At 65.3% G+C, this 114,953-nt stretch carries 96 protein-coding genes and 2 pseudogenes (1 of these 98 running past the window's edge); 47 read left to right on the forward strand and 51 right to left on the reverse strand.

The annotated features are described in order from the left end of the window. Window positions 1-397: 397 nt before the first annotated feature. A complete protein-coding gene (locus QCE62_RS11895; protein WP_309918020.1) occupies window positions 398-1,798 on the reverse strand; it encodes a phosphomannomutase/phosphoglucomutase in 1,401 nt (466 codons plus the stop codon). Window positions 1,799-2,325: 527 nt separating this feature from the next. Here QCE62_RS11895 and QCE62_RS11900 point away from each other — a divergent pair. The 5 genes from QCE62_RS11900 (at window position 2,326) to QCE62_RS11920 (ending at window position 7,941) form a co-directional block, all read left to right on the forward strand. Then, a complete protein-coding gene (locus QCE62_RS11900) occupies window positions 2,326-3,588 on the forward strand; it encodes an oligosaccharide flippase family protein (RefSeq protein WP_309918024.1) in 1,263 nt (420 codons plus the stop codon). Further along, the gene (locus QCE62_RS11905) at window positions 3,585-4,391 is read left to right on the forward strand and encodes a glycosyltransferase (RefSeq protein ID WP_309918027.1); all 807 of its coding nucleotides are present in this window, start codon (window positions 3,585-3,587) and stop codon (window positions 4,389-4,391) included. The genes QCE62_RS11900 and QCE62_RS11905 overlap by 4 nt, the downstream gene beginning before the upstream one ends. Before the next feature lie 133 nt (window positions 4,392-4,524). Then, window positions 4,525-5,664 (forward strand): glycosyltransferase family 4 protein, encoded by a 1,140-nt coding sequence (locus QCE62_RS11910; protein WP_309918029.1) that lies wholly within the window; start codon window positions 4,525-4,527, stop codon window positions 5,662-5,664. A gap of 21 nt (window positions 5,665-5,685) precedes the next feature. Continuing rightward, window positions 5,686-6,735, forward strand: coding sequence for a UDP-glucose 4-epimerase GalE (gene galE / locus QCE62_RS11915; protein ID WP_409017833.1), 1,050 nt, complete (start codon window positions 5,686-5,688; stop codon window positions 6,733-6,735). 96 nt (window positions 6,736-6,831) lie between these two features. Then, entirely contained in the window at window positions 6,832-7,941 is a 1,110-nt protein-coding gene (locus QCE62_RS11920) for a glycosyltransferase (protein ID WP_309809457.1), read from the forward strand. Between the two features lie 66 nt (window positions 7,942-8,007). Here QCE62_RS11920 and QCE62_RS11925 read toward each other — a convergent pair whose 3' ends face one another. The 5 genes from QCE62_RS11925 to QCE62_RS11945 form a co-directional block, all read right to left on the reverse strand. Further along, window positions 8,008-8,715: a dienelactone hydrolase family protein gene (locus tag QCE62_RS11925; RefSeq protein WP_309918032.1), complete on the reverse strand. Its 708-nt coding sequence runs from the start codon at window positions 8,713-8,715 to the stop codon at window positions 8,008-8,010. Between the two features lie 53 nt (window positions 8,716-8,768). Then, the gene (locus QCE62_RS11930) at window positions 8,769-9,224 is read right to left on the reverse strand and encodes a hypothetical protein (protein WP_309918035.1); all 456 of its coding nucleotides are present in this window, start codon (window positions 9,222-9,224) and stop codon (window positions 8,769-8,771) included. Beyond that, window positions 9,221-9,700, reverse strand: coding sequence for an ImmA/IrrE family metallo-endopeptidase (locus QCE62_RS11935; RefSeq protein WP_309918039.1), 480 nt, complete (start codon window positions 9,698-9,700; stop codon window positions 9,221-9,223). Before QCE62_RS11935 ends, QCE62_RS11930 begins: the two co-directional genes overlap by 4 nt. A gap of 221 nt (window positions 9,701-9,921) precedes the next feature. Then, the gene (locus QCE62_RS11940; RefSeq protein ID WP_309918042.1) at window positions 9,922-10,998 is read right to left on the reverse strand and encodes a glycosyltransferase family 4 protein; all 1,077 of its coding nucleotides are present in this window, start codon (window positions 10,996-10,998) and stop codon (window positions 9,922-9,924) included. Further along, window positions 10,999-12,246 carry an oligosaccharide flippase family protein gene (locus tag QCE62_RS11945; protein ID WP_309918046.1) on the reverse strand — a complete coding sequence of 416 codons (1,248 nt, stop codon included), beginning with the start codon at window positions 12,244-12,246 and terminating at the stop codon, window positions 10,999-11,001. It lies immediately after the preceding gene. A 468-nt stretch (window positions 12,247-12,714) separates the two neighbouring features. On the opposite strand from QCE62_RS11945, the gene QCE62_RS11950 reads away from it, so the two are divergent. Further along, window positions 12,715-13,887 (forward strand): glycosyltransferase, encoded by a 1,173-nt coding sequence (locus tag QCE62_RS11950; protein WP_309918048.1) that lies wholly within the window; start codon window positions 12,715-12,717, stop codon window positions 13,885-13,887. A gap of 1,225 nt (window positions 13,888-15,112) precedes the next feature. Here the strand turns inward: QCE62_RS11950 and QCE62_RS11955 are convergent. Then, window positions 15,113-16,249, reverse strand: coding sequence for an acyltransferase (locus QCE62_RS11955; RefSeq protein ID WP_309918052.1), 1,137 nt, complete (start codon window positions 16,247-16,249; stop codon window positions 15,113-15,115). Window positions 16,250-16,630: 381 nt separating this feature from the next. Between QCE62_RS11955 and QCE62_RS11960 the strand changes: the two genes are divergently transcribed. Continuing rightward, window positions 16,631-18,112: a hypothetical protein gene (locus QCE62_RS11960; protein ID WP_309918054.1), complete on the forward strand. Its 1,482-nt coding sequence runs from the start codon at window positions 16,631-16,633 to the stop codon at window positions 18,110-18,112. 36 nt (window positions 18,113-18,148) lie between these two features. Further along, window positions 18,149-19,357 (forward strand): glycosyltransferase, encoded by a 1,209-nt coding sequence (locus QCE62_RS11965; protein WP_309918056.1) that lies wholly within the window; start codon window positions 18,149-18,151, stop codon window positions 19,355-19,357. On the opposite strand, the gene QCE62_RS11970 is transcribed toward QCE62_RS11965, so the two are convergent. The 3 genes from QCE62_RS11970 to QCE62_RS11980 form a co-directional block, all read right to left on the reverse strand. After that, entirely contained in the window at window positions 19,327-19,755 is a 429-nt protein-coding gene (locus QCE62_RS11970; RefSeq protein WP_404987314.1) for a hypothetical protein, read from the reverse strand. The two genes, QCE62_RS11965 and QCE62_RS11970, sit on opposite strands and share 31 nt — an antisense overlap. A gap of 115 nt (window positions 19,756-19,870) precedes the next feature. After that, on the reverse strand, window positions 19,871-21,616 hold the full coding sequence (locus QCE62_RS11975; RefSeq protein ID WP_309918062.1) for a GMC family oxidoreductase: 1,746 nt from the start codon (window positions 21,614-21,616) through the stop codon (window positions 19,871-19,873). Between the two features lie 387 nt (window positions 21,617-22,003). Continuing rightward, window positions 22,004-22,633: a DapH/DapD/GlmU-related protein gene (locus tag QCE62_RS11980; protein WP_309918064.1), complete on the reverse strand. Its 630-nt coding sequence runs from the start codon at window positions 22,631-22,633 to the stop codon at window positions 22,004-22,006. Window positions 22,634-23,099: 466 nt separating this feature from the next. On the opposite strand from QCE62_RS11980, the gene QCE62_RS11985 reads away from it, so the two are divergent. Next, window positions 23,100-23,573 carry a hypothetical protein gene (locus QCE62_RS11985; protein ID WP_309918066.1) on the forward strand — a complete coding sequence of 158 codons (474 nt, stop codon included), beginning with the start codon at window positions 23,100-23,102 and terminating at the stop codon, window positions 23,571-23,573. Window positions 23,574-23,627: 54 nt separating this feature from the next. Here QCE62_RS11985 and QCE62_RS11990 read toward each other — a convergent pair whose 3' ends face one another. The 9 genes from QCE62_RS11990 to QCE62_RS12030 form a co-directional block, all read right to left on the reverse strand. After that, on the reverse strand, window positions 23,628-24,977 hold the full coding sequence (locus QCE62_RS11990; RefSeq protein ID WP_309918069.1) for a glycosyltransferase WbuB: 1,350 nt from the start codon (window positions 24,975-24,977) through the stop codon (window positions 23,628-23,630). A gap of 161 nt (window positions 24,978-25,138) precedes the next feature. After that, a complete protein-coding gene (locus tag QCE62_RS11995; RefSeq protein ID WP_309918072.1) occupies window positions 25,139-26,281 on the reverse strand; it encodes a glycosyltransferase family 4 protein in 1,143 nt (380 codons plus the stop codon). Between the two features lie 53 nt (window positions 26,282-26,334). Then, on the reverse strand, window positions 26,335-27,291 hold the full coding sequence (locus QCE62_RS12000; RefSeq protein ID WP_309918074.1) for a GDP-L-fucose synthase: 957 nt from the start codon (window positions 27,289-27,291) through the stop codon (window positions 26,335-26,337). 4 nt (window positions 27,292-27,295) lie between these two features. Beyond that, a complete protein-coding gene (gene gmd, locus QCE62_RS12005) occupies window positions 27,296-28,414 on the reverse strand; it encodes a GDP-mannose 4,6-dehydratase (protein WP_309918076.1) in 1,119 nt (372 codons plus the stop codon). A gap of 97 nt (window positions 28,415-28,511) precedes the next feature. After that, window positions 28,512-30,740 carry a polysaccharide biosynthesis tyrosine autokinase gene (locus QCE62_RS12010; RefSeq protein ID WP_309918079.1) on the reverse strand — a complete coding sequence of 743 codons (2,229 nt, stop codon included), beginning with the start codon at window positions 30,738-30,740 and terminating at the stop codon, window positions 28,512-28,514. Between the two features lie 72 nt (window positions 30,741-30,812). Further along, a complete protein-coding gene (locus QCE62_RS12015) occupies window positions 30,813-31,967 on the reverse strand; it encodes a polysaccharide biosynthesis/export family protein (RefSeq protein ID WP_309919814.1) in 1,155 nt (384 codons plus the stop codon). 50 nt (window positions 31,968-32,017) lie between these two features. Beyond that, window positions 32,018-33,397: an undecaprenyl-phosphate glucose phosphotransferase gene (locus QCE62_RS12020; RefSeq protein ID WP_309918082.1), complete on the reverse strand. Its 1,380-nt coding sequence runs from the start codon at window positions 33,395-33,397 to the stop codon at window positions 32,018-32,020. Between the two features lie 134 nt (window positions 33,398-33,531). Continuing rightward, window positions 33,532-35,013: a mannose-1-phosphate guanylyltransferase/mannose-6-phosphate isomerase gene (locus QCE62_RS12025; protein WP_309919817.1), complete on the reverse strand. Its 1,482-nt coding sequence runs from the start codon at window positions 35,011-35,013 to the stop codon at window positions 33,532-33,534. A gap of 185 nt (window positions 35,014-35,198) precedes the next feature. Beyond that, window positions 35,199-36,200 carry a helix-turn-helix domain-containing protein gene (locus QCE62_RS12030; protein WP_309918085.1) on the reverse strand — a complete coding sequence of 334 codons (1,002 nt, stop codon included), beginning with the start codon at window positions 36,198-36,200 and terminating at the stop codon, window positions 35,199-35,201. A gap of 1,201 nt (window positions 36,201-37,401) precedes the next feature. Here QCE62_RS12030 and QCE62_RS12035 point away from each other — a divergent pair. Continuing rightward, window positions 37,402-39,438 carry a hypothetical protein gene (locus QCE62_RS12035; RefSeq protein ID WP_309918088.1) on the forward strand — a complete coding sequence of 679 codons (2,037 nt, stop codon included), beginning with the start codon at window positions 37,402-37,404 and terminating at the stop codon, window positions 39,436-39,438. Window positions 39,439-39,587: 149 nt separating this feature from the next. Next, window positions 39,588-40,040: a GDP-mannose mannosyl hydrolase gene (locus QCE62_RS12040; protein WP_309919819.1), complete on the forward strand. Its 453-nt coding sequence runs from the start codon at window positions 39,588-39,590 to the stop codon at window positions 40,038-40,040. An 81-nt stretch (window positions 40,041-40,121) separates the two neighbouring features. On the opposite strand, the gene galU is transcribed toward QCE62_RS12040, so the two are convergent. Continuing rightward, complete coding sequence (gene galU, locus QCE62_RS12045) at window positions 40,122-41,087, reverse strand: UTP--glucose-1-phosphate uridylyltransferase GalU (protein ID WP_309918091.1); 966 nt, start codon at window positions 41,085-41,087, stop codon at window positions 40,122-40,124. A 326-nt stretch (window positions 41,088-41,413) separates the two neighbouring features. Between galU and QCE62_RS12050 the strand changes: the two genes are divergently transcribed. The 3 genes from QCE62_RS12050 (at window position 41,414) to QCE62_RS12060 (ending at window position 44,252) form a co-directional block, all read left to right on the forward strand. Next, window positions 41,414-42,496 (forward strand): helix-turn-helix domain-containing protein, encoded by a 1,083-nt coding sequence (locus QCE62_RS12050; protein WP_309918093.1) that lies wholly within the window; start codon window positions 41,414-41,416, stop codon window positions 42,494-42,496. A gap of 67 nt (window positions 42,497-42,563) precedes the next feature. Continuing rightward, window positions 42,564-43,151, forward strand: coding sequence for a phosphatase PAP2 family protein (locus QCE62_RS12055; RefSeq protein ID WP_309918095.1), 588 nt, complete (start codon window positions 42,564-42,566; stop codon window positions 43,149-43,151). 171 nt (window positions 43,152-43,322) lie between these two features. Further along, window positions 43,323-44,252, forward strand: a complete 930-nt coding sequence (locus QCE62_RS12060) for a LysR family transcriptional regulator (protein WP_309918097.1) — start codon at window positions 43,323-43,325, stop codon at window positions 44,250-44,252. Window positions 44,253-44,256: 4 nt separating this feature from the next. On the opposite strand, the gene QCE62_RS12065 is transcribed toward QCE62_RS12060, so the two are convergent. The 5 genes from QCE62_RS12065 to QCE62_RS12085 all read right to left on the reverse strand — a co-directional run bounded on the left by QCE62_RS12065 (window position 44,257) and on the right by QCE62_RS12085 (window position 50,256). Continuing rightward, window positions 44,257-45,306, reverse strand: a complete 1,050-nt coding sequence (locus tag QCE62_RS12065) for an ADP-heptose--LPS heptosyltransferase (protein ID WP_309918100.1) — start codon at window positions 45,304-45,306, stop codon at window positions 44,257-44,259. Window positions 45,307-45,324: 18 nt separating this feature from the next. Continuing rightward, entirely contained in the window at window positions 45,325-47,223 is a 1,899-nt protein-coding gene (locus tag QCE62_RS12070; RefSeq protein ID WP_309918102.1) for a nucleoside-diphosphate sugar epimerase/dehydratase, read from the reverse strand. 10 nt (window positions 47,224-47,233) lie between these two features. Then, complete coding sequence (locus tag QCE62_RS12075; RefSeq protein ID WP_309918105.1) at window positions 47,234-48,265, reverse strand: glycosyltransferase family 4 protein; 1,032 nt, start codon at window positions 48,263-48,265, stop codon at window positions 47,234-47,236. Between the two features lie 162 nt (window positions 48,266-48,427). Beyond that, window positions 48,428-49,396 carry an NAD-dependent epimerase/dehydratase family protein gene (locus tag QCE62_RS12080; RefSeq protein ID WP_309918108.1) on the reverse strand — a complete coding sequence of 323 codons (969 nt, stop codon included), beginning with the start codon at window positions 49,394-49,396 and terminating at the stop codon, window positions 48,428-48,430. Next, entirely contained in the window at window positions 49,393-50,256 is an 864-nt protein-coding gene (locus tag QCE62_RS12085; RefSeq protein WP_309918110.1) for a glycosyltransferase family 2 protein, read from the reverse strand. The genes QCE62_RS12080 and QCE62_RS12085 overlap by 4 nt, the downstream gene beginning before the upstream one ends. Before the next feature lie 275 nt (window positions 50,257-50,531). Between QCE62_RS12085 and QCE62_RS12090 the strand changes: the two genes are divergently transcribed. From QCE62_RS12090 to QCE62_RS12100, 3 genes are read left to right on the forward strand one after another with little or no spacing between them, the layout of a single operon-like run. Further along, window positions 50,532-51,953 carry a UbiA family prenyltransferase gene (locus QCE62_RS12090; protein WP_309918113.1) on the forward strand — a complete coding sequence of 474 codons (1,422 nt, stop codon included), beginning with the start codon at window positions 50,532-50,534 and terminating at the stop codon, window positions 51,951-51,953. 3 nt (window positions 51,954-51,956) lie between these two features. Then, window positions 51,957-53,273 carry an FAD-binding oxidoreductase gene (locus QCE62_RS12095; protein ID WP_309918116.1) on the forward strand — a complete coding sequence of 439 codons (1,317 nt, stop codon included), beginning with the start codon at window positions 51,957-51,959 and terminating at the stop codon, window positions 53,271-53,273. Next, the gene (locus QCE62_RS12100; RefSeq protein ID WP_309918117.1) at window positions 53,270-54,010 is read left to right on the forward strand and encodes an SDR family oxidoreductase; all 741 of its coding nucleotides are present in this window, start codon (window positions 53,270-53,272) and stop codon (window positions 54,008-54,010) included. The genes QCE62_RS12095 and QCE62_RS12100 overlap by 4 nt, the downstream gene beginning before the upstream one ends. A gap of 31 nt (window positions 54,011-54,041) precedes the next feature. On the opposite strand, the gene QCE62_RS12105 is transcribed toward QCE62_RS12100, so the two are convergent. Continuing rightward, window positions 54,042-54,470: a GtrA family protein gene (locus QCE62_RS12105; RefSeq protein WP_309918119.1), complete on the reverse strand. Its 429-nt coding sequence runs from the start codon at window positions 54,468-54,470 to the stop codon at window positions 54,042-54,044. A gap of 47 nt (window positions 54,471-54,517) precedes the next feature. Then, window positions 54,518-55,957, reverse strand: coding sequence for a hypothetical protein (locus QCE62_RS12110; RefSeq protein WP_309918123.1), 1,440 nt, complete (start codon window positions 55,955-55,957; stop codon window positions 54,518-54,520). Window positions 55,958-56,476: 519 nt separating this feature from the next. Between QCE62_RS12110 and QCE62_RS12115 the strand changes: the two genes are divergently transcribed. From QCE62_RS12115 to QCE62_RS12150, 8 genes are all read left to right on the forward strand, one after another. Continuing rightward, on the forward strand, window positions 56,477-57,304 hold the full coding sequence (locus QCE62_RS12115; protein WP_309918125.1) for an ABC transporter permease: 828 nt from the start codon (window positions 56,477-56,479) through the stop codon (window positions 57,302-57,304). Between the two features lie 102 nt (window positions 57,305-57,406). After that, on the forward strand, window positions 57,407-58,828 hold the full coding sequence (locus QCE62_RS12120; RefSeq protein WP_309918128.1) for a mannose-1-phosphate guanylyltransferase/mannose-6-phosphate isomerase: 1,422 nt from the start codon (window positions 57,407-57,409) through the stop codon (window positions 58,826-58,828). A 54-nt stretch (window positions 58,829-58,882) separates the two neighbouring features. Continuing rightward, window positions 58,883-59,524 carry an acyltransferase gene (locus QCE62_RS12125; protein WP_309809533.1) on the forward strand — a complete coding sequence of 214 codons (642 nt, stop codon included), beginning with the start codon at window positions 58,883-58,885 and terminating at the stop codon, window positions 59,522-59,524. Then, the gene (locus tag QCE62_RS12130; protein WP_309918130.1) at window positions 59,511-60,761 is read left to right on the forward strand and encodes a glycosyltransferase family 4 protein; all 1,251 of its coding nucleotides are present in this window, start codon (window positions 59,511-59,513) and stop codon (window positions 60,759-60,761) included. Before QCE62_RS12125 ends, QCE62_RS12130 begins: the two co-directional genes overlap by 14 nt. Before the next feature lie 87 nt (window positions 60,762-60,848). Then, complete coding sequence (locus QCE62_RS12135) at window positions 60,849-62,147, forward strand: ABC transporter ATP-binding protein (protein WP_309918132.1); 1,299 nt, start codon at window positions 60,849-60,851, stop codon at window positions 62,145-62,147. Beyond that, entirely contained in the window at window positions 62,144-65,938 is a 3,795-nt protein-coding gene (locus QCE62_RS12140; RefSeq protein ID WP_309918134.1) for a polysaccharide pyruvyl transferase family protein, read from the forward strand. The genes QCE62_RS12135 and QCE62_RS12140 overlap by 4 nt, the downstream gene beginning before the upstream one ends. 52 nt (window positions 65,939-65,990) lie before the next feature. Next, window positions 65,991-67,106, forward strand: a complete 1,116-nt coding sequence (locus QCE62_RS12145; protein ID WP_309918137.1) for a glycosyl transferase — start codon at window positions 65,991-65,993, stop codon at window positions 67,104-67,106. Window positions 67,107-67,178: 72 nt separating this feature from the next. Continuing rightward, complete coding sequence (locus QCE62_RS12150) at window positions 67,179-68,033, forward strand: symmetrical bis(5'-nucleosyl)-tetraphosphatase (protein ID WP_309918140.1); 855 nt, start codon at window positions 67,179-67,181, stop codon at window positions 68,031-68,033. On the opposite strand, the gene QCE62_RS12155 is transcribed toward QCE62_RS12150, so the two are convergent. Genes QCE62_RS12155 through QCE62_RS12180 form a run of 6 tightly spaced genes read right to left on the reverse strand, consistent with a single transcriptional unit; the run spans window position 68,002 to window position 72,690 of the window. After that, on the reverse strand, window positions 68,002-68,808 hold the full coding sequence (locus tag QCE62_RS12155) for a lysophospholipid acyltransferase family protein (RefSeq protein ID WP_309918143.1): 807 nt from the start codon (window positions 68,806-68,808) through the stop codon (window positions 68,002-68,004). The genes QCE62_RS12150 and QCE62_RS12155 overlap by 32 nt on opposite strands. Before the next feature lie 2 nt (window positions 68,809-68,810). Continuing rightward, entirely contained in the window at window positions 68,811-70,088 is a 1,278-nt protein-coding gene (locus QCE62_RS12160; protein ID WP_309918146.1) for a dihydroorotase, read from the reverse strand. Between the two features lie 9 nt (window positions 70,089-70,097). Continuing rightward, window positions 70,098-71,123, reverse strand: a complete 1,026-nt coding sequence (locus tag QCE62_RS12165) for an aspartate carbamoyltransferase catalytic subunit (protein WP_309918148.1) — start codon at window positions 71,121-71,123, stop codon at window positions 70,098-70,100. Window positions 71,124-71,166: 43 nt separating this feature from the next. Continuing rightward, complete coding sequence (pyrR, locus tag QCE62_RS12170) at window positions 71,167-71,682, reverse strand: bifunctional pyr operon transcriptional regulator/uracil phosphoribosyltransferase PyrR (protein WP_309809551.1); 516 nt, start codon at window positions 71,680-71,682, stop codon at window positions 71,167-71,169. Continuing rightward, window positions 71,669-72,115 carry a Holliday junction resolvase RuvX gene (ruvX, locus tag QCE62_RS12175; protein WP_309918151.1) on the reverse strand — a complete coding sequence of 149 codons (447 nt, stop codon included), beginning with the start codon at window positions 72,113-72,115 and terminating at the stop codon, window positions 71,669-71,671. Before ruvX ends, pyrR begins: the two co-directional genes overlap by 14 nt. Then, window positions 72,112-72,690 carry a YqgE/AlgH family protein gene (locus QCE62_RS12180; protein WP_309918154.1) on the reverse strand — a complete coding sequence of 193 codons (579 nt, stop codon included), beginning with the start codon at window positions 72,688-72,690 and terminating at the stop codon, window positions 72,112-72,114. Before QCE62_RS12180 ends, ruvX begins: the two co-directional genes overlap by 4 nt. A gap of 30 nt (window positions 72,691-72,720) precedes the next feature. On the opposite strand from QCE62_RS12180, the gene QCE62_RS12185 reads away from it, so the two are divergent. After that, window positions 72,721-74,217, forward strand: coding sequence for a deoxyribodipyrimidine photo-lyase (locus QCE62_RS12185; protein WP_309918157.1), 1,497 nt, complete (start codon window positions 72,721-72,723; stop codon window positions 74,215-74,217). Here the strand turns inward: QCE62_RS12185 and QCE62_RS12190 are convergent. Continuing rightward, a complete protein-coding gene (locus tag QCE62_RS12190; RefSeq protein WP_309918160.1) occupies window positions 74,214-75,629 on the reverse strand; it encodes a hypothetical protein in 1,416 nt (471 codons plus the stop codon). The two genes, QCE62_RS12185 and QCE62_RS12190, sit on opposite strands and share 4 nt — an antisense overlap. Before the next feature lie 288 nt (window positions 75,630-75,917). Continuing rightward, window positions 75,918-76,109, reverse strand: coding sequence for a rubredoxin (locus tag QCE62_RS12195; protein ID WP_309809560.1), 192 nt, complete (start codon window positions 76,107-76,109; stop codon window positions 75,918-75,920). Between the two features lie 308 nt (window positions 76,110-76,417). Here QCE62_RS12195 and QCE62_RS12200 point away from each other — a divergent pair, with 308 nt between their 5' ends. The 3 genes from QCE62_RS12200 to QCE62_RS12210 are packed head-to-tail and all read left to right on the forward strand — an operon-like array spanning window position 76,418 to window position 78,587. Continuing rightward, entirely contained in the window at window positions 76,418-77,293 is an 876-nt protein-coding gene (locus QCE62_RS12200; RefSeq protein WP_309919822.1) for a hydroxymethylpyrimidine/phosphomethylpyrimidine kinase, read from the forward strand. 54 nt (window positions 77,294-77,347) lie between these two features. Continuing rightward, window positions 77,348-78,127: a DUF72 domain-containing protein gene (locus QCE62_RS12205; RefSeq protein ID WP_309918163.1), complete on the forward strand. Its 780-nt coding sequence runs from the start codon at window positions 77,348-77,350 to the stop codon at window positions 78,125-78,127. Window positions 78,128-78,155: 28 nt separating this feature from the next. Continuing rightward, complete coding sequence (locus tag QCE62_RS12210; protein ID WP_309918166.1) at window positions 78,156-78,587, forward strand: hypothetical protein; 432 nt, start codon at window positions 78,156-78,158, stop codon at window positions 78,585-78,587. 118 nt (window positions 78,588-78,705) lie between these two features. On the opposite strand, the gene groL is transcribed toward QCE62_RS12210, so the two are convergent. Then, window positions 78,706-80,346, reverse strand: a complete 1,641-nt coding sequence (groL, locus tag QCE62_RS12215; RefSeq protein ID WP_309809566.1) for a chaperonin GroEL — start codon at window positions 80,344-80,346, stop codon at window positions 78,706-78,708. A 95-nt stretch (window positions 80,347-80,441) separates the two neighbouring features. Further along, window positions 80,442-80,732 carry a co-chaperone GroES gene (locus QCE62_RS12220; protein WP_006999126.1) on the reverse strand — a complete coding sequence of 97 codons (291 nt, stop codon included), beginning with the start codon at window positions 80,730-80,732 and terminating at the stop codon, window positions 80,442-80,444. 463 nt (window positions 80,733-81,195) lie between these two features. On the opposite strand from QCE62_RS12220, the gene QCE62_RS12225 reads away from it, so the two are divergent. Together QCE62_RS12225 and QCE62_RS12230 are read left to right on the forward strand one after the other, a co-directional pair. Beyond that, window positions 81,196-81,534, forward strand: a complete 339-nt coding sequence (locus QCE62_RS12225) for a DUF4148 domain-containing protein (protein ID WP_309918168.1) — start codon at window positions 81,196-81,198, stop codon at window positions 81,532-81,534. A 215-nt stretch (window positions 81,535-81,749) separates the two neighbouring features. Further along, window positions 81,750-82,490, forward strand: coding sequence for a DUF2242 domain-containing protein (locus tag QCE62_RS12230; protein ID WP_404987315.1), 741 nt, complete (start codon window positions 81,750-81,752; stop codon window positions 82,488-82,490). Here QCE62_RS12230 and QCE62_RS12235 read toward each other — a convergent pair. Further along, entirely contained in the window at window positions 82,474-84,600 is a 2,127-nt protein-coding gene (locus QCE62_RS12235; RefSeq protein WP_309918171.1) for a 3-hydroxybutyrate oligomer hydrolase family protein, read from the reverse strand. The two genes, QCE62_RS12230 and QCE62_RS12235, sit on opposite strands and share 17 nt — an antisense overlap. A gap of 257 nt (window positions 84,601-84,857) precedes the next feature. Continuing rightward, on the reverse strand, window positions 84,858-85,214 hold the full coding sequence (locus QCE62_RS12240; RefSeq protein ID WP_309918174.1) for a BON domain-containing protein: 357 nt from the start codon (window positions 85,212-85,214) through the stop codon (window positions 84,858-84,860). Window positions 85,215-85,821: 607 nt separating this feature from the next. Here QCE62_RS12240 and QCE62_RS12245 point away from each other — a divergent pair. The 4 genes from QCE62_RS12245 (at window position 85,822) to QCE62_RS12260 (ending at window position 90,419) form a co-directional block, all read left to right on the forward strand. Next, window positions 85,822-87,333, forward strand: coding sequence for a TAXI family TRAP transporter solute-binding subunit (locus QCE62_RS12245; RefSeq protein WP_309918177.1), 1,512 nt, complete (start codon window positions 85,822-85,824; stop codon window positions 87,331-87,333). A 135-nt stretch (window positions 87,334-87,468) separates the two neighbouring features. Beyond that, window positions 87,469-88,128 carry a 2-hydroxychromene-2-carboxylate isomerase gene (locus tag QCE62_RS12250; protein WP_309918180.1) on the forward strand — a complete coding sequence of 220 codons (660 nt, stop codon included), beginning with the start codon at window positions 87,469-87,471 and terminating at the stop codon, window positions 88,126-88,128. A 250-nt stretch (window positions 88,129-88,378) separates the two neighbouring features. After that, window positions 88,379-89,392, forward strand: a complete 1,014-nt coding sequence (locus QCE62_RS12255; protein ID WP_309918184.1) for a LysR family transcriptional regulator — start codon at window positions 88,379-88,381, stop codon at window positions 89,390-89,392. A gap of 94 nt (window positions 89,393-89,486) precedes the next feature. Continuing rightward, window positions 89,487-90,419 (forward strand): AraC family transcriptional regulator, encoded by a 933-nt coding sequence (locus QCE62_RS12260; protein WP_309918186.1) that lies wholly within the window; start codon window positions 89,487-89,489, stop codon window positions 90,417-90,419. Window positions 90,420-90,428: 9 nt separating this feature from the next. Here the strand turns inward: QCE62_RS12260 and xdhC are convergent, their stop codons facing one another. The 3 genes from xdhC to xdhA are packed head-to-tail and all read right to left on the reverse strand — an operon-like array spanning window position 90,429 to window position 94,834. Next, on the reverse strand, window positions 90,429-90,935 hold the full coding sequence (gene xdhC, locus QCE62_RS12265; RefSeq protein ID WP_309809582.1) for a xanthine dehydrogenase accessory protein XdhC: 507 nt from the start codon (window positions 90,933-90,935) through the stop codon (window positions 90,429-90,431). Further along, window positions 90,932-93,295, reverse strand: coding sequence for a xanthine dehydrogenase molybdopterin binding subunit (gene xdhB, locus QCE62_RS12270; RefSeq protein ID WP_309918189.1), 2,364 nt, complete (start codon window positions 93,293-93,295; stop codon window positions 90,932-90,934). The genes xdhC and xdhB overlap by 4 nt, the downstream gene beginning before the upstream one ends. 15 nt (window positions 93,296-93,310) lie before the next feature. Further along, complete coding sequence (xdhA, locus tag QCE62_RS12275) at window positions 93,311-94,834, reverse strand: xanthine dehydrogenase small subunit (RefSeq protein ID WP_309918192.1); 1,524 nt, start codon at window positions 94,832-94,834, stop codon at window positions 93,311-93,313. A gap of 334 nt (window positions 94,835-95,168) precedes the next feature. On the opposite strand from xdhA, the gene QCE62_RS12280 reads away from it, so the two are divergent. Then, complete coding sequence (locus tag QCE62_RS12280) at window positions 95,169-96,389, forward strand: MFS transporter (protein WP_309918195.1); 1,221 nt, start codon at window positions 95,169-95,171, stop codon at window positions 96,387-96,389. Between the two features lie 89 nt (window positions 96,390-96,478). Here QCE62_RS12280 and QCE62_RS35270 read toward each other — a convergent pair. Next, a pseudogene (locus tag QCE62_RS35270) lies at window positions 96,479-96,634 on the reverse strand (DNA-binding protein); the annotation flags it as partial. Window positions 96,635-96,793: 159 nt separating this feature from the next. Here QCE62_RS35270 and QCE62_RS12290 point away from each other — a divergent pair. From QCE62_RS12290 to QCE62_RS12300, 3 genes are all read left to right on the forward strand, one after another. Further along, window positions 96,794-97,540, forward strand: a complete 747-nt coding sequence (locus QCE62_RS12290) for a GntR family transcriptional regulator (RefSeq protein ID WP_309809590.1) — start codon at window positions 96,794-96,796, stop codon at window positions 97,538-97,540. Window positions 97,541-97,547: 7 nt separating this feature from the next. Further along, on the forward strand, window positions 97,548-98,981 hold the full coding sequence (gene mdtD, locus QCE62_RS12295; RefSeq protein ID WP_309918199.1) for a multidrug transporter subunit MdtD: 1,434 nt from the start codon (window positions 97,548-97,550) through the stop codon (window positions 98,979-98,981). 234 nt (window positions 98,982-99,215) lie between these two features. Further along, the gene (locus tag QCE62_RS12300) at window positions 99,216-100,490 is read left to right on the forward strand and encodes an EAL domain-containing protein (RefSeq protein ID WP_309918202.1); all 1,275 of its coding nucleotides are present in this window, start codon (window positions 99,216-99,218) and stop codon (window positions 100,488-100,490) included. A gap of 69 nt (window positions 100,491-100,559) precedes the next feature. Here the strand turns inward: QCE62_RS12300 and QCE62_RS12305 are convergent, their stop codons facing one another. From QCE62_RS12305 to xseA, 3 genes are all read right to left on the reverse strand, one after another. Further along, complete coding sequence (locus tag QCE62_RS12305) at window positions 100,560-100,712, reverse strand: hypothetical protein (RefSeq protein WP_309918205.1); 153 nt, start codon at window positions 100,710-100,712, stop codon at window positions 100,560-100,562. 346 nt (window positions 100,713-101,058) lie between these two features. After that, window positions 101,059-101,640 (reverse strand): Fe-Mn family superoxide dismutase, encoded by a 582-nt coding sequence (locus QCE62_RS12310; RefSeq protein ID WP_309918208.1) that lies wholly within the window; start codon window positions 101,638-101,640, stop codon window positions 101,059-101,061. Between the two features lie 210 nt (window positions 101,641-101,850). Next, a complete protein-coding gene (gene xseA / locus QCE62_RS12315; protein ID WP_309918211.1) occupies window positions 101,851-103,218 on the reverse strand; it encodes an exodeoxyribonuclease VII large subunit in 1,368 nt (455 codons plus the stop codon). Between the two features lie 504 nt (window positions 103,219-103,722). Between xseA and lpxK the strand changes: the two genes are divergently transcribed. From lpxK to QCE62_RS12340, 5 genes are all read left to right on the forward strand, one after another. Beyond that, window positions 103,723-104,739 carry a tetraacyldisaccharide 4'-kinase gene (lpxK, locus tag QCE62_RS12320; protein WP_309918214.1) on the forward strand — a complete coding sequence of 339 codons (1,017 nt, stop codon included), beginning with the start codon at window positions 103,723-103,725 and terminating at the stop codon, window positions 104,737-104,739. After that, the gene (locus QCE62_RS12325; protein WP_309809605.1) at window positions 104,720-104,935 is read left to right on the forward strand and encodes a Trm112 family protein; all 216 of its coding nucleotides are present in this window, start codon (window positions 104,720-104,722) and stop codon (window positions 104,933-104,935) included. Before lpxK ends, QCE62_RS12325 begins: the two co-directional genes overlap by 20 nt. 21 nt (window positions 104,936-104,956) lie before the next feature. Continuing rightward, entirely contained in the window at window positions 104,957-105,748 is a 792-nt protein-coding gene (kdsB, locus tag QCE62_RS12330; protein ID WP_309918217.1) for a 3-deoxy-manno-octulosonate cytidylyltransferase, read from the forward strand. A gap of 295 nt (window positions 105,749-106,043) precedes the next feature. Next, entirely contained in the window at window positions 106,044-106,709 is a 666-nt protein-coding gene (gene adk, locus QCE62_RS12335) for an adenylate kinase (RefSeq protein WP_309918220.1), read from the forward strand. A 200-nt stretch (window positions 106,710-106,909) separates the two neighbouring features. Continuing rightward, the gene (locus QCE62_RS12340; protein WP_309918222.1) at window positions 106,910-107,668 is read left to right on the forward strand and encodes a 3-hydroxyacyl-CoA dehydrogenase; all 759 of its coding nucleotides are present in this window, start codon (window positions 106,910-106,912) and stop codon (window positions 107,666-107,668) included. Window positions 107,669-107,722: 54 nt separating this feature from the next. Here the strand turns inward: QCE62_RS12340 and QCE62_RS12345 are convergent, their stop codons facing one another. Both QCE62_RS12345 and murJ read right to left on the reverse strand, forming a co-directional pair. Beyond that, complete coding sequence (locus tag QCE62_RS12345; protein ID WP_309918225.1) at window positions 107,723-108,568, reverse strand: SirB1 family protein; 846 nt, start codon at window positions 108,566-108,568, stop codon at window positions 107,723-107,725. Beyond that, window positions 108,568-110,118 (reverse strand): murein biosynthesis integral membrane protein MurJ, encoded by a 1,551-nt coding sequence (gene murJ, locus QCE62_RS12350; RefSeq protein WP_309918228.1) that lies wholly within the window; start codon window positions 110,116-110,118, stop codon window positions 108,568-108,570. Before murJ ends, QCE62_RS12345 begins: the two co-directional genes overlap by 1 nt. 422 nt (window positions 110,119-110,540) lie before the next feature. Between murJ and rpsT the strand changes: the two genes are divergently transcribed. Continuing rightward, window positions 110,541-110,819 (forward strand): 30S ribosomal protein S20, encoded by a 279-nt coding sequence (gene rpsT, locus QCE62_RS12355; protein WP_309918231.1) that lies wholly within the window; start codon window positions 110,541-110,543, stop codon window positions 110,817-110,819. A 229-nt stretch (window positions 110,820-111,048) separates the two neighbouring features. Here rpsT and QCE62_RS12360 read toward each other — a convergent pair. Next, window positions 111,049-111,366: pseudogene (locus QCE62_RS12360) on the reverse strand (DUF3579 domain-containing protein); the annotation flags it as partial. Between the two features lie 540 nt (window positions 111,367-111,906). Between QCE62_RS12360 and argF the strand changes: the two are divergent. After that, on the forward strand, window positions 111,907-112,836 hold the full coding sequence (gene argF / locus QCE62_RS12365; RefSeq protein WP_309918234.1) for an ornithine carbamoyltransferase: 930 nt from the start codon (window positions 111,907-111,909) through the stop codon (window positions 112,834-112,836). Between the two features lie 74 nt (window positions 112,837-112,910). Here the strand turns inward: argF and murB are convergent, their stop codons facing one another. Beyond that, entirely contained in the window at window positions 112,911-113,942 is a 1,032-nt protein-coding gene (gene murB / locus QCE62_RS12370) for a UDP-N-acetylmuramate dehydrogenase (RefSeq protein ID WP_309918239.1), read from the reverse strand. A 145-nt stretch (window positions 113,943-114,087) separates the two neighbouring features. Between murB and QCE62_RS12375 the strand changes: the two genes are divergently transcribed. Further along, complete coding sequence (locus QCE62_RS12375; RefSeq protein ID WP_309918242.1) at window positions 114,088-114,573, forward strand: YajQ family cyclic di-GMP-binding protein; 486 nt, start codon at window positions 114,088-114,090, stop codon at window positions 114,571-114,573. 91 nt (window positions 114,574-114,664) lie between these two features. Here QCE62_RS12375 and QCE62_RS12380 read toward each other — a convergent pair whose 3' ends face one another. Then, on the reverse strand, window positions 114,665-114,953 hold the end of the coding sequence (locus tag QCE62_RS12380; protein ID WP_309918244.1) for a DUF2252 family protein. 923 nt of this gene lie beyond the right edge of the window; the window shows 289 of its 1,212 coding nt (coding positions 924-1,212); its start codon lies off the right edge, out of view; its stop codon occupies window positions 114,665-114,667.

The following is a 114,953-nucleotide window of genomic DNA, read 5'->3' on the forward strand; positions in this document are numbered from 1 at the left end:
CTTTCTTTGCAGCGGCAAAGAAAGTTACCCCCGCCCCGGGGAGGGGCAGTGCTAGCAGACCGACGCGAACACAGGAAGTCCATGGAAGCGCTGGCAAACACAAGCAACCCACGCGAAGGACGAGAGCGAAGACCCCCGCCCCGGGGAGGGGCAGTGCTAATAGACCGACGCGAACACAGGAAGTCCATGGAAGCGCTGGCGAACACAAAAGACTCACGCGAAGGACCAGAGCGAAGACCCCGCCCCGGGGAGGGGCAGTGCCAACAGACCGACGCGAAACCGGGAAGTCCATCGAAGCGCAGGCGAACAACAACACCAACCAAGCGCAAGCAAAAAAAACAACGGCGCGGCCCCCAAAAAGCAACCGCACCGCTGAGTCAAGCGCCGCGAAGGCGCTTTAAAACGGCAGTTGAGCGTCCGGCTTCTCCGCCAAAATCACCCGACGAAAATCCTCCTGAATGCGCTTCAGCGCCCCTTCACTATCGGCCTCGAACCGCATCACCACGACCGGCGTCGTGTTCGATGACCTCGCCAACCCGAACCCATCCGGATACTCGACGCGCAGCCCGTCGATCGTGAGCACATCATCGGCGCCCGTGAACTTCGCGTTCTCCTGCAGCTTCGAGATCAGCTGGACGTTCTCGCCCTCTTCCATCTTGATCTGCAACTCCGGCGTCGAAAGCGAGTCCGGCAGGTCGTTCAGCAGCTTGCTCGGATCCGCCACCCGCGACAGGATCTCAAGCAACCGCGCCCCCGTGTACAACCCATCATCGAAACCGTACCAGCGGTCCTTGAAAAACACATGGCCGCTCATCTCGCCCGCCAACGGCGCGCCCGTCTCACGCAGCTTCGCCTTCACGAGCGAATGGCCCGTCTTCCACATGATCGGCTCGCCGCCCTGCTCGCGCACCCACTTCGCCAGATTGCGCGTGCACTTCACGTCATAAATGATCTGCCCACCCTTGTTGCGCGACAGCACTTCCTGCGCAAACAGCATCAGTTGACGATCCGGATAAATCACCTGCCCATCCTTCGTCACGACACCCAGACGGTCGCCGTCGCCATCGAATGCAAAGCCCACTTCGGCATCGGTTTCCTTCAAGGCCTTGATCACGTCCTGCAGGTTCTCGACGTGCGCCGGATCCGGATGATGGTTCGGGAAATTGCCGTCGATGTCCGTGAACAACTCCACCAGCTCGCAGCCGAGCGCCTTGAACAGACGCGGCGCCAAGCCGCCCGCCACGCCGTTGCCCGCATCCACGACAATCTTCATCGCGCGCACCGGCTTCACATCCGACACGATGCGGTCCAGATACATCTGCTGCACGTCGAACTCGGTATAGCTGCCCTCGCCCGTCGTGAAGTCGTTGTCGACGATGCGCTTGTACAAGCCCTGGATCTGCTCGCCATAGATCGCCGCGCCGCGCAGCACCATCTTGAAACCGTTGTAGTCGGGCGGATTGTGGCTGCCCGTCACGACGATGCACGAATCCACCCGCCGCTCACCCGACGGCAAAGGCAGCGGCACGCTCGCCGCAAAATAGCCAACCGGCGTAGGCACCATGCCGACATCGATCACATCGACGCCCGCCGCGCGCAAGCCGTCCGCCAGCGCGCCGACCAGCTCCGGACCGGACAGACGGCCGTCGCGCGCGACCACGACCGAATCGCCGCCCTGCTTCCTGATCTCGCTGCCGAACGCCTGGCCGATGCTCTTCGCAACGTCGCGATCGACCGTCTTGCCAACGATGCCGCGAATGTCGTAGGCCTTGAAAATGGATTGGGATACTTGGCTCATGAGATGGCTACCTCTTGTCGATTGATGAACGAATTCTCGGCGATGCAGCCATGAGGGCATGCAGGTCGTGACGTTGGCCGCCGTCACGGCGCCCACGCCGCGCAGACGACCGCCCGATGACGCGATGACGTGATGACGTGTCGAATTCTGCTTATGCGTCTGTTAAACCCATACGACTGAAACAAATGGATGCAAAGCGATATGCAAAGCGCAGCAGCACATGCAAAGGCAACACACTGAAGCCGTCCCCCGCCCGCCGACGCGGACGGACGCGCCCCGGATCGCACTTATAATCGCTGTCTTTCGGCGCTCTCGTGGCTTTCGCGTTGCGGTAAAAACCGGCGCGTTCATTCTAATCCAATGCTCAAACGCCCTATCGCCCCGATGCCCCCGAATGAAGCGCCTTCGCGCGTCATCCCACATAACGTGACGATTGAATGCTATTCGTCAGCCGATCACGCGGTTTCTGCAGCCGGACAGTCTTCGGTAGCACGCCGCGTGCCCGTGCGTGACGGGAAGCCGGCTGAATGAAGGCCCTGCTGCGTTCCGGCAATCCGGACGTCGCCCGCGCGCTGGCCAACATCGTCTGGCTCGGGCTCGAACGGCTCACGCAAATCGCCGTGGCCATCGTCATCGCGGGCGTGCTGGCGCGCTATCTCGGCCCGGACGACTTCGGCAAGTGGCAGTACGCCAACACGCTGCTGCTCGTGATCGCGCCGGTCACGTGGGTCTGCGGCGCGGAGATCCTGGTTCCGACCATCGTGCGCCGGCCGCCCGCCGACACCGGCATCGTGCTAGGCAGCGCGTTCGTGCTGCGCATGGGCGTCTCGATACTCGCGCTCATTGCAACCTGGATCTGGATCGCGGCAGGCGGCATCGACCCGACCGTCGGCCTCATGCTCGCCGGCCTCGCCGTGACGATGCTGTTCCGCGAACCGTTCATCGGCGTCGTCAACTCCTGGCTGCAAAGCCAGACCTACAGCAAGCCGCAACTGCTCGCCAGCATGCTGGCCGCGATCTTCAAGGCGGCGCTGGTCTACGCGCTCGTGCGCGTGGCGGCCGCGCCGTCGCGCTTCGGCTGGCTGTGGGCGCTCGAAGCGGCGGCCATCAGCGCGGCGCTCGTGCTGTACTACATGCGCAGGCACGGCGGCCGCCTCGGCTGGCGCTTCGACCGCGCGCTCTTCAGGCATTTCGCGAGTGCGGGCACGGTGTTCTGGCTCGGCCTCATCTGCATGTACCTGTTCCTGAAGCTCGACCGGCTGATGCTCGCGCATCGCGTGTCGTTCGCCGAACTGGGCCTGTATTCCGCCGCGCAGCAGCTTAACGAGAACTGGATCGCGCTCGCGCTGATGCTCGCGCAGACCATCGCGCCGGCCTTTGTGTACCGCGTACAGGACACGCGGCTGCTGCGGCGCAACCTGCTGCGCCTGTTCGCGATGACCGCCGCGCTGATGATCGCGGGCGCAGCCGTGCTGGACGCGCTCGGCGGTTTCATCATCGCGCGCGTGTTCGGCCCCAACTATGCCGACGCCGCCAGCCTGTTCCGCTGGGCCGTGTGGCTGTCGGTGCCGGCGGGCATCGAGGCGATCGGCAATCTGGTCGTGCTCAAATATCAGGCGAAGTACGTGCTGCTGTCGAAATGGCTGCTCGCGCTCGCGGTGGCGTTCGCGGTGAACCTGATCGCGATTCCGCGCTTCGACGGCTATGGCGCGCTGATGGGCCTGGCGGCGGGTTATGTGGCGGCGGCGGCGGTGAACTTCTATTACCTCCGTTTCCGGCTGCGCGCATGAATGCTCTTTCCGATGTGATGCTGCTGCTGCCCGCCTTCAACGGCCAGGCCGAAGTCGAGCGTACGCTCGCGTCGTTCCGCGAAACCTCGCCGGTGCGCGTGCTGATCGTCGACGACGGCAGCACCCCGCCCATCACCGCGCCCGCGCTGGCGAACATGCAGATCGAGATTCTTCGGATGCCGAGGAACGGCGGTATCGAACGCGCATTGCAGACCGGCATCGACGCGCTCGCGGCGCGCGGCGTGCGCTATGCGGCGCGCATCGACGCCGGCGATCTCGCCATGCCCGGCCGGCTCGCGAAGCAGCGCGCCTATATGGAAGCGCATCCGCGCGTCGCGGTGCTGGGCATGTGGACGCATGTCGTGTCCACCGCGGGCGCGCCGCTGTTCGACCTGAAGCCGCCGTGCGAGCCGTCCGCGCTGCGCCGCCTGATGCTGGCGCGCACCTGCTTCACGCATCCTTCGCTGATGCTGCGCGTGGACGCCGTAATCGAGGCGGGCAATTATCGGGCGCAGTACCGCGCCGCGGAGGATCTCGATCTGATCCTGCGCCTGCTGCAGCGTCACGACGGCGCCAACCTGCCCGAATTCGGCCTGTATTACGAACTCAACGAGGCCGGCATCAGCGCGACGAAACGGCGGACACAGGTGCTGTCGACCCTGCGACTGCAACTGCGCCATCTGCGGGTGATGAATCCGCTCGACTGGCTGGGCATGGTCAAAAGCGTCGCGCACCTGGCGCTGCCGTACCGTCTGCTGCGCGGCCTGAAGGCGAAACTCATGCGCTCCACGCCCGTCGCCTGAGCTTTTTTTGTCGATTTGTTTTTGAATTGTTTTGCGCTACGTTGAGTGCACGGTGAATCCGCGCGGCGCCTGTCAATCGCTTGCCACTCGATGACGCGCCGCACGATCCACGCCGCCGAACCATGACCTCCGGATGACGAAAGAAAAGTCGAGTCTTCGCATTGCCCTCGTCTGCAACACCGCATGGGCGATCTACACCTACCGGCGCGGCCTGCTGGGCATGCTGACCGCGCGCGGCGCGGAGGTGACGATCCTCGCGCCGCGCGACCGCACCTTCGAGCCGCTCGCCGAAATGGGCTGCCGCTGCGTCGAGTTGCCGGTGGCATCGAAAGGCACCGATCCGCGCCAGGACCTGAAGACCCTCGCCGCGCTGTACCGTGCCTATCGGACGACGCGCCCGCACATCGTGTTTCACTACACGATCAAGCCGAACATCTACGGCTCGCTGGCCGCGATGCTCGCCCGCGTGCCGTCGATTGCGGTCACGACGGGTCTCGGCTACGTGTTCATCCAGAAGAGCCGCACGGCGCAGGTCGCGAAACAGCTCTACCGCCTGGCGTTCCGCTTCCCGCGCGAGATCTGGTTCCTGAATCAGGACGACCATGCGGCTTTCGTGCAGGAAAAGCTGCTGGCGCATCCGGATCGTGCGCGGCGGCTGCATGGAGAAGGCGTCGATCTCGACGAATTCGCACTGACTCCGCTGCCCGCCCGCGAGGAATTCGTCTTCATCCTGATCGGGCGGCTGCTGTGGGACAAGGGCGTGGCCGAATACGTGGAAGCCGCGCGGCGCCTGAAGGCACGCTTTGCGCACGTGCGCTTCCAGTTGCTCGGGCCGGTCGGCGTCGACAATCCGAGCGCGATCAGCCGCACGGACGTGGCGCAATGGGAAGCCGAGAATATCGTCGAGTACCTGGGCGAAGCGCACGACGTGCGTCCGCTCATCGCCGCGGCGGACTGCGTCGTGCTGCCGTCGTACCGGGAAGGCGTGCCGCGCACGCTGATGGAAGCCTCGGCGATGGGCCGCCCGATCGTCGCCACCGACGTGCCGGGCTGCCGCGAAGTAGTCGAGCACGGCGTGACCGGGCTGCTTTGCGAAGTGAAGAGCGCGAACAGCCTGGCCCAGGCACTCGAGCGCATGCTGACGCTGCCCGCCGCCGAACGCGCGGCGATGGCGCAGCGCGGACGCGCGAAGGTGGCCCGTGAATTCGACGAGAAGAATGTCGTCGAACGCTACAAGGGCACAATACATGCCATCACCGGCATTTCACTCTGATTCGAGTTATTTGGAGAGCGCATGATGAATGGCAAGCAGTCGCTGAACAACGCGACCCAGGGCACGATTCTCGTCACCGGCGGGGCAGGCTTTATCGGCACGCACACCTGCGTCGAACTGCTCGACGCGGGCTATGACGTGGCGGTCATCGACAATCTCGTGAACAGCCGTGCCGAATCGCTGCAGCGCGTGGAGCAGATCACCGGCAAGCGGGTGGCGTTCTATCAGGAAGATTCCCGCGATGAAGCCGCGCTCGAACGCATCTTCGACGCGCACGACATCACCGGCGCCATCCACTTCGCGGCGCTGAAGGCCGTGGGCGAGTCCGTGGCGAAGCCGGTCGAGTACTACGCAAACAATGTGGGCAGCCTGCTGGCCGTGCTCAAGGTGATGAAGACGCGCAACGTGCGCAACTTCGTGTTCAGTTCGTCCGCGACCGTTTATGGCGTGCCGAAAAGCGTGCCGATCGACGAAAGCTTCCCGCTCTCGGCGACCAATCCCTACGGCCAGTCGAAGCTCATCGCCGAGCAGATCCTGCGCGATCTCGAAGTCTCGGACCCGTCATGGCGGATCGCCACGCTGCGCTATTTCAATCCGGTGGGTGCGCACGAAAGCGGCTTGATCGGCGAGGATCCGGCGGGCGTACCGAACAACCTGATGCCGTTCGTGGCGCAGGTCGCCGTGGGCAAGCTGGAGCGGCTGCGCGTGTTCGGCAGCGACTACGAGACCCACGACGGCACCGGCGTGCGTGATTACATTCACGTCGTGGATTTGGCGCGCGGGCATATCGCGGCCATCGACGCGCTGCGCCGCCTCGACCGCAGTTTCGTCGTGAACCTGGGGACGGGCCAGGGCTACAGCGTGCTCGATGTCGTGAAGGCGTTCGAGGCGGCGTCCGGCAAGCCGGTGCCCTACGAACTGGTGCCGCGTCGTCCGGGCGATATCGCCGCGTGTTACGCCGACCCCGCCGCCGCCGCCGAGTTGATCGGCTGGCGCGCGCAGCATGGCATCGAACGCATGTGCGAGGATCACTGGCGCTGGCAGTCGCAGAATCCGCGCGGTTTTGCTTGAGGGTTCGCCAGGAGCGTGGCTCCGGGCATCGCGCTCCGGATCGTCCCTGCCGATAAGGTACGATGCGGGGCGCAACCCCTCCTCCGGTTCATCTTCATGCTCAGTTTCGCACTTGCCTTCCTGATTTCGCTGCTGGTGACGCTGTTCATCGTGCGCTTCGCCCATCTTCAGGAAGGCGTGCTCGGCGATACCGACCTCGCCGGCGTGCAGAAATTTCATGCGTATCCGGTGCCGCGTATCGGCGGCGTCGGCATCCTGTGCGGACTGACCGCTTCCGCCGTGCAGTTGCGCTGGGGTTATCCGGCTGTGTCGGGCGGCATCCTCGGCATCATTGCGTGCGGCATGCCGGCGTTCCTGTCCGGGCTCGTCGAGGACCTGACCAAGCGCGTGTCGCCGCTGGTGCGACTGCTGTGCACGATGGCCGCCGCCGGACTGGCGTACGCGTTTCTCGACATTGCCGTGACGCGCATCAGCGTGCCGCCGCTCGATTTCGTGCTTTCCTACGCGGTCGTTTCCTGCGCGGTAACGGTGCTCGCGGTCGCGGCGCTCGCCAATGCGGTGAACATCATCGACGGCTTCAACGGCCTCGCCTCGATGGTCACCTTCATGATGTTCGCCTCGCTCGCCTATGTGGCGTTCCAGGTGCACGATCCGGTGGTGCTGTCGGGCTCGCTCATCATGATGGGCGCGGTGATGGGCTTCTTCATCTGGAACTTCCCGGCCGGGCTGATCTTTCTCGGCGACGGCGGCGCCTACTTCGTCGGCTTCATGCTCGGCGAGCTCGCCATCATGCTCGTGATGCGCAACCGCGATGTTTCGGCCTGGTATCCGGTACTGCTGTTCATGTACCCGATCTTCGAAACCTGTTTCTCGATCTATCGCAAGAAATTCATTCGCGGCATCTCGCCGGGCATTCCGGATGGCGTACATCTGCACATGCTCGTCTACAAGCGTCTGATGCGCTGGGCCGTCGGCGTCAAGAACGCGCACGAACTGACGCGCCGCAATTCGCTCACCTCGCCGTACCTCTGGCTGCTGTGCCTGATCGCCGTGATTCCGGCGACGCTCTTCTGGCGGCATACGTTGCACCTGTTCTGCTTCGTCGTGGTGTTCGCGGCGACCTATGTGTGGCTGTATGTGAGCATCGTGCGCTTCAAGTCGCCCCGCTGGCTGGTGTTTCGACGGCCGCATACGGTGAAGAAATGAACTCGAATGGATGAACGCGCGCCGCCCTGCTCCGGGCGGCGTTTTTTCTGGCGCATCCGACGCGCGTCATTTCAGGTGCTGCGCGAAGAACGCAAAGGTGCGGCCGTTGGCGAGCTGCGCGGCGGCGGCATCGTAATGCACGCCCTGGTTGCGCGCGAACGCATGATGACAGCCGGGATAGGTGAACGCCTCGATGTTCGCCTGTCCCTGTACGGCAGCAAGCACGCGGTTGCGCGCATCCGCCGGAATGAATTCATCCGCTTCGGCGAGATGCAGCAGCAGCGGAACGCGTATCTTCGGCACTTCGCCGAGATGCTGGTCTGTGCCGCCGCCGTAGTACGCGACCGCGGCGTCGACGTCCGTGCGCGCCGCCGTCAGGAAGGACAATAGCCCGCCGAGACAGAAGCCGACCGCGCCGATCTTTCCCCGCACCTGCGGCAGCCCGCGCGCGAAGCCGATGGTCGCGGCAATGTCCTCGACGCCCGTGTTCAGATCGAACGCGTTGTAGTACTTCATGGCCTGCTGCCATTCGGCTTCGGTGCGATCCGTCAGAACGACATTGGGTTCGAGGCGCCAGAACAGGTCGGGGCACAACGCGACGTACCCTTGGCGCGCGTATTCGTCGCAGGTTTCGCGCATGTCGCCGTTGATGCCGAAGATTTCCTGGATGACGATGACTGCCGGTGCGGACGCCTGCGCGGAAGTCGAGGCCGGACAGGCGACGTAGGCGTCGAAGTTGCCGTCAGGGGTGGAGATGCTGAGCATGTCGGACATGAAAGTCTCCTGTGCGAAGTGGAAATGGATGGTGCAATGCGCGGCAAGGTTGGTCAGGTTGCGGGTCTGCTGCGGTTCAGGTACTGCTTGAGAAGGTCGGCCAGTTCCTTGAGCAGGGCTTGCCAGAGGGTGGGTGACGCAGGTTCGTCGTCGCTGGAGGCGTCCCGGAACACGAAGCGAACGAGCGCGAGCAACGGCAAGACGACCGAAGCAGACATCACGATCATGGGCGTGAGAAGGAATACGCTCAAGGCAGGATCCGCTCGAAAACTCTCATGGAGTTTCATGCCGAATGACGCAGTCCACGCCACGAACAAGGTTGCCAGCGTGGCGATCAGTCCCGCCACACCGTAGAAAGAAAACGCTCTGAGCTGACGATACTGCTTTCGATCAGCAATTTCCTCTTCAATGAGCGCGGGATGCGCCGCCGCCCGCTTCTTGAGCTCAGGCGGCGGTATGGTGAGATCCGAGGTTTCATCGCGCTCGGCCACGACAGGAAGACGATTCATATGCGTGCTCGTTTGATCCATCCAAGTTGCTTCAGACGAAGCTTCATCGCAAGTTCGCTGACTTCGAAAGCATCGGTCAGGCGATGAAAGTTGGTGATGTTCCGCTTCTGGATAAGGATGTTGAGCGCAAACCCGGGTACGAGCATTTCCAGCGCGAAGCGATTGGCCTGGTTCTCGATTTCGTCCAGCTGATACAGTGAAAACTGGCGTGAGGCACACGTGAAATGCGTGCCGTGCTCCAGCGCCAGATGTCCCAGATGGTGCGCAACGACAAAACGCTGCCTCAGCTCCGGGGCATCGCCATTGACGACAATGCGCGGCTGTCCGTCAACGAATTCGAAGCGCCCGTACACGGCGCCCATGTCCGGTTCACGCTGCACAGTCACGTTCTCGGATCGGGCAATAGCAAAAGTGTCGACGGGCAATTTCCCGTCCCAATGCTTCGCAAGCATGTAACGCGCGATTCTTTTCAGCATGTTTCCTTTCCCTTCATCATCCCTTCCCGTAACAGATACTTCGCCATCCTTGGCGAATTGGCGATGCAGTCTATCATCGGCTTTTGCGCGTCTCTACGCACCTAGTCCGAATGGCTGGCGTCATGAAGAAGAAAAGGAAGTGGCGCGCGTCGAGGGCATCGATAACCCCTGACGAAAGGGCAGAAAGGAAACCGCGTTAGAAGCCGAAAGGCAACAAGGAATCAGACCGCCGCCGCGCGCAGCGGCCGCGTGACCTCGCGTGCGACGGCAAGATAACGCGCTGCCGTATCGGCGAGCGTGAGCCCCGGCAGCGGCCGATGCGAACGCGGTTCGGCCAGTGCGCGCACGAGGGCTTCGGCGTAGGCCTGGGTATCGTCGGGATCGCACAGATGCACGCCGGGCAGATCGGCGGCGAAACCGAACGGCCGGATGGTGCTGGCCACCACCGGCAGTCCCGAGGCGAGCGCCTCGAGAAACGCGATGCTGTGCCCTTCCGAGCGCGACGGCATCGCAAACACGCTGGAAGAAAACAGCAGGTCGGCGACATCCGTGCGCGGCCCTTGCAGGCTGACGCGGTCCGCCAGCCCGAGCTTGTCGATCAGATCGCCCACTGCCGCGTGATAGGCCGGATCCTCAATCACGCCGCACAGCAGCAGCCGCGCGGCGGGCACCCGTTCGACGACCTGGCGGAACGCATGCACCGTCGAGAGCTGGTTCTTGACCGACGTATAGCGCCCGATCTGCACGATTTGCGCCGTCTCCGGCGCCTGGGTGCGCGTGCGCATGCCGAAGCGCGACATGTCGACGCCATTCGGGATCAGCGTCATCGACGGATGGCGGCCCACGGCGCCGACGTAATCGTCGATGTTGTTCGGCGACACCGCGATCACCGCGCGCGCCCGGTGCGACAGCAGGCGTTCGACGCTGCGGAACATCGAGCGCTCGAAGTCGTTGGCGGCCGAATGCATCACATACACGACGGGCACCGCGAGCGGCAGCGCGCGCGCATAGAACGCGGGAATGGTCGCGTGAGCGAACAGCACGTCGGCGCGATAGTTGCGGATGGTGCGGTACAGGTTCCACAGCTTGCCGACGCGGCCGTGCCTGCGCTCCGGAAACAGACATTGCACCCCGCCGGCAACGAGTTCCGCCCTGAGCGCCATGAAATCCTCGTGCGCTGGCATCAGCGAAGCGACCGCGACGGTTTCGCCCCCCTTCTGCTGATGAATCGCGAGATCTTTCGCCAGGACTTCGGCACCCGACAGGCGCGGCGTCAGCACGAGGTGGACTATGCGCATTCACGCCTCCCGCATGATTCGGAACAGCATCCAGCTCGCGGCCGCGCCGAGCCCCAGCGTCATGGCCCAGGCAATGCCCGTCACGCCCCACAGATGCGTCGCGACCGGCACGGTCACGCACAGCACGATGGCCTGCAGAATCGACGCATGCGTCGCGACCTTCGGCAGTCCGGCTGCACGCAGCCACGACACCAGCACGGCGATGATCGCGCCGATCGCCATGTTGATGGCGAAGATCCTGAAGAGCGGCACGGCGGACAGCCACGCCGGGCCGAGCACGAAGTTGAAGAGCGGCTCGGCGGCCCAGCGCAGCACGATGACGAACAGCGCCAGCCCGAGCGCCGCGAGCAGCAGATAGCGGCGGAACAGCTTGCGCGCGGCCTGCACGTCGCGCCGGTGATGTTCGGAGAAGGTGGGAAACAGGTATTGCGACATCGCGATGGCGGCATCGGCGAGCAGCATCTGCGCGAGTTTCGAGGACATCTGGTACGCGCCCAGCTGGACCGGGCCGAGCAGCTTGGCGACGACCACCTTGTCGAACTGGTTGAGCAGCAGGTTGACCACGCTGCCCGCCCAGATCCAGCGGCTGAAATTCACGTAATGGCCGATTCCCGCGAAGGAGAAGCGCAGCGGCGGGCGCGGCGACATGCTGGTCCAGGTGAGCGCGGTCTTGAGCAGCTCGCCGGCGACCAGCCCGATCAGCACGGAATACGCGCCCGCGCCGGACAGCGCGCATACGAGGCCGATGGCGCAGTCGGTGAACGCGGCCGAGGTTTCGACGCCCGCCAGCTTCTGGAAGCCGCGCTGGCGGGTGACGACGAAATACGCCGGAGAGGCGATGCCGCGCAGCAGCGGCAGCACGGCGGCGAGCAGGATCAGTCCGACGGAACCGCTCAGATGAAACTGACTGCTCATGAACGGTGCGAGGGCGGCGAGCAGCAGGCCGATCGCCAGGCCGCGCATGGCGAGGGTGGTCCAGACGGCGCCGAGTTCGCTGTGGGTGGGCGCGTCGCGTCCTTGCACGACGGCCTGGGCAAGACCGGTATCGGAGAGCGATTCGGCGATGGCGACGGCGAGCAGCGCGATGCTGACGGCGCCGATGGCTTCCGGCCCGAGGATCCGGCCGATGGCGAGAAACTTGATGGCCACGAACCCGCGCACGACGACTTGCTGGAGCAGCACCCAGAACGCCGCATCGTGCTCGAAACGCGCGCGTGCCGGAAGAAAAGGAAGCCGGACCGATCTCACTCGAATTCCCCGCGCAGCTGAGATTTCAATTCGTGGCGCCGCGATATGTCGGTATCGCGTGCGGACCACCTTGCGAGCCGTTGCATTGCCTTGTCCGGACGGCGATGCGAGCGCGGCCACGCTTCTTTTCAGGCGACTGTGGCAAAAGTATCGTGCGCCGTGCCGCGACGGACGCCAACGCGTAGTCGAAATCGGCCCGAAATGGGTAGCAATGCGGATTGCGGGCGCGTCGCGGTTGCGAAGGGTGTTTTGGACGCTGCTCGGGGCATGCGGACGGCACGCAGAGGGCACGCAGAGGGCACGCAGAGGGCACGCAGAGGGCACGCGGATAAACGCTCACATATGGCGTCCGATGACGTGCGGCCGGTGCTAGTGTTGATTCGTCGGCGCAATCGACGGAGGTCGGCAGCGTTGTCCTGTCCGCTTCACGCGTGACCCACGTGCACAGAGACCGCAAGGGCCCCTGCGATGACCGAAAGCGTCTTCATCATCGAACCTGACTTCAGCGGCCACCGCTGGCGTTATGCCGAATGGGCAGCGAACGCGTACATGGAAGCGGGATTCCGATGTGCGATCGTGACGGACCCGTGCAACGAAGACCATCCGCTGGCGCGCAGGATTCGCGAGGCGGCGCCGTCCGGTCTCGACATCGTGTTCGTCGCGCCACCTGCGCGAAGCGGCGCGCTGGCCTCGAAGATGGGTTATGTCCGGATGCACCGGCAGTTCCGGCACATGTACGACGAAGCGAGCCGTGAGCGGCGGGCGGCGCTGGTCGTCGTGCCTTATGTCGATTACTTCCTGCTTGCGCTGCCGTTCCTGGGATCGCCGTTTGGCGCGACGCCGTGGGTGGGCATCACGATGCGCTCGAACTTTCATCATCACCGTGTGGGCGTGCGTGCGCCGCGCCGGCCTTTGGTCAATGCGGTCAAGGGGACGCTGTTCGCACGCGCGATCCGGGCGGGCGGCATGAAGACCTTGCTGACGATCGACCCGACCTTGCCGGACTGGTGGAAGCGCCGGTCGCATGCGGCAGGCGCGAGCATCGGCTATCTGGCTGATCCCTTTCCGGATGCGCGCGCCGCCGATCCGGCTGCCGCCCGTGCGCGGCTGGGGCTGTCGGACGGCACGCATGTGCTGGTGTACGGGGCGATCAACGATCGCAAGGGCGTGTTCGAGTTGATCGAGGCGTTGGGGCGGCGGGCGAGTGGATCGCATGGGCCGACGCTGGTGATTGCGGGGTCGCAGGATGTGGAGACGCGCGCCCGGCTGAGTGCGGCGCTGGCGGCGCTGACACCGGCGCCGGTGGTGTTCGACCGCTTCATTTCGAGCGAGGAGGAACTTGATCTGTTCTCGGCTTGCGATGTGGTGTGGCTGGGGTACAAGGGGCATTACGGGATGAGCGGCGTGCTGGTGCAGGCATATCGCTTCGGGAAGCCGGTCGTGGCGACGGCGGATGGACTGATTGGATGGTTCTGCCGGACCGGGGAGCTTGGACCCGTGGTCGAGGATCTGGCGGTTGCGTCGATCAACCGGGCACTCGATGATGTCCTCGCGACGAGGGGCCGGCCGCAGGTGGCCGGGCATCTGTTGGAGCGCAACACACTTGCGCAGTTTAAGGAGACTTTGAGGCAGGCGGTTTGAAGGTTTTCTGCTTGCGCTTGTTGTCGTTCGTTGTTCGCTTGCGCTTCGATGAACTTCCCGTTTTCGCGTCGGTCTATGCGCGCTGCCCCTCCCCGGGGCGGGATTCTGCGCGCTGGTCCTTCGTGTGTGTCTTTTGTGTTCGCCTGCGCTTCGATGGACTTCCCGCATTCGCGTCGGTGTATCAGCACTGCCCCTCCCCGGGGCGGGGGTAACTTTCTTTGCCGCTGCAAAGAAAGTCACCAAAGAAAGCAGCTTTCTTACCGCCCAGCGTCATCCTATGGGCGCAGCACAGAATCATGTTTCTGGCCCAGCACTAGCGAGTGCCCTTGTAGACCTAACCGGGCGTGGATCGCGGACCCACTGTGACATCGCACCATTGAACAAACTGGTACAGCCATTGAAAGCGCCGGCTCAGCGCTACGCGCTGCCGAAGGGTGTACACGGGAAACCAACGAGCGATTTGCGCGGTGAGATGGATTTGCCGGATAACAAGTCACGCGCGGACCTTTTTGACCGGACAGCAGCGCGCAGGAATCGAGACATGTAACACGTGTGTCAGGACATGGGTAACCTTCGGACCAATGACTCGTCCCGAGTCGATCATGAGTGGATTAGCAGCCTCGCGCATCTGAGCGGAGAGCGACACAAACTTGCTGTGTTACCTATGTCCTGACACACCTGTTACCCATGTCCTGAATCTACGCACGCCGATCGATACACCGGGTTCACGCGTGCACGCTCATCGGGCCATCTATCTCACCGCGCAAACCACTAGTTGGTGTCCCTTGCATACCCTTCGGCAGCGCGTAGCGCTGGGCCGGAACTTTCAGGTGCTGCACCAGTTCGTTGAACGGCAGTTTGTCCCAGTGGGTCCGCGATCCACGCCCGGTTAGGCCTATGAGGGCACTCTCTACTGCCGGGCCAGAAACATGGTTCTGTGTCGTGCCGCTAGATGACGCTGGGCGAGAAAAAAAGCTGCTTTCTTTGGTGACTTTCTTTGCAGCAGCAAAGAAAGTTACCCCCGCCCCGGGGAGGGGCAGTGCCAATAGACCGACGCGAAAGCGGGAAGTCCATGGAAGCGCTGGCGAACACAAAAGACTCACGTAAAGGACGAGAGCGCAGAATCCCGCCCCGGGGAGCGGCAATGCTAATAAACCGACGCGAATACAGGAAGCCCATAGAAGCGCAGGCGAACAACAACCAAGCGCACCGCAATGAAAACCGATCAAGCCTGCCTCCCCCCCACAAGATCAACCTCAACCTTCCTGCGAGCGGGAAACCACGCATCCCTGATGCGAAGAAAGGGAAACTCGACGGCCCGCGTCGTCACATACCCGACCACGATGGCGATAGCAAACTGCGCCCCCATGATGGCGAACCAGGCCGGAACAGCTGGCAGATGCAACGCCGCAGCCTTGCGAATCAGCATATCCCCGGGTGCGAGTGCAAGCGAGTGCCACAGATAGATGCCATACGAATAAACGCCGATCCACCCGATCACCCGATACACCTTCGACATCCGCCAGGAACCAGAATATTCGAGCGTCAGCACAATCAACGCACAGAACCCGACAGCCTGAACCGTGTACCCGATACTCTGATCCAGCGCGACATCGCGCGTCCCGAACACGAGCCAGAGCACGACCCCCACAACCATCGCGATCAACATCCGCTTGCGCCGCGCAATCGCCTGATACACCGCCGGCTTCATCCAGTAAAGCGCCGCGAGCATCACCCCGAACAACAGGCTGTCGATACGGTACTGCGTATAAAAAAACGTCCCCTGCAGATCCCCGCGATACACCGCGACACTGCGCGCAACGAGCACAACGAGACACAAGGTCCCGAGCACGCCAAGCAACGCATCCACCCGCGTACGCCAGCGCGCCAGCACGATCAACAACACCGGCAGGAACAGATAAAAATGCTCCTCGACCGCAAGACTCCAGGTCTGCGCAATCGACGACCCGAAGTAGTTCTGCATATGCGTGAGGTTCTGCACGAGAAAGGTATTCGCCGGATGCCGCCCGACAATCACATGGAACAGGATCAGCACGTAATACGCCGGCCAGATCTTGAAGATCCGCCGCACAATGAAGCGCCCCGCGTCGATGCGCCCCTGCTGCGCATACTGCTTGAGCAACAGCCCGCCCACCAGAAACCCCGACAACGTGAAGAACAGATTGACGCCCTCGTGACCGAAGTTCTTCAGCGGAAACTCGATCGCCGCAATGAACGCGCTGCCCGTCGGATACGAATGAAAGTGATACCCCATCACAGCGATGATCGCGAGCCCCCGGATGAAATCCAGTTCGATCGACCGGCTGGGTCCCTGCATGCGTGTCGCGCCGAACAAGCCCATGCTCTACCCCGTCTGCGAAGGTCGTTTATCGTCATCGAATCGCGCGCGTGCAACCGCGCCGCCGCAAACCGGCTCCGGCTTATCAATCTTCGTTCCGCCAATCCGGGACGATCCGCCAGAATCACGCCGTTTGCAGACATCGGCCCGCGCCGCCAGGGCACGCGACGCCAGCGTGGTGCGGCGCACATGCGCATCCGTCCTTTCGCGCCGAACGCTAGTCGCTGGACGCCGCCGCCGGCGGCACGCCGCATGGCCCGCTGTATAGTCGGTTCACCTTTCCGGCACGCCGGAAACGACGCATTCGCCGGGCGCATCGGCCCGGCACGGCATCGACACCGCGTTGAAGACTCGAAAGAGTGCTGCGATTCTCGAGAGAACGCCATGCGCAACAAGTTCGCCGTCGTCTGGGTCTGGCTGTTCCTGCTTCCGCTCGCGTTCGATTTCAAGGGCGCCGAAACGGCCAGCAAAGCCATCCAGATCCTGCTCACCGTGCCCTCGATTCTCGCGGGCTGCTTCCTGCTGCTCATCGCGCCGCGTTTCGCACAGCGCTCGCGCCTGCGCACGCTGGTTACATCGCTGTTCCTCATCACGATACTCGGCAGCATCGCCACCCAGGCCATGCAGGGCAACGACTCCGGCAACTACATGCGCGTGATCCTGCCGTTCGGGCAAATGCTGCTCGGCTATTTCGTCGCCTGCCGGCCATGGGACCCGAAGCGCCTCGGTCAGCTCGAACACGCCATGTACTGGTCGATGATCGCCTCCCTCGTCTTCAGCTTCGGCTTCGGCATGGCCACCGGCGGCAATCTCGAAAGCGTGCGCTTTCGCATCGTCTCGGTCACCTTCCTCTGTCTGCAGGGGCTGCTGCTGCACGAGTTCGTCGTGGTCAAGCGCTATACCCGCTTCACCGTGCTGCTGTTCCTCGCGACCATCGTCATCGAGTTGCTCAGCGTGACGCGCAGTCTCGTCGTCGGCACCGTGCTGCTGTTCGCCTTCGCCACCTGGCTCGCCGCGCCCTCGTTCAAGAAGCTGGTGCGCGCCGGCCTGCGCGCCGTCGCCTTGATGGCCCTGCTCGGCGCGCTCGCCGTCGCGGCCAGCACGTTCTTCCCCGGCGTCGGCGAACACTGGGTCCAGCGCATGTCGTTCAAGAAGGACACCGAGTCCGGCCGCGATCCGACCACCATCACGCGGCTCGCCGAAATGAAGGACCAGCTCGATCAGACCACCGCCTCGACGCTCGGCACGCTCGTCGGCATGGGCTACGGTCACGACTATCGCTATTCGCCCACTTACCTGCCCGACCTCGCCGGCCAGTTCACCAAGAAGGATTTCTACGCGATCAAGGAATGGTCCGCAGGCCACAATTTCTGGGTCTACCAGTTCTTCGCGGGCGGCCTGCTGTTCGGGCTCGCGCTGCCCATCGCGCTGCTCTGGGCGCTCTGGAAAGGCTCGATGGCCTATCGCTCGTGGCGTCATCGCGCGCCCGAAACGCTCTATCTGCCCGTGCTCGGCCGCGCGCTGCTGGTCGTCGCGGCGCTGCCCGCCACGTCGATCGGCGGCAATCCGCTCGGCAACCGCTTCTCGGGCGTCGTGTTCGGCGTGGCGCTCGGGCTGCTGGTCGCGTCCTATGCGCGCATCGCTCACGCCATGCGCATGCGCGCCGCCGAAACCGCCTCGCAGCAGGCACGCGCACGCCGGCGACAGGACGGCATGCCCGGCGCCATGCCGCCCGACCTGCGCCCGCACGACGAACCGTTGCCGGAAATCCTGCCGGCGCACAGCGCCGCCGCGCCAGGCCTGCCGCACGGCGCCGGACGCCACGAGCCGCCGCCCGGCGCCGGTTCGTTCGCGCCCAACGCCTGAAGTCGCTGCGCTCGCTCACGGACCCGCCCGCCCGTCATGAAGATCCTGCACCTGCTCTCCACCGTCGATCCACGCGCCGGCGGCCCCACCGAAGGCGTGCTGCAAAGCGGCCTCAGCCTGCGCGCGTTGGGCCACGAGGTCGAAGCGGCATCGCTGGATGCGCCCGATGCGCCCCATGTCGCGGGATTCGGCTTGCCACTGCACGCGCTCGGACCATCGCGCGGCTTCTACGGCCTGTGTCCGGCGCTGGTGCCCTGGCTGAAGGAACACGCGCCGCGCTTCGACGCGGTGATCGTCAACGGGCTGTGGCAGTACCACAGTTTCGGCGCATGGAAGGCCTTGCACGGCGGCGGCGTGCCGTACTACGTGTTTCCGCACGGCATGCTCGACCCTTGGTTCAAGCGGACCTATCCGCTCAAGCATCTGAAGAAATGCCTTTACTGGCCCTGGGCCGAGTATCGCGTGCTGCGCGATGCGCGCCGGGTATTGTTCACGACCGAGGAGGAGCGGCTGCTCGCGCGCGAATCCTTCCGGCTGTATCGCGCGAACGAGGAAGTGGTGGCATTCGGTACGCGGCCGCCACCCGCGGATTCGGCGGCCTTGCGCGAGGCCTTCCTCGCGAAGTTTCCGCAACTGGCGGGCCGGCGCATCATCCTGTTCCTCGGCCGCATCCACGAAAAGAAAGCGTGCGACGTGCTGCTGAAGGCTTTCGCGCGCGTGCGCGACATCGATGCGAACGCCCACCTCGTCATGGCAGGCCCCGACGACAACGCCTACGCCGCGCAGATGCGCGCACTGGCTGGCGAACTGGGTATCGCAGAGCGAATGACCTGGACCGGCATGCTGGCCGGCGATCTGAAATGGGGCGCCTTCCGCACGAGCGACCTCTTCGCGCTGACCTCGCATCAGGAAAACTTCGGCATTGCGGTGGCGGAGGCGCTTGGTTCGGGCCTGCCGGTGCTGATCTCCGACAAGGTCAACATCTGGCGCGAGGTACAGGCCGATGGCGCGGGCATCGTGACGGCGGATACCGTCGAAGGCGCGAGCTCAGGGCTGTCAGCCTGGCTGGCAATGGACCCCGCCGCGCGCGACGCGATGCGCAAGCAGGCGCTCGACACCTTCACGACACGCTTTCATGTGGAAGCGATGTCGCAGGATCTGCTGCGGGTCTTGCGCGAGAACGCCGACCTGCAAGGCGGCGCCTTCTCGCGCGATCAGTTCGCCGGCAAGCGCGCCTTGAGATAAGGCACGAAACCGTTCTGCACCGAGAGGATTTTCTTCGCGCAGTCGTCGAAGTCGGAGCCGCGTGCGCGCTCGTCTTCATACATGCCCTTGCATTGCGCAAACAGCGACACCGTCGCGCCGCCGCCGGCCGCGGCCACGCGCGTCGCCGAGAACACCGGCTTGCCCGAGCCGGACGGCACGTCGGTCTCGATCGCGTCGGCATCGGCGCGGGTCAGCCGCTCCTTCGAATTCTGCTCGACGTAGGTCTTGGTCAGCGCCCACACGGCGTCGCATTGCGCGGCATCGCGGCACGCGACGGTGGCGTTGCGCTGGGCGTCGTCGAGCGATTGCTGGGAGAGCATGAACAGGCGCTCCTTGCTTTGCTCCTTCTCGACGGACGAGCAGGCGGCGAGAGACATCGAAACGAGTGCGAGTGCAAGTAAGGCGGGCTTTTTCACGAGCGGGACACCAAAAAACCAGGTCGGACGGCGATTATAGCGATGCCCGCCCACCCCACGCCGTTTCCCGCCCGCGCTACTTCTTCGCCATCTGCAAGGGCAACGCGACCCCGGGCATATGCAGCGCCGACGCCGCCATGGGCAGCGTCTCGCCCGGCGCGTCGCTCCTGGCCGGCATGCCGGACGGCGTGACAGGCGCGCTGACGCTGTCGTCGCCCTTGATGACGCGCCCGAGATGACCCGCGAGCCGCAGGGTCAGCGCCGCGATCGTGATGGTCGGGAAATTCGCCCCGACCGTCGGAAAGACCGAGCTGCCCGCCACATACAGATTGCTCATGCCGTGGATCTTCAGGTTGCGATCCACCACGCCCTGCTTCTCCGAATCATGCATGCGCGTCGTGCCCATGTGATGCCACGTGCCTTCCAGCTGCGCGGGCCAGGGCTTGCCTTCGAGCGGCTCGTCGAGCGTCACGTCGGCCACGCCGCCGCGCTTCAGATCCGCCGCGATATGCGCCACCGTGCGGTCGAAGGTGCGCTTCACGAGCTCGGTCACGCGCCAGTCCACCTTCACGCGGTTCATGCCAAGGAAGTCCTTCTGGGCCGACAGCGTCACGCGGCTGTCGCGATTGGGCTCGGCTTCGACGATCGTCTGGATCTTCACCTCGGTGATCAGCGGACGCGGCTGCAACAGGCGGGCGAGACCGAAGCACGCGGTATCGACGGGATGGGTCGCCATCGCGAGCAGGTCCGCGGCCGTGCTGTAGCCGGGTTCGTCTTTCTTCAACAGCCGCTGCTTCATGCGGATCAGCGCCTCCGATCCCTTCGTGTTCTCGCCGCGGAACACCGAATAGAACCAGGCGCGCGCATTCAGCAGTTGCTCCTTTTCGAGCACCTGCTGCGTGAGCGCGAACTGCGACGAGATGAAGGTGCCGTGCGCCGATACCGCGCGGTTCTGATAGTGATATTTGATGTCGTAGAGCTTGTTGCGCGCCCACTGCTTCGTGAAGTGCACGTTCGCCGACATGATGCGCGGATGATCCATGAAATAGCGGCCCACCAGGTCATGGGCGTTGCCGAGGCCCGCCGCCTGCACCCGGTTCGAGGCCAGCAACAGGCGCGCATTCTCGATGCCGCCCGTCGCCAGCACGAAGACCTTCGCGCGCACCGCGAAGCGCCGGCTCGTCAGCGTGCCGACATCGATTTTCGTGACCGAACGCGCGTCGGCGTCGGTGTCGATATTGAGCGCGTTCGCGAACAGCATCACGCGCACGTGCTTCGCGTCCAGCAGATGCTGCCGATACACCTTGCCGAAGCGCACCGGCGGGCTGAACTGCGAGATCGTGTCGCGCACGGCGCCGCTCGGGAAAGGGTGGCGCCTGACGTCGTCGCGATGAATCGCCGCTTCCCAGTACGCCGGCTCGAAGTTGCCCTCGCCCAGTTGCAGCAACTGATGCGTGCGGGCGTAGTACGGCCGCAGTTCGTCGATACCGAACGGCCAGCCGCTGTCGGTCACCCAGTCGCGCTTCTCGAAGTCCCATGGGTCGAGCGGACGGCACCAGCCGCCCCAGCAATTGCTGCTGCCGCCGAGATAGCGGCTGCGGCAGCCGTCGGCGAATTCATACGGCACGCCGACGTTCTCGCCGCGATACAGGTCGCGGGTGTCGTCGTCCGGCTTGTAGCCGCCGCTTTCCAGCATGCAGGCGTCGATGCCCTGCTTTTCGAGTTCCAGCGCCAGCGTGATGCCCGCCACCCCCGCGCCGATGATGCACACCGTGGTCTCTATGACTGCGCCTTCTTCCACACTCCGGCTGTCGATGAACATGCCCCGTGCTCCCTCGTTCCGTGCTGTAGAGCGGTGTCACGCAATGCTCGATTGGTCACCGCGCTTCTCTGATCCAAGATCCCTGACGCCGTATCGCGCGCGCCGTGCGCACCGTGCACGCGGGCGATACGAACGATCCCGACGGTGTTCCTTTCGCGTGTTCGCAGCGCGCGCCTGTCGCGCAGCCGCGTTCCCCCGGAATACCGCTTCGGCTTCACGGCCTCCTTCGCAAGTCGGTCCACAAATCCCGGTGCTCGGGGCGGCTCCTTCGTGGAGCTCTTGGGCCGTCGCGCCGGCGCGTTGCCTGTCTCGCCGTCTGCAACGTCAGGTGCAACGTTGCAACGGCACACGCCACGAGCAGGGACGCCCTGCGCGTGGCGCATCGGTTCAAACGGGAAAACGCTTTCTGATGAAACGCACGGGATTGCCGCCGTACACGCCGTCCGCTTCGAGCGAGCGATGCACGACCGAGAGCGGCGTGACGACCGCCGACCGTCCGATGGTGACGCCCATCTGCACCACGCATTTGGATGTGATCCAGACGCCGTCCTCGATCACGATCGGTGCGACTTGCAGGTCCATGTTGCCGGCCACGTCATGCGAGCCCGTCGTCAGGAAGACGCCCTGCGAGATGCAGACATGATTGCCGATGCGAATCCCGGCCTGGTTGTAGATCCAGGCATCGACGCCGAACCAGCAGTGAGCGCCGACCTCGAGGTTCCACGGCGCCTTGACGCGAATGGGATGCGGCATGCGGCAGCCGCGGCCGATGCGTGCGCCGAACGCGCGCAGCAGCGCCACGCGCACGAACGACACGGGAATGAGTTTGTTGTTGATGAAACAGGCTTCGACGAAGAACCATACGAGCTCGGTCAGGAAGCCACGCCTGGCGACGAAGTTGCCGGGACCGGCCCGTGACAGGTCGATCACGCGGCCCGACGCCTTGGCGCCACGCGTCGCGCGTGCGCCGGCCTCCTCGGCGTGGCCGGCGCAACGCTCCCCGATCGCTTCGTCCATATGCCCCCCGCCCGTGTGCTGCTGCTCGCTGCTTCTGGCCCAAGGGCGCCTTGCGGCGCGCCACGCATATCGTTTGAATCGTTCGTCGTTCGCAGCTTCGTCTGCCGTCGAAGACCTGCGCGCGATGACGTGCACGAAGTCTTCCGGTGTCTGCTTGTCTTGCCCGCATGATCCGCGCTGAAGAGCGTTCTGTCGTTCACCCATTCGCGGGGAACGGACGCCTTCGCAGCGGCGGCATGCGGCGTGTGGTGAATGGATTATCGGCGAAGGGCGCGCGGCGTCACCCGCGCCTTCATGCGAATGGCCGCTTCAGCAAGGCTTTTGGCGTTAGCGGGCGGTGCCGCGCAATATGCTGTTTTCATGCGCCGGAAAAGCGTTTCCGCAGGCGGTCCGGCGCTCCCCGAAACGATGCGCGATGCCTCGTTGCGAAGCATGGCGAAACGTTGCAACAGGCCCGGAGAATCCGATGAAACATCAACCGCGCACGGCGCTGCGCTCGCTGTTCATGACCGCTCTCGCGGCCGCTGCATGCATGGCGACGCCCCTCGCGCACGCGGGCAACTTCTCGGATGCGGCGATCAGCAAGGGCGAAGCCGGCGGCGCCGCGCCGGCGGAAATGGACCTGCTCGGCAGTCCGGGCGCGTATGCGGACCCGTATGGCGCGCCGACCAACGGGCGCGGCGGACAGCGCGGCCCGATCACCAACGGGCAGACCGCGCAAGGCGTCTCGCCGACGGACAAGCTGCTCGCGCAACAGAACGGTTATGCCGGCAATGCGGGCGCGGGTGCGCGCCTGCGTGCGACCGGACGCAAGCCCGACACGAAGGCCACGATGATGCCGCAAGGCGCGGCGGCGGCGCTCTATCCGACGCCCAACGGCCTCAGGCCGCCCGCCGCCAATGCGGCGCGGGCGCGGGACATCTACAAGTCGCCTTATTGATTTGAAGGTCCGCGTCACGGGCGCGGTTCATGACGAACCGCGCCGAGGCAGACGCTATTCGATCTTCTCGACCTGCGGCAGGATCGGCGCGCGTTCCGTCATGCGCGCGAGCGTGACTTCAGGGCTGTCGACGGGCCGGGTCTGGGACACTGCCTCGCGCACTTCTGCCGCATTCGGCAGACGCGAGCCCGACAACTCGAACAGACGCTCTTCGAGCCGCGCGAACACCGCCGCCGGTGCGAGCCGTTCCTGCGCGAACAGACGGCCTTCCTCGCCGTGACGCGCGCGCTGTTCCGGATCGGCGACGAGCCGTTCGATCGCGCCGATCAGCGCCTGCGCATTCTCCGGCTCGATCACCTCGCCGCGCCCGCTGACGGCTTCGAACAATTCGGTGCCCGGATGCGCCATCGCGATCACGGCGCGCGCGCTCGCGAACATGCCGGTGAGCTTCGACGGCATCACGAGATCGGCGACGTCGCCGCGTTGCGGCAGCACGTGGATGTCGGCGAGATTGAGCAGTTCGTTGAGACGCTCGAGCGGCTGGAGACTGAGAAAGCGCGTGTTCGGCAAGCCGGCGCAGCGCTTCTGCAATTGCAGCCGCGTCGCGCCGTTGCCGCAGAACACGAAGACGATTTCCATGCGGCCGGCCAGCGCGGCGGCCGCCTCCGCCAGCACTTCGAGACCCTGCTTCGCACCCATGTTGCCGGAATAGAGCACGACCGGCGTATGCTCGCCGATGCCGAGTTCCCGACGGAAGGCGCTCGGACGATCGAGCGGAAAGATCGCGGCGGTGTCCACCCAGTTCGGCAGATGGAACACGCGTGACAGCGCGACGCCCTTGTTCACCGCGCGATCGACCATCTTGTCGGAGATCGACGACACCACGTCGAAGCGCTTCATCAGCCAGCGTTCGAACGCGAGCGCCAGGCGCCCGGCGCGCGGGTTCCTGAGCATGCCGAGGTCGAAGGCGGCATCGACCTCGAAGTCCTGGATATGCAGCCACGCGCGCGCGCCCGTCATGCGCGACAGCATCAGCGCGCCGGGCGCGTTGAGCAGGCTCGGCGCGATCGTCATCACGACATGGGGCCGCCACAGCGCATGACAGGCCAGCGCGGGCAGCGACGAACACGCGAACGAAGCCAGATGCAGCATGCGCTTCGCGCCGCTGGGCTTGGCCGGCACCCACAGCGGCGCGCGCCACAGCCGCACGCCCTCGCGCGTTTCGAAGCGATGCAGCCAGCTCCGGTAGCCCTGCCCCACCTTCCACTCCGGGTAATACGGCGGCGCGCAGACGACGCGTACCCGGTGGCCCGCGCAGGCCAGCGCCTCCGCCATTTCCGCCGTGTACTTGCCGGTACCCGTCAACTCGGGCGCATAGTTCAGCCCGTAGATAAGTATTCTCATGTGGTCCCTCGCCCGACATGCGCGCCTGGATGCGCGGGCGTGTCCTCGCCGCCCGGCAAAGCGCAGGCCGCCGGGTACGCAGGACCGCGTGCCCGACGGCGTTGGTGACAGCCTGTGGTCCCTCCTTAAGCGTCCTTCGGGTTCCTCCGCTCCAGTCTTGCTCAGTTCGTCAGCAGCAGCGCGCAGCCGCGCGCGATGTTGGCCGCTGCGGACGGCGGATCGAAGCGCTGGATCACGTCGGTGCAGCGCACGGCGACACCCGCCGTATCCGCGAACGCCTCCAGCGACTTCAGCATCACGCGATGCAGCGCCGGCACATCGCCGGCGGGAAAGGCATAGCCGGACACGCCGTCGACGACGAGTTCGGGCACACAGCCGCAACTCTCGCTGACGAGGACCGGACAACCATGGGCCAGCGCCTCGTTCGTCACGAGACCCCACGGCTCGCGCACGCTCGGCAGCACCATGCAGGTGGCGCCGAAATACTCGCGCGAGAGCGGCTCGTCCTGCAGACTGCCCAGGAACTGCACGGAGTCTTGCAGACCGGCATCGGCGACTTGCTGTTTCAACTGATTGCCGAGCGGTCCCGTGCCGACGATGCGCAACTCCGCATCCGGCACACGCTCCTTCAACATCCTGAACGCTTCGACGAGCGTGTTTATTCCTTTCTCCGCCGAGAGCCGTCCGACGAAGAGAAACACCGGCCGGCCGCCTTGCCGGTGCGCGCGCCGGTCGGACACGACGGTGTCCGGCGAGAACGCGCGCGGCATGGCGGCCGCCTGACACGGACTGAAGATCGCGTCCTGCTTCGCGCCGAGCGACATCAGATACTCGCGGCTGCGCATGCCGAACGCGAAGTAGCCGTCGCACAGCGTGAAGAACACGCGCTTCGGAATCGAGGTGAGCATGCGGCGCGGGTTGTCGCGCGCGGTCGAATCGCAGAACACCGCGCGACGCTTGCCCGTCACGATGCAGGCTCCCAGCATCGCCCAGTATTCGGGACGATGGTAGCCCGGCAAAACCACGAGATCCGCCTTGGTCCGGAGCACTTCCCACGTGAGGCGCATCGTCATGCGCCATCTCGGCACGTCTTCATAACAGCCGTTGAAGAGCTTCTTCATCGGGTAGCGGTGAAACGAATAGTCCACTTCCGAGAAGCCGATGCGGTCGTGTTCCGTGTCCGCGATCTGCACCATCGAATAGCGGATCGCGCCGGATCCGGAGATGTGGTGCAGCGCCGACAGCACCTCGCCCTTGTGCCGCGACCACACGACGTTGTGAAAGATGGTCACTGATGCAGACATTGTTGTTCTACCCTGTGTCGTTTTTGTCGTAAGCGATGCCGTCGCGCAACCGCTCACGCGGCAACCGGCGTCTGCTGCATCGATGCATAGCGCACCAGGAACTCCTCATACGTCGCGCGGATTCCCTCCTCCAGTCCGATCGACGCCTGCCATCCCATGCCGCCCAGCTTCGAGACATCGAGCAGCTTGCGCGGCGTGCCGTCGGGCCTGGTCGGATCGAACACCAGTTCGCCGTGAAAGCCCACCACGCGGCAGATCGTCTCCGCCAGCTCGCGGATGGTGAGATCCGTGCCCACGCCCACGTTGAACATGCCTTCGCCCACGTCCTGTTCCATCAGGAAGACGGCGGCGGCGGCGAGGTCGTCGACATGCAGGAACTCGCGGCGCGGCGTGCCCGAACCCCACACGGGCAGCGTCGTGTCGCCACGCAGGCGGGCTTCATGCGCCTTGCGCAGCAGCGCGGGCAGCACGTGACTGCTCTTCAGGTCGTAGTTGTCGTTCGGCCCGAAGAGGTTGGTCGGCATCAGCGAGACGAACTTCGTGCCGTACTGGCGGTTGTAGGCCTCGCACATCTTGAGACCGGCAATCTTCGCGATCGCGTAGGCCTCGTTGGTCGGCTCCAGCGCGGACTGCAGCAGGTATTCCTCGCGGATAGGCTGCGGACAGTCCTTCGGATAGATGCACGACGACCCGAAGAAGATCAGCTTCGACACGTTCCAGCGGCACGCCGCATGGATCACGTTGGTTTCGATCGCCAGGTTCTCGTAGATGAACGAGGCGGGCAGCGTCGAATTCGCGAGAATGCCGCCCACGCGCGCCGCCGCGAGCAGCACCACGTCGATCTTCTCTTCCTCGAAGAACAGGTTCACACCGCCCTGGTCGGTCAGGTCGAGATGCGCCTTCGTGCGGGTGACGATGTTCCGGTAGCCGGCGTCCGTGAGGCGGCGCACGAGCGCCGAGCCGACCATGCCGCGATGTCCTGCCACGAAGATTCGTGCGTGCTTGTCCATGCGCTTACTCGTGATGTTCGAGGGCCTTGAAACCGGCGAGCGTGACGAGCGCGTCGCGCCGGGCAATTTGAAAATCGGCGCGCACCATCTCCTTGACGAGCGCCGCGAACGGGGTGGCGGGCCGCCAGCCGAGCCGGGCGTGCGCCTTGGAGGGATCGCCGAGCAGGGTTTCGACTTCGGTCGGCCGGAAATAGCGCGGATCCACCCGCACGATCACCTGTCCCGGCGCGAGCTTGGTTTCGCGGCTCTCGACGTGGTCCACGATGCCCACCTCGTCCACGCCCTCGCCCTCGAAGCGCACGTGCACGCCGAGTTCGGCGGCCGCCTGCTGGACGAATTCGCGCACGCTGTACTGCACCCCGGTGGCGATGACGAAATCCTCAGGCTTGTCCTGCTGGAGCATCATCCACTGCATCTCGACGTAGTCGCGCGCATGGCCCCAGTCGCGCAGCGCGGAGAGGTTGCCGAGATAGACGTCGTCCTGCAGGCCCACGCCGATGCGGGCGATCGCGCGCGTGATCTTGCGCGTAACGAAGGTTTCCCCGCGCACCGGCGACTCGTGGTTGAAGAGAATCCCGTTGCACGCGTACATGCCATAGGCCTCGCGGTAGTTCACCGTGATCCAGTAGGCATACAGCTTGGCGACCGCGTACGGGCTGCGCGGATAGAACGGCGTGGTCTCGCGCTGCGGGATTTCCTGGACCAGCCCGTATAGTTCGGATGTCGAAGCTTGATAGAACCGCGTTTTTTTCTCGAGGCCGAGAATGCGTATTGCCTCGAGAATGCGCAGCGCGCCGAGGCCGTCGGCGTTCGCGGTGTACTCAGGTTCCTCGAACGACACCGCCACATGGCTCTGCGCGGCGAGGTTGTAGATCTCATCCGGCATCACGCGCTGGATGATGCGCACGAGGCTCGTCGAATCCGTCAGGTCTCCGTGATGCAGGAACAGGCGCTGGTCCGCTTCGTGCGGATCGCGGTACAGATGGTCGATGCGGTCGGTGTTGAAGAGCGAACTCCGGCGTTTGATGCCGTGCACTTCGTACCCCTTGCTGAGCAGCAGTTCGGCAAGATACGACCCGTCTTGCCCAGTGATGCCCGTGATCAACGCGACTTTGCGGTCCATGCGTAACCTCTCCATCTTCGGTCTCAAGATGCGGCGCGCGGGGACGCGCCGACATTGTTGTACCGGGCACTTCTACCGAGCTATTGTTTTGCGCTGGTCACTCCGCGATGCTTTCGTAGCCGTAATACCCGGCGTATGTACTTCCCATCAACATTTTCGACTGCGGCACGTCGGTCAGCAGCACGCCCTTCATGTTCACGCCGCCGTGGTGCAGGCGCTTCATCGTCTCGCCGATCTCCTGCACCTGGTTCTTGCCATGCCGCACGACGAGCAGGCTCGTGCCCGCGTGCTTGCCGATGACGGTCGCGTCGGTGACAGCCAGCACGGGCGGCGTGTCGATGATCACGAGGTCGTAGCGCTGCTTCAGTTCACCGAGCACCTCGCCCAGCCGGTCGCTCGCGAGCAGCTCCGACGGATGCGAGGGCAGCGAGCCCTTGGTGATGAGGTCGACGCCCGGCAGGACGTCGGTGAGGATCGCGCTCGCCACGTCCGCGCCCATCAGCACGTCGGAGAGGCCCGGCGAGTGACGCACGCCGAAGTGCGAGTGGATGTCGCCGCGGCGCATGTCGCCGTCGATCAGCAGCACGCGCTTGCGGGTCGAGGCCACCAGGGTCGCGAGGTTCACGGAAAGGAACGACTTGCCCGCCTCCGGCCGCGAGCCGGTCAGCATGACGACGTTGTTGCGGGCATCGGCGAGTTGCAGTTGCAGCGAGGTGCGCAAGCCGCGAATGCCTTCCACGGCCGCATCTTCCGGCGCCTGCGCCGCGAGCACGTGCAGCCCTTCGCGGCGCATGCCGACCTTGCGTTGCAGGCGCAGTTGCTGGGTGCTGCGCGGCACGATCGCGAAGACGCGCACGCCCAGTTGCTTCTCGATCTCCTCCGGCCGCTCGACGCCGCCATACAGCGACTTGCGCACGAACGCGAGCAGGATGCCGAGCACGAGGCCCACGCCCGCCGAGATCAGGATCACGAGCACGCGCTTCGGGCGCACCGGATCGTCCGGCGTCTGCGCGAAATCGACGACGCGCACGTTGCCGATCTGCCCCGCCTTGGCGATGCGCAGCTGCTGCGCGCTGTTCAGGAGATTGGTGTAGAGCTCGGTATTGACGCGCACGTCGCGCAGATAGCGCAGCGCGGTCTGCTCGGTATCGGGCAGCGTCGACACGTTCTTGGCCATGCGCGACTGCGCGCCGGTCAGCGAGGCAATCTGTGCGTCGAGCGCCTGCACCGAAGGATGGTTCGCGGTGAAGCGCAGCGACAGTTCGGCGCGCTGCTGCTGCAGGTCCGAGAGCTTGGTCTTGTTGTCGACGATCTGCTGGAGCAGCAGGCGGCTCTCTTCCGAAAGATCCACCGTGCCCTGCTTGTTGCGGAACGAGTTGTACTTCTGCTCGGATTCGTCGAGCTGCTTCTTGAGGATCGGCAACTGCTGGTCGAGGAACGCGAGCGTGTGCTCCGCTTCGGCCGAGCGCTTCTCCGAATCCTGCGCGACGTAGCGGTTCGCGATGTTATTGACGATCTGCGCGACTTCCTTCGGGTTGCTGCCTTCCAGGCTGAGTCCGATGATGCCCGACTGCAACGCCGTTTCCGCGACCGTCAGGCGCTTCTGCAGGCTGTCGATGGTGGTGAGCGTCGAGAAGCGCTGCAACTCGAACTGCACGCCCGGGTTGCCGACGAGCTTGTCCACCTTGAGCTTGACCGGCCCCTGCTGCGTCACGCCGGTTGCTTCCTGGCCCACGCGGCCCGTGAGAATGGCGACCCCGTCCGGATCGTTCAGCACATAGCTGCCGTTCTCGCCCGCGACCAGCGTGAACTTCTTGTCGTAGAGATCCTTCGGCGTATCGAAGAGCGGCACCTCGATCTGCTCGCCGCCCCATGCGAAGCGCGACAGATAACCCGAGGGCACCGCCATGTTGAACATCGAGAACGCGCTGCCGAGCAGTCCGCCCAGCACCGGGAAGCCATGCGGCACCGCGCTGATGTCGAGATGCAGGCGGCGCACCGCGTTGTCCACCACGAGGCGCGAACGCAGCAGTTCGATCTGCGCGGCCGTGGTGGCCTTGCCGTCGAACATCTGCGACACGGCCTGCACGGCATTGGCGTTCGCGTTCGGGTTGTTGTTCGGGTTCGTTTCCTCGACCTGGATGAGCGCGTCCGCCTTGTAGGTCGGCGTCGCGATGAACGCGTACGCTGTGCCCAGTGCGACCACGGCGAGCATCACGATTGTCACGAGCTTCCAGTTGCCGAGTACGGCCGCCAGATAGTCGGAAAGCCGCAATTCGTCGCCCGTCGATACGTCGGAGTATCGTGAATCGAAGTTCATCGCCATGGTCTCGCTCGCTCAGTTCTTGAAAACGAACAAACAAACCACCGGCGCGCCCCTGCGCGCCGGTCACAACCCTTACTTCGTCAGGACGGCTGCCGTCAGACCGGCGTTGATGGCAGGCAGGAGCAGGTTCAGCACACGCGAGAAGCGAACCAGTCCGTTGTTGTCCACGTAGACCACGTCATGCGGCTGCAGCTCGAAGCCGTTCGCGAGCAGCATCGACACCGGCGAACGCGCGTCGAGGTGATACACCTCGGGCTGGTCGGTCTGGCCGTTGCGGATCACGTACACCTGCTTCGGATCGGACGTCTCCGGGTTGAAGCTGCCCGCCTGCGACACCGCATCCGACAGCGTCAGCTTGCCGTTGCGCATCGGGATCACGGTGGCCGGCTTCGACACTTCGCCCATCACATAGACGCCGTTGTCTTCGCGCGAGTCGATGCGCAGCGCATCGCCCGGCTTGAGCATGATGTCCGACGGGCTCTTGCCCTTCGACGTCATGCCCGCCATGTTGATGTGATACGTGACGCCGTCGCGGATCAGCGTGACGCGGCTTTGATCCGCCGTCGTCGCGAAGCCGCCCGCGCGGCCGATGGCCTCGGTGAGCGTCATCGGAATGTCGTTGATCTGCTGCGAGCCCGGCGTGCGGACATCGCCGTCGATATACACCTGCGACGCACGGAACGATGCAACCCGCACCGTCACCTGCGGCTTCACGAATACCTTCGAGAGCTCCTGATAGAGCTCGCGCTGCACCTGGCCTTCGGTCTTGCCTTCCACATGCAGCGGACGGTTGACGTACGGGAACTGCAGGTTGCCGTCGGCATCGACGACGAAGCCCGGCGCGGCATCCGCGGTACGCGTCTGCTGCGGCGGCTGGCCGAGCGCGGCGACGAGTTCCGGGTGATCCCACACGGTGATCTGCAGCACGTCGCCGACGCCGAGCTTGTACGCGCCGGCCTTGCCGTACAGCGAGGCGTTCGGATCGCCCGTGACGACCGGTTGCGCGGCCTTCATCTTGCGCACGAGCGAGAGGTCGATCGGCGTGATCGGAATGTTGACCGTGGATGCAGGATCGCCCTGGTCGTTCGAGGTCTCGACGAGTTGCGCCGGTTGTTCGAAGTGCATGCCCGGCGCCAGACCGCAGCCCGCGAACAGCACGGTGAAGGAAGCAGCCGCAGCCAGGCTCGTGAGGCGGAACATGCGCGACACGTTGGTATTGGCGGCCATGGAGGTGGTGCCCGGTTGTTGTTGATTGTGCATAATGGTCGTCCCCTACATCAGTAAGCGTTGGTGTGGCGTAGTCCCTTGAAGATCGTTGCGGCGATGATTCTCATGTCGAGGCCGAACGACCAGTTACCCAGGTAGTACAAATCGTGTGCGACGCGTCCTTCCATCTTCTCGATGCGATCAGTCTCTCCTCGAAATCCGTTGACCTGGGCCCAGCCGGTAATGCCCGGCTTGATCCGGTAACGATGGATGTACCCCGATACGACCTTCTGATACAGGTCGTCATGCTCCAGTGCGTGTGGACGCGGGCCCACGACCGACATGTCGCCGAACAGAACGTTGAGGAACTGCGGCAGCTCATCGAGGCTGGTACGGCGCAGGAACGCTCCGACCCGGGTCACGCGCGGGTCGCCGCGCGTGGCCTGCTGGAGCACTCCGGCCTGTTCCGTATGCAGACGCATTGAACGGAATTTGTAGATTCGGAAGACGCGGCCATCCGCGCCCTTGCGGCGTTGCCTGAAGAACACCGGGCCGCGCGAGGTCAGCTTGATCGCAAGCGCGATGCCGATCATCAGCGGCGCGACGGCGATCAGCGCGGCGAGCGCGAACGCGCGGTCGAACAGTTCCTTTTTCAGCAGCGCCGATGCCGACAGCGGCGACGCCACCAGGTTGATCGCGGGCGTGCCGAGCAGATCCGTCACGCCGCTTTCGAACAGCGCGAGGCTGCGCACGTCCGGGATGAAACGCACGTTGATGAGGTCGTCGCGGAACTCGTTCACGAAGCGCAGGATCATGCGTTCCTGCGACAGCGGCAGCGCGAGCCACACTTCATCGACATGCTGGGTGCGCACGTAGTTGACGAAGGCCTCGTAATTCTCGAACACCGGCACATGCGTGTTGATCGTGCCGGTCTCCGGCGCCGCATTGAAGACGGCGGTGGCGCGGAAACCGGAGTCGGTGGCGCGGTCGACCTTGCGGATCATCGAATGGCAGTGCCGCCCGCAGCCGACGATTGCCACCTGATGCAGGTTCATGCCCGCATGACGCATGTGCGCGAGCACCGCGTGCGTGATCAGCCGGCCGGCGATCATCAGGCCGCCGGACATCGCGGTCCAGTAAGCGAACCAGAGGCGCGACACATAGTCGAGGCGATGCAGCGAGAACATCAGCGCCAGGGCGCAGCCTTGCACGACCAGCCAGCCGAGCGACACCTGGCAGGCCAGTTGCAGCTTGCTGCGGCCGCGCCACGACTGATACACGCCGAAGCCCGGAAACAGGGCGAGCGAGAACGCCGCCGCGAACGCGACGAACGCCACCGAATAGGCGTGAGCCTCGATGTACTCGAACCTGATCTGCGATGCCACGGCCGCGCCGCCGACGATCACGATGACGTCGAACAGCCTGGCCAGCAATCCCTGTAAATCGCGCATGTCATTCCCCCGAATGCTTATCGCCCGTGTACCGCACCCGCTCGTGTCCTCCCTCGCCAGCCAGTCTTGGATCTGGTGTGAAGCCGCTGCAAAGAAGTGTCGCGTGTTGCCCGTTTGTTACTCTCAAGCCGTGCTCAGTTGCAGCGGCCGTAGGTGTCGTCGAAGCGCACGATGTCGTCTTCGCCGAGATAACTGCCCGACTGCACCTCGATGATCTCGAGCGGCACCTTGCCCGGGTTCTCCAGCCGATGCGTCACGCCGAGCGGAATGAAGGTCGACTGGTTTTCGGACAACATGAACTGCTCGTCGCCGCGCGTGACCAGCGCCGTGCCGCACACGACGATCCAGTGCTCCGCGCGGTGGTGATGCATCTGCAACGAGAGCTTCGAACCCGGCGACACCACGATGCGTTTCACCTGGAAGCGCTCGCCGTGTTCGATCGAATCGTAGAAGCCCCACGGACGGCGCACCTTGCGATGCGCGTTCGCTTCAGGCGCGTGCTGCTCGCGGATGCGCGCCACCAGCCCCTTGATGTCCTGCACGCGCGAACGGTCCGCCACCAGCACGGCGTCGTCCGTCTCGACCACGATGATGTTGGTCGTGCCGACGCACGCCACCAGGCGGCCGCCTTCAGAACGCGCATAGCTCGACGTGGCGCCTTCGAACATCACCCGGCCGCTCGCGACGTTGCCCGACTCGTCCTTGTCCATCGCGTCCCACACGGCGTCCCACGAGCCGAGGTCGGACCAGCCCGCCACCAGCGGCACCACCACGCCGTCGCACGGCCGGTTGTTCGTGCCGATGTGCTCCATCACCGCGTAGTCGATCGAATCCGACGGCGCGCAGCCAAACTCGGCGGCCGACGGACGCATGAACTTGCCGTCGTCGCGGCCTTCCGCGAGCGCGGCGCGGCAGGCCGCGTGCATCTCGCCATTGAGCTTCTGCAACGCGGCGAGCCACACGCTCGCGCGCACCACGAAAATGCCGCTGTTCCACCAGTACGTGCCCGCCGCGACGTATTGCGTCGCGAGTTCGGCCGCGGGCTTCTCGACGAAGCGCTCGATCTTGTGCGCGCCGTCTTCCAGCGCCTCGCCCAGGCGGATGTAGCCGAAGCCGGTGTCGGGGCGCGTCGGCGGAATGCCGAGCGTCGCGATCACGCCGCGCGCCGCGTGCTCCGCCGCGATGGCGATCGCGCGATGCAGCGCCGGCAGGTCGGCGATCGAGTGATCGGCGGGCATCGCGACCATGATCGCGTCCTCGCCGTCCTTGATCGCCGCGAGTGCTGCGAGCGTCAGCGCGGGCGCCGTATCGCGGCGCGCCGGCTCGACGATGATGCGGGCATCGACACCTGCCTCGCGGGTCTGCTCTTCCGTGGTGAAGCGATGTTCCTCGCCGCACACGATGATCGGTGCAGCGGCCACCTTGAAATCGCCCGAGAAACCCTTGAGGCGCCCGACGGTGGCCTGCAGCAGCGAATCACGGCCGACGATGCCGATCAGCTGCTTCGGGAATTGTTCACGGGACATCGGCCACAGGCGTGTACCCGAGCCGCCGGCGAGAATGACCGGGACAAGCCTGCGGCACGCGGCCGTCTCCATGCTCGTCGTGCCAGTCATCGTCTCGCCTACCGTGCGTGCCTCATTCGTCATATGGACTCCTGCCTGCGATTTCGGTCGGGCAGCACACTGCCGCCCGAGAATGATTGAGTGCCGAACCGTTCTGGTCCGGCCAAACCTTCGACGCTTTACGCCATCGTTGTTCAGACCATGCGCGCTAGCGCGCGTATCAGCCGTTCGGCCGTTCAGCCGTTTGCTTCGCGCCTGCTCTGCGTCCGGTACTCGGTCGGAGAGATCAGGAGGCGCTTGCGGAAAATCTTCGCCAGCCGGTCGCCGTTGCCCATGCCGCTGCGGCGCGCGATCTTGTCGACCGGCAGTTCCGAATCCGTCAGCAGCGCACAGGTGACGGCAAGCCGCGCCTGCAACAGGTAATCGGACGGCGTGATGCCCATCTCGATCTTGAAGCGGCGCAGGAAGTTGCGTTCGCTCATCGCGGCTACCTGCGCCGCATCCACCACCGAGATTGGCCGCTCGCAGTTGTCCTGCAGCCAGCGCGCCGCCGCCCGGATCTTGTCGCCGGCGGACGCCGCGCCGCTGTCGCCGAGAATCGACACCAGCTTCGCCGCCGAACCCGGCATCAGGCGCTCCGCGACGCTGCGCGACACGTCGATGCCGAGGTCGCGCTTCACGATCAGCAGCGCGCCCTTCATCGACTCGTAGCGGTCGCCAGCGTCGGCCGACTGCTCTTCTCGCACCAGATGGATCATGGCGCCGCCGTAGCGCGCCTGCGGATCCTGCACCTGGCCGATGCCCGCGGCGTCGAGCACCTTGCGGCCCTCGGAGATGGCGCGGACCACGGTGGTCTTGGTCTGCACGCGGCGCAGCCATTCGACGATGCGATCGTCCTTCGCGGCGCTTTCCGCGCCACGGCCGCCGGCGACGAACAGCGCGTCGAAGCCGCCGTAGTGACGCGCGTCCAGGCCGTCGGTCCACACGCGCACCGACGAGGAGCACGCAACGTTGCCGCCTTCCACCGACAGGAAACGGACGTCGTAGGTGCAGTCCACGCGGGACCGTGCCGACGACAGCTCGTTGGCCATGTGGAAGACTTCCGCGACGATCCCCGCGCCCAGCAGGGAGAATCCGTCGAACAGCAGGATCGCAATGCGGCGGACCTCGGTCTGCGAGGTTCGCGCCGCGGGCGGCGTCCAACCCATGACTGCGGGTTCGAGATTGGCGTAAGGCATGGTCATCCTCTGCAGCTTTGTTTCCAATGAGGTGCGGAAGAGTTCTCGGTCATTGCGGCGCATCAAAGGAGTTTCCCGAACTTCGCCGGGTTACCGTGACCGATTGGAACGGAGTGATGGCGGAATCGATCCGCTGGCTTGAATAATAAGCAGACAAACTTTTTTGTGCTCTAGATTTTCGCGCTTGAACCACAAAATCTGTCGCGCTATGAGGGTGAGCGCACATTGATATCCCTCCCCAAATTCGGAATGCGCCGCTTTCTAAAGAATCACGCGATAAAGACGTGATTTGTCATACAAACTTTTAGTCCGCGACTTAGTGCAATCCGCGCCCGCGAGCCGCTTGATCGGCCATGGACAAAGCCTGAAAGCCACGCTCCGCGGCCCTGTACGGCTGGCACGGCGGGGTTTGGCGCAGGTCGGAGCAAAGAAACTGATTCAACCATGAAACATCGCGCGGTTCAGAGACCGGCCAGCGTATCGCGGCAATCGGAAATTTTTTGCCGTTCGCGGCGGTTCAGAACTCGGTCTTAATCCGGCTTTCGTACACCCGGTTAATCCCGTAATTGGCGATGTATTAACTGATTGCTATTTTTTCCCGGTGATTGAATCACGCGCTTTTTGATTTTAAATTAATCATCATAATGCCGGCTTACTGGCAAATCTGAAGACATGGCTTATTAACTCCGATGCTGCACCGCGAAACGGCCGCAAGCGCGGCACGTCCGCGTATCCGCCGGGAAACGGCAACTGACGCGTCCGCCATTCTCTAGCGTTTTGCGGCGGCGCAGGTCCGTCGCGGATTTTCTCCACGCCATTGAAAGCGGCTGTAATCATCGGGAGAATACACACGCTTGCTCGCAAACCTCTCATGTCATTCAAATCACGTTGCTTTGACGCGGCGAAACAGTGTCCGCGCCGGTCAGCTTTGCCGATTTTCTAGGTCGGATGCAGTTGTCGTGGTCATCCTTCCATGTTTCACTCCTGAAATTGGATGAGCGCTCACGCACATGGCTGCCATCCCGGAGCGTTCACATTCGCAACGCAGGCACCCGGTCCAGCATTCTTCCGACGACGCACGCCCACGCGTGCGCGCGCGCACGGTAGCCCGCCGGCGCAGGCAGCATCGTGTGCGCTTGGCGCGTGGCCCGAGCGCCTTCGCCGCATCGGCGGCACGCAGCGCTCATGCGCCAGGCTCACGATGAACCGGAAACCCGCTTCGCGTTTCACCGCCCCTCGTCGAACCCTGCGCGTCCCGCAGGCGCGCATCGCCATGGCCGCGGGCGCGCTGCTGGCGCTGAGCGCCTGCGACAAGCCAGGCCCCGCCGAGACGCTGGCCACCCGCATCGAGACGCTCGCGGCGGAGGGACCCGGCGCCCCGCGCGCGGCGCTCGTGAAGGTCGCCGAAAACGAGGCGCCGGACCCGGCCGACACCCCGCCCCTGCGTTGCAGCGCGCCCACGCCGCCCGTCGCGGCGAAAGCGGGCGGCGATCCGATCGAAGCCGATACGCCCGGCAGCGACGGCACGCGCATGTTTCCGCTCGATGCCCCCGTGCGCATCGCGATCACCACGCGAACCCAGGCCGCCGACACCGTCGAATGGCAGATCCGCGATGCCTGGAACACCCGGAAGGCCAGCGGCAGTTTTCCGGTGAAGGCCCAGCCGGGCACCTACACGCTCGCCTGCACGTCGGAGGCGGCGGGATACTTCTCCGTCAGCGCCTCGCTCGCTTCGGGCAAGAGCACGCTGCCGATGCGCGGCACCCGGGCCGCGGGCATCGCGACTTTCGGCGTGCTGCCGGACGTGTCGCCCGCGCTTCCGCCCGTCACCTTCGCGCATCCCGACCAGCACCGCTTCGGCGGGCAAGGCTCCGCGTATCTCAAGCCCGGCGAGGAATGCTGCTCGGGCGACGGCTATCGGCCGCTGTACACGGACCTCGGCCTCACCTGGGTGAACGACAACCGCAACTGGTACGTGACCGAGGAAAAAGGCCCGAACACCTTCAACGCCAGCGCCGACAATCTCGCGGCCTATTTCAAGCCCGGCGACCTGCTGCGCCTCATCCAGCTCGACGGCATCCCCGCCTGGGCCAGTCCGACGAAGGAGCGCACGCACAGCTGGGCGCCGTTCTCGCTCGATGCATACAGCGCCTATATGAAGCGTGTGGGCGAGGAATCGAACACGGTGCGCAAGACCTGGTTCGCGCGGCAGACGCACAACTACTACCAGGTGACCTGGGAGCCCGACTACGAAGGCGGACTGCCGTGGAAGGATACGGACGCCCATCTCGTCGCGCTGTACAAGGCCACGCACGATGCCATCCACGCCGGCGATCCGAACGCGGTCGTGATGGGGCTGACGCTGTCGAATCTGGCGTCGAACACGAAATGGCTGAGACGCCTCGCGCCGCTCGGCATCGGCAAGTATCTCGACGGCGTCAGCGCGCATGGCTATTACGATGTCGGCACGTCGCCGTCGCATCCGCCGGAGCGCTTCGACGCCTCCCCGGCCACCGCCGCGAAAGCGATGCCGGGCATGATGCGCGACCTGCGCCGCGCAATGACCGAGGTGGTCAGGCCCGGCGCGAAGCTGTTCGTCACCGAGACGGGCGTGAGCTATGACATCGGCAGCAAATACGGGCTGACCTCGCCCGGCTGGAACGTGCTGTATGCGCAGGGCGCGGTGGTCGCGCGCGCCCATCTGATCCTGCTCGGCGAAGGCGCGGACGTGAGCTTCGTGTTCTATTCCGCCGACATCCCCAACGAGATCGGCTACGGCATCTTCTTCGACCTCGTGAACCCACAGGGCGGCTTCGGGCAGAAGCAGATCAGTCCGAAGCCCGCCGCGATGGCGGTCGCCGCGATGACGCGTCTCATCGACGGCACGACCACGCTGGGCCCGGTGAAGGACACGCCGAAGGGCGTCTATGCCTATGCGTTCCAGCGCCTCAACAACGGCCGCGTCGTGACCGCGCTGTGGACGCACGACAATGCCGCCTGGCCCGGCGCCAACGGCTTCGATGCCACGCGCGCGGTGAACTACCGGCTTGCCGTGGACGCGCCGGGCAAGTCCGGCTCGGTCACCGTGTTCGACATGATGGGCAACGCCTCGACGGTGCCGTACAGCGACGGCCAGGTGCCGCTCGTGCTCACGGCCGCGCCGGTCTATGTCGTGTCGAACAATGCCGAATCGATGCGCGCGAACGTGATGCGTCCGGCCGGCTATGTCGGTCAGTGAGCGATGGTCCAGGCCGCGTGCCGCATGGCCTGCGCTGACGGCATTCAGGCGGTTTTCGCCAGTGCCGCGCATGCCGGCGGAGCGCCCCCGCGCGCTACACTCGATTCGCAATGAACCCGGCCACGATGGACGCGACCTACGGAGCGGCGATGCTGAGCGAGGCGGATTTCCTGACCGTGGTGCGGCTCACGCCGCTGGTCTCGATCGACCTGATCGTCACCGACGGCAACCGGCATGTTTTGTTAGGACGGCGGCGCAACCGGCCGGCGCAGGGCACCTGGTTCGTGCCGGGCGGACGCATCGCCAAGGACGAATCGCTCGATGGCGCATTCACGCGCATCGCCCACAACGAGCTGGGCGTGGCCAGCATGGAGCGCGCGGGAGCGCGCTTCTTCGGCGTGTATGAACACCGCTACGACGACAACTTCGCGGGCGCCGGCGGCTTCGGCACGCACTATGTCGTGCTCGCCTACACGCTGACGCTGAACGCCACGGTGGCCATCGGCCGCTTCGACCAGCACAGCGAATATCAATGGCTCTCGCGCGACGAACTGCTCGCGCGCGACGACGTCCACGAGAACACCAAGGCGTACTTCCGCTGAGCGTGCGCACGTGCGCCGGCGCTCAAAAGACAAACGGCGCGCATCGCTGCGCGCCGCCCATCCTTCCCGCCAAGAAACTGGTTATGCCTCGACCACCGGGCACGCGCTCGCGTCGTCCGCGGCAGGCGTGGCCACTGCCTGTTGCTCCTGTTGCTGCGCTTGTTGCTGCTCTTGCTGCGCACCGAACTGCGCGCGCAGATAGCGCTCGAACTCGTCGCGCACTTCAGGATGACGCAGCGCGAATTCGACCGTTGCCTTCAGGTAGCCGAGCTTGCTGCCGCAATCGAAGCGCTTGCCGCGATAACGGAACGCCAGCACTTGCTCCTGCGTAAGCAGCGCCTGGATCGCATCGGTCAGCTGGATCTCGCCGCCTGCGCCGGGCGTCTGCTTGCGCAGGAAGTCGAACACGCGCGGCATCAGCACATAGCGGCCGACCACGCCGAAGTTCGACGGCGCCAGCGCCGGCTCCGGCTTCTCGACCATGCGCGAGAGCTTGAAGAGCCCGTCGTCCCACGGCTTGCCTTCGATCACGCCATACGAGCGCGAGTCCTGCCGGTCGATCTCCTCCACGCCGATCACCGACGAATGATAGTGATCGAAGACATCGACCATCTGCGAGAGCACCGGCGGCTCGCCGTCGAGCAGGTCATCGGCGAGCACGACCGCGAACGGCTCGGCACCGACCAGCTTTTCCGCGCACAGCACCGCGTGACCCAGTCCGAGCGCTTCCGCCTGGCGCACATAGATGCAGTTGACATGACTCGGCTTGATGCTGCGCACGAGGTCGAGCAGCTTCTGCTTGCCGCGCGCTTCGAGCTCGGACTCGATCTCGTAGGACTTGTCGAAATGATCTTCGATCGCGCGCTTGCTGCGGCCGGTGACGAAGATCATCTCGGTGATACCCGCGGCCATCGCTTCCTCGACCGCATACTGGATCAGCGGCTTGTCGACCACCGGCAGCATTTCCTTTGGGCTCGCCTTGGTGGCCGGAAGGAAGCGCGTGCCGAGGCCCGCGACAGGAAACACCGCCTTGCGTACTTTGAGCATCGGCTCACCTCGTGTCATGGTTGTCGGGGAGGCATGCCCGATGCGTCGTCGAGCGTTTGCGGCACGCCTCTTGTTATGAGAAAAGCGTCGTCGGTTTCGTCAGACGACAGGAATGAAGTGAGCTTATTCCTCGAGTATCGAAATCATCTGCCAACACTTCGCCTTTTTCCGACTGCGAGCGTGGCGAATGTTGCCTGCCGCGTATAGTGCGACGCATGTGAGCTCACATTGCCGCACCTTGCGCCGCCTTCAACGGAGGTTCGCGTTCCTTGCATGTGACCGGTCCGGATGCCGTGAGGGCCCGTTCCGGTCGAGGGAGAAAGTCGATGGAATACGCCAATGGCATGGGCCGGCTTCAGGTGGTGCGCGGGGTCACGCCCGGCATCGAGCCTGAGCCCGCCAGCATGGCCGGCACGGAGAAGCGGATCGGCATTCTGGTCTTCGAGGAATTCTCGCTCGTCGAAGTGAGTTCCATCTCCGAGGTCTTTTCGCTTGCCAACGAAGTCCATCTGCCGGCGGATGCTGGCCACCGCACGGAAGCGCCGCACTATTCGCTGCTATTTTTGTCCAGTGAAGGCGGCAGCGTGGCGAGCAGTTGTTCGATGCGCATCTGGACCGACAGCCTGGAGACGCGCTGGATGAACGAATGCGATGCATTGTTCATCGCGGGCGGCGCGGGCGCGCGCCAGGCGCGGCACGACACGATGCTGCGCAAGCGCCTCGGCCGCGTGGCGCCGAAGATTCCGTTCATCAAGGCGATCGGCGAAGGCGCGCATATTCTCACGGCGGCCAATCTCACCGTGCAGAGCCGTTCGCTCGATTTCGCCGGAGAAGCAGCGGCGCCGGCGTTCCCGGCCGCGCACCTGCCCGGCATGGCGAACCCGCTGTTCATCGCCGAGCAGACGCTCACGCTCGATGATCCGAAAGGACCGATCGCGGCGGCGCTGTCCATCATCAAGCGGGACTATGGTTCGGCGGTGGCGCGCGAAGTATCGGAACGCTCGATTCCGGGCGCATGGCACAAGCTCGCGACGGTCCTCGACGACACCGACGGCGGCGGCGTGCGCCAGAAGATCGACGCGGCCGCGCGCTGGATTCGCGAGAACTACGTGCGGCCGATCTCGATCGCCGATGCGGCGCGCGTCGCGGCGATGAGCGAACGCAATTTCCTGCGCCGCTTCAAGGCGCAGATCGGACTGACGCCGTCGGAGTATCTGTTGCGCGCACGGCTCGATGCGAGCTGCATGCTGCTCGCCGGCACCGACCTGCCGGTGGACAAGATCGCGCGGCGTTGCGGCGCCGGCAGCGGCGACGGTCTCGCGAAGATCTTCCGCAAGCGGCTGTCGATTTCGCCAACCGAATACCGTCTGGCGGGCCGCCGCAAGGAGGCCGATGCCGGAAGTACATAGGCGCATGCGCCGTCACGTTCGTTGACCTTTTCGTCGGCGCCCGTGAAGTTACCTGGAACGAATACGCATGGAAACAAGGGTACTCTGGACTCTCTCGAATCTCGGCGACGCGGCGCTCCTGCTACCGCTCGCGCTCGTCTGCGCGCTCTGGCTGCGCTCGGTGGACCTGCGCCTCGCGATCCGCTGGGCCGTGCTGCTCACGCTCGGCATGGGACTCGTCGGGCTCTCCAAGGTGCTGTATGCGGGCTGCGGCGTCGAAATCTCCGCCATCCAGCTGCGCATGATCAGCGGCCATACGATGCTCGCCGCCTCGATCTATACCGTGGCCGGCGGACTGCTGTTCGGCGGCCTGGGCGGCGCGTGGTACCGGCTGGGTGCGCTGGGCGGGCTCGCGCTCGCGGCGGCCATCGGCGCGAGCCGCATCATCCAGGATGCGCACACGCCGGCCGAAGTCGTGGCCGGCTGGCTGCTCGGCGCATTGGTGGCGGGTCTCCTGCTCACGCGCGTCTTCGACCAGCCGCGCAAGATGCCGCGCGCGCTCGCCGCGGGCGTCGGCCTGCTCGCCGTCTCCTCGATCGCCTACGGCCATCACGCGCCGTTCCAGCGGATGATCGAACACTACTCGTGGTGGCTCTGCCAGGGACTCGGACTCTGACGCGCGGCTTGCCCGGTTCACGCGTCACGGCGTCCCGTTCATGTTTGGCGCGCGCCGGTGCGATCTTCAGTATGATCGTCGCTTGAAAAAAAGCAGGCCGCCGGCATGCTGAGTCTTCGCGCGCGACCACGCGACCCCGCGGCCGCGCCGACACGTTTCCGGACCCCGAGCATGGATCGCTTCCTTGCAATGAAAGTCTTCGCGCGGGTCGTCGAGGCGGGCAGTTTCTCCAAAGCCGCCGACGCCCTGCGCCTGCCTCCCGCCAGCGTTTCACGCACGCTCCAGGCGCTCGAAGCGCATCTCGGCGCGCGCCTCATCAACCGCACCACGCGCAGCATCAGCATCACCGAGGACGGCGAAGCCTATTACGAGCGCTGCGTGCGCGTGCTGGGCGAAGTGGACGACATGGAAGCGTCGCTTACGCATTCGAAGACCAACCCCAAAGGGCACATCAAGATCAGCCTGCCGCAGGTGATGGCCAAGAGCACCATCATCCCCGCGCTGCCGGAATTCTTCGCGGCGTATCCGGACATCGGCGTCGAGCTGCTGCTGACCGACCGGCAGGTGGATCTCGTCGAGGAAGCCGTGGATTGCGTCGTGCGCGTGGGCGCGGTCGGCGACGTCGGACTCGTGGCGAAGCGCATCGGCGCCTATACGCAGATCACCTGCGCCGCACCGAAGTACATCGAGGCGCACGGCGAACCGCAGACGCTCGACGATCTCGAACAGCACCTCGCCATCGGCTACGTGCTGAATCACTCGGGACGGGTGCGCAACTGGGAATTCGGCGTCAACGGCGAGACGCGCAGCTTCACCATGAAACACCAGATCGCGGTCAACGACGGCGATTCGTACATCGCCGCCGGCGTCGCGGGACTCGGGCTGATCCAGGCCTCCAGCTATACGCTCGACCCGCTGCTGAAAAGCGGCGCGCTCAAGGAAATCCTGCAGGAGTATCCGTCGTATCCGCGCGTGGTGTCGGTGCTGTATGCGGCCAACCGGCATCAGCCGAGGCGCGTGCGCGTGTTCATCGACTGGGTCGCGGAACTCTACAGCCGCCTGCCCACCTTCCAGGTGCGCAGCGCCGGCAAGCCGGACTGAGTGGTCAGGCGGCGTTCGCGGTTAATGGTTGCACGAGCGGCATGGCGCGCCAGTCGTAGTCGCGGAACGCGCGCTCCAGTTGCAGCAGGTCAGTGGCGCGGGCGCTCGCATGCATGCCGCGCAGACCGGGCACGTCCATCTCGACAGCAACGCAGTTTGCGTAATCGCGCGCCCGCAGGTTGGCGGGAATCGTCGTGAAGAACGCGGTGGTCGGCACGTTGAAACCCGCTGCGACATGCAGTGCCGCCGAATCCGCCGTCACCAGGCAGCGCGCGTGCCCGACCCAAGCAAGGAAGGCCTCGGTATCGACCGACAGCGGCGCGATATCGCGGTAACGCGGGTGATCGACGGGGCCGAAGCCCAGCACGTCGAGCCCGGTTGCATCGGCGAGACGCTCGACGATGCTGGCATGCGCCGACGCGCTGATGCTGCGCACCGGCGTGCTCGCGCCCGGACAGAACAACGCATAGGGCGGGTGCTCGAACGGCGCCAGCGGCAGGTCCGCGAGCCAGCGATTGCACTTGTCGTGCGCGGCGATGCTCGCCGGTTCGAGCCCGAGCGCCCACAGGAAGAAATCGATCATCGGCAGCGTGGCGAACGGCGGCCAGAACAATTGATTGCCGAGATCGATTTTCAGGTCGGCTTCCGGGAGCGTCGCGAACGGCACCGGCAGCGCGGCCAGCTCGCCGAACTGCGGCGCGGCCAGTTCATAGAGCCGCTGCACGTAACGCGGCGCGCGCGACGGTCGGTAGATCGTGAAGCTCAGATGAGGATGGCGGCGCTTGAGTGCGAACAGCGCCGTCAGCCCGATGATCGAATCGCCCAGCGTCACGCCGAACGCGTTGATGAGATGCACGCGCTGTGCGTTCGCATAGTCTGCCTGGAACGGCGCCCGCCCCGCGTGCAGGATGCCGGCGCATGCGCCCAGCGGCCGATGCCCGGCAGCGTCGCCGCCCGCGATTTCGAGGTCGTACGGCGCGACGATCATGCCCTCGCCCGACAACAGCGAGCCCGCGTGGGTCAGCGCCTGTACGTCGTCGAGCGTCGCCTTCATGCGTCGCCTCGCTGTGTCTCAACGCCCCGCGTTGCGCTCGTTCGCCGCCTTCACGACCGGCACGCTCTGCAACACCGGCAGCATCGTGGTCTGATATTCCGGCACCCAGCGGCGCAGGTCGCGGCGCACCTCTTCGTCGGACAGCACGCGATGCTGCATCAGCCACGGCAGCAGCTCGTCGATGAAATCGTCCGGCACGCCCCGCGCCTGCGCAATGCGGAGCTTCGGATGCGGCGTGCGCGTGGTGGTTTCGTCGTCGGCGAGCAGTTCCTCGTAGAGCTTCTCGCCCGGCCGCAAGCCCGTGAACACGATGCGGATCTGCTCTTCCGAATAGCCGTACAGGCGGATCAGGTCGCGCGCGAGATCGACGATCTTCACCGGCTGACCCATGTCGAGAATGAAGATCTCGCCGCCGCGCCCCATGCTGGATGCCTGCAGCACCAGCTGCGCCGCCTCGGGAATGGTCATGAAGAAGCGCGTGATCTCCGGATGCGTGACCGTGACCGGACCGCCCTTCGAAATCTGCTGCTGGAATTTCGGAATCACGCTGCCCGCACTGCCGAGCACGTTGCCGAAGCGCACCGTCTCGAACTGCGTGCGCGGCGCGGATTGCTGCAAGGCCTGGCACGCCATCTCGGCGAGGCGCTTGGAGGCGCCCATCACGTTGGTCGGGTTGACGGCCTTGTCGGTGGAAATCAGCACGAAGTGACGCACGTCATGACGGATCGCCGAACGCGCCACCCGCAGCGTGCCGAGCACGTTGTTGCGCACGGCCTGCCAAGCGTTCTGTTCTTCCATCAGCGGCACATGCTTGTAGGCCGCCGCGTGGAAGACGATGTGCGGCGTGAAGCGCGCCATGGTCTGGTCGAGCAGCAGCGAGTCCTTCGCGTCGCCCACGACCGGAATCACCGAGCAATCCGGAAACTTCTCGTGCAGCTCCTCGATGAGCCGGTACATCGCGTATTCGCTGAGGTCGTAGGCCACCAGTTGCGCGGGCGAAAAGCGCAGGATCTGCCGGCACAGCTCCGAGCCGATCGAGCCGCCCGCGCCCGTCACCATCACGACGCGCCCGTGCAGCAGGCGCTCGACGTGCGGCATGTCGATCTTCACCGGTTCGCGGCCCAGCAGGTCTTCGAGGTCGATCTGCCGCACGCGCGACAGGAAATTGCCCTCGCCCGCCGTCAGCTGGCTCAGCGCCGGCAGCACCATCACCTTGACGCCGGCGCGCACGCACAGCGTGGCGACGCGCCGCTGCTCGTCGACGGAGGCCGACGGGATCGCGATGATCGCGTAATCGGTCTTGTACTGCTCCGCGAACTTCGGCAGGTCGCCGAACTTGCCGAGCACCTTGTGCCCGAGGACTTCGCGGCCCTGCTTGGCCGGATCGTCATCGAGCAGGCCGACGAGACGCCATTCGCTGGAGCGCGCCAGTTCGCGCGCCAGCATCGCGCCGGCCGTGCCCGCGCCGAGCACGATCACGGGCTTGCCCTGTCCGACCAGGCCGCCGTAAAGATAGAACTCCTTGCCCGCGCGATACAGCGCGCGCGCGCCGCCCATGGTGAGGAACAGCAGCAGCGGGGAGACGATGAGCACGGAACGCGGGATGACAGGCAGCGGCTGCCACATCACGGCGCCGATCATCACGAGCAGCGCGCCCACCACGACCGACTTCGAGATGCGCATCAGGTCCGGCAGGCTCGCGAACACCCACATGCCGCGATACAGGCCGAACACGCGGAACACGATGCCGTAGACCGGCAGCACCCAGACGAGCGCGCCGAGCGCGTTCTCGCGGAACGTAGGCGGCACACTGCCGTTGAAGCGAATGACGTAGGCGGCAACCCAGGAACCGGCGACCGCGACCAGATCGAAGAAGAATGCGCCCGCCGATAGCCACGAAGCTTTGATTCGATTCATCAGCAGGACCTCAAAGTTGTTCGGAACGGCGCGTTTCATGCCGCCGCCAACGCGCGTCGACCACCGCGCCCGCGGCCACAACCACGACTGCCCAGCCCGCTACCGCCAGCCACTGCATGGAGAGGGAACAATGCAGCGCCCCATTGGCGAGAATTATGCCCGCCGCCATGAACAGATACCAGACAAGCGCCGTACGCGCGTGTCCGAAACCCATACGCACCATTCGTTGATAGTAATGCTCGCGATGTGCTCGCCAAAATTTTTCGCCGCGCGCGAGCCGCCGCACCAGCGTGACCGAGGCGTCGGCGATGAACGGCGCGAACACCAGCGCCGGGAACCAGATGGGCCACACACCGTGCTGCCAACCCCAGTACCCCAGTGCGCCAGCGAGGAAACCCAGGGAAATAGACCCGGCATCGCCGAGAAAAATCCGGGCCGGATGAAAATTCAGGGTCAGGAAGCCGGCTGCCGCGCCGGCAATGCCGATGCTTGCCAGGCCCAGGCCGAATGCCGGCGCAGGCGCGGGCCCGGCAAGCGCGGCGGCGGCGTAGCCCGCGAAACCGAACAGCGCCATGCCGCCGGCGAGGCCGTCCGAGCCGTCCATGAAGTTGTAGAGATTGACGAGCCAGAGCATCAGGAAGCCGATCACCACGAGCGCCCACCACGGCACCGCCGCCGGATGCGCGACGATCACCGCGATCACGGCGATGAAGTGCGCGGCGAAGCGCACGCGTGCGGGCAGGCCGCGGCGGTCGTCGATCAGCGAGACGGCGGCAAGGAACAGCACGCAGACGGCGATCAGCCACATGGACGGCGCGCAGACCAGCAGCGCGGCGGCAGCCGCCGGCACGATGCCCCAGCCGCCGACGCGCGGCGTGGGCCGCTCGTGCAGCGAGCGTTCGTTGGGGATATCGGTGGCGAGGCGCCAGGCGAGGCCGGTGCGCAGCAGCGTCTGGAGGATCAGCACGCACGCGACGAAGGCCAGCACCGCGACGATGATCGCGGCGATGAACGGCGAGTTGTCAGATAACGAAAGCGGCATGCAGGGTTATTGGATTATCCAGGCGAAGAGCGCCCGCCGAAGGGCGAGTTTCGCTTGGCAAAACCCCAAAGGATACGCGATTGTCCGGCGGCTCCGGTTTTTAAAATCAGACGAATACAGCCGGTCGCGCGCCGCTTCGTTGCTGCGTCTGGCGCGCGCAGGTCAACGTTGCTTCGAGCGATACCACTCGGCTGTCACGGCCAGTCCCTGATCGAGCGTCTGCGGCGCCCGCCAGCCCAGCGTCTCGCGAATCCGGCTGGAATCCACCCGCAAGCTGTTCGTCAGGCGTTCGATCTGCGCGGTCTTGCCTGCCAGCCGCGCCATGCCGCGCAGCCATCCCGGCGGCACCGGGACCAGCCGCGCCGGCCTGCCAAGATGCTCGCCCAGCTTGCGCACGAGTTCCGCGACGCCCGGGTCTTCGCCGTCCGTCACGTGGAACACGCGGCCCGCGGCGGCGGGATGCAGCGCGCATTCGACCGTCGCGCTCGCGAGGTTGTCCACCGACACGAGGCTGCGGCGCGCGTCGATCGCGCCGAGCGGCAGCGGCACGCCGCGCGCGACCGCGTTCATCATCGCGAGAAAATTGGCGCGCACGCCGGGACCGTACACGAGCGGCGGGCGCACCACCACTACTTCCATGCCAGTGCGGCTGCCGAATTCGAGCAGCCGGACCTCGGCTTCCGCCTTCGAGACGCCGTACGCGTCCGGCGGACGGCGCTCGTCGTCCTCGCTGAAGGGACGGCCCGGGTCGTGTTCCCCCAGCGCCTTGATGCTGCTCATCAGCACGAAGCGGGTCGCGCCCGCGCGGCGCGCGGCCTCGGCGGCACCGAGCGCGCCCGCCACGTTGACCGCCCGGTAGGCTTCGAGCACCGCCTCGGCTTGTGAGGCAGCCTCACCCATCACATGCACGCGCGCGGCGAGATGGATCACCGCTTCGCAACCCGCGAAGGCTTCGGGACCGAGCGCGTCGAGTCCTTCGACCACACGCACCTCGACGTCCGGCCCGCACGCCGCGCCGGCGCGCACGAGACCCGTCGCCGCGATGCCGCGTGCGAGCAGCGCCCGGCTCACCGCCCGGCCGACGAACCCGTTCGCGCCGGTCACCGCGATGCGTTGGCCCGGCGCGCTCACAGCCACTTCCAGCCGAAGCGGTTGAAGAAGCGGAACGCCGACGTGACGAACAGCTTCACATGCGTCGAACCCTTGCGTGCCGCGCCGCCGCCGTGATGCAGGATGCGCACCGACGGCACATACACGACGCGCGCGAAGTTTCGCGTACGCAGGCTCAGATCGTAGTCTTCGAAGTAGAGGAAATAACGCGGATCGAAACCGCCGAGCGATTTGAGCACGCCGGTCCGGAACAGCATGAAGCAGCCGCTCACGATGGGCGGATCCCATACGATGTCCCGCTCGCCGATGACATCGCGCATTTCATAACGCGCCAGGCGCCGCGCGAACAACTTGCGCAGCGACGCGGGCAGGAAGCCGCGCGCGAACAAATCGAGGACGGTCGGGTAGCGGCGGCACAGGAACTGCTGCGCACCGTCTTCGCCGCCGATCCACGGCGCGAGCAATCCGGCATCGGGCTCCGCCTGAAGAAAGGCGAGTGCGCGGCGCAGGCCGTCGGCGTTCAGCTCGACATCGGGATTGAGGATCAGATGAAAGCGGCTGCGAGTCCGCTCGATCGCGAGATTGTGGCCACGTCCGTAGCCGACATTGCCATGCCCCCGGATCACGACGGTCTCGAGGCCTTCGTCGGATGGCGCCGGAAGATCGGCGAACTCGCCGGGATTGCCGTTGTCGATCAGGTAAAGCTGCGTATGTCCGGCCACGTCGTGCAGCTGGCCCAGCGCGGCGTCGAGTGTTTCGACCGTGCGTGCGAGCAGCGCCGCATCCGGCCGATAGACCACGATGGAGATGCTGAGCGGGCAATCATCGCCGGTTTGCTCCGGCCTTGAGGTGCTCCGGCCTTGCGGTGGGATCGCGTTCATCGGACAAGGAGAGGTGTCCGCGCCACGAAAGGAATACGGACCGCGTCATGAAGTGGAAACCGCACCGATTGTGCTCAAAGTCACCCTTTTCGGCAACCGCACGAGCCTCCGGAAAAGCCGCGGCCGGGAATATTTGTAAAATTTTGAGCTTGGGTTTGTGCTAAATTCCGCCCACTCGCAGTGACCATGCCCTATCCGAATCGGCCCCTGCTGTTGCTTCGGCTCCGACCGGACCCTCGCAGTGGGCTTACCCTGATCACCTTATCGTGAACTGAATGAGCAAGCCCATCGTCGTCGATCTCGACGGTACGTTGATTCGCTCCGACATTCTCGTCGAGAGCGGATTCGCCTTCCTGAGATCGTTTCCGCAGAAGTTCTTCCAGCCGCTGCAATGGCTCGCGAGCGGCGGCAGGCCCGCGCTCAAGGCGGGGCTCGCGGAGCACGTGTCGATCGACGTGACCACCCTGCCGTACAACCTCCAGGTCATCAACTGGCTGACGGAGATGCGCGCGGCGGGCCGCGAGCTCGTGCTGGCCACGGCAAGCCACGAGTCGTTCGCCAAGCGCATCGCCGAACATCTCGGCCTCTTCGTCCGCGTCTTCGCCAGCGACGAGCGCGTCAATCTTTCGTCGCATCGCAAGCGTGAGCGGCTGGTCGCCGAATACGGCGAGAAGGGCTTCGACTACGTCGGCAATTCGCACGACGACATCGCCGTCTGGCAATCGGCCGACCGTGCCTATGTCGTGAATCCGCATGCGGGCGTGATGCGCGCCGCGAATCGCGGCGCCAACGTCGAGCAGGTGTTCGAAAACCGTCCGCCACAGTTCAAGGTCTGGGCCAAGGCGCTGCGCCTGCACCAGTGGCTCAAGAATCTGCTGATCCTGGTGCCGCTGCTCGCCGGACATCATCTCGCCAACCTGGCTCTGCTCGGGCATGCCGTGCTCGCGTTCGTATCGTTCGGCCTGTGCGCGTCGAGCGTCTATCTGCTGAACGACCTGCTCGATCTCGAGGACGACCGCCATCATCCGGTCAAGCGCAGGCGGCCGCTCGCCGCCGGCACCCTGCCGCTGCTGTGGGGCATGGCCTTGTGTCCGGTGCTGCTCGCCGTGGCCTTCGGCATCGCCGCCGCGTTCCTGCCATGGCGCTTCAGCGCGGTGCTGCTCGGCTATTACGTGCTGACGCTCGCGTATTCGCTCGTGCTCAAGCGGCGCGTGATGATCGATGTGGTCACGCTCGCCGCGCTCTATACGACGCGCATCATCGCCGGGGCGGCCGCGATCAGCGTGCATCTGACTTTCTGGCTGCTCGCCTTCTCGATGTTCTTCTTCCTGAGCCTCGCGTTCGTGAAGCGTTACGCCGAACTGAACGCGATGGTGCAGGCCGGCCGCGAAAAAACCCGCGGACGCGGCTATCTGTCCGACGACCTCTCGATGGTATCGTCGCTCGGCACGGCCTCGGGCTACATCTCGGTGCTGGTGCTCGCCATGTACATCCAGGACGGGGGCACGACGGTGCTGTACCGGCATCCGCAATACATCTGGCTCGCCTGCCCGGTCATGCTCTACTGGATCAGCCGCACCTGGATCATCACGCATCGCGGCGGCATGAACGACGATCCCATCGTGTTCGCCGCGCGCGACCGCATGAGCCTGCTGGTGGTCGCGCTGTGCGGCCTGGCCTTCTGGCTCGCGACCTGACCGATGAGCGAACTGCTTTCCTGGGGCCGCTATCCCCGTCTGCCGCAGACGCCGCACGCCGCTCACTGGCGCGATCAGGCGCAGGCGCAGTGGCGCGGGGTGCAAGAGACGCACGGCACGACGCTCGCCTTCGGCAACGGCCGCAGTTACGGCGATGTCTGCCTCGCCAGTTCCGATCACGTGTTCCAGACGCTCGCGCTCGACCGCATCATTTCGGCCGACTGGACCCGCGGCATCGTGCGCGCCGAGCCCGGCATCACCTTCGAGCAGATCCTCGCCGTCGCGGTGCCGCGCGGCTGGATGCTGCCGGTCACGCCGGGCACGAAATACGTGACGCTGGGCGGCGCCATCGCCAATGACGTGCACGGCAAGAACCATCATGTGCGCGGCACTTTCGGCCGTCACGTGCGCGCGTTCGGCCTCGCGCGCAGCGACGGCACGGTGCTCGAATGCTCGCCGGACACGAACCCCGAGTGGTTCAAGGCAACCATCGGCGGACTCGGGCTCACCGGGCTGATCCTGTGGGCCGAGTTCGCGCTGATGCCGATCCGCACGAGCCTGATCGACGTGACGAGCATCCGTTTCGGCAAGCTCGACGAGTTCTTCGATCTCTCGGAAGAGTACGACGCGAAGCACGAGTACTGCGTCGCCTGGGTGGATTGCGCGAGCCGCGGCGCCTCGCTCGGACGCGGCATCTTCATGGCGGGCGATCACGCGATCCACGGCTCGCTCGATGTCGAGCAACGCCGCAAGCGCAGCGTGCCGTTCACGCCGCCCGTGTCGCTCATCAACGGCCTCACGCTGCGCGCGTTCAACGAGCTGTACTACCGCAAGCAGCGCAAGCCGGTCGAGGTGTCGCGCGTCGGCTACGACGGCTACTTCTATCCGCTCGACAGCCTGCTCGAATGGAACCGCATCTACGGACCTGCGGGCTTCCAGCAATACCAGTGCGTCGTGCCGGCCGCGACCGCGCGCGATGCGGTGCGCGCGATGCTCGACCGTATCTCGTCGAGCGGGACGGGATCGTTCCTCGCGGTGCTCAAGCGCTGCGGCGACATTGCGTCGCCCGGGCTGCTGTCCTTTCCGATGGAAGGCACCTCGCTCGCACTCGACTTCCCGCAGCACGATGCCCGTAACGCGCCGCTGTTCGCCGCGCTCGACACCCTCGTGCGCGAAGCGGGCGGACGCATCTATCCGGCGAAGGACGCGCACATGTCCGCCGCCGATTTCCGCGCCGCTTATCCTCAATGGCAGCAGCTCGAATCGCTTCGCGATCCCGCGATGCTGTCGCACTTCTGGAAACGAATGATCGCCTCATGAAGAACATCGTCATCGTAGGCGCCACGTCCGCCATCGCCATTGCCTGTGCCCGCGAATGGGCCGCGAAAGGCGCGCGCTTCTTCCTCGTGGCGCGCAACCAGGACCGCATGGAGCAGGTCGCCGCCGATCTCACGGCGCGCGGCGCGGCTTCGGCGGCTGTGTACCGGCTCGACCTCGACACGCTCGACGAGCACGCCGCGATGCTCGCCGCCTGCGCCGCGCAGATGGATTCCATCGATATCGTGCTGGTCGCCTCCGGCACCCTGCCCGATCAGGCCGCTTGCCAGAACGACCCGGCGGCGGCCGTGCGCGAATTTCACACCAATGCGCTCTCGCTGATCGCGCTTCTCACGCCGCTCGCCAACCGGCTCGAAGCGCAGCGGCACGGCGTGCTTGCCGTGATCTCGTCGGTGGCGGGCGATCGCGGGCGGCCGTCGAATTATCTGTATGGCAGCGCCAAGGCCGCGCTGCAGGCCTTCCTTGAAGGGCTGCGCGCGCGCCTCTTCAAGGTCGGCGTGCATGTGCTGGACATCAAGCCGGGCTTCGTCGCCACGCCGATGACCGAAGGGCTGCCGCTGCCGGGTCCGCTGGTCGCGACGCCGGAGAAGGTCGCGAAGGACATCGTGCGCGCGGTCGAGCGCAAGAAGGACGTGCTTTATACGCCGTGGTTCTGGTGGGGCATCATGCTCATCATCCGCAACGTGCCGCGCTTCCTCTTCAAGCGCGCGTCGCTCTGACGCGTCGCCACGGCGCCGGCGGGACGAGCGATCAGTCGCGGGCGGCCAGCGCGGGCTGCTCGCCACCGAAGCTGCGGAACACGTAGCGCTTGTCGAGCCGGTACTTGATCACATAGCCGATCGCCAGGCCGATGCACGCGCCCACGTAGCGCATGGTGGCCGTCCCGAAGACATGCTCGAACGCGAATTCGACGCCCCAGAAGATCGCGGTGGTGACGAGGCCCATCGTCACGTAGAGCGTGAACATGGTGGCGTCGTGACGGGCGTTCTCCGCCTTGAAGCGGAAGATCCATTTCTTGTCGAGCACGTATTTCACGACCAGCCCGACGCCCGTGCCCACGAGCACGGACAGCACGATATGCCACGGACCGCCGTAGATGCGCGTCGAGAGATCCTGCGCGCCGATGTTGGCGAGCGTCGCGATGGCGGCGAAGAACGAATAGAGCAACACGAGCTGCATGGAAATTCCGGATCCGGTTGATGGAGCGACGGGGATAAGGCGCTGAATCAGGCGTGTTCCTGCGCGTCCGCCGGCTCGGCGCCGCGTCCGCGCAGCAGCAATGCCAGCACGCCCGGCACGAAGAATACCGCGGACAGCGACAGCGCATAGCTCGCGCCGATCAGATGGCGGGTATTGTCCGCGAGACCATCGCCGAAGGACGTGGCATAGCCCACGAAGCCGAACAGCCCCAGGAAGGACGCGATCTTCAGCAGCACGAGCCGGCCTGCCCGCGCGCTGCCGCGGTATTGCGCGATGAGCACGAGCGCCACGACGAGCGACGCGAGCATCGCATAGTTGAGCCGCTCCCGATACAGGTCGCGCCACCACGAGAACACGGGCAGGTTGAAGAAATTGTCGCCGTGCTCGAGCTTCGTGCCGAGATAGCCGATGCGAATCTCGTTGCCTGTGTCGAACACGGCCTGCGCGATGCGCGGCACGATCACCGGCTTGACGAGGGCGAGGCGCACCACATCGGCATAGCGGGCGTGCGCGCGTTCCATGCAGGACGGCCCGTCGGGTGCATAGGCGATCACGTTGACGCATTCGCGCAGGACGGGCTTGTCGCCGATGCGCTCGATGCCTGCGATTTCCCGCGGCGACAGCACGCTCAACGCGCCCGCATAGACCGCATGGTACTGGTTGATGCTCTTGAACGCGCCCGAGAACACCGGCAGCAAGGTCGCGGCGACGCAGACCGTCAGCACGGCCGCCGTCTTGAGCCGCGCGCGCCGTGCGTCGAACAACGGCATCACGAAGGGCGCGACAATCAGCGGCAGCGGGAAGAAGGCCGTCTTGGCCGCGCCGACGAACGTGGCGAGCAGCAGCGCGCACCAGCGCGGGGCGCGCGCCGGCTGCGCATCCCGTTCGCTGCGGTAGATGCACAGTGCGATCACCGGCAGGAACACGATGACCAGCTGATCCTCGAAGAAGGTATTGAAATACGCTGAGAAATCCGCCGACAGCGCGAGTACCGCGGCAATCAGCATGAATATCCAGGTGGTCAGCAGATGCTCGGCGCGGCGCAGGCGCATGAACAGCGCAATGAACGCGCAGAAGTAGATGGCGCGCGAGATCAGCGAGCCGATGATCAGCGAATACCGGCCCGACCCGCAGTCGATCAGCCTGACGAACAGCGACTGCACGAACACATAGGCCTTGTAGGACGACAGCGTCAACAGCGCGGGCCGCTGCAACCAGCTCTGCGCGAACACCCATTTGTCGTGCCACGAAGAGAGGAATAGCCGATGTGCTTCATCGCTGCCTGGCGGCGGAAACAGCGAACTGAATCCGGCCGGCCTGTCGATGAAGAACGTGATGCTGCGGTTGAAGTCCATGTTGTCGGCGAGGCCGCTCAACAAATGGAGTGATCCTAATGTGACCAGCAGCACCGCGAAGGCGCGGAATAGCGTTCGGGATGCGAAGAAGCCCTTGATGTACGCTGGCATGAACCTCTGGGGACGTATCGATGAGCGGCGCGCGCGTGCTTGCAACTGCGGCCTGAAGGAAGAGAATGCCTGGTCGACGATACCGGCGAAGGCAGTTACACGACAGCGACCAAGTGTAACGGACGTTTCAAATCAAAAGATGACTTGCCCGCAGGTTGTCCGGCGGGGGAACATTTCGGATTCTTTCTATTTACGCCGTGGTGCGTGCGTCACTGGCGCGCCCTGATGCCCGTCTTTGGACCAGCCCGCGGGCCGCGGCACGGAACGGGCATGCAGTATAATTTGCCGCCCCTGCGTCCCACTGCAAAGGCAGGCGGCGACGCCCCAGCCGTATGAAGAAATACGATAACGTCGTGCTGTTTTTACCGGCTGAAGGCGTGATCGCACTAGAAAACGGTTAATTTTGCATCCTGCGACGGGCGGACCACCCATATCACCGTCGCGCGCTACGAGCAGGGGTGATGTGCTGCGCGCTTGATGAAACGCGCCCGGCCATTGCAACAGCATTCGCAAAACTTGATGAATCCACATTCGAAGCATCCCGCGTCATTCGCCGCGATTCTGAAGACCGTATGGCGCAACCGCGGATTGATCGTCCAGATGACGCAGCGTGAAGTGATCGGCCGCTATCGCGGTTCGGCGATGGGGCTCGCCTGGTCGTTCTTCAATCCGGTGCTGATGCTGGTGGTCTACACGTTCTTCTTCTCGGTGGTGTTCAAGGCGCGCTGGGGCACGCTCGACGACAACAAGGGCGCGTTCGCCGTCGTCCTGTTCGTCGGCCTGATCCTGCACAGCCTGCTCGCCGAATGCATCAACCGCGCGCCCACGCTGATCCTCGCCAACGTCAACTACGTGAAGAAAGTGATCTTCCCGCTGGAGATCCTGCCGATCGTCGCGCTCGGCTCGGCGCTGTTTCACAGCGCCATCAGCCTGCTGGTGCTGCTCATCGCGGAAGTGATCCTGCTGCATGCGCTGCCGTGGACCGCGCTGCTCTTCCCGCTGATCCTCGCGCCGCTGCTGATCGGCGCGATGGGCTTCGCGTGGTTCCTGTCGGCGTTCGGCGTGTACGTGCGCGACATCGCGCAGATCACGGGCATCCTCACCTCGGTGCTGATGTTCCTCTCGCCGGTGTTCTATCCCGTGTCGAACCTGCCGCCGCAGTACCAGACCTGGATCCGGCTGAATCCGCTGACCTTCATCATCGAGGAAGGCCGCAATACGCTCATTTTCGGCAAGCAGCCCGACTGGACCAGTTGGCTCGTCTGCATGGCCGGCTCGATCCTCGTCTGCTGGTTCGGCTTCTGGTGGTTCCAGCGCGCCCGCCGAGGCTTCGCCGATGTACTGTAAGCTTGACGGCGGACCTGTTCCGGCTGTCGGCACTTGAGAGATCGCGCGCGCGGCAGGGTCCGCGCGCAGGAATTGTCGAAGTTATCCGGAGGCTAGCAACACATGTCGGCTCAACTCGTCCCCACCATTCTTTGCGGCGGCGCCGGATCTCGCCTGTGGCCGGTCTCGCGCGAATCGCATCCGAAGCCGTTCATCCGGCTGGAAGACGGCGAAAGCCTGCTGCAGAAAGCGTTCAAGCGCGGCGCCGAGCTTCCGGGCGTCGCCCAGGTCCTGACGGTCACCAACCGTGACCTGTTCTTCAAGACCAACGACGAGTATCGCGAAGTGAATCCGGCGGCCCTGCCCGCCTCGTTCATCCTTGAACCGTTCGGCCGCAACACGGCAGTCGCCGTGGCGGCCGCGGCGCTGCACGTCGCCGCCACGCTCGGCGAAGACGCGCTGCTGCTCGTGCTGCCGGCAGACCATCTGGTGCGCAACCACGCCGCGTTCGCGCAAGCGGTGACGCAGGCCGTGCAGCTCGCGCAGGCGGGCGCGCTCGTCACCTTCGGCATTGCGCCGACCTTTCCCGAAACCGCCTACGGCTATATCGAGGCGGACGGCACGAAGGTACGGCGCTTCGTCGAGAAGCCGGATGCCGAGACCGCGCAAGCCTACGTCGACTCGGGCAACTTCCTGTGGAATGCCGGCATGTTCTGCCTGCGCGCCGGCACGGTGCTCGCCGAGATGGCGCAGCACTGCCCCGACGTGCTCGACGCCACCCGCACCTGCCTGGACGCCGCCCGCCGCGCCGCCGGTGCGGACGGCGCGCAGATCGAACTCGATGCCGACACGCTCGCGCGCGCCCCGGACATCTCGATCGACTATGCGCTGATGGAGCGTTCCTCGAACGTCGCGGTCGTGCGCTGCGATATCGGCTGGAGCGACATCGGCTCGTGGAACGCAATGGGCGAACTCTCGCCCGCCGACGAACGCGGCAATCGCGTGGAAGGCGAAGCGCTGCTGCACGACGTCTCGAACTGCTATGTGCGCAGCGAGAGCCGTCTGGTGGGCGCGGTGGGGGTGGAAGATTTGCTGATCGTCGATACCTCGGACGCCCTGCTGGTGGCCAACCGCCACCGCGCGCAGGACGTGCGGCACGTGTATGCCGCGCTCAAGGCGAGCGGCCACGAAGCCTACAAGGTGCATCGCAGCGTCCACCGGCCGTGGGGCATCTATACGGTGCTCGAGGAAGGCTCGCGCTTCAAGATCAAGCGCATCGAAGTGAAGCCCGGCGCGAGCCTCAGCCTGCAACTGCATCATCATCGCAGCGAGCACTGGATCGTCGTGAGCGGCATGGCGCTCGTGGTCAACGGCGAGAACGAGTTCTACGTGCGCACCAACGAATCGACCTACATTCCCGCGGGACACAAGCACCGGCTGACGAATCCGGGCGTCGTGGATCTCGTGATGATCGAGGTGCAGAGCGGCGAATATCTGGGCGAAGACGATATCGTCCGCTTCGACGACAACTACGGACGCAGCTGACGCGGCCCGCGTCCTGCGCATCGTCCAAGGCAGCCACTCACTCCATCACGACCCATGAGCCAAGCCAGCGCGCGCCCGAGCCTGAAACATCGCATCAAGGCGAGGCTCCTGCGCTCCTCGACCTATTACTTCCTCGCGGCGCTGAAATACTACGTCGGCAACAACGTGATTGCGCGCGTGCCGTTCGAGCGCCTGCGCAACGCGTACTACCGGCGCGTGCTGGGCATCCGTATCGGCCAGCGCACGCACGTCAGCATGCGGCAGTTCTTCACGGGCTATCACTCGCGCTGCAACGTGACGATCGGGAACAACTGCGTGCTCAACCGCGAGATCTATCTCGACGGCCGCACTGGCGTGACCATCGGCAACAACGTCAACATCTCGTTCCAGTGCTGCATTCTCTCGCTGCATCACGACCACAATCATCCGGGCTTTGCGTCCATCGGCGGCGTGGTCGAGATTCACGATCACGCGTGGCTCGGCGCCCGTGCCACCCTGCTGCCGGGCGTGACCATCGGCGAAGGCGCGGTGGTCGCGGCCGGTGCGGTCGTGACGAAGGACGTCGCGCCGTACACGGTGGTCGGCGGCGTGCCCGCAAAACAGATTGGCGAGCGCAATCGCGAGATCGCCTACCTGACCGATTTTTCACCTTTCTTTGACACCGACGTTTTCGACGAATCTCATGGCCACGCGTAAAAAGAACGTTCTCGTCTTCACCCTGGCGCCGCCGCTGCCGGCCAACGCCGGTGGCGCGATCTATACGATGAACACGCTCGCGCCGCTCGTCGACGACTACGACTTCCATCTGTTCACCATCGGCGGCGAGGAAGAGCAGAAGAAAGTGGCGCAGCATCGCGAGCTGTACGAGCGGCACTTCAAGTCGGTGCACGTCGAGCCGCGCGCGCCGATGCCGTCCGACAAGACCACCGCCGGCCGCGCGCTGCACTCGCTGGTGCATTCGCTGCACGGCCTGCCGTTCATGGACGCGAGCTACTTCAGCCGCGCCGCCGTGCGCAATGCGCGCCACATCATTCGCGAGCAGCACATCGACATGCTCGAAGTGCACACCACGCACCTCGCGTTCTTCCGCAAGTTCGCGCGCGAGTTGCCGGCCGTGCTGGTGAGCCACAACATCGAGTCGGACCTGTTCCCGTTCTGGATTCCGGGCGGACTCGGCGGCTGGCAGAAGCTCGCGGTGTCGAAAGTGGCGGAGATCAGCCGCCGCAACGCGCGGAAGGTCGAGATCGACAACGCCTGGAATTTCGACGCGATGACCTTCATCTCGCGCGAGGACATGGAGCGCGTGACCGCGCCGGTCGAGAAGCACTACATTCCGCTGTGCTTCCCGGTGAAGCCGTCCGACTACGACAAGAAGCCGAAGGATGCCGTGAACCTGCTGTGGATGGGCGGCTTCTGGTGGTATCCGAACGCGGAAGGCGTGTCGTGGTTCGTGCGCGAGATCCTGCCGCTCGTGAAGGACCGCCTCGCCGAAAACAACATCCGGCTGCAATTCCTCGGCGCGAATCCGCCCGACGACCTGAAGGCGCTGCACGACGGCAAGCACATCTTCGTGCATGGCTTCGTGCCGTCCATCGAGCCGATTCTTGACGAAGCGCATCTGCTGTTCGTGCCGCTCCTGTCGGGCAGCGGCGTGCGCGTGAAGATTCTGGAGTCGATGAGCAACGGCATTCCCATTCTCAGCACCTCCAAGGGCTGCGAAGGGCTCGGCGCGGTGGACGGCCGCGATCTCGTCATCGCCGACACCGCCGCCGATTTTGCCGACGCCATGATCCGCCTCGCGCAGGATCCGGCGCAACGCGCCGCCATGGCCCGCAACGCTCAGGAGCTGCTGCGCACGCGCTACGACCTCGACGCCTGCGTCGACATCAAACGCCGCCTTTACAACAAGCTGCTGGGCATCAACGCCGCATAGCACGCGCCGGCCGGCCGCACGGCCGGCCCCGTATCGGAGACCTTCATCAGCACACTTGAGCCGACCCCGCCGTTCATCGGAATGTCCATGCCACCTGTCGCGAACCCCTCGCCGGATAACGCGGATCACGTGCTCGTGAATGTCGAGCGCATCTCCAAGCTGTTCCGGATCTACGACAAGCCCGCCGACCGCCTGCGCCAGTCGCTGGCCTCGCGCATCCGCATGCCGGGCCGCGCCCCGCGCGAGTACGGCCGCAACTTCTGGGCATTGCACAACGTCTCGTTTTCGGTGAAGCGTGGCGAGACCATCGGCATCATCGGACGCAATGGTTCGGGCAAGTCCACGCTGCTGCAGATCATCGCGGGCACGCTTTCGCCCACCAGCGGCGAGATCGACGTCAACGGCCGCATCTCCGCGCTGCTCGAACTGGGCGCGGGCTTCAATCCGGAATTCAGCGGGCGCGAGAACGTGCTGCTGTCGGCGCGCATCATGGGCGTGTCGGGCGAGGAAATCGCGGCGCGCTTCCACGAGATCGAAGCCTTTGCCGATATCGGCGAGTTCATCGACCAGCCGGTCAAGACCTATTCGTCCGGCATGTACGTGCGGCTCGCGTTCGCCGTGGCAATCCACGTCTCGCCGGACCTGCTGGTCGTCGACGAGGCGCTGGCTGTCGGCGACACCGCGTTCCAGACCAAGTGCCTCACGCGCATCCGCGACATGCAGAAGGCGGGCGTCACCATCCTGCTGGTCACGCACTCCACCAACACGCTGGTCGAGTACTGCGACCGCGCCATCTACCTGAAGCGCGGCCACTTGATCAAGGACGGTCCGTGCCGCGACGTCGTGAAGCTCTATGCGAACGATCTCGTCGATGAGGAAGGCGGCCGGGCGATCGACATCGACGTGCCCGAAGGCGAGCGCGCGGCGTCGGAGAGCGGCGCGGAAACGAAGAAGGTGGAGTCCGACAAGACCTCGATCCTCGACGTGAAGATCACCAACGAAGACGGCCGCGAACGCACCACTTTCTCGTTCGACGATCCGTTCCGCGTCACCGTGTCGATCCGGGTGTCGCAGCCGAATCTCCGGCCGTGCTTCGGCGTGCAGCTGAAGAGCGTGGACGACATCGTGCTGTGGAGCACCACGACACAGCACATGAACATTGCGATGGACGCGCTCGAGCCGGGCACGTATCACTTCACGTGGTCGCTGCGCGCCAACTTCTCGGGCAACCGCTATGTGGTTGCGATCGGCGTCGGCGATGTCGAGTCGGGCGAATACAAGCGTCATGCGCGGCTGCCCTATGCCGGGCACATCGACGTGCTGCCGCAGGCCGACGGCGGCTCGGGCTGGCTCGCGCCTTGCCCCGCTTTCGACTTTTCGCAATGAGCACGGAGGATCGCGTGATGTCGGACCGGATCAGGGTGGTCGCCGTCGGCTATTACGGCGCGCCCAATATCGGCGATGAACTGCTGCTCGCCGCGCTCGCCGCGCAGGTGCAGGCGCGCGGCGGCGAGCTCGTCGCGCTGAGCAACAACCCCGCCTACACGCGCGAGGCGTTCGGCATCGAGGCGGTGGACTACTTCAATCTCGGCGAAGTCGGCCGCGCGCTTGCCGGCGCCGACCTGCTGGTGTTCGGCGGCGGCGGGATCTTCCAGGATCATCATCCGTTCCACCTCGAGGCGCTATACGACCCGACGCAGAACGACATCGCGGCCTACGCGCGCGTCTTCTACATGGCTCGCCAGTTCGGCGTGCGCACGGCGATCTGGGGACACGGCGTCGGACCGCTCAACCAGCCGCAGGCGCAAGAGGTGGTGAAGGACGTCTTCGAGCACGCCGACGACGTGACGCTGCGCGATGCCGATTCGCTCGCGCTGCTGCGCTCGCTCGGCGTGACGCGCGAGATCGCGATCGGCGCCGATCCCGGCTGGGGCTATGTGGCGGACGCCGCGAGCCGCGAGCCGGCCGCATTCGAAGCGCCGGGCATCGAGGCGCTTGCCGGACGCAAGAAGCTCGCGATCATCGCGCGGCTGTGGGAGTTCTCGCACGACTGGGAGGAGAAGCTGCTCACGGCCTTGCGCGAAACATTGACGCCAGAATGGTCGGTGGTGTGGGTGGGCTTCCAGTGGTCGGAGAGCGCGCGCGAGCAGACCTCGGACCGCGCGTTCCTCGAAACGATGCAGAGCCAGCTGGGCGACGCCATTCCCGGCATCGTCGTGGACCGGCTCACGCCGGACGAAGCACTGACGCTGCTGCGCCAGTGCGACGCCGCGTTCTCGATGCGCCTGCACGCGAGCATCATGACGATCGCCTCGGAGATCCCGACGGCCGCGCTCGAATACGACCGCAAGATGACGCTGGCGCACGACATGGCCGGCATGCCCGCCGACCTGCGCTTGCAACTCACTGACAACAATGCGCGTTTCAGCCACGCGCTGCATCGCCTGACCGGCGGCGACGCACCGGCGTGGACGATCGCACCGGAGCGGCTGACGGAACTGGCGGCGTCGTCGGGCGTGCATGACGCCATGCTCGACGCCGCGATGACGCGCGCACGCGAGGCGGCCCGTCCGAAGGACAGCTGGCAGAACCGCGACTTCGACTGGTTGAGCACGTGGCTCGAACAGACCATCTGGCAGAAGAATGCGGCTCAGCGCATGCGCGAGAAAGCCCTCGAACTCCTGCGCTTTCGCGACGGCCAGCTCGCGATGAGCGAAGCGCAGGCCGCCTCGGCGAAGGCGGCGGAACAGGCGGCGCTCGCGCAGTCCGCCGAGCACGAGAAGCGCGTGCAGGAGCTGAGCGAGATGTTCAACGCGTTGCAACGCGCGGGCGCGGCTCCCGGCGTGCAGAACGCGGAAGAGGCGCAAGAGGCGGACGCCGGCCTCGCCACGCTGCGACGCGAACTCGAAGCAAGCCGGCAGAAAAACGAAGCACTCTACGAGTCGCTCACGTTCGCGCAGGACGAGCTGGCCGCCGCGCAAGCCGAACTCGCCCAGATGCGCAAAAGTCTCGAGAATCACCGCAATCACGAGAATCGCGAGATTCGCGAGAATCAAACCCGACACGAACCAACACTGGGCATGACGCCTGCCGCGACTGCCGCACCGGACGCCTCGAACGTCGAGCCGGCCGGGACCGCGACCGTAAGCGTCCCCTCATCATCACTGGGTCCGAACATGCTTGTCCGCAAGTTTTTTTCCGCTCCGCGCACCTATACGGAACGCGCGCTCTACATCCTGCGCAACGGCGGCCTGCGCGCGCTCGCGTCAGCGGCGAAACGTCACACTCGCTCGCGCCAGGCGCTGCAGAACGGGCAGGTCCGGGAGATTCTCGACGCCTCCCGCCATGGGCTCTCGCCAACGGATCCGGACCTGTGGTTCCAGGCATCGGCGCAGTTGCAGCGTTCCGAGCTGGTGATCGTCTCGCAGCATCGCTACGACTGGGCTGGCGGGACGCACCGTCATGCGCAGCTGGCGCTGGCGGCGCTGCATGCGGGCCATCGCGTGATCTATCTGTACGTGTCGCCGCAGGACAAGGCGTCCGTTGCGCCGCGTTCGGACGCCTTGCAGATCCCCGGCCTGATTCACCATTCGATCGACGCCGTCACGCTCGAATACGTGTTCGAGCGCGTGTCCGAAGCCGCGCGCCTCGTGATCGGCGTGCCGGACGCGCGCGTGAGCCCGTTCTTCCTGTTCGCGAAGCATCGCGGCGTCGAGACCGTGTTCGATGTCGCCTACGACTGGACCCACGCCGCCGAGCCGCATCGCGCGATGCTGTCGACGCTGCTCGCGCAGGCCGACCGCTGCACCGTCGCGACGCCCGCGCTCGCGGACGCCGTGCGGCAGCAGCGCGACGCCGTGGAAGTGCTGCCGGGCGCCGCGCTGCACACCGTGTTCGATCCGTACAAGACCTACGACGCGCCCGCCGGCTTCGTGCCGAAGAACGGCCGCGTGGCGCTGTGCTTCTGCGTGAACGGTCTCGAAGCGATCGACTGGTCGCTCGTGCGGCGCAGCGCGGAACAGGCGCCGGAACTCACCTTCTGCTTCATCGGCACCGGTGCGGCCGCGCCGGGCATGCCGGCGAACGTCGTCGTGCGCGCCGCCGAGCCGCTCGCAGCGCTGCCGGCCTATGTCGCGCATGCCCATTTCCTGTTCTTCCCGCTGCTGCGCAACGCGCTCGTCGACGGCGACGCGACCGCGGGCCTCTATGCCGGCCTGCATCTGCGCAAGCCGGTCGTGACCTCGCTCGATTTCGGCATCACGCCGTCGGCGGACCTCCATGTCTGCGAGGACGAAGCGTCGTTCGTCGCGCGCTGCGCCGAGCTTGGCCGGGCGGAGCCGTCCGCGCGCCCCGACGACGCCTTCGTCGCGAGGAACAGCTGGCTCGGCCGCCTCGAACATCTGTGCCCGCCTGTACCGCGCCATGACGTGAGCGTCGTGATCCTGATCCACAACAACGCGAAGATCATCGCGCGGGCGCTCGAAACCCTGCTCGCGCATTGTTCGCCGTATCTCGCGGATGTCGTCGTGGTGGACAACGCGAGCGTCGATGGCGGCGCGGAGATCGTCGAGCAGCAGTTCCCGCAAGTGAAGCTCGTGCGCAATCCGGAGAATGGCTGCTCGTCGGGCCGCAATCTCGGCGTCGAGCACAGCACTGGCCGGTACATCGCCTTCTTCGACAGCGACCAGTGGTTCGCGGGCTCGTCGGGCTTCGCCGAGGCGCTGCGCGTGCTGGAAACCGATGCGAGCGTGGGCGTGATCGGCTGGAACGCCGGCTGGTTCGACAAGACCCGCACCGACCTGGGCGGGATGATCGCGGACTACTGCCCGAACCGCGCGATGAACGCCGTGGCGATCCGCGACGGCTATCGCGCCGACATCGGCTTCCTTGGCACGAGCGGCTTCTTCATGCGCCGCCGCACCTTCGACGCGACACACGGCTTCGATACCTTCTACGATCCCACCTGCTTCGAGGACACCGATCTCTGCTTCCAGATCAAGGCGCTCGACATGAAGGTGACGTTCCGCGATCTCTCGGGCATCCGGCATCAGCCGCACCAGACCACGCAGGCCAATTCGGGCAGCGACAAGTACACCGCGCTGTTCCTGCGCAATGCGCAGTACTTCAAGGAAAAGTGGCGCGACTATCCGCAGTTCTATGTCGACTACACGTGGTGAGGAACCCGCGCATGCCGTCCGCCACGCCTCGTCACGCAAGCAGCCTTCACTGATGCGGCAACTCGTCTATCTCTCGCCGCTGCCGTGGGCCAGCTTCGCGCAGCGCCCGCACAAGTTTGTCGAATGGTTCCATGCCGCGACCGGCGGCCGTGTCTTGTGGATCGATCCCTACGCGACGCGCCTGCCCGCCTTGCGCGACCTGCGGCGGCCTTCGAGCGGCGCTTCGGGCGCGAGCGTGGCTCGTCCTGACTGGGTCACCGTCGAGGGCGTGCGCGCGCTGCCGCTCGAACCGATGCCCGGCGGCACGCTGCTCAATCGCATGGGCTGGCGGTCGCTGGCGGGCCGCGTGGCGCGCTTCTGCGCCGAGGGCGAGACGCTGCTGGTCATCGGCAAGCCGAGTGCGCTGGCCTTCGACCTGCTGCGTCATGCACGTGCGGCGCGTTCGGCCTATGACAGCATGGACGATTTTCCGGCCTTCTATACCGGCATCTCGCGCACGGCGCTGGCGCGGGTCGAGGCGCGCATCGCCACGGACGTGGACCGGCTGCTGGTGTCATCGACGGCGTTGCGCGCCCGCTGGCAGACGCTTCGTCCCGACGCGCGGCTCGTCTACAACGGCCTGGACCCGGCGATCCTGCCCGCCGCCGACCTGGAGAAGCTCGCGCGGCTCGGCGACGGCCAGCCGAAGGTCATCGGCTATCTCGGCACGATGGGGCCGTGGTTCGACTGGGCGTGGCTTACCGCGCTCGCGCGCCAGCGTCCTGCCGACACCATCCGGCTGATCGGTCCGGTGTTCTCCGCGCCGCCGGGCGCGCTGCCGGGCAACGTGCAGATGCTGCCGCCGGTCGCGCATGCGGAAGCGCTCGAAGCGATGCGCGCGTTCGACATCGGGCTGATTCCGTTCATCCGCAACCAGCTGACGGACGGTGTCGATCCGATCAAGTACTACGAGTATCGGGCGATGGGGCTGCCCGTCATCTCGACGGCGTTCGGTGAGATGAAGCTGCGCGGCGGCGAGCCCGCGACCTTTCTGGTGGATGCGCCGGAACAGCTCGGCGGCGCCGTGGAAGCCGCGTTGCGCAGTCAGGCGGGCGCGGCGGAGATCGAGGCTTATCGCGTGGAGAACAGCTGGGCGGCGCGGTTTGATGCGGCGGGGGTGCTGGACTAGCCAGTGCTGCGCGGACAGTCTTCACCGGCTGTTTCATAATGAGCTGAACCACCTTTCCCCGCTTCTTCTTCAATGACCGACGCCCTGACCTCCAGCCTCGACACCGCTCTCGCTCCTCTCGTCTTCGGCGACCTGCAAGGCTGCTGCGAGCCCTTCGAGCGCCTGCTCAAAAAGGCGGCCGTCGCCGACGACGTGCCGCTCTGGTTCGCGGGCGACCTGATCAATCGCGGGCCGCAGTCCTTGCAGACCTTGCGCGAAGTGATCGCGCTCGGCTCGCGCGCCACGGTCGTGCTCGGCAATCACGACCTGAACCTGCTGTCGGTCGCGGCGGGTCTGCGCAAGCCAAAGAAAGGCGACACGCTCGACGAGATCCTCGCCGCCCCCGATGCGCCCGACCTCATCGAATGGGTGCGGCACAAACCCGTCGCGCACTTCGAGCACGGCATGCTGATGGTGCACGCGGGCGTGCTGCCGCAATGGGACGCCGCGCTGACCATGACGCTCGCGCATGAACTCGAAACCGCCTTGCGCGCACCGGACTGGAAGGAGACGCTGGCGGGCCTGTACGGGAATGAGCCGCATCGCTGGGATGACACGCTCACGGGCCTCGACCGCCTGCGCGTGATCTACAACGCGCTGACGCGCATCCGCTTCTGCACGCCCGAAGGCGCGATGGAGTTCGCCAACAACGGCGGCCCGGATGCCGCGCCGCCCGGCTATCTGCCGTGGTTCGACGTGCCCGGACGCCGCACGCAGGACGTGACGGTGGTGTTCGGCCACTGGGCCGCGCTCGGTCTGATGATCCGCGACAACGTGCTGTGCCTGGACTCGGGCTGCGTGTGGGGCAACAAGCTGTCGGCGGTGCGGCTCACGGCCGATCCGGCGCAGCGCGTCGTCACGCAGGTGAGTTGTTCGATGAAGAAGTGACGACCGGCTCGACCAACAGCGGCTCGCTGACGACAGCCGGCGCGCCGCGCATCTGATCGAGCGCCGCGCTCACCGCAGCCTGCGCCTCGCTCGCGAGCAGCCGCCGGTCCGCGCCCGGCGCAAGCGGATTGCACACGTAGAGATGCGCGGTGATCTCGCCCGCGCGCAACAGCGCATCGAGCGAATCGTTGAGCGACATGTCGCCGATATACGCAGGCGCCACCGATTGCCGGCCCTGCGCATCCTCGTACCTCAGGCAGATCGGCTGCACCGGCACCGACGCCGACACGGCCGCCTGGAACAAATTCGCATGGAACGGCAGCAGCGTGCGGCCATCGCTCGTGGTGCCTTCGGGAAACACGCACATCGTCTCGCCCGCCATCAGCCGTTGCGCGAGTTCGTGCATGATGCGCTTCGCGTCGCTGCGCTTCTCGCGCTGCACGAACACCGTGTCCAGTTGCTGCGCGAGCCAGCCGACCACCGGCCACTTGCGGATCTCCGCCTTCGACACGAACGGCGTCGGACGCCACGCGTTGATCACGTAGATATCGATCCACGACACGTGATTGCCGACCACCAGCACGCCGGCATCGAGCCGTGCTTCGTCGTTGTGCACGACGAGCTTCATGCCCGCGAGCCGCAGCATCTCGATCGACCAGACGCGGTTCATCGCGCTGCGCTCGCTCGCGGAAGCACGCGGAAACCGCGTTGCGACGATCCCCATGCCCACCAGCAAGTGGACGAGCAGCCGCAGTTTGCGCAGCGTCAGTCTCATGTTCAGCGGCTCTCGTAGGCGAGATGGCCCCCGACCACCGTCGCACGCACGCGCGCCGGCAGTTCGTAGCCCAGGAACGGCGTATTGCGGCCCTGGCTCCTGAGCTTGCGCGGATCGACGCGCCAGTCGGCGTTCGCATCGAACACGCAGACATCGGCGAGCGCGCCCGTCACGATGCGTCCCGCCGGCAGCTTCAGCGCATCCGCCGGCGCCGACGTGATGCGCGAAAGCGCCTTCGCCAGCGGCACGTCCGCCTCGCGCGCCCACTTCACCGTCAGCGACAGCAGCAGTTCGAGGCCCGTCGCGCCCGGTGTCGCTTCGGCAAACGGCAACAGCTTTTCGTCTTCGTCGAGCGGCGTGTGATCGGAACAGATCGCGTCGATGGTGCCGTCCACCAGACCCGCGCGAATCGCCTCGCGGTCGCGCTGCGAGCGCAGCGGCGGATCGAGGCGGAACTGCGAATCGAAATAGCCGATGTCCACGTCCACCAGATGCACGTGATTGATGGTCACGTCGGCGGAGACGGCGAGCCCTTCGGCCTTCGCCGCGCGCACCAGCGCGATGCCCGCCGCCGACGACAGATGCGACAGGTGCACGCGCGCGCCCGTCACGCGCATCAGTTCGAACAGCGTGTGCAGCGCGATGGTCTCCGCCGACACCGGCACGCCGGACAGCCCGAGCCGCGACGCCACCGGGCCGCTCGCCGCGACGCCGCCCTTCGACATGTACGCATCCTGCGGACGCAGCCACACGGTATAGCCGTAGGTGGTCGCGTATTGCAGCGCGCGTTGCAGTGTGCGCGTATCGACGATCGGGTTATCGGCCTGCGAGAAGCCGATGCAGCCCGCTTCGGTCAGCTCGACCATCTCGGTGATGGTCTCGCCCTTCAGTCCCACCGTCAGCGCGCCGAGCGGATACACATGCGCCTGATGCAGCTTCTGCGCGCGGAACTTGAGCATCTCGACGAGACCGGGTTCGTCGAGCGTCGGGTCGGTGTCGGGCGGACACACGAGACTCGTCACGCCGCCCGCCATGGCCGCGGCCATTTCCGATTCGAGCGTCGCCTTGTGTTCGAAGCCCGGTTCGCGCAGCCGCGCCGACAAATCGACGAAGCCCGGCGCCACGTACAGCCCATTGGCGTCGATCACCTTCGCCGCCGTGAAGTCGGCGGGCGCCGCGCCCACGCCGACGATCCTGCCCGCCGCAATGAACACGTCCTGGCGTGTCTCGGTGCCCGCGGCCGGATCGATGATCGTGCCGCCTTGAATCTGGATCTTCATGTCGCGTTCTTAGTCACTGTTGCCGGCCACGATGCCCATGACCGCCATGCGCACGGCGATACCGAAGGTCACCTGGTTGAGGATCACCGACTGCGGGCCATCGGCCACCTGCGAGTCGATCTCGACGCCGCGGTTCATCGGTCCCGGATGCATCACGATGGCATCGGGCGCGGCGAGCGCGAGACGCTCGGGCGTGAGACCCCAGCTCTTGAAGTACTCCTGCGCCGACGGCAGCAACGCGCCGCTCATGCGCTCGTTCTGCAGGCGCAGCATGATGATGACGTCGACGCCCTTCAGGCCTTCGTCGAGATTGTGATAGACGTGCACGCCCATCTGCTCGAGGTTGCCTGGCAACAGCGTGCGCGGACCGATGGCGCGCACTTCGGGCACGCCGAGCGTGGTCAGCGCATGAATGTCCGAACGCGCGACGCGCGAATGCAGGATGTCGCCGACGATCGCCACGCGCAGCTTCGTGAAGTCGCGCTTGTAGTGGCGGATCGTGTACATGTCGAGCAGACCCTGCGTGGGGTGCGCGTGACGGCCGTCGCCTGCGTTGATGACGTGCACGTGCGGCGCGCAATGCTCGGCGATCAGATACGGCGCGCCGCTCGATGCGTGACGCACGACGAACATGTCGGCATGCATCGCCGAGAGATTGTTGATCGTGTCGAGCAGCGATTCGCCCTTGCTCGTCGACGACGCGTTGATGTTGAGGTTCAGCACGTCCGCCGACAAGCGCTTGGCCGCGATCTCGAACGTGGTGCGCGTGCGTGTGGAGTTCTCGAAGAACAGGTTGAACACCGACTTGCCGCGCAGCAGCGGCACCTTCTTCACTTCGCGGTCGGTCACGCTCACGAACTGCTCGGCGGTGTCGAGGATGTGCGTGACGATCGAACGCGGCAAGCCCTCGATGGTCAGCAGATGCTTGAGTTCGCCGTTCTTCGTGAGCTGCGGATTGCCCTTGAGGAAGCCGTAGCGGAAGGGTTCGGCCTGGGGATTCGCCGCGCTGTCCGCGCCCTGGGTTGCCGTATTCATGATGATCCCGGGTGTTTCTCTGGAGAAAGCTCGAAGCCGCGCGTCACTGCGCGCGCGGTTCCGTCGTGAAAGTGAACGCGTTGGATTCGTTGCGCGCCAGCACGAGGGTGTCGCCCGCCGGCACGTCGACCATGCCGCCGGTGAAGCGCGCCGCGATCGGCATCTCGCGTCCGCCGCGATCCGCGAGCACCGCGAGGTCGATCGACGCGGGCCGGCCGTAGTCGTACAACTCGTTGATCGCCGCGCGCACGGTGCGGCCGGTGGACAGCACGTCGTCGATCAGGATGATGCGGCGGCCGTTCACGTCGAACGGCAGTTCAGTCGGGCGCGCCTGGCTGTGCAGGCCCTTTTTCGCGTAATCGTCGCGATGCAGCGCCACGTTCACCACGCCGAAATGCGGCGCCTTCAGATCCTGCGCGAGCCGTTCGGCCAGCCACACGCCGCCGCTGTAGATGCCGGCGAGCACGGCGCCGTCGGGTGCGTCGAGCGAGGGACCGTAAGCGCTGCGAATCTGCTCGACGAGCGCGCGATACAGCGCTTCGGCGTCAATGGAACTCATGATCGTCGGCTAGTTCGTCAAGATATTGTTGAAGGATGACGCGGGCGGCTTCGGCATCGATTTCGTCGAAGCGGCCGCGCGCATTGGTGCGCACGCCGCGTTCGCGCAGGTCGGCTTTGGCATCGACGGAGGAATAACGTTCGTCCACCCATTGCACGGGCACGTTGAAACGCCCGTTCACCTGATTGCCGAAGCGCTTGGCCAGCGCGCTCATCTTGTGCGGCGTGCCGTCGGGATGCATCGGCATGCCGACCACCACGGCGTTCGGCTTCCATTCATCCAGCAGCTTGCCGACTTCGAGGAAGCGATAGTCCGAGTTGCGGTTTTCCAGCGTGAGAAGTGCGCGTGCCTGACGGGTGAGCGTATTGCCGACGGCGACACCGATACGTTTTTCGCCGTAGTCGAATGCCAGCAGCGTGGCTTCGCGGCTCATGCGTGCCCTGCTTCGCCGGACAACATCGAGCGCGACACGCCGAGCAGCGAGAGCGCGGCTTCGAGACGGTCTTCGGCAGGGACGTCGAAGATGATGCGCGGATCGGCTTCCACGGTGAGCCAGCCGTTCTTCGAGATTTCTTCCTCGAGCTGGCCCGCGCCCCAGCCTGCATGACCCAACGTGAGCAGGAAACGTTCGGGACCCGTGCCGCTTGCGACGGCTTCGAGCACGTCCTTCGACGTGGTCATGGCCAGGCCGCCGGGCACGCTCATGGATGAGCTATACGGCTCGCCGTCGCCGGCTTCGTGCAGCACGAAGCCGCGCTCGGTCTGCACGGGACCGCCGAAGTACACGGGCAAGTGAACCAGCGGCTCGATCTCGAGCTTGAGATCGATGCGGTTGAAGAGGGACTGCAGATCGATGTCGGTCGGCCGGTTGATGACGAGACCCAGCGCGCCCTTCTCGGTGTGATCGCAAAGATAGACCACGGTTTCTGAGAACGTCGGATCGGCCATGCTCGGCATGGCGATCAGGAACTGATTCGTCAAATTGATGCGATCGGAAGTCTTGGACATAATTCAGGATTTTAACAAAGGCGCTGCGAGATGGCCGACTTCGATGTGGGATTGGTCTGGTTTCGGCGGGACCTGCGCGCGGCAGACAATGCTGCACTCTATCACGCGCTTACACGCTGCCGCCGGGTGCTGTGCGCGTTCGTTTTCGATCGCGAAATCCTCGCGCCGCTGGCCCGGCAGGACCGCCGCGTGCCGTTCATTCATGCCAGTTGCGTCGAACTCAATCGCACCTTGCACGATGCGGGCGGCGCGCTGATCGTGCGCCATGGCGCGCCGCTGCACGAGATTCCCGCGCTGGCGCGCGCATGCGGCGTGAATGCGGTCTTCGCCAACCGCGACTACGAGCCGTCCGCGAAAGCGCGCGACGAAGCCGTGGCGAAGCGGCTCGCCAGCGACGACATCGCGTTCTTCACCTTCAAGGATCAGGCCGTCTTCGATCACGACGACGTGCTGACCGGCGCGAACAAGCCCTACACCGTGTTCACGCCGTACAAGCGCAAATGGCTCGCGACGCTCACGCCTGATGCGCTGAAACCGTATGCGTCGGAGGACCATCTTCAGGCGCTGGCGAAGCCGCCTTCCGATGTGAAGCACGCGATGCCGTCGCTCGCGCAACTCGGTTTCGCGGAGGCAAACGGTCCGGCGTTTCCCGCCGGCACGAGCGGCGCGTATGAACTCTTCGACGACTTCCGCGAGCGCATGACCGACTACGGCCGCACGCGCGACTTTCCCGCGCAGAAGGGTCCGAGCTATCTCAGCGTGCATTTGCGGCACGGCACCGTGTCCGCTCGCGCGCTTGCCCGCAGCGCGCACGATGCGCAGCGGCACGGCGACAAGGGCGCCGAGACCTGGCTCGGCGAGCTGATCTGGCGTGAGTTCTACTTCTCCGTGCTGCACCATTTCCCGCATGTTGGCGTGCCGGGGGATCATCGTGCGTTCAAGCCGGAGTACGACCGGATCGAATGGGAAACCGGCGACGCCGCCGAAGCCGACTTCGCCGCGTGGTGCGCCGGCCAGACAGGCTATCCGCTCGTCGATGCGGCCATGCGGCAGATCAACACATCGGGCTATATGCACAACCGTCTGCGCATGGTGGTGGCGAGCTTCCTGACCAAGGATCTCGGCATCGACTGGCGGCGTGGCGAAGCCTATTTCGAAGCGCTGCTGAACGATTTCGAGCTGTCGAACAACAACGGCGGATGGCAGTGGGCCGCGTCGAGCGGCTGCGATGCGCAGCCGTATTTCCGCATCTTCAATCCGGTCACGCAGTCACAGAAGTTCGACTCGGCGGGCAAGTTCATCCGCCATTACGTGCCGGAGATCGCGGGGCTGTCGGATCGCGACATCCACGCGCCGTGGCGCGCGAAACCGGACGCGCTCAAGGCCGCGAAGATCGCGCTCGGCGCGGACTATCCGCAACCGGTGGTGGATCACGAAGCAGCGCGCAAACGCACGCTCGCGCGCTATGACGTGGTGCGCGGGCCGGGCAAGCGGCCAGACGAGCCCCGGTCCAGCGATGACGATTAACGCGTAACGGGCATCGGTTTTTCGATCATCCCGGTAAGCGCGACGATCGAGCCACGCCCTTCCGACGGCGCAATCCCCGCCGCCGCCTGATGCAGCATCGAGCGCAGCATGTGCGCGGCGCGTTCGGGCACGGTGGCGTCGAGACCGCGGGTCGCGCCTTCGGCTGCTGCAGGCGCTGCGCCGCGGGCCTCGCCGTGATACGCGACGCGCCGCCACGCGAGACCGAGCGTATCGGCGAGCAACGCGACATGGCCCAGCCCCAGCGCGCACGCCGCCGCGCCCAGCCGATGCGAAGCATTCGCCGCCGACAGCGCCGCCGCCTCATCCACCGTGCCGGTTTCGCTCGCCTGCGCACCCCGCTCGACCAGCGCCTCGATGGCCGTCTCCGCGCTCTGCAGAAAATCCTCGTAGGCGAACGCGTTCACGCGCAGCACGCCGAGATCGCGCGTGGCGGCGTCGCGGGCAAGTTCCCCGGCCTGCGCCGCGCCCTCTTCCCACGCCGCCTCCGACGCCGGCGTAGACGCCACGTGCCACGCGACCGTCAGGCCGTAGTCGCGCAGCACATCGACGTGCTCCGCCTCCTCCGGCGCCGCGCCGTACAGCGCGAAATCGCGCCACAGCAGTGCGAGGGTCGCGCGCACCAGCGAGCGCGGGGCGTAGGTCAGCGCGTGCGCCTGATCGGCCAGCACAAGGTTGAAGCGCGCGTACAGACGTCTCGCATCGGCGTCATGAGCATTCTGCCGGGCGCCGTCGTCAGGTTCGGCACGCGCGGCCCGCGCGCGCAACGACGTGACACACGACGACGCCAGCCGCCAGAAATCGTAAGGATCCGGGCCGCGCAGATCGGCCAGGCACGCATCCAGGCGAGCGTAGGCAGCGGCGGATTCGTCGGCCGGTCCGCGCAGCAGCCTGAGCAGCGCTTCCTCGTAATGCGCCCGCACGCGCGCGAGCCGCTCGGGCGCGAAGCCGCGCAGCGTTGCCGGGGCGATCGCGCGGCCGGCAAGCGCCAGGTCGTCGTACGAAACGGGCGCCACGCGCGTGTGCGCCGCCAGCAGCGCATGCAGCCCGCGATAGTGATCGAAGAGTGCTGTCGAGCAGGCCAGCTCGCGCAAATTGTGACGTTCCACCGCGGCGCCGAAGATGGCGATCGCATCCGCGATGCGCGCACGGTTGGCGTCGGATTCATCGCCCAGCGGCGCGACCAGCGCCAGTGCCTCCGCAAAGCGCTGCGCCGGCAGCCAGCCGGCCGAATGCAGCGCGGCGATCGCCCGTTTCAGCGCCGCGCCGGTTTCGCCCTGGCGCTGGAAGGCGTGCTGGGCATCGGTGAGGGCCATCTCGGCGAGCCGCACCGATCCGCCGCGCGGATTGGGCAAGGCTTCGAACGGAACGTGCAGATCGGGACGTGATGTCATGTCGGGCGCTCACAAGCCGTTGCGCGGGCGTGTGGCTCGATGGGCCGCCGCACGCGGTTGAACTGCGTCACTGCGTCTTCGGTCGATGCGAAGCCGGCGTCGCGGGAGGGCCGGCCGTTGCGCGCACATGCTGCGTGCATGCTGCATACGTGCTGCCAAGGCGCAACGCCTGATCGGGAAGGTCCGCATGCCCTGCGCCCGGCGGCGATGTGCTCCACCTCGGCCGGCGTCTCGCCAAAAAACGCGCGCCGCATGACGGAGGTCATGCGGCGCGTCAAAACATGTCAGTCAGATCTGCACCATCTCGAAGTCTTCCTTGCGGGCTCCGCATTCGGGACAGGTCCAGTTGATCGGGACGTCCTCCCAGCGGGTTCCCGGCGGGATGCCCTCTTCGGGCAGGCCCGCTGCTTCGTCATAGATCCAGCCACAGATCAGGCACATCCAGCTGCGCGGTTCGTGTTGAGATTCGCTCTGTTCCATACTGACGCCAGGTCGATTGGTCGGTTGAAATTAGGACAAGATGGTACCGTGTTGCTGTAGTGATGCCTAGCAAGCGTCCCGCCCGCAAGGCGGGTTGTAATCTTGTCGCTCCGGTGCCGCTCCCATGCGAAGGCTAGCGCGTCGGAAAAAAGTGCGCAAAGAGAACAGTCGGACGGCATTAGGCCGCATAATCGGAGCGTGTCCGAGCAGGCATTCCTTCGCGCGAACAGTTGAACACGCGCGGGCGGACCCGCTCCGAGCCGCCATGTCCATCCAAGCAATCCAATACCACAATGTCCGCTTTTGCCATGACCGGCGACTCCCCACCGATCGTACTCACCTTCGGCCTCTCGGATCCCACCGGCGGCTCCGGCCTGCAGGCCGACCTGCTGACGCTCGCGAGCATGGGCTGTCACGGCGTCACGGTGCTGACTGGTTACGCGGTGCGCGACTCCGCGTCCTGCGACGAAGTGACCGGCCTCGATCCCGATGCCGTGGCAACCCAGGCGCGCATGTTGCTAGAGGACATGCCGGTAGCCGCGTTCAAGATCGGCGCGGCGACCCGGGCCGAAGTCGTGTCGGCGATCGCCGAAGTGGTCTCCGACTACGATGACGTCCCGCTGATCCTCGCCCCCGACTTCACCCTCGACGACGAGCACGTCCTCGCCGCGGATGAGTTGCGCGAGTCGCTGGCCGATCTGCTCGTGCCGCAGACCACCATGCTGATTGCCGATCACGCCACGCTGCTGCAGCTCGCGCAACCGGACAGCGACGCGGAATCGCCCACGCTGGACACGGCGATTTCACACCTGCTGTCGCAGGGCTGCGAGTACGTGCTGGCCCTGGAAGCGGGTACGCACCGGCACGTGATCACGTTGTACAGCGAAGAGGGACAAGTGCGTCAAGACATATGGGACCGGGCGGTGCATCGCGTCGTCGGCCTGACGGATACCATGGGTTCGGCCATCGCCGCCTTGCTGGCGAACGGCCAGGAGCCTGCGGAAGCCGCGCGCGAGGCCCAGGAATATGTGTTCCAGGCGGCGCGCGCCGCGTTTCGACCGGGCATGGGCGCTTATTTGCCTGACCGCTTTTTCTGGGCGCGCTCGAATGACGCGGACGAGGAAGGCGACGCGTCCTCGCTGTCCGACGACTCCACCGGTCTGCCGGGAGAAGCGCGGCACTGAGTTCTTGCAGTGAACCGCTTGCAGTGAACCCCAAGAGGGAGGCTTCGCGAACGCATGCCGTACCGACTGCCCCATCTGCACAAGCCCGGCCCACAAGGCGCGATCCGCATCGGCTGCGCGGGCTGGGGTCTGTCGAGCGCTGTCGCAGCCAGCTTCCCCGGCGAAGGCTCGCATCTCGAGCGCTACGCGCACACGCTGACGTGCGTCGAAATCAACACGAGTTTCTACAAGCCGCATCGGCCGGAAACCTACGCGCACTGGGCGGAGAGCGTCCCCGACTCGTTTCGCTTTTCGGTCAAGCTGCCGAAGGCCATCACGCACGAAGCGCGACTGGTCGACAGCGAAGCGCTGCTCGACGAATTCCTGCACGCCGCCGGCAAACTGGGCGACCGGCTGGGCTGCTGGCTCGTGCAACTGCCGCCCAGCCTGCCCTTCGATCACGACATCGCCGAGCCTTTCTTCAAGACGCTGCGTGCGCGCACGGATCTGCCGATTGCCTGCGAAGCGCGCGAGCACGGCTGGTTCACGACACACGCGGCCGCGCTGCTGAAGGCGCATCACATTGCCTACGTTGACGCCGACCCGATTCCCGACGACTGCGAAATCCGGCACCGGGCGGATGGCGGACTGGTCTATGTGCGGCTGCACGGTTCGCCGGAGCTCTACAAGAGTTCCTACAACTACACCTATCTCGACGATCTGGCGCGCACGCTGCACACCCGCGCCAAAAAGACGGCCGAGGTCTGGTGCGTCTTCGACAACACGGCCGAAGGCCATGCCCAGCCCAATGCGCTGCATCTGATGGAGCGCTTGCGGATTCATCACAAGGTCTGAAGCGTTCGACGCGACGGAGGTTCACGCGATGCACAAGCCGGCAGGACGACTCACCCGCTTACTGGAAGCCGCGCTGCTGGCTGGTCTGCTTGGCCTCTGCGTTCCCGCGCAAGCGCAGAACGCAGCGCCGCCACCCGCCGCCACACCCGCCGGCGACGGCACTTTCCTGCTGACGATCTTCCTCAAGCACGATGAATCGAAGACGCTTCCGCAGATCAATCAGCAACTCAAGGAACAGGGCTACTTCAAGCAGTTCCCGCCGCCGGGCGTGGAAGTGGTGTCGTGGTACGTGATGATGGGCATCGGCCAGGTGGTAACGCTGCGCGTGCCGGCCGACCGGCTGCGCGAGGTGAATCGCGCGATAGAGAGTACCGCGTGGGGCGGATATCGCACGGAGTTCTATCCGACCTACGACTACAAGGCCGCGGCGCAGAAGCTGCGCGACGACATGAACAAGTAGGCGTGTCGTGTCAGGAAAAGGCGGACGAAAAAAAACCTGCATCGCTGCAGGTTTTTTTCTGACATGACGCGAGCCCCTTTCGAGACTCGCGCCCATGTAGTCCGGCGTGAAGCCAGATTTACATGTCCATGCCCATGCCGCCCATGCCGCCGGGCATGCCGCCAGGCATCGGAGCATCTTCCTTCGGCAGTTCGGCAACGGCTGCGTCGGTCGTCAGCAGCAGGCCTGCCACCGATGCCGCGTTTTGCAGCGCCGTACGCGTGACCTTCGTCGGGTCCACGACACCGGCTTCAACCAGGTCGCCGTACTCGCCCGTCGCCGCGTTGTAGCCGTAGTTGCCCGAACCTTGAGCAACCGCTGCCACCACGACCGACGCTTCTTCGCCGCCGTTCGTCACGATCTGGCGCAGCGGTTCTTCCATTGCACGCAGAACGATCTTGATACCGGCGTCCTGGTCGGCGTTCGCACCCTTCAGGCCGTCGATCGCACGACGTGCACGGATCAGCGCCACACCGCCGCCCGCCACGATGCCTTCTTCCACAGCTGCACGGGTTGCGTGCAGTGCGTCTTCAACACGTGCCTTCTTTTCCTTCATTTCGACTTCGGTCGCAGCGCCGACCTTGATCACTGCAACACCGCCGGCCAGCTTGGCCACGCGCTCTTGCAGCTTTTCACGGTCGTAGTCCGACGTCGCTTCTTCGATCTGCTTGCGCACTTGCTTCACGCGCGCTTCGATGTTCACGGCTTCGCCAGCGCCGTCGATGATCGTCGTGTTTTCCTTGCCCACTTCGATGCGCTTCGCCTGGCCCAGTTCAGCCAGCGTTGCCTTTTCGAGCGTCAGGCCGGTTTCTTCCGCGACGACTTGACCGCCGGTCAGGATCGCGATGTCTTCCAGCATGGCCTTGCGACGGTCGCCGAAGCCCGGAGCCTTGACAGCAACCGTCTTCAGGATGCCGCGGATGTTGTTGACGACCAGCGTAGCCAGCGCTTCGCCTTCGACGTCTTCAGCGATGATCAGCAGCGGACGGCCAGCCTTCGCGACTTGTTCCAGCACCGGCAGCAGGTCACGGATGTTCGAAACCTTCTTGTCGTGCAGCAGCACGAACGGGTTTTCGAGGACGGCGACTTGCTTGTCCGGGTTGTTGATGAAGTACGGCGACAGGTAGCCGCGGTCGAACTGCATGCCTTCGACGACGTCGAGTTCGTCTTCCAGCGACTTGCCGTCTTCGACGGTGATGACGCCTTCCTTGCCGACCTTGTCCATGGCTTCAGCGATGCGGTCACCGATGGAGGTGTCGCTGTTCGCCGAGATCGAGCCGACTTGCGCGATTTCCTTGTTGGTCGTGCAAGGCTTGCTGATCTTGCGCAGTTCTTCGATGGCGGCAGCAACGGCCTTGTCGATGCCGCGCTTCAGGTCCATCGGGTTCATGCCCGAGGCAACGTACTTCATGCCTTCACGGACGATGGATTGCGCCAGGACCGTAGCGGTCGTGGTGCCGTCGCCGGCGTTGTCGCTGGTCTTGGAAGCCACTTCCTTGACCATTTGCGCGCCCATGTTCTGGAGCTTGTCCTTCAGTTCGATTTCCTTCGCGACCGAGACACCGTCCTTGGTGACCGTCGGGCCGCCGAACGAACGCTCGAGCACGACATTGCGACCCTTCGGACCCAGCGTGACCTTGACCGCGTTGGCCAGGATGTTCACGCCTTCGACCATCTTGGCGCGTGCGGAATCGCCAAAAGTAACTTCTTTAGCTGCCATATCAAGACTCCTTGATTCGATTCAGTTTTCCGGCTTCGCCATGCGCGCCCGAGGGGCTGCTGCAAAGGGCGAAGCCAGACGTGCAGGAAGGATGCTTACTTGACCAGGACGGCCATGATGTCTTCTTCGCGCATGACGAGCAGTTCCTGCCCGTCCACCTTGACGGTCTGGCCGGCGTACTTGCCGAACAGCACGCGGTCACCGACCTTCACGTCGAGGGCGATTTGCGCGCCCTTGTCATCGCGCTTGCCCGGGCCGATGGCCAGGACTTCGCCTTGATCCGGCTTTTCTGCCGCGGCTTCCGGGATCACGATGCCCGATGCGGTCTTGGTTTCCTGATCCAGACGCTTGACGATGACGCGATCGTGCAAAGGACGAAGGTTCATACACACTCCTCTCTTGATTGAGACTGAAATCGCTGGAAAACCCGTCCTGCAAGGCAATGCCCGCGGAACGGCAAACTTGTTAGCACTCGCGTGCGGTGAGTGCCAATTATATGGACCGGATTTGACAATTTCAAGGATGGGGACGGCGGGTAATCCCGTAGCGGTGAAATTTTTTCGAATTTGCCGGCCAGTTGGCGAGAACCGCACGGATTCGTCTTGACCGGGTCCGCGAGGAAAAGGTTCACCGGAGGCCCGCATTTGCAGGCGTGAAATCAGCACGTGTCCTATGAGACCTCAGACCCCGATTGAATCGATTAATGTCGATTGAAGAATTCTGATTTATCCGAATCAGGGTTTTTACCTAGATCGCCGCGAACTAGACTGCCTTCACCGACGAAGCAACAGCAAGCAGCACCACCACTTACTGCCGCATCGTTTCCCCAATCAAGATTCGGAGGTCGTCATGTTGAAGTCCATCGTTCCCGCCCTTGCCATCGTTGCCGTCCTGGCCGCTCCCGGTTTTGCCCAGGCCCGCGAAGACGGTCCCGTCACCCGTGCCCAGGTGCGTGCCGAACTGGTCCAGCTCGAGCGCGCCGGCTATAACCCGGTCGGCGATCAAACCACCTATCCGGCCGACATCCAGGCTGCGGAAGCCCGGGTCGGCGCCAGCCAGCCCAATGCAAGCGCCTTCGGCGGCGCCGCTGAAGGCGCCTCTGCGGCAGGCCATGCGCATCGGCTGAACTTCCTGGATCGCGTCGTGCGTCCCGAAGCCGCCAATCCGGTCGATTTCAATCGTCCGTAATCCGGCTGGCCGCAGCATAAGCAGCAGCACCAGCAGCAGACAACCCGGCCCCGCGCCGGGTTTTGCGCCTTCCGATGAACCTCAAGCGCACGCCGGTTCATCACGCTGTCAGTCACGGATCGGACGAGGGTTGCAGACCGCGTTTTTTCATCGTCCAGTCCGACGGCACTACAATTTGTCTCTGCCGTTGACCCACACTCCGGATCCGCCGCTTTATGTCCATGCCGTCGCTGCGCTCAAGTCTCGTTCTCCTTGGTTTGATTGCCCTCACCGCTTGCGGAGGCCGCTCGGCCACCACCCCCAGTTACCAGCAGGAGCTGTTCAACACCGGCGCGAGCCCGTTCGCGCGCAACTACGACGCCACCGTCAACGAAACCTGCGAGGCCGCGCGTCGCGCCCTGCTCTCGCAAGGTTTCCTGACGACCATGGGCCAGCCCGATACCGTCGACGCCACCAAGAACTTCCAGCCGAGCGCCGAAACCCACGTCGTGGTGTCGTTTCATGTGGTCTGCACGCCGGGGGAAAACGCGACGAACCAAAGCATCGCGTATGTGAACGCCGTCCAGGACGGCTATGCGCTCAAGAAAAGCGACACGTCGGCGAGCGTGGGACTGAGCGTGCTCGGTTCGCTGTCGCTGCCGATCCGCTCGAACAGCGACGCGATGGTCAAGATCTCGAGCGAAACGGTGCCCGCCGGCAAGTTCTACGATCGCTTCTTCAACCTGATGAGCCACTATCTGAACACGGTGCCGCGCAGCGCGCCCGTCGCCGCCGACGAGGTGAAGAGCAAGCCGCTCGCGCCCTCGCTGATCGTGAACTCGCCGGACCTCACGCCCACGCCGATCGTCGTGCAGACGCCCGCCGCCGCCACCGCCATCCCGACTTCGGAGGCGGTCGCGGCGAGCGCTTCACAGGCGTCGTCGGCAGCAGCGGCGCCCGTCAGTTCGGCACGTTGACCGCGCCGCCCGACACGCTGATCGCATTGGCGCCGGGATCGGCGGCGATCGCCGGCAGGTTTGCGGTCGTGAGCGCGGGCGCCGAGCCCGCCGTGCCGCCACGCGCCACCGTCCGCACCACTTGCGAAGGCGGCAGCGTCGCGTTGTTCTTCAGATGATTCCACATCAGGTTCAGCGCCTGAATGTTGTAGTAGTGGACCGGAATGAAGCGCGTGTCGAAGCCCGCGACGCTCAGGAATGCGTCGAAATGCTGGCCGTTGGTGATCTCGTACAGCGACAGTTGGCTCTTGTTGCCCTCCGCCATGCGATTCGCGCCCAGATACGGCCGACCGGCATGGTTGATCGGCACCAGCGCATCCGCGCGTCCCTGCACGATGATCGCCGGCTTGCCGCGCAGGTTCGCGTTCACGCGGATCGCATTCACGCTGGCCGCCATCGTCGCGTTGCCGATGGTCCACAGCGAGCGCAGGCAGGCCGCGCCCGCATAACTCGCGTCGGGCGTGGCAAAGCGATGATCCGCCGCGCCGCCCGTCCCCACGTTGTAGACCAGGTTGATCCCGTTGGTCGGCGGCACGCCATTGCCGTTGCCGAAGACCGTGAGCATCGGCGACACCAGGGGCGCCACGCCCGCCGCGCCGCTCACCGCGTTGGTCGTGCCGAAGCTGAAGTTGCACAGGTTGTCGAGCACGCTCGCCTTCATGTAGGCGTCGGCATACGTGACCGCCACCGCCGGCACCGCCTGCGAATCCCACATCGGCGCCTGCAAGGTATCGGAATCAGTTTCGTAGCCGGCCTGGTGCAGCTGGTCGAGCGCGCTGTTGGCCTGGGCGATCGTCGTGGCGCCCGAGATCAGTCCGCCCGCCGCCAGCGACGCGCAGCGCGCGGTGCGGATCGCCGTGGTCGTGGCGAGCGGCAGCGTCGTCAGGTACGGCGCGCCGGCTGCGGCGGGGGCAAGCGCGGCGCACGGCTGCAGCAGGTTGGCGAGCGTCATGTAGTCGGCGAGCGGCCGGCCGAACGAGCCGACCGGCAGGCCGCCCTGCCGCACCGACACCTGCGACGGCAGGTTCAGATTGATCTGCGGCTCGCCGACGACGACCGCGGTGATCCAGCCGTCGGTATCCTGCTCGGCTGCCGCCAGCGCCGCGCCGCCGCCGTTGCTCACCGAAGCGGCGATGGTCGTGATGCTGCCCTTGCCATAGCGCACCTGATGGTTCGAACCGTTCAGTGGCCCGAACATGTCGTTGAGCGCCCAGTAAGCGAACTGGATCGCCTGCAGGGTATTCGCGCCCCAGTCCTTCTCGGGATTCTGCTGTGAATGCGCGTGCTTGTAGGCGTAGCGGTTCGGGAAGGCCGAGTTGAACGATGCGATGGCGGACGCGCTTGCATTCGCCTTGAAGATCGCGCTGGTGCCGGCGAAATCGGCATTGACGAGCGTGCCGTCGATGCGCGTGACGAGGTTGCTCGCCAGTTCGTGCGCGCCGTTGCCGCTGCCCTTGTCGGTATAGGCCACCGCGCAGCCGCGCTTCAGGCCCCACTCGCCCGCCGCCGAGATCGCGCCATACACGCCGCGCGATCCCGACGACGTCGCCGTCACGATGCACGGCTGGTCGGGATTGAAGCTCGCCGGCACCTGGACCATCAACGAAACGTTCTGCGTGCCGCTGCCGTCGTCGGCGAACGCGAGGTATTCCTTGCCCGCGATCTTGCCTTCGCCGAGCGTGTCGTTGCCGTTCAGGTCGACATTCGGCCCCCAGAAACGCCCGTAGCCGCCGTTCGCCGACATGTCGACGAGCGCGCGGTAATTCGACCAGATGGCGAGGCGCCGCAGGTCGGCGGCGCTCGGCGACGCCGGGTTGGCAATCGAAGGCGCGGTCGCCGCAGCGAGCCCGGTCTTGCCGAGGCCGGCGGTCAGCAGATCGTCGGACTGGCCGTCGTAGGTTTGTGACTTGATCGCGCCGGAGACGAATTTCGGCACGCTGTTGTTCGCCGGGCCGCCGCCGTTGTCGTCATCGCCGCCGTGGCAGGCAGCGAGCGTCGCGGCTGCCAGCAGCGCGATCACAGCCGTGCGTGGCCAAGTTCCCGAACACTGAAAACGTGCGAATCGCTTCATTTTCGTCTCCCGTATTGTTGTGCTTCACGCCTTGTTTCAGAACACGCTACGCTTCGCTTTCGATCCGTCAGTATCACGCGGAAGCTGAAAACAGTCGCTGCTGAGTTTCCCTGTCTGCAACGCGACGGGCCGGAAGAGACACACCCGGCGTAAACGACAACGGGCTCCGACGATCAAGCCGGAGCCCGTTGCATGGCGATGGCGTCAGACCGGGCGGCGGTGCGACGCCGCCCGAAGTCTGCCGCCTGCGTCCCGGATCAGCCTCCGCCGCCGTTCTGGACGCCGAGGGTGATCTTGTTGCTCACCGATGTGACGCCCTGGACGCCCTTCGCCACTTCTTCCGCCTGGGCGATCTGGCCGCCTTCCGGCACCGTGCCGGTCAGCGTCACCGCGCCGCCGCGGGCGCGTACGAAGACGTTGGAGACATCGAAGCCTTGCGCCTTGGACAGCGCGCGGCGCACCGCGTAGCCGAGCTTGCGGTCTTCCTTCTTGACCGCGGACTTCTGCGCCTTGGTCGGCGCAGCCGACGTGTCGCTCGACTGGGCATAGGCGCTCGAGGCAATGGTCACGCACAGCACCACGCCCAGCGCCTTCAAGAGATCAACTGCTTTCATGGTTTCTCCTTTTGTTTCGCTTGTTGACTTCGCACAGTTTGCTACTTCGCTCGTTTTGCACTTCAAATCCGGGCCGCGCTTGCTGGCGGCTGGCTACGACATCGAGCGGTTGCCCCGTGACCACGCGCTTCGCCCGAAGCGCTGAACGGCTTGAGGGCATGGCGGAGGCAAGCCGGCAGATGCGGCTCACGGTGCTGCGAGAGGCTGGCGAACGAAACAATTAGTGGCCGGTTGATCGGGTGGCATGCCCGTCGGCTCGAATATGTCCTGACACATGGCGCGATACTGCGTTGCGCGGCTCAACGTGACGCTGCGGCCCAAACTGCGGGCAGCGGCGCGCGAGGCTTCTGACATGCGGCGGCGATCGTCAATTTAGCCCAGCGCGGCCATTAGCGCAAAACATTTAACGACGCGGCCCGTGCGAGCAACATCGGCGGCGGCGAAGACACATCGATGTCACAGTCGGCGTTCATGGGGGCACGCCAGGAAGCGCCGCCCGTTTCCGGCAATCCGCGACGTCAGGCCGGTGCTTTCGGAACCTGCGCAGAGGAAGCCGCGGTGCGATCGGGTAAGCTCGCTTGCACGAAGTTTCACGATCACTCATCAAATGACTCACTCCACAGGCCCCGATCCGCGCGGCAATCCGGGCGGCGAACCGGACGCGTCCCGGCGGCGGCGGCCGCAGCCGAAAATCGTCGCCCGCTTCGTGGCGATCTCCTGGCGCGACCTGGCGCTCACCTTCGGGCCCATCCTGCTGGTCTGCGCCGCCGCGCTCTACCTGGCCGTCCGGCTGATCCAGCCCGCGCCGCCGAACACGCTGACCCTCGCGGCCGGCCCGAAGGGCAGTTCGTTCTGGAACGCCGCGCAGAAGTACAAGACGATTCTCGCGCGCAACCGCGTCACGCTGAACGTGCTGGAAACCCAGGGCTCGCTCGACAATCTGACGCGCCTGGAAGCCCCCGATTCGAAGGTCGATGTCGGCTTCGTGCAGGGCGGCCTGACCAAGCCGGGCGAGACGCACGACAACCTGGAATCGCTCGGCAGCGTGTCGTACGTGCCGCTCGCGGTGTTCTACCGCAGCCCGACGGTCGTGAACCGGCTGTCCGAGCTGAAGGGCAAGCGCCTGGCGATCGGCGCGGAGGGCAGCGGCTCGCGCGTGCTGGCGCTCACGCTGCTGAAGGCGAACGGCATCGAACCGGGCGGCGACACGGAACTGCTGCCGCTCGCCGGCGACGAAGCCGCGCAGGCGCTCGAAGCCGGGCGCGTCGACGCCGTCTTCCTCGCGGGCGATTCCGCCCAGCCGCCGACAATGGCCAAGCTCCTGCGCACGCCCGGCATACGCTTCATGGATTTCGCCCAGGCCGACGCCTATGCGCGCCGCTTCCCGTATCTCACCGAGATCCAGCTGCCGATGGGCGCGTTCGACTTCGCGCGCAACCTGCCGCCTCGCCCGGTGCACATGATCGCGCCGACAGCCGAACTGGTCGCGCGCGACAGCCTGCATCCGGCCTTGTCGGATCTGCTGATCGAGGCGGCGCGCGAAGTGCATGGCCGCGCGAACCTCTTGCAGCGCGCGAACGAGTTTCCGGCGCCGCTGGTCCACGAATTCCGCATCAGCGACAACGCCGAGCGTTATTACAAATCGGGCAAGAGCTTCCTGTACCGCTCGCTGCCGTTCTGGCTCGCCAGTCTCGCGGACCGCGCGGTGTGGCTGCTGGTGCCGCTGATCGTGGTCCTGATTCCAGGCCTGCGGCTGGTGCCGGGGCTGTACCGATGGCGGGTGAAATCGCGCATCTACCGCTGGTATGGCGCGCTCATTGCGATAGAGCGGGAAGCGATCAACGGTCCCGACCTCGCGCAGCGGGATGCGTTGCTCGACCGTATCGACGCGATCGAAACCGCCGTGAACCGGATGAAGATGCCGCTCGCCTTCGCGGATCAGTTCTATGTGCTGCGCGAGCACATCGGTTTCGTGCGGCAGCGTCTGGCGAATGCACCGGCGGCGGCGCCCGGCAGTGGAGCAGGCGACGCGAAGGACAGCAGCCCCGAAGGCGACGTGGCGCAGGCCGATTCCCCGGCCATCGCAACGCAGGCAGACACCGGGCCGCGCAGCACATAATATCGATAGCAGCGACGTTGCAAAGCGCGCCGTTCCGCTCTCGCCAACCGGGCTGGACGCCGCGCACGACGAATAACAGACGCAGCCCGGGTGTCCGCCGCGTGGGACCGCCAGGGAAAATCAGGGAGAGGCAACATGAGTGCCCCGCTTTCGAGCAATTCCGGTCAGCCGTACTTTTTCTTCGATTTCATTTCGCCGTTTTCGTACCTGCTGCTCGAGCAGCACGAGAAATGGCCCGACATGCCCTTCGAACTCGTTCCCGTCCAGTTGATGACGCTGCTCGAACGCTGGGGCCAGCCGCACGCCGCGACGATTCCCTCCAAGCGCGTCTTCACCTACCGCCATGCGCTGTTCCGGGCGGAGCAACTGGGCATTCCCTTCAAGATGCCTCCCGCCCATCCGTTTGATCCCGCCAAGGCGCTGCGGCTCGCAGTGTTGGCGAACGGCGAGATCAACTGCGTGCGGGAGATCTTCCGCTACATCTGGCGCGAAGGGCGCGATCCCGCCACCAGGGACGGCTTTCGCGGACTGTGCGAGCACGTCGGCATGCCGGACGCGGTGGCGCGCGTGGAAGACGAGGACATCAAGGCGAAGCTGCGCGACAACAATGACCGGGCGGTCCAGATGGGCGTGTTCGGGGTGCCGACCTTCCTCGTCAACGAGCAGATCTTCTGGGGCGAGGACACGCTGCCGATGGTGCTCTATGTCGCGCGGTCGCCGAACTGGCTGGACGGCAAGGAGGTGAAGCGCATCAGTGCCTTGCCGACCGCGCCACGGGACGCCGATTTCGCCTGACGCGGCTGGATGAGGCTCGGAAGACCGGGAAGGCGTCCGTACGCGACGAACCGCGCCGGCGCCTATCTCATAAATAGCGCTCCCGCTATGGCGTCAAAAAGGGATAAGCGGTTAACTTCGGAACAGGCTGCGTGACATATCGGTGACCTGGGCGTTTCCGGACGTCCGGGCAGCGTCGCGCGCGGCGCGCGGACGCACACGAACACTGACGGACGCGCGTTCTCGGCCTGACCGAACCCATCGCCCGATCATGAACGAACCCGCCGACTCCCTCGATATCTGGCTCATCCGCGTGCTGCGCACCTTGTTGCAGGAGCGCAGCGTCACGCAAACAGCGCAGCGGCTGAACCAGACCCAGCCGGCTATCAGCACGGCGCTGCGCCGCCTGCGCGAGATCCTGAACGATCCGATCCTGGTGCGCGGCAAGCAGGGTATGGTGCCGACCGAATACGGCGAGTCGCTGCTGGCGCCGGCCCAGCGGGCGCTGCGCGAAGTGGAATTCGTCGCGACCCCGCACGGCGATTTCGATCCGGCCAGTTCGCGCCGCACCTTCCGCCTCGCCGCCCCCGACTACCTGAACGACTTCTTCATGCCGACGCTCGTCGCCGCCTTTCGCGACGCGGCGCCGCACGCCCGGCTGGAGATCGAGTCCCTGAATCCGATGCGCGATCACGAGCGCATGCTCGACCAGGGCGAGATCGACGTGATGGTCGCGAACTGGACCAAGCCCGAGCCGCGCTTCGAACGCCGCGACCTGTTCTCCGACGTCTTCGTCTGCCTGATGCGCGCGAACCATCCGCTCGCCCGCGAGCCGCTCACCATCGACCGCTATGCACGCGCCGCGCATCTCGCGCCCACGCCGTACAGCGGCGGCCGGCGGCATCCGATCGACATCGGACTGGCGCGGGCGGGCATCGAGCGGCGCATCGTCACGACGATCCCCTACTTCGGCCTGGTGCCGCAGGTGCTGCTGCAGTCAGACCTGATCTTCACGGCGCCGCGCCGCTTCGCACAGCACTATGCGTCGATGCTGCCGCTCGCCGTGCTCGAATCGCCGGTGCCGTTTCCGCGCATCAAGTGCTACCAGCTGTCGCTGCCGCAACCCGATCAACCCACCGATGTCGCGTGGCTGCGCACCCTGATTTCGACGGTGTCCGCCTCCCTCACGGGCAGGAAAGGCGCGGCGACCGCGTTCAGCGCGCCCGACACACCCGACGCATCCGGTACGGACGACAGCGCCGAACTCGGCGAACTGGCGAAGTAAAACTGCCGAAGCGAGCGCGCGGGCGGCGCGGCGGCTGGACTTTCGGTAGTATCCGAAGCGAATCGCCGCCCTCCGTCCGACCCCGACCGTTCCCATGGATGCTCTCGACAAACTGATCCAGCTGGCGAATCTGTCCGGCGCGCTCGATCTGCGCTGCCTGCTGAGCGGACCGCTCGAACTCGATCACGCGCCCGCGCCGGCGGGCGAAGCGGTTTATCACGTCGTGCTGGACGGGGCCTGCGCGGTCCTGCGTCCGGGTCACGCGCCGCTCGAACTGCGCGCCGGCGATATCTTCGTCCTGCCGCGCGGCGACGCGCACGTGCTGAGCATCGAGGCGCGCGCTGCCGGCGCCTTGCGTATTGAAGCTCATGGGGAGGTGGAGAAGCGCCACAACGGCGCCGTGATCGTGAAGAGCAATTGCGGCGAGCGCGATCCGGCGGTCGACCTGCTGTGCGGCCGCTTCCTGTACGCACCGCGCGCCTTGCTCGTCGATGTCCTGCCGGACGTCGTGCATGTGTCGTTCTCGCGCACGTCCGCGCCCTATCTCGATCCGCTCGTGCAGACCATGCGGCGCGAAGCCGAGGATGCACAACTGGGCGCGCCGTCGATCGTCACGGCACTCTCCACCGCTCTCTTCACGATGGTGCTGCGCGCGTGGCTGGCCAGCCAGCCGTCGCTCGCGGGCGTGCTCGGCCTGCTGTCGAACCGGCGGCTCGGAGCATCGATCATCGCGATGCTGGAGCGCCCCGCCGAGCCCTGGACACTCGAGATGCTGGCCAGGGAAGCGGCGATGTCGCGCGCCACCTTCATGCGCGCCTTCTCCGCGCATTCGGAGAGCTCGCCGCTGGCGTTGCTGAGCCACGTCCGCATGCAGCTTGCGAGCACGATGCTGACACGGACCCGCAAAAGCATTGCGGACGTCGCGGCGGATGTCGGCTATCAGTCAGAGGCCGCCTTCAGCAAGCGTTTCAAGGAGCTCTACGGCGTGGCGCCGGGAAGGTTCCGGCAGGCCAACGGCATTACTTGAGCGTCGTCGTCACGCGGTTGCGCGGACGGTCTTCCACGCATCGGCGCCATAGCGCGCGGTCATCTCGCGCACGCGCAGCAGCTGCGCGGTGACTGCCAGCGCGATCGAGCCGGGCGCCTTGTCGACGATGCCTTCCACGCCGATCGGACAGGTGATCTCCGCCAGCCGGTCCGCCGCGACGCCGCGCTCCAGCAGACGGCGCTCGAACTTCACGCGCTTGGTCTTCGAGCCGATCAGCCCGAAATACGCGAAGTCGTCGCGCCGCATGATGCGCTGCGTGAGCGAGAAATCGAGCGCGTGATCGTGCGTCATCACGATGAAGTAGGCGCCGGCGGGCGCTTCGTCGACGATGGCATCGGGCAGGTCGGTGGCTTCGACCTGCACGTTGGCCGGGACTTCGTCGGGGAACAGTTCGTCGCGCGCATCCACCCATTGCACGACGCACGGCAAGGTGCCGAGCACCTTCACGAGCGCGTGACCCACATGGCCCGCGCCGAACAGGACGACGTGCATCATGAGCGTGCGCTCCTGACCGCGTTGACCGCCTTGAGAATCTCTTCGGCCGTCGCGGGCGCGTTGAGCGGCGGATTCACCGTGTGATCGCCGACTGCCGAAACGGCGTCGCGGATCGCGAAGAACACCGAGAACGGCAGCAGCAGCGGCGGCTCGCCGACCGCCTTCGAACGATGGATGCTGTCCTCGACGTTGCGGTTGTTGAACAGCTCGACGCGGAAGTCCGCGGGCATGTCGTTGGTGGTCGGGATCTTGTAGGTGGACGGCGCGTGGGTCATCAGCTTGCCCTGGTCGTTCCACCACAGTTCTTCCGTGGTCAGCCAGCCCATGCCCTGCACGAACGCGCCTTCCACCTGACCCTTGTCGAGCGCGGGATTGAGCGACGCGCCTACGTCGTGCAGCGCGTCCGCGCGCAGCACGCGCATCTCGCCGGTGAGCGTGTCGATCACCACTTCCGATACCGCCGCGCCGTACGAGTAGTAGAAGAACGGACGCCCCTGCATGGTCGCCTGATCCCAGTAGAGCTTGGGCGTGGCATAGAAGCCGTCGGACCACAGCTGGACGCGCGCGAGATAGGCCTTCTGCACGACTTCGCCGAACGGAATCGCATCGCCGCCGACGATCACGCGGTCGTTCGCGAAGCGCACTTCCTCGGCTGTCACCGTGCCGCCGCCGAACTTATCGGCCGCGAACTTCGCGAGCCGCTCGCGCAACTGGCGCGCGGCGTCCTGCGCGGCCTTGCCGTTGAGGTCGGTGCCGGTGGAAGCCGCCGTCGCCGACGTGTTGGCCACCTTGCTCGTGTCCGTCGCCGTGACGCGCACGCGTTCGAAGTTCACGCCCAGTTCGTGCGCGACCACCTGCGCAACCTTCGTGTTCAAGCCCTGGCCCATTTCCGTGCCGCCGTGATTCACGAGCATGGAGCCGTCGGTATAGATGTGCACCAGCGCGCCGGCCTGGTTGAAGTGCGTCACGTTGAACGCGATGCCAAACTTCACCGGCGTCAGCGCCATGCCCTTCTTCAGGATTGTGTTGCTGGCGTTGAAGGCGTCGATGGCTTCGCGGCGGCGGCGATAGTCGCTCGTCTCTTCCAGCTCGGCGATCAGTTCGTGGATGACGTTGTCTTCGACCGTCTGCCCGTACGGCGTCTGGTTGTTGTCCGTCTTGCCGTAGAAATTCGCGCGGCGCACGTCGAGCGAATCGCGGCCGACCGCACGCGCGACGTTGTCCATGATGTATTCGATCGCGAACGCGCCCTGCGGCCCGCCGAAGCCGCGGAACGCGGTGTTCGACTGCGTGTTGGTCTTGCCGCAATAGCCTTCGATCTTCACGTCCGACAGCCAGTAGGCGTTGTCGAAGTGGCAGACGGCGCGCGTCATCACGGGGCCGGACAGGTCGGCGGAAAAGCCGCAGCGCGACGTCATGTCGACGGCCACGCCTTCGATCTTGCCGTCGTCGTCGTAACCGACTTCGAAGTCATAGATGAAGTCATGGCGCTTGCCGGTGATCATCATGTCGTCGTCGCGGTCCGGGCGCAGCTTCACCGGGCACAGCAGCTTCCACGCGGCCAGCGCCGCGCAGCACGCGAAAATGCCCGACTGCGATTCCTTGCCACCGAAGCCGCCGCCCATGCGCCGGCATTCGACCAGCACGTTGTGCGAATGCACGTTCAGCACGTGGGCGACGAGATGCTGCATTTCCGTCGGGTGCTGCGTCGAGCAGTAGACGTGCATGCCGTCGTCGTCCTTCGGCACGGCGTAGGCAATCTGGCCTTCCAGATAGAACTGTTCCTGGCCGCCCAGCTTCATCGCGCCGCGCTCGTGATGCGCGGCCTGCGCCATGCGGCCGGCGGCGTCGCCACGGGAGAGCTTCAGCGGGTTCAGCACGTAGGACTCGGCCTTGCGCGCGTCGGCCGGCGTGAGCACCGGCACGAGATCCTCGAACTCGATCTTCGCGCGGCGCGCAGCGAGACGCGCGGTGTCGTGCGACGTCGCGACGACGATGAACATCGGCTGGCCGACGAACTGCACGATGCCCTGCGCGAGCACCGGATCGTCGTGGATGATCGGGCCGCAGTCGTTGACGCCGGGAATGTCGTCGGCGGTGAAGACGGCGACGACGCCCGGCGTCGCGCGCACGGCGTCGAAGTTCATCGACACGATCTTCGCGTGCGCCTTCGGACTCGTGCCGAGCGCCGCGTGCAGCGTGCCCGCGACGATCGGAATGTCGTCGGTGTAGCTGGCGCGCCCGCTCACGTGCAGATGCGCCGACTCATGCGGACGCGACACGTGGACCTGCTTGAAATCGTCCGCTTCGTTCGCGAGCGACTTGGCTTCGGCGAGGAAAGCTTCTGCTTGCTGATTCATGTTCGTGTCCCCTTCTTACTTCGCTTCGACCAGTTCGATGGCGCGCACATCCAGCTTCGACTTGTCCAGCGGATCGTTCGGACGCGTCTCCAGCCAGAACCGATACAACAGGCTCTTGGCCGTGTCGAGACGGTAGTCGCTGCTCGCGCGCATGTCGGTGAGCGGCTGGTAGTCCTTGCTCAATGCGATCATCGCGGCCTGGACGGTGGCTTCGTGCCACTGGGCATCGGCGAGAATGGCTTCGGCGTGCGCGGCGCGCTTCGGCGTCGCGGCCATGCCGCCGTAGGCCAGGCGCGGCTCGCGAATGAATTCGCCATCGGCGATGAACGAGAACGCGGCGTAGACGGCGGAAATGTCGGAGTCGAAGCGCTTCGAGAGCTTGTACGCGCGGAACTGGCGCTTCGCATGCTGGCCCGCGCGGGTCGGCACCCGGATGGCCGCGACGAATTCATTCGCCGCCATGTCCTTCTTCTGATACGCGATATACAGGTCTTCGAGCGGCATCTCGCGCGTGCCGTTCACGCTCTGCAGCACGACGCGCGCATTCAGCGCGATGAGACCGGGCATCGAATCGCCGATCGGCGAGCCGTTGGCGACGTTGCCGCCGAGCGTTCCCGCATTGCGGATCGGCAGCGACGCGAAGCGCAATTGCGTTTCCTCGAGTTCCGGATACGTCTTGACGAGTTCCGCGTAGGCGCGTTCGAGCGACACGCCCGCGCCGATCTCGATCCACTCGCCGGTCGTCTCCAGGCGCTTGAGCGCGTCGATCTGCCCGACATAGGCGATGTCGCCGAGATCGCGCAACTGCTTCGTCACCCACAGACCGACGTCCGTGCTGCCCGAGAGAATCCGCACGTCCGGATTGCTGTCCTTGAGCGCGGCGAGCGCCTCGACGGTGCGGGGCGCGTCGAAACGGCGCCCTGCGTGTTCGTAATGGAAGGTATCGGTGCGGCGGATGCTGTCGAGCGAACGCGCGAGCGCCGGGACGTTGACGGGCGCGAGCGGCGCGTGATCGAACATCTGCTCGGCGGCGTCGATGATCGGCCGATAGCCCGTGCAGCGGCACAGGTTGCCGGTCAGCGCGTCGCTGATTTCCTGGCGCGAGGGCTTCGACTTCTCGCAGGCGCCTGCACAACCGGTGGTCGCATGACCGTGCTTTTCGTACAGCGCGAACATCGACATGGCGAATCCCGGCGTGCAGAAACCACACTGCGAGCCATGGCAGTCCACCAAGGCGCGCTGCACCGGATGCAGCGTGCCGTCGGGCTGGCGCAGGTCTTCGACGGTGAAGAGCGCGCGGCCGTCGAGCGTCGGCAGGAACTGCACGCACGAATTGACGGCCTTGAACGCGACGCCGCCCCGGCCGTCCGGCTCGCCGATGACCACGGTGCACGCGCCGCAGTCGCCTTCCGCGCAGCCTTCCTTGGTGCCGGTGCAGCGCGCGTCTTCGCGCAGGTATTGCAGGACGGTGCGCGTCGTCGCTGCGTCGCTCACTTCCTGGATCGCGTTGCGGTGATAGAAGCGGATCGGCTGGCTCATGGGGATGTGGGCTCTTCGATGCTGTTCTGCTGGTTGCGCGGGGTGCGCAGCCGGTGGCATGCGCGACAGGGACGAACGGTCGGGCCGGTCCTGTCGCCTCGATGGTTCAAAAGCTATCACTGCCAAAATCCGCAACCCATAGGTGACATTGCATGGTGGGCATACTCCTGTCCCGATATGCCGTCAAAGCCTTACGCGACAAGGCGTCGGCCGATGCCTTCCGATCGTTCGGACAGGCGGTTTGTCCTACCTGGTTACAAAACCGGTGCGACGCTGCGACGCAACATATGTAACAATCACGCCTTCGCGCCGAATACAAGTCCGCACTTTCCCTATGTCCACCGAGCCCCGCTCCGCCGCCGCGTCACAAAGCGACTTCGCCGTCACGCTGCGCATCCTGCCTGTCGTGCTGTACACGTTCCTGTGCTACCTGACCATCGGCATTCCGCTGGCGGTGCTGCCGGGCTTCGTGCATACGGATCTCGGCTATGGCTCGGTGATGGCCGGCGCGGCGATCAGCGTGCAGTATCTGGCCACCCTGATGTCGCGGCCGCTCGCGGGCCGCACCGCCGACACCCTCGGTCCCAAGAAGACCGTGCTGTACGGACTCGCGGCGTGTGCCGTGAGCGGCGTGCTGCTGCTGGGCTCGGCGCTCGCGGCGCAATGGCACGTGGCGAGCCTGGTGCTGCTGGTGATCGCGCGGCTCGTGCTCGGCTTCGGCGAAAGCTGGGTGGGCACCGGCTCAATCACGTGGGGCATCGGGCGCGTGGGCGTGACGAACAACGCGAAGGTGATCTCGTGGAACGGCATCGCGACGTATGGGGCGCTGGCGATCGGCGCGCCGCTGGGCGTGGCGATCGATCATGCGCTGGGGTTCGCGGTGCTCGGGCTGCTCGTGATCGCACTGGGCGGCTTCGGCTACTGGCTCGCGACGCGCATGGCCAGCGTACCGGTCGTGCATGGCGAGCGCATGTCGTATCGCAGCGTGTTCTTTCGCGTGCTGCCGCATGGCCTCGGCCTGGCGCTCGGTTCGGCGGGCTTCGGTTCGATCGCCACCTTCATCACGCTGTACTACGCGGCGCACAACTGGCCGAACGCGGCGCTGTCGCTCACCGTGTTCGGCACGATGTTCATCGGCGCGCGCCTGCTGTTCGCCAACACGATCAAGGCCTATGGCGGCTTTCGGGTGGCAATCGTGTCGTTCGCGTTCGAATGCGCCGGCCTGCTGATGCTGTGGCTCGCCGCGGAACCGACCTTCGCGCTCGCGGGCGCGGCGCTGACCGGCTTCGGCTTCGCGCTCGTGTTTCCAGCGCTCGGCGTGGAAGCGGTCGGACTCGTGCCGCCGGCGAGCCGGGGCGCGGCATTGTCGGCTTATTCGGTGTTCCTGGATTTGTCGCTCGGGCTGACCGGGCCGCTCGCCGGGTATGTCGCGGGTGAATTCGGCTACGGCTCGGTGTTCCTGTTCGCCGCGCTGGCGGCGGCCGCGGCGGTGGCGCTTTCCGTGGCGCTGTATGTGCGCACGGGACGCGGCGTGGGCGGGCCGGCGACGGCTTGACGGCTTCTGCGATCGGCAAGCGGCTGCAATCCTGATTTCGATGCGGGGATCACCGTATTCCGGCAAGGCCCTCCCGGGCGATTCCGATCCCGCGCACAGGCAACGACGCCCAGCGCATGAGCGATGAACGCCGGATCGTCGCCGCTGTCCCGAAGGCAGGCTTCCGAATACCCGGCGATGTCCTCTTCGGTACGCAGATGACCGGCGGAATCCCACGGTCTTGTCCTGATCCTGCCTGACGTCATTGCCTGCTCCATGTGAAGGCGAAGTGTGGATCGAGTGAACCGACGGACGTGCCGAAAGCCGCTCCGAAACCACGTGATCGCAGACAGGATAAGAATCCGCGCGACCTTCGTCATCGAGGTTTGTCTTAAAATCGCCGCTTGGCCCCTCTGCGTCCGCTTATGAACTCGACATCGGAAGACCGTTGGCGCGACTTGCGCCCGGACCCGGACAGCGACACCCCGCTCTATCTCCAGCTCGCCCGCAAGCTCGCCAACGCCATCCACGAGAATCGCTGGAACGCAGGCGAGGCACTGCCCTCCGAACGCGTCCTGTCCGATGCACTCGGCGTATCGAGGATCACCTCCCGCAAGGCCATCGCGCTGCTCGTCGAGCAAGGGCTGATCCGGCGCGAGCAAGGCGCGGGCAGCTTCATCACGCCGCGCTATGAAGACCCGCTCTCGCGTCTGTCGAGCTTTTCGGAGATGCTCAGGCGGCGCGGCTTCACCCCCAGTTCCAAGTGGCTCTCGCGCAGCATCGAGCCCGCCAATCGCGAAGAGGTCATCCAGCTCGGCCTCTCGCCCGCCGCCGCGGTGACGCGCCTGAAGCGCCTGCGTCTCGCCGACGACATCGTCATGGCCGTCGAGAACTCCACCTTTCCGGCCGCCTGCATTCCCGAGCCGCAGGCCATCGGCGATTCGCTCTACAGCTATCTCGACTCGCGCGGCCTCTCGATCGTGCGCGCGCTCCAGCACTTCCGCGCGGTGAATGCGAGCCAGGAGATCGCCGCGCAGATGGGCATCGCGCCGCACGACGCGCTGCTGCTCATCACGCGCGTAGGCTATACGGCGGACCAGCGCGCCATCGAACTCACCGACACCTACTGTCGCAACGACTACTACGACTTCGTCGCGGAACTCCGCAAATAAGCGCCCCATGACCGATATCGCCACACGCACGCCGTCCGACCGCTCGCTTTCAGTCATGCTGTGGATCGTCGCGACGGGCTTCTTCATGCAGACGCTGGACTCGACGATCGTCAACACCGCGCTCCCCGCGATGGCCCGCAGCCTCGGCGAAGCGCCGCTGCGCATGCAGGGCGTCGTGATCGGGTATTCGCTCACGATGGCGATGATGATCCCCGTCTCCGGCTGGCTCGCGGACAAGCTCGGCACGCGGCGCGTGTTCTTCAGCGCGATCCTCGTGTTCACCATCGGCTCCCTGCTCTGCGCCAAGGCCCAGTCGCTGCAGGCGCTGGTGGCGTTCCGCGTCGTGCAGGGCATCGGCGGCGCGATGCTGCTGCCGGTCGGCCGGCTCGCGGTGCTGCGCGTGTTTCCCGCCGAACGCTATCTGTCGGCGCTGGCCTTCGTCGCGATTCCGGGGCTGATCGGTCCGCTCATTGGTCCGACGCTCGGCGGCTGGCTCGTGCAGATCGCCTCGTGGCACTGGATCTTCCTGATCAACGTGCCGGTGGGCATCGTCGGCTGCATCGCCACCAACATGTACATGCCCGACAGCCGCAATCCCGCGGTTGCGCCCTTCGATCTCGCCGGCTACCTGCTGCTGGCGATCGGCATGGTGTCGCTCACGATTTCGCTCGACGGGCTCGCCGATCTCGGCTTGCAGCACGCCGTTGTCATCGTGCTGCTGGTGCTGTCGTTCGGCTGCTTCGTCGCCTACGGCCTGCACGCGACACGCGCCGCCCAGCCGATCTTCTCGCTCGATCTGTTCAAGATCCACACCTTCAGCGTCGGGCTGCTCGGCAATCTGTTCGCGCGGATCGGCAGCGGCGCGATGCCGTATCTGATTCCGCTGCTGCTGCAGGTGAGTCTCGGCTACACGGCGTTCCAGGCGGGGATGATGATGCTGCCTGTGGCTGCCGCCGGCATGCTGTCCAAGCGCGTGGTGACGCGGCTGATCGAGCGGCGCGGCTACCGGCGCGTGCTGGTGGTGAACACGGTGCTCGTCGGGCTGATGATGGCGAGCTTCTCGCTCGCCAGCGCGCATCAGCCGCTGTGGCTGCGGCTCGTGCAGCTGGCGGTGTTCGGCGCGGTCAACTCGGTGCAGTTCACGGCGATGAACACGCTCACGCTGAAGGATCTCGGCACGGGTGGCGCGAGCAGCGGCAACAGCCTGTTCTCGCTCGTGCAAATGCTTTCGATGAGCCTGGGCGTGACCGTCGCCGGCGCGATTCTCTCGACCTTCACCAGTCTGCTGCCGCAGGTGACCGCGTCGAATTCGCTGCCGGCCTTTCACGCGACGTTCCTGTGCGTCGGCGTCATCACGGCGGCGACGGCGTGGATCTTCGGCCAATTGGCGCCCGAAGTGCGTTCGGCGCCACGCAAGCCCGATCCATCGGAAGCCAACTAGACTGCGCACCGGGACCGCGCACCGCGCCGGTGCCCGCGCGCACAGCGGCGCGGCGTGCGCTCCCGGGCGCGCAGCATGATTCGCGTATCTGCACACGAATTGTCGCGGGCATTGCGCCGCAAGCGTGCCCGAAGCCGCTTGCGGCTTGAATTTGCACGCTTTTTGCTCAAACGGAGGTAAGCCGTTCCTGTAAACTAGCGCTGTTCAGTTTCCCTGCCCCGATGCCTCGACACCATGAGCATGGTTGATCTCGACCCTCCCCGCTTTCAGCCGCCGCGCCCCGTCGCCGGCGACGACGGCTCGCGACGCACCGTGCTGTACGGCGAATACACCGTCTTCAGCGTATTTCAGCCCGTGTTCTCGGTGTCGCACCGGCGCGCCATCGGCTATCACGCTTCGCTGCGCGCCCGCGACGACACACATCGTCATGTGCCGTCGCACGAAGTATTCACCCAGGCCGCGCGGCGCGGCGATCTGCTCGAACTCGGACGGCTCGCCGAATCCCTTCATCTTGGCAATTTCAACGCATTCGACAGCCATGACGAATGGCTCTTCCTGAGCCTGCATCCCGCCGCGCTGATGGACATGAGCTACGGCGACGCTCTGGTCGCGGCGCTGAAGGACATTGGACTGTTGCCGCAGCGCGTGGTGCTGGAGGTGCCCGAGCAGGCCGGCGGCGAAACGACGCGCTTTACCGAGATCATCGATTCGCTGCGCAAGTCGGGCTTCCTGATTGCGCTGGACGGTTTCGGCGTCAAGCATTCGAACATCGATCGCGTGTGGCAATTGCGGCCGGACATCGTGACGCTCGACCGCTGCATCCTTCAGCAGGCCACCGAGCATTCGCATATCGAGCGCGTGCTGCCGCGGCTCGTGTCGCTGCTGCACGAGTCCGGCCAGCTCGTGCTGATGGGCGGTCTTTCGACCGAACGTGATGCGTTGATCGCGCTGGAGTGCAACGTGGATTTCGTGCAGGGCGCATATTTCGCGCAGCCGAGCGTCGATGCCGTGCATCCGCAGGTTGCGGCAAGCGTGATGGATGCGTTGACGGCGGCATCGCGCGAGCGCATCGGCGCGCGCGACCGCGCCCAGGCAACGCGTCTCGAACCGTATGTGAGCGGGCTCGAACGGGCGTCGGTGAAACTGATGGAGGGTGAAACGCTCGTTGCCGCCACGAGCGAACTGCTGCAACTCGCCGACACCGCCCGCTGCTTCCTGCTCGATCAGGCCGGACGGCAGATCGGCGATAACGTGGTGCCCATCGTGCGCACGTCGCAGCGCGCGAAACGCTTCAGCCCGCTGCTGCATTCCGAAGGCGCGAGCTGGGAGCGGCGCCCGTATTTCATCGAGGCGCTGCGCGCGCCGGGACGGGTTCAGTTGACGGCGCCGTATCTGTCGATCAACGAGGCGCATCTGTGCGTGACGGCGTCGATCGCGGCGCAGACGCCTTATGGGTTGCAGGTGCTGTGCGTCGACATCAACTGGGAAGCGATGCCGCGACGGCGGTAGCGGGTTGCGCGTTGCGCCTGATTGACGGAACGGGAGCCTTCCATCGGGGAGGCTTTTTCGTTTCTGGAATCAGGCGTTGTGGCCGGGTTCGGGACGGACGAGATCGAAGCCCGCCAGCATGACCACGCCGGACAGCACGATCAGCGCGACGGAATGACGTCCGAAATACAGCAGCGCGGCGGCGGACCAGGCTGCGACGCATAAGCCTGCGAGGTGTCTCATGGCGGTGTGCGGGGATCCAAAGCGATATTTTAGGGTTTTGGGATTTGTCGCGCTGGGATGGGGCGGCGTAGTCTGCTAAGGTTCGTAAAACTACGTGGAGCGGGTGAGAAAAGCGTAGCGCCGCCCGGGAAACCGGGTCCCACCTGGAGTGGGTGTTTCACCTCACGGTGAATAGAGAGTCCCGCGTACAACGGCTGCCCTTGGGCAGCCGTTGGTCTTTTGAGCTCGACTCCTCCCCGCCGCACATAAGTGTCATTGTCCGAGCTCCAAAAACAAAAAAGCCGCATCGAACTGAATCGATGCGGCTCTTGCCGAAGCGACCCACCGGGCCGCAACAACCCAAAACTTACGCGCCGAAATTCTGCGCAGCGAAGTCCCAGTTCACGATGTTCCAGTAAGCCTCGATGAACTTCGGACGCGCATTGCGATAGTCGATGTAATACGCGTGTTCCCACACGTCGATGGTCAGCAGCGCCTTGGCGTCCGTCGTGAGCGGCGTGGCGGCGTTGCTGGTCGACACGATGTCGAGGCTGCCGTCGGTCTTCTTCACGAGCCAGGTCCAGCCCGAACCGAACGTGCCGGTGGCAACCTTGGCGAACTCTTCCTTGAACTTGTCGAACGAGCCGTACTTCGCGTTGATCGCGTCAGCCAGCGCGCCGGTGGGTGCGCCGCCGCCCTGAGGCGACAGGCTGTTCCAGAAGAACGTGTGGTTCCAGACCTGAGCGGAGTTGTTGAACACGCCACCCGAAGACTTCTTCACAATTTCTTCGAGCGACAGGTTCTCGAATTCAGTACCCGGAATCAGCTTGTTCAGGTTGGTCACATAGGTCTGGTGATGCTTGCCATAGTGATACTCGAGCGTTTCTTCCGACATGTGCGGAGCGAGCGCGTTCTTTTCGAACGGCAGCGGCGGGAGCTTATGTTCCATGATGCGAGCCTTCCTTTCTATGTGGAATGTGTGTTTGCGGGGGAGTGAGGCAGTGGAGCAATGGATTGTAGGCGAGTTGGGATAACCCAGCAAACCGTGTGCCCTTTATGAGTAAGATCGATTTCCAATCGCCTTGGACGGCGTAAAAAGTGCTTCCACGGGCTGCACGGCGTCCTTGAATGTACGCCTGAACACGCCAGTTTTCAGGCATCAGAATTCATCTGACAGACGCGGCTGGACATCGGCGAGCAACACATCCGCCGATCCTTCCGCCAGATGCACCGTCAGCGGACGCTTCGGTTTCAATGCGTTCGGCGCACGCAGCGCGCGTCCCGTCTGGGCATCGATCAACGCCGCATAGCCGCGTTCCAGCGTGCGCTGCGGACTGAGCACCTGCAAGCGCGCCGCGAGTTCCGACACACACGCGCGCTCGCGCTCCGCACGGCGCTCGTGCGCGCGTTGCAGGCGCTGCGCGAGCCTCGACACCTGCTCGCGCGCCGCAGCGACATCCGGGCGTTTGCGCTGCCAGCGATACTGAACCAGCGCGAAGTGCGCGCGCGCATCGCGCACGGGCCGCGCCCCCGCCGACACCAGACGCCCCGACAGTTGCCGCAAATGTTCACGCTGCCGCGCCAGCCGCTCAGCGGGACTCACGAGCCGGCGCGCCAGCCAGTCGAGCTGCTGGGCACGGCGTTCCATCGCGCGGCCGAAACCGCGCGCGAGCGCCGCATGACGATGATCGAGTTCGCGCAACAACAGCACGCGTTGCGGACTCACGAGTTCGGCGGCGGCCGTGGGCGTCGGGGCGCGGACATCGGCGGCGAAATCGGCGATGGTGAAATCCGTTTCGTGGCCGACGCCGCTCACCACCGGCAGCGCGCTCTCCGCAATCGCGCGGGCCAGCACTTCCTCGTTGAAGGCCCACAGATCCTCGATCGATCCGCCGCCGCGGCACACGATCAGCACATCCACCTCGCGCCGCGCGTTGGCGGCTTCGACCATCGCGGCGAGCTTCGCGCTGACGCCCGCGCCCTGCACCGGCGCCGGATACACCACCACCGGCACGTGCGGCGCGCGTCGCGCAAGCGTCGTGAGCACGTCGCGCAGCGCCGCCGCCTGCAACGACGTCACGATGCCGATGCCGCGCGGATGCGACGGCAGCGCGCGCTTGCGCTCCGCCGCGAACAACCCTTCGCCTTCGAGCTGCGCCTTGAGCCGCAGGAACGCTTCGTAGAGCCGCCCCTGACCGGTACGCCGCACCGCCTCGACGTTCAGTTGCAGTTCGCCGCGCGGCTCGTACATCGTGACGAGCGCGCGCACCTCGATGCGGTCGCCTTCGCGCGGCGTGAACTCGGCGTATTGCGCGCGGCTGCGGAACATCACGCAGCGCATCTGCGCGCCCGCGTCCTTGATCGAGAAATACCAGTGGCCGCTCGCCGCCCGCGTGAAGTTCGACACCTCGCCCGACACCCAGACGAGCGGAAAGCTGCGCTCGAGCATCGAACTGATCGCGCGATTGAGCGCGGAAACGGGAATGACGGCTTCGCCGCCTGGCGATGGCAGGGAATTGGGAGTCATGGCTGAACCGGAAAGAAACAGGCTGCTACGGCTGATTGGCCCAATGGACAGGAACCGCTCGGCGAGGTACGGCAGTGTAGCAAGTGTCCACACAGAAAGACTTACCGGCCCCGTCGCCGCGCGCCTGTGAAAGCTTTAGGATTCGTCCTAAGTCGTTGATTTTGCAAAAATAGATTGATATGAACACTGTCTTCGCCGAAGCAACTCTTTCCTGACGCGGCTTGCTGCTTCCAGCTCCGGAAGTTTTTCACAGAGTTATCCACAGGCGCGCGGTGCTGAAGCCAGGCCCGGAAACGACCGGGCGACTGGCGCGCACGGCCCGCGCGCGCTAGAGTGCCGGGTTCCAGCACCGGCCCGGCACGCATGCGCAAGCGCGGCGCGTCGTCGCCATCGCCGGTCGATCCGTTCAACGCCAACCGACACTCGAGGAGCTGCCGTTGCACGCCACGCCTTATCCGCTTTGTTCCGCTTCTGTCCCGCCGGCGTTCCGCGTAAAGGCGGTCCATGTCTGATTTCAAGCCGCCGGTCGAAAACTTCCTCGCCCGCGAGTGGCGCCGCCGCGGTCCGGTCGCCTGGGCGCTGACGCCCTTCGCCTGCGTGTTCGGCGCGATCGCCGCGCTGCGCCGCGCCGGTTTCGAACTCGGCTGGCTCAAGCGGATCGACGTGGGCGTGCCGGTGGTCGTCGTCGGCAATGTGACGGTGGGCGGGACGGGCAAGACGCCGACCGTCATCGCGCTGGTCGAAGCGCTGCGCGCCGCCGGCTTCCAGCCGGGCGTGGTGTCGCGCGGCTACGGCGCGAAAGTGCCGAAGCCGCTCAGCGTGACGCCGGCCAGCGAGGCCGCGCAGGTCGGCGACGAACCGCTCCTGATCGCGCGCCGCACCCACGCGCCGGTGTTCGTCTGCCCGGACCGCGTGGCCGCCGCGCGAGCGCTGCTCGCGGCGCATCCGAATGTCGACGTCCTTGTGTCCGACGACGGCCTGCAGCACTATCGGCTGGCTCGCGCGTTCGAACTCGTCGTCTTCGACGATCGTCTGGGCGGCAACGGCTTCCTGCTGCCGGCGGGCCCGTTGCGCGAGCCGATGTCGCGCCGCCGCGATGCGACACTCATCAACAGTCCCTACGAGCGCACCTTGCCGCCGTGGCCGGACACCTTCTCGCTCGACCTCGAGACCGGCGACGCATGGCTGCTCGACGATCCCTCGGTACGCCGGCCGCTCGGCGAGTTCGCCGGCGAGCGGGTGACGGCGGCGGCGGGCATCGGTTCGCCCGAGCGCTTTTTCGCGACGCTGCGCGCGGCGGGCATTACCCCCGCGACGCGCGCCTTCCCGGATCACTACGCGTATCGCGAGAATCCGTTCGCCGGCGTAGAGGCGGATGCGATCCTGATCACCGAAAAGGATGCAGTAAAATTGGGCGCCTGGCGCGACGCACGCATCTGGGTCGTTCCGGTGCAAGCCGTGCTCCGGCCGCGCCTCATCGCTCTTGTTGTGGAGAAACTCCGTGGACGCACGTCTGCTTGAAATCCTCGTTTGTCCGATCTGCAAAGGCCCGCTCAGCTATGACCGCGCCGCGCAGGAACTCGTCTGCAGCGCGGACAAACTCGCTTATCCGATCCGCGACGGCATTCCCGTGATGCTCGTCGATGAAGCGCGCCAGACCGTCGAGGGCACGCCCGTCGAACCGATCCAGCCGCTCAAGCCGGCCGGCGACGTCTGATTCAGCCTGACCATGCCTGACATGTCCGTACCGTTCATCGCCGTCGTTCCCGCGCGCCTCGCGTCCACCCGTCTGCCCAACAAGCCGCTCGCCGACATCGGCGGCAAGCCGATGGTCGTGCGCGTCGCCGAGCGCGCACGCGAATCGGGCGCGCGCCAGGTGATTGTCGCGACCGACTCGGACCGCGTGGTCGAAGCCGTGCGCGATCACGGCATCGAAGTGATGTTGACGCGTTCGGATCATCCGACCGGCACCGACCGCCTCGCCGAAGTCGCGACCCGGCTCGGCTGGGCCGACGACACCATCGTCGTCAACGTGCAGGGCGACGAACCGCTGATCGATCCGCAACTCGTCCGCGACGTGGCGTCGCACCTCGCGGCGTTTCCCGCCTGCGCCATCGCGACCGCCGCGCATCCGATCCACGACCCCGCCGACGTCTTCAATCCGAACGTGGTGAAGGTCGTGCTCGATGCGAAGAGCATCGCGCTGTACTTCTCGCGCGCGCCGATTCCCTGGACGCGCGATCTCTGGCAGCCGCACTGGCCGGACGTCGCCGCGCTCGGACAACTGCCCGCGGTGCCGGACAACGTGCTGCGCCACATCGGCCTGTACGCCTATCGCGCGAAGTTCCTGCGCGACTTTCCGAACCTCGCGCAGGCGCCGATCGAAGCCGCCGAAGCGCTCGAACAACTGCGCGCGCTGTGGCATGGCGAACGCATCGCGGTGCGCGTGACGCAGGATGCGCCGCCGCCGGGCGTCGATACGCCTGCCGATCTCGCCCGCGTTCAAGCGCTCTTCCCCGCGTCGAACTGAAACACTGAAAGCTGGAGACAACCCGTGTAAACCCCGCCGGAACGCCCGGCCGGCGCGGTTCTCGGGGTTTCCTATGCGCGTTATTACGGTCGCGGCCGTAAAGAGCCGTGGCATAATCGAACGATTGCGCGAGCCTTCCGGCCAGCGCCACGCTCAACGTTGCGCCGCTGTCCGCAGGTGCCCGCCGTCTCCAATCGGCTGCGCGCCCTGTCGTCGACGCCGCACGAGCCAGGCCATCGGATGTCAACGAGCCTCGCGGCGTGAAGCGGTTTCTAGACGATTCGGAGATATCACCATGCGTTTGATCCTGTTGGGGGCACCCGGTGCGGGCAAGGGCACCCAGGCAAACTTCATCAAGGAAAAATTCGGCATTCCGCAGATTTCCACCGGCGACATGCTGCGCGCGGCCGTCAAGGCTGGCTCGCCGCTCGGCGTCGAGGCGAAGCGTTTCATGGACGCGGGCGAACTGGTGCCGGACTCGCTCATCATCAATCTCGTTAAGGAACGCCTCCAGTCCGATGACTGCAAGAACGGTTATCTGTTCGACGGTTTTCCGCGCACGCTGCCGCAAGCCGAAGCAATGAAGGAGGCGGGCGTCGCCATCGACTACGTGCTCGAGATCGACGTTCCCTTCGACGAAATCATCACGCGCATGAGCGGCCGCCGGGTTCACGCGGCGTCGGGCCGTACGTACCACGTCAAGTTCAATCCGCCGAAGGTGGACATGACCGACGACGTCACCGGCGAACCGCTGATACAGCGCGACGACGACAAGGAAGAGACCGTGAAGAAGCGGCTCGACGTGTACGTCGCGCAGACCAAGCCGCTGATTTCGTACTACAACGACTGGGCGAAGAACGGCACCGCGCCGAATGGCCTGAAGGCGCCGGCGTACCGCGCAATTTCGGGTCTCGGCACTGTCGATGAAATCCGCACGCGCGTGTTCGACGCGCTGAAGTAAGCGCGCTTCGCTTCGCGTTCTTCGCGTTCTCCAGAACCCGCTTCCCAGGAGCGGGTTTTTTTACGCCTGCCGATCGCGGGCGCGGCGAGCGGCTTCGCTACAATCGACGCGGCTCCCACAAGGACACCACAACGACACACTTTCGGCGAGCGGCATCCACCCCGCCCTCGCCTGCACGCATCACACAAAGGAGAAGAGACATGGAGATTCAGGGCAACGTGTTCCTCATCACCGGCGGCGCATCGGGCCTGGGCGCCGCGACGGCGCGCCTCGTCGCGTCGCTCGGCGGCAAGGTCGTGCTCGCCGACATGAACGAGGCCGCGGGCGAAGCGCTCGCACAGGAACTGTCGGGCGCGTTCGTCAAGTGCGACGTGAGCCAGGAAAGCGACGGTCAACGCGCCATCGAATCGGCGCTGTCGCTCGGCACGCTGCGCGGCCTCGTGAACTGCGCGGGCATCGCACCGGCGGCAAAGACCGTGGGCCGGGACGGCCCGCATGCGCTCGATCTGTTCTCGAAAGTGATCGCGGTGAATCTCATCGGCACCTTCAACATGATCCGGCTCGCGGCCAATGTGATGTCGAAGAACGAGCCCAACGGCGCGGGCGAGCGCGGCGTGATCGTGAATACGGCGTCGGTCGCCGCGTACGACGGACAGATGGGCCAGGCGGCCTATGCGGCCTCGAAGAGCGGCGTGGCGGGCATGACGTTGCCCATCGCCCGCGACCTGAGCAGAAGCGGCATTCGCGTGATGACCATCGCGCCGGGCCTGTTCGAGACGCCGATGCTGCTCGGCATGCCGCAGGAGGTGCAGGACGCGCTCGGCGCGATGGTGCCGTTCCCGCCGCGCCTCGGCAAGCCCGACGAATACGCAATGCTCGTCAAGCAGATCTTCGACAACCCGATGCTCAACGGCGAGGTGATCCGTCTGGACGGCGCGATCCGCATGCAGCCGAAGTGATGGCGTTTCAGTTGTGAAAACGGCGGGCTTCTTACGAAGTCCGCCGTTTTTTATTCAGTCGCCGTTTTGCTGGGTGCGCTGCCGCAGCTCGTGCAGTTCGGTTTCGACGACCGTCGCATCTTCCGCGTCGGGCCGATGTTCGATGTAGCGCTGCAAGTCCTCCAGCGCCGGACGCAGGTAATCGAGCCGCGCATAGGCGAAGCCGCGGTCGCGCACTTCCTCGATGCTGTGCGGCAACGTGATCACCAGCCGCTCCTGCACCGCGAGCAGGCGCTGCCAGCGCTCCGTCTGCAGATAGATGGACTTGAGGTTGCGCAGCATGCGCGCGACGATCTCGCGCCGCGTCGCGGGCTGCAACAACACGCGCAACGCACTGCCGATCGATTCGCCGGCACGCTGCACATACGGCTCCAGCATCTCGACCATCTGCGCTTCGGAGAGCGTCTGGCCGGTGGTCGGATCGAGCATCAGATCTTCGGCGGGCAACGCGACGCGCAGCAGGAAATGCCCCGGAAACGACACGCCCCGCACCGGCAGGCCGAGCTGGTCGGCCATTTCCAGATAGATCACCGCGAGCGAGATCGGAATGCCGCGCCGGCGCCGCAGCACGACATTCAGATGGCTGTTGTCGGGATCGTAGTAATCGTTGAGATTGCTGGAGAAACCCAGCTCGCGGAAAAAGTATCGGTTGAGCGCATCGACGCGCGTCCGGACGTCAGCGTCGTCGGGCAGGCGGCGGCGGGCGCGCACGACCAGCTCGTCGATCTCGGCGAGCACGGTCTGCATGTCGAGATCCGGGTACGCGTCCTGGGCCAGCGACAACGCCGCTTCCGTGAGCGGAAGCGTGTCGTCGTCCGCCATCAGCGACGAGAAGTAGTCGAGGATACGCGTTGTCGTCATCAAAGCGTGCGTCTCTTGAAGTAGGCGTACTTGAAGCCCATCGCGGAAAGAATACCGAAATATAGCGCCGCGAACACGACCAGGCTCGCGCCCAGCAACGCGATGCGCAGCATCGGGGTGGCGCGCATGCCGATCCAGTCGAAATTGATCGCCACCCAGTGCATCACGCCCGCAAGAATCAGGCACGCGCCGAGCAGCTGCACGACAAAACGCGCCCAGCCCGCGGACGGCCGGTAGATCTGGCGGCGGCGCAGGCCCACGAAGAGCAGCGACGCATTGGCGAGCGCGCCGAGGCCGATCGACAGCGTCAGGCCCGCATGGGAAAAGATCGGCACGAACAGGTAATTGCTCACCTGGGTCATGACCAGCACGAAGATCGCGATCTTCACCGGCGTCTTGATGTCCTGCTTCGCATAGAAGCCCGGCGCCAGGATCTTGATGAGGATCAGGCCGATCAGCCCGATGCCGTACGCCGACAGCGCGCGGCCCACCATCACCACCGAATGACTGTCGAACTTGCCGTAGTGGAAGAGCGTCGCGGTGAGCGGCTCGGCGAAGAAGAACAGCGCGACCGCGCTCGGCGCGGCCAGCAGGAAGGTGATGCGCAGGCCCCAGTCGAGCAGCGCGGAGTATTCGTCGTTATTGGCGTCGACGTGCGCCTTAGAAAGGCTCGGCAGCAGGATGGTGCCGAGCGCCGCGCCGAGCAGCGCGGTGGGGAATTCCATCAGGCGGTCGGCGTAGTTGATCCACGACACGGCGCCCGGCCCGATGTTCGATGCAATGTTCGTGTTGATGATGAGGCTCAGCTGCCCGACCGAGACGGCGAAGGTCGCGGGCACCATCTTGAGCAGCACGCGCTTCACGCCCGGATGCGCGAGCGCGCGCCGGAAGTTGAAACTGATGCGCGGCATCATGTCGATCTTCTTCAGGCCCGGCAGCTGCACGAGCAACTGCAGGATGCCCCCGGCGATCACCGCGTAGGCGAGCGCATACACCGGCACCTTCAGGTGCGGCGCGACGAACACCGCCGCGAAGATGAACGCCACGTTGAGCAGCACCGGCGCGAACGCGGGCAGCGAGAACTGCTTGTAGGTGTTGAGCACGCCGGACGCGAGCGTCGTCATCGAGATGAAGACGATGTACGGGAACATGATGCGCGTCATCTCGACGGCAAGGCCGTACGCGGCGCCTTCGTGGGCAAGCCCCGACGCGACCGCGAACACGACCCAGCTCGCGCCCGCCATGCCCGCCAGCGACAGCACGACGAGCCCCCACGTCAGCACGGTCGACATGGCGTTGACGAGCGCCTTGGTCGGATCGTGGCCCTGGCTGTTCTTGAACTCGGCGAGGATCGGCACGAACGCCTGCGCGAACGCACCCTCGGCGGACAGACGCCGCAGCAGGTTGGGGATACGGAACGCGACGTAGAACGCGTCGGTATAGAGACTGGCGCCGAAGGCTCGGGCGATCAGCGTTTCGCGGATCAGGCCGGTCACGCGGGACAGCAGCGTGAAGCCGCTGACCGTCAGTAGGGCTCGGAATAGATTCATGGGGCGCCCATTATACGGGCCACGTGCGGCGCGTCTGCGACACACCGCCGCTCGCTGGCGGCAAAGCCCGCAACCTTGACCGATCGTGCCAATCCTGCGCGCCATCGCACGGATGACGTCGCGCTTGTCACGACTCCGGTTCCGTTGCTATAATCGCGGGTTTCGAAGCTCCGAAAACGCCCGGATTGCCCCTTGTGTATCCGGATCCGTGGAGCTTCGCGTCTCTCCCCGGCTCCGGCCGGCGAAGTATCAGCGGTTCCCGGGCCATCACAACGCTGCGTCGCTGCACGCGTTCCCGGGAGTTCAGGCAAGACAAACAGGACAAGGCAGCACGCTCGAACCACCGGCTCAGGCCAGTTCAAGGCCCTCTCCGGCCCGCGCGCTCCAGACAAGTAACAGCAGAAACAGGACAAGGAACCGTCATGGCAAATACCGCACAAGCTCGCAAGCGCGCCCGTCAGGCCGCTAAAGCCAATTCGCACAACTCGGCGCTGCGCTCGAAGTTCCGCACGGCCATCAAGGCAGTTCGCAAGGCTATCGACGCCGGCGACCAAGCCAAGGCTGCCGAAGTGTTCAAGTCGTCGATCAAGACAATCGACATCATCGCGGACAAGAAGATCGTCCACAAGAACAAGGCCGCTCGTCACAAGAGCCGCCTGGCTGCAGCCATCAAGGGCCTGCAAGCCCCGGCTGCCCAGTAATTCCGGCCCGCTTCAGGCGGGCGCCTTACGCTTTCCGCGTTCCGGCGTTCGTCGAAGCAGCTTCCTGTTTCCGCTGCGCAGTAACGAAAAAGCCCGCTTCAGCGGGCTTTTTTGCGTCTGCTCTGCTCCGGTCGGCTCACGACTGGGCGTGCGGACTTCCAGCGTTCGGCACCTCGGATTCCTGCCGCGGCTGCTCGTGCGCAGGCGCGGTCTGCGTGGCGGACGCGCCCTGCGTGCCATGATGCGGCGGCAATTCACACGCCTCGGTCACGAGCAGGTCATTGTCCTTCGCAAAGTTCAGCACGAAGTCGAACGCCATCGGCTCGATGTCGCGCAGGCGGGAATCGACGATCACGACCTTGATGTCGCCGATCATCGTCGGACGCACGTAGATGGAATACTGCAGCCGTGCGTTCGGCCCTCTTGCCTTTGGACCGAAACCCGACATCACACCGCACAGGCGCTCCGACCAGTCGCTCGGCCGAAACTTCCTCCCGTTCTTGGTGATGCCTTGTATGAAATATTCGGTAGGGGATGATTCAGCCATGTAGCAATACCTGTTGACGGCCGGTGACGCGCACCGGCGAACGCACATCCGCACGACGGAAACCGCGGGAGCCAGCGCAGCGAAAGGCGCCGGGCGGTTGTTCGCGAGCTGCTCTCCGTTGAGGAGGAACATTCGCGTCCGCGAGAGGATGGCAGACTCGACAGCACTGGGTCATTCACCGCGATCCGTATGCACAAAACACGCACAAATACACGCCTGCGGGACGCTTGCGAGCCCCTTCGCACATGCGAGTGAAACGGTGCTTGATGTTGCAGAACTGTTGAAACGAGCGAACGCGATTATACCGCAGCGACCTTTTTTCCGCAGCGCACACAAACACGACGCACGCTGCGAAGACGTCCGTGAAGGCCGTCGGACGGGCACGTGCGGCGCATGTGACGGCGCGGACGGCCTCGTCAAACATCGTGAAATCCTTTATGCTCAAACGCGATACCACTCCCGACGGCGGCGCCGTCCGGCCAGGCGCCTCGCAACAGAGTGCAGCGCCACGCGCCGGTTCGGAGCCGCCGCTTGCGTTTCATGACCTCCAAGAAAATTCGCCACTATCTTCAGTTCAAGGATTTTTCGCTCGATGACTACGAGTACGTGCTCGAACGCGCGCGCATCCTGAAGCGCAAGTTCAAGAACTACGAGACCTATCATCCGCTGCACGACCGCACGCTCGCGATGATCTTCGAGAAGAGTTCCACGCGCACGCGCCTTTCGTTCGAAGCCGGCATCTTCCAGCTCGGCGGCCACGCAGTCTTCATGAACACGCGCGATACGCAACTCGGACGCGGCGAGCCGATCGAGGATTCCGCCCAGGTCATCTCGCGCATGGTCGACATCATCATGATCCGCACCTTCGGCCAGGACATCATCGAGCGATTCGCGGAAAGCTCGCGCGTGCCGGTCATCAACGGTCTCACCAACGAATACCATCCGTGCCAGGTGCTCGCGGACATCTTCACGTTCTACGAGCATCGCGGGCCGATTCACGGCAAGACGGTCGCGTGGGTCGGCGACGCGAACAACATGCTGTACACGTGGATCCAGGCGGCGCAGATTCTCGGCTTCAAGCTGAGGCTGTCGACGCCGGCAGGCTACAAGCTCGACGCCGCGCTGGTCTCCGAAGACAGCAAGCCGTTCTTCGAGGAATTCGACGATCCCAACGAAGCCTGTACGGGCGCTCACCTCGTGACCACGGACGTGTGGACCAGCATGGGCTTCGAGGCGGAGAACGAAGCGCGCATGAAGGCGTTCGCCGACTATTGCGTCGATGCCGACATGATGGCGCGCGCCCAGCCCGACGCGCTGTTCATGCACTGCCTGCCCGCGCATCGCGGCGAGGAAGTGAGCGCGGAGGTCATCGACGGTCCGCAGAGCGTCGTCTGGGATGAAGCGGAAAACCGTCTGCACGTGCAGAAGGCGCTGATGGAGTATTTGTTGCTCGGCAAGCTCAATCACTGAAGCCCGCAGCACGCTCATCATGCTGAACGTACAAAACCCGCGCCAGCGGGTTTTTTCTTTTGCGAGCCACGCTTTCAGAGCGTCACCGGCTCGATTTCCAGTTCCACGTCGAAGCGCGCCCGCACGTCGCGCTGAATGGCTCTGGCCAGTTCGAGCACCTGCGCGCCCGTCGCGCCGCCGCGATTCACCAGCACGAGCGCCTGACGATCATGCACCGCCGCGCCGCCGATGCCGCGCCCTTTCCATCCGCACTGGTCGATGAGCCAGCCCGCCGCGAGTTTCACGCTGCCGTCGGCCTGCGGATAGGAGACGATGCCCGGCTCGCGCTGCCTGAGCGTGTCGAACGCCTGCGCGCTCACGACCGGATTCTTGAAGAAACTGCCCGCGTTGCCCAAGACGGTCCAGTCGGGCAGCTTGGCGCGGCGCACGGCGACCACGGCGTCGAAGATCGCTTGCGCGTCGTAGCCAGAGGCGCCTTCGAGCGCGCGTGCGATGTCGGCGTAATCCGCGCGCGGCTGCCAGCGCTTCGGCAAGCGAAACACCACGGACGTGATCATGAAACGCCCGCGCCCTGCCCGCTTGAAGAAACTGTCGCGGTAGCCAAACGCGCACTGGGTGCGATCGAACTCGACGCGCGCGCCCGTCGCCAGTTCGACGGCGCTGAGGCGCTCGAAGCGCTCGCCCATCTCCAGCCCGTAGGCGCCGATGTTCTGAATGGGCGCGGCGCCGACCGTGCCCGGAATCAGCGCGAGATTCTCGAGCCCCGGCATGCCCTGCGCGAGCGTCCACGCGACAAAGCCATGCCAGTTCTCACCCGCGCCGGCTTCCACGAGCCATGAGCCGGCGTCCTCGGCGATCACGCGCTTGCCCTCGATATTCACGATCAGCGCCACGCCGTCGAAGTCGCGCGTCAATACGAGATTGCTGCCGCCGCCGAGCACCAGTTGCGTGATCCCGGCGAGGCGGCCATCGCGGCACAGCAGCGACGCGGCCTCGACGCTGTCGATCTTCATCGCATGGCGCGCGCGCACGTCGAAGCCGAACGTGTTGTGCGAGCGCAGCGAATAAGCGTCGAGAAGTTCGGGCGCGTGGGATGCGTGAGGCATGAATGACCGCAGGGAGATTCAGGAGAATCGGCGCGGCCTTGGGGAACTCGGCGCCGCGTCGGTAGAATGACGGGAGATCGAATTATAACCAATGCCATTATGCGAGCCGCGCCCAGCGCGCTTGCCTCAACGAAGGAGAAGGCACATGCCGTCGTTTGACGTCGTCAGCGAAGCAAACATGATCGAAGTGAAGAACGCCATCGAGCAGGCGAACAAGGAAATCTCCACGCGCTTCGATTTCAAGGGCTCGGATTCGCGCGTCGAGCAGAAGGAGCGTGAACTCACGCTCTACGCCGACGACGACTTCAAGCTCGGCCAGGTCAAGGACGTGTTGTTGAACAAGATGGCCAAGCGCGGCGTCGACGTGCGCTTCCTCGACTACGGCAAGCAGGAAAAGATCGGCGGCGACAAGCTCAAGCAGGTCGTCACCGTGAAGAAGGGCGTGTCGGGCGACCTCGCGAAGAAGATCGTCAAGATCGTGAAGGACAGCAAGATCAAGGTGCAGGCGAGCATTCAGGGCGACACGGTGCGCGTGCAAGGCACCAAGCGCGACGACCTGCAAAGCGCCATTGCACTGTTGAAGAAGGACGTCACGGATACGCCGCTCGACTTCAACAATTTCCGCGACTGATCGTTCGCGGATTTCAGCTTTCGGAAAAGCCGTTCCGGGTTGTACCGGAACGGCTTTTGTTTGATCGGCCGCTTTTTGACTTCCGAGGCCTTCAAGTCCCGGTCGCGTAACGGCGGCAATGCTCCAGATAGCCGGCCTCGTGACTGCTCACCAGCTGGACGATGCTGTTCCAGAGCCACAACGGCGCATCGATGGTTTTCGACCGGTTGCGGCGCAAGTCGGCCTGCCATTCCTTCCGCGTCGCCGCCTCCATTTGCCGTGCGTGCGCCTTGCCGACCACAGCGGCCAGATAGTGCGCCACGTGCATCGCGTCGTCCTTGTCCAGTTGCTCGATTTCGAGCTTCATGTCCTGCGGCAGCAGTTCGCGAATGACGACCGCG

This window comes from Caballeronia sp. LZ033, assembly GCF_031451265.1.
GTDB lineage: Bacteria > Pseudomonadota > Gammaproteobacteria > Burkholderiales > Burkholderiaceae > Caballeronia.

Excerpts from the sequence above, each read along its gene's own strand:
- QCE62_RS11895 (WP_309918020.1), bottom strand. The coding sequence starts at position 1,798 with ATGAGCCAAGTATCCCAATCCATTTTCAAGGCCTACGACATTCGCGGC.
- QCE62_RS11900 (WP_309918024.1), top strand. The coding sequence starts at position 2,326 with ATGAAGGCCCTGCTGCGTTCCGGCAATCCGGACGTCGCCCGCGCGCTG.
- QCE62_RS11905 (WP_309918027.1), top strand. The coding sequence starts at position 3,585 with ATGAATGCTCTTTCCGATGTGATGCTGCTGCTGCCCGCCTTCAACGGC.
- QCE62_RS11910 (WP_309918029.1), top strand. The coding sequence starts at position 4,525 with ATGACGAAAGAAAAGTCGAGTCTTCGCATTGCCCTCGTCTGCAACACC.
- galE (WP_409017833.1), top strand. The coding sequence starts at position 5,686 with ATGATGAATGGCAAGCAGTCGCTGAACAACGCGACCCAGGGCACGATT.
- QCE62_RS11920 (WP_309809457.1), top strand. The coding sequence starts at position 6,832 with ATGCTCAGTTTCGCACTTGCCTTCCTGATTTCGCTGCTGGTGACGCTG.
- QCE62_RS11925 (WP_309918032.1), bottom strand. The coding sequence starts at position 8,715 with ATGTCCGACATGCTCAGCATCTCCACCCCTGACGGCAACTTCGACGCC.
- QCE62_RS11930 (WP_309918035.1), bottom strand. The coding sequence starts at position 9,224 with ATGAATCGTCTTCCTGTCGTGGCCGAGCGCGATGAAACCTCGGATCTC.
- QCE62_RS11935 (WP_309918039.1), bottom strand. The coding sequence starts at position 9,700 with ATGCTGAAAAGAATCGCGCGTTACATGCTTGCGAAGCATTGGGACGGG.
- QCE62_RS11940 (WP_309918042.1), bottom strand. The coding sequence starts at position 10,998 with ATGCGCATAGTCCACCTCGTGCTGACGCCGCGCCTGTCGGGTGCCGAA.
- QCE62_RS11950 (WP_309918048.1), top strand. The coding sequence starts at position 12,715 with ATGACCGAAAGCGTCTTCATCATCGAACCTGACTTCAGCGGCCACCGC.
- QCE62_RS11955 (WP_309918052.1), bottom strand. The coding sequence starts at position 16,249 with ATGGGCTTGTTCGGCGCGACACGCATGCAGGGACCCAGCCGGTCGATC.
- QCE62_RS11960 (WP_309918054.1), top strand. The coding sequence starts at position 16,631 with ATGCGCAACAAGTTCGCCGTCGTCTGGGTCTGGCTGTTCCTGCTTCCG.
- QCE62_RS11965 (WP_309918056.1), top strand. The coding sequence starts at position 18,149 with ATGAAGATCCTGCACCTGCTCTCCACCGTCGATCCACGCGCCGGCGGC.
- QCE62_RS11970 (WP_404987314.1), bottom strand. The coding sequence starts at position 19,755 with ATGTCTCTCGCCGCCTGCTCGTCCGTCGAGAAGGAGCAAAGCAAGGAG.
- QCE62_RS11975 (WP_309918062.1), bottom strand. The coding sequence starts at position 21,616 with ATGTTCATCGACAGCCGGAGTGTGGAAGAAGGCGCAGTCATAGAGACC.
- QCE62_RS11980 (WP_309918064.1), bottom strand. The coding sequence starts at position 22,633 with ATGGACGAAGCGATCGGGGAGCGTTGCGCCGGCCACGCCGAGGAGGCC.
- QCE62_RS11985 (WP_309918066.1), top strand. The coding sequence starts at position 23,100 with ATGAAACATCAACCGCGCACGGCGCTGCGCTCGCTGTTCATGACCGCT.
- QCE62_RS11990 (WP_309918069.1), bottom strand. The coding sequence starts at position 24,977 with ATGAGAATACTTATCTACGGGCTGAACTATGCGCCCGAGTTGACGGGT.
- QCE62_RS11995 (WP_309918072.1), bottom strand. The coding sequence starts at position 26,281 with ATGTCTGCATCAGTGACCATCTTTCACAACGTCGTGTGGTCGCGGCAC.
- QCE62_RS12000 (WP_309918074.1), bottom strand. The coding sequence starts at position 27,291 with ATGGACAAGCACGCACGAATCTTCGTGGCAGGACATCGCGGCATGGTC.
- gmd (WP_309918076.1), bottom strand. The coding sequence starts at position 28,414 with ATGGACCGCAAAGTCGCGTTGATCACGGGCATCACTGGGCAAGACGGG.
- QCE62_RS12010 (WP_309918079.1), bottom strand. The coding sequence starts at position 30,740 with ATGGCGATGAACTTCGATTCACGATACTCCGACGTATCGACGGGCGAC.
- QCE62_RS12015 (WP_309919814.1), bottom strand. The coding sequence starts at position 31,967 with ATGGCCGCCAATACCAACGTGTCGCGCATGTTCCGCCTCACGAGCCTG.
- QCE62_RS12020 (WP_309918082.1), bottom strand. The coding sequence starts at position 33,397 with ATGCGCGATTTACAGGGATTGCTGGCCAGGCTGTTCGACGTCATCGTG.
- QCE62_RS12025 (WP_309919817.1), bottom strand. The coding sequence starts at position 35,013 with ATGACTGGCACGACGAGCATGGAGACGGCCGCGTGCCGCAGGCTTGTC.
- QCE62_RS12030 (WP_309918085.1), bottom strand. The coding sequence starts at position 36,200 with ATGCCTTACGCCAATCTCGAACCCGCAGTCATGGGTTGGACGCCGCCC.
- QCE62_RS12035 (WP_309918088.1), top strand. The coding sequence starts at position 37,402 with ATGAACCGGAAACCCGCTTCGCGTTTCACCGCCCCTCGTCGAACCCTG.
- QCE62_RS12040 (WP_309919819.1), top strand. The coding sequence starts at position 39,588 with ATGCTGAGCGAGGCGGATTTCCTGACCGTGGTGCGGCTCACGCCGCTG.
- galU (WP_309918091.1), bottom strand. The coding sequence starts at position 41,087 with ATGCTCAAAGTACGCAAGGCGGTGTTTCCTGTCGCGGGCCTCGGCACG.
- QCE62_RS12050 (WP_309918093.1), top strand. The coding sequence starts at position 41,414 with ATGGAATACGCCAATGGCATGGGCCGGCTTCAGGTGGTGCGCGGGGTC.
- QCE62_RS12055 (WP_309918095.1), top strand. The coding sequence starts at position 42,564 with ATGGAAACAAGGGTACTCTGGACTCTCTCGAATCTCGGCGACGCGGCG.
- QCE62_RS12060 (WP_309918097.1), top strand. The coding sequence starts at position 43,323 with ATGGATCGCTTCCTTGCAATGAAAGTCTTCGCGCGGGTCGTCGAGGCG.
- QCE62_RS12065 (WP_309918100.1), bottom strand. The coding sequence starts at position 45,306 with ATGAAGGCGACGCTCGACGACGTACAGGCGCTGACCCACGCGGGCTCG.
- QCE62_RS12070 (WP_309918102.1), bottom strand. The coding sequence starts at position 47,223 with ATGAATCGAATCAAAGCTTCGTGGCTATCGGCGGGCGCATTCTTCTTC.
- QCE62_RS12075 (WP_309918105.1), bottom strand. The coding sequence starts at position 48,265 with ATGCCGCTTTCGTTATCTGACAACTCGCCGTTCATCGCCGCGATCATC.
- QCE62_RS12085 (WP_309918110.1), bottom strand. The coding sequence starts at position 50,256 with ATGAACGCGATCCCACCGCAAGGCCGGAGCACCTCAAGGCCGGAGCAA.
- QCE62_RS12090 (WP_309918113.1), top strand. The coding sequence starts at position 50,532 with ATGAGCAAGCCCATCGTCGTCGATCTCGACGGTACGTTGATTCGCTCC.
- QCE62_RS12095 (WP_309918116.1), top strand. The coding sequence starts at position 51,957 with ATGAGCGAACTGCTTTCCTGGGGCCGCTATCCCCGTCTGCCGCAGACG.
- QCE62_RS12100 (WP_309918117.1), top strand. The coding sequence starts at position 53,270 with ATGAAGAACATCGTCATCGTAGGCGCCACGTCCGCCATCGCCATTGCC.
- QCE62_RS12105 (WP_309918119.1), bottom strand. The coding sequence starts at position 54,470 with ATGCAGCTCGTGTTGCTCTATTCGTTCTTCGCCGCCATCGCGACGCTC.
- QCE62_RS12110 (WP_309918123.1), bottom strand. The coding sequence starts at position 55,957 with ATGCCAGCGTACATCAAGGGCTTCTTCGCATCCCGAACGCTATTCCGC.
- QCE62_RS12115 (WP_309918125.1), top strand. The coding sequence starts at position 56,477 with ATGAATCCACATTCGAAGCATCCCGCGTCATTCGCCGCGATTCTGAAG.
- QCE62_RS12120 (WP_309918128.1), top strand. The coding sequence starts at position 57,407 with ATGTCGGCTCAACTCGTCCCCACCATTCTTTGCGGCGGCGCCGGATCT.
- QCE62_RS12125 (WP_309809533.1), top strand. The coding sequence starts at position 58,883 with ATGAGCCAAGCCAGCGCGCGCCCGAGCCTGAAACATCGCATCAAGGCG.
- QCE62_RS12130 (WP_309918130.1), top strand. The coding sequence starts at position 59,511 with ATGGCCACGCGTAAAAAGAACGTTCTCGTCTTCACCCTGGCGCCGCCG.
- QCE62_RS12135 (WP_309918132.1), top strand. The coding sequence starts at position 60,849 with ATGCCACCTGTCGCGAACCCCTCGCCGGATAACGCGGATCACGTGCTC.
- QCE62_RS12140 (WP_309918134.1), top strand. The coding sequence starts at position 62,144 with ATGAGCACGGAGGATCGCGTGATGTCGGACCGGATCAGGGTGGTCGCC.
- QCE62_RS12145 (WP_309918137.1), top strand. The coding sequence starts at position 65,991 with ATGCGGCAACTCGTCTATCTCTCGCCGCTGCCGTGGGCCAGCTTCGCG.
- QCE62_RS12150 (WP_309918140.1), top strand. The coding sequence starts at position 67,179 with ATGACCGACGCCCTGACCTCCAGCCTCGACACCGCTCTCGCTCCTCTC.
- QCE62_RS12155 (WP_309918143.1), bottom strand. The coding sequence starts at position 68,808 with ATGAGACTGACGCTGCGCAAACTGCGGCTGCTCGTCCACTTGCTGGTG.
- QCE62_RS12160 (WP_309918146.1), bottom strand. The coding sequence starts at position 70,088 with ATGAAGATCCAGATTCAAGGCGGCACGATCATCGATCCGGCCGCGGGC.
- QCE62_RS12165 (WP_309918148.1), bottom strand. The coding sequence starts at position 71,123 with ATGAATACGGCAACCCAGGGCGCGGACAGCGCGGCGAATCCCCAGGCC.
- pyrR (WP_309809551.1), bottom strand. The coding sequence starts at position 71,682 with ATGAGTTCCATTGACGCCGAAGCGCTGTATCGCGCGCTCGTCGAGCAG.
- ruvX (WP_309918151.1), bottom strand. The coding sequence starts at position 72,115 with ATGAGCCGCGAAGCCACGCTGCTGGCATTCGACTACGGCGAAAAACGT.
- QCE62_RS12180 (WP_309918154.1), bottom strand. The coding sequence starts at position 72,690 with ATGTCCAAGACTTCCGATCGCATCAATTTGACGAATCAGTTCCTGATC.
- QCE62_RS12185 (WP_309918157.1), top strand. The coding sequence starts at position 72,721 with ATGGCCGACTTCGATGTGGGATTGGTCTGGTTTCGGCGGGACCTGCGC.
- QCE62_RS12190 (WP_309918160.1), bottom strand. The coding sequence starts at position 75,629 with ATGACATCACGTCCCGATCTGCACGTTCCGTTCGAAGCCTTGCCCAAT.
- QCE62_RS12195 (WP_309809560.1), bottom strand. The coding sequence starts at position 76,109 with ATGGAACAGAGCGAATCTCAACACGAACCGCGCAGCTGGATGTGCCTG.
- QCE62_RS12200 (WP_309919822.1), top strand. The coding sequence starts at position 76,418 with ATGACCGGCGACTCCCCACCGATCGTACTCACCTTCGGCCTCTCGGAT.
- QCE62_RS12205 (WP_309918163.1), top strand. The coding sequence starts at position 77,348 with ATGCCGTACCGACTGCCCCATCTGCACAAGCCCGGCCCACAAGGCGCG.
- QCE62_RS12210 (WP_309918166.1), top strand. The coding sequence starts at position 78,156 with ATGCACAAGCCGGCAGGACGACTCACCCGCTTACTGGAAGCCGCGCTG.
- groL (WP_309809566.1), bottom strand. The coding sequence starts at position 80,346 with ATGGCAGCTAAAGAAGTTACTTTTGGCGATTCCGCACGCGCCAAGATG.
- QCE62_RS12220 (WP_006999126.1), bottom strand. The coding sequence starts at position 80,732 with ATGAACCTTCGTCCTTTGCACGATCGCGTCATCGTCAAGCGTCTGGAT.
- QCE62_RS12225 (WP_309918168.1), top strand. The coding sequence starts at position 81,196 with ATGTTGAAGTCCATCGTTCCCGCCCTTGCCATCGTTGCCGTCCTGGCC.
- QCE62_RS12230 (WP_404987315.1), top strand. The coding sequence starts at position 81,750 with ATGTCCATGCCGTCGCTGCGCTCAAGTCTCGTTCTCCTTGGTTTGATT.
- QCE62_RS12235 (WP_309918171.1), bottom strand. The coding sequence starts at position 84,600 with ATGAAGCGATTCGCACGTTTTCAGTGTTCGGGAACTTGGCCACGCACG.
- QCE62_RS12240 (WP_309918174.1), bottom strand. The coding sequence starts at position 85,214 with ATGAAAGCAGTTGATCTCTTGAAGGCGCTGGGCGTGGTGCTGTGCGTG.
- QCE62_RS12245 (WP_309918177.1), top strand. The coding sequence starts at position 85,822 with ATGACTCACTCCACAGGCCCCGATCCGCGCGGCAATCCGGGCGGCGAA.
- QCE62_RS12250 (WP_309918180.1), top strand. The coding sequence starts at position 87,469 with ATGAGTGCCCCGCTTTCGAGCAATTCCGGTCAGCCGTACTTTTTCTTC.
- QCE62_RS12255 (WP_309918184.1), top strand. The coding sequence starts at position 88,379 with ATGAACGAACCCGCCGACTCCCTCGATATCTGGCTCATCCGCGTGCTG.
- QCE62_RS12260 (WP_309918186.1), top strand. The coding sequence starts at position 89,487 with ATGGATGCTCTCGACAAACTGATCCAGCTGGCGAATCTGTCCGGCGCG.
- xdhC (WP_309809582.1), bottom strand. The coding sequence starts at position 90,935 with ATGATGCACGTCGTCCTGTTCGGCGCGGGCCATGTGGGTCACGCGCTC.
- xdhB (WP_309918189.1), bottom strand. The coding sequence starts at position 93,295 with ATGAATCAGCAAGCAGAAGCTTTCCTCGCCGAAGCCAAGTCGCTCGCG.
- xdhA (WP_309918192.1), bottom strand. The coding sequence starts at position 94,834 with ATGAGCCAGCCGATCCGCTTCTATCACCGCAACGCGATCCAGGAAGTG.
- QCE62_RS12280 (WP_309918195.1), top strand. The coding sequence starts at position 95,169 with ATGTCCACCGAGCCCCGCTCCGCCGCCGCGTCACAAAGCGACTTCGCC.
- QCE62_RS12290 (WP_309809590.1), top strand. The coding sequence starts at position 96,794 with ATGAACTCGACATCGGAAGACCGTTGGCGCGACTTGCGCCCGGACCCG.
- mdtD (WP_309918199.1), top strand. The coding sequence starts at position 97,548 with ATGACCGATATCGCCACACGCACGCCGTCCGACCGCTCGCTTTCAGTC.
- QCE62_RS12300 (WP_309918202.1), top strand. The coding sequence starts at position 99,216 with ATGAGCATGGTTGATCTCGACCCTCCCCGCTTTCAGCCGCCGCGCCCC.
- QCE62_RS12305 (WP_309918205.1), bottom strand. The coding sequence starts at position 100,712 with ATGAGACACCTCGCAGGCTTATGCGTCGCAGCCTGGTCCGCCGCCGCG.
- QCE62_RS12310 (WP_309918208.1), bottom strand. The coding sequence starts at position 101,640 with ATGGAACATAAGCTCCCGCCGCTGCCGTTCGAAAAGAACGCGCTCGCT.
- xseA (WP_309918211.1), bottom strand. The coding sequence starts at position 103,218 with ATGACTCCCAATTCCCTGCCATCGCCAGGCGGCGAAGCCGTCATTCCC.
- lpxK (WP_309918214.1), top strand. The coding sequence starts at position 103,723 with ATGTCTGATTTCAAGCCGCCGGTCGAAAACTTCCTCGCCCGCGAGTGG.
- kdsB (WP_309918217.1), top strand. The coding sequence starts at position 104,957 with ATGTCCGTACCGTTCATCGCCGTCGTTCCCGCGCGCCTCGCGTCCACC.
- adk (WP_309918220.1), top strand. The coding sequence starts at position 106,044 with ATGCGTTTGATCCTGTTGGGGGCACCCGGTGCGGGCAAGGGCACCCAG.
- QCE62_RS12340 (WP_309918222.1), top strand. The coding sequence starts at position 106,910 with ATGGAGATTCAGGGCAACGTGTTCCTCATCACCGGCGGCGCATCGGGC.
- QCE62_RS12345 (WP_309918225.1), bottom strand. The coding sequence starts at position 108,568 with ATGACGACAACGCGTATCCTCGACTACTTCTCGTCGCTGATGGCGGAC.
- murJ (WP_309918228.1), bottom strand. The coding sequence starts at position 110,118 with ATGAATCTATTCCGAGCCCTACTGACGGTCAGCGGCTTCACGCTGCTG.
- rpsT (WP_309918231.1), top strand. The coding sequence starts at position 110,541 with ATGGCAAATACCGCACAAGCTCGCAAGCGCGCCCGTCAGGCCGCTAAA.
- argF (WP_309918234.1), top strand. The coding sequence starts at position 111,907 with ATGACCTCCAAGAAAATTCGCCACTATCTTCAGTTCAAGGATTTTTCG.
- murB (WP_309918239.1), bottom strand. The coding sequence starts at position 113,942 with ATGCCTCACGCATCCCACGCGCCCGAACTTCTCGACGCTTATTCGCTG.
- QCE62_RS12375 (WP_309918242.1), top strand. The coding sequence starts at position 114,088 with ATGCCGTCGTTTGACGTCGTCAGCGAAGCAAACATGATCGAAGTGAAG.